104 protein-coding genes and 1 tRNA gene (2 of these 105 cut by a window edge) are annotated in these 115,343 nt (G+C 50.5%); 69 read left to right on the top strand and 36 right to left on the bottom strand.

From position 1 onward, the window contains the following. The 10 genes from A5320_RS06550 to A5320_RS06505 form a co-directional block, all read left to right on the top strand. Positions 1–45, top strand: partial view of a RebB family R body protein gene (locus A5320_RS06550; RefSeq protein WP_068062456.1) — the final stretch only. It extends 168 nt beyond the left edge of the window; 45 of the gene's 213 nt are visible here — the last part of the coding sequence; its start codon lies beyond the left edge, outside the window; it ends in the stop codon at positions 43–45. Between the two features lie 3 nt (positions 46–48). Beyond that, entirely contained in the window at positions 49–366 is a 318-nt protein-coding gene (locus tag A5320_RS06545; protein ID WP_068062452.1) for a hypothetical protein, read from the top strand. An 11-nt stretch (positions 367–377) separates the two neighbouring features. Further along, a complete protein-coding gene (locus tag A5320_RS06540; protein WP_068062450.1) occupies positions 378–962 on the top strand; it encodes a hypothetical protein in 585 nt (194 codons plus the stop codon). Positions 963–1,258: 296 nt separating this feature from the next. After that, complete coding sequence (locus A5320_RS06535; protein ID WP_068062446.1) at positions 1,259–1,489, top strand: RebB family R body protein; 231 nt, start codon at positions 1,259–1,261, stop codon at positions 1,487–1,489. Positions 1,490–1,530: 41 nt separating this feature from the next. Then, positions 1,531–1,761, top strand: a complete 231-nt coding sequence (locus tag A5320_RS06530) for a RebB family R body protein (protein WP_068062443.1) — start codon at positions 1,531–1,533, stop codon at positions 1,759–1,761. A 56-nt stretch (positions 1,762–1,817) separates the two neighbouring features. Further along, the gene (locus A5320_RS06525) at positions 1,818–2,060 is read left to right on the top strand and encodes a RebB family R body protein (protein WP_068062440.1); all 243 of its coding nucleotides are present in this window, start codon (positions 1,818–1,820) and stop codon (positions 2,058–2,060) included. A gap of 31 nt (positions 2,061–2,091) precedes the next feature. Beyond that, positions 2,092–2,331 (top strand): RebB family R body protein, encoded by a 240-nt coding sequence (locus A5320_RS06520; RefSeq protein ID WP_068062437.1) that lies wholly within the window; start codon positions 2,092–2,094, stop codon positions 2,329–2,331. Positions 2,332–2,449: 118 nt separating this feature from the next. After that, positions 2,450–2,659, top strand: a complete 210-nt coding sequence (locus A5320_RS06515; RefSeq protein ID WP_068062433.1) for a hypothetical protein — start codon at positions 2,450–2,452, stop codon at positions 2,657–2,659. 45 nt (positions 2,660–2,704) lie between these two features. Next, positions 2,705–2,962, top strand: coding sequence for a hypothetical protein (locus A5320_RS06510; protein ID WP_068062431.1), 258 nt, complete (start codon positions 2,705–2,707; stop codon positions 2,960–2,962). Between the two features lie 46 nt (positions 2,963–3,008). Next, positions 3,009–3,440, top strand: coding sequence for a hypothetical protein (locus tag A5320_RS06505; RefSeq protein ID WP_068062428.1), 432 nt, complete (start codon positions 3,009–3,011; stop codon positions 3,438–3,440). A 104-nt stretch (positions 3,441–3,544) separates the two neighbouring features. On the opposite strand, the gene A5320_RS06500 is transcribed toward A5320_RS06505, so the two are convergent. The 7 genes from A5320_RS06500 to A5320_RS06470 form a co-directional block, all read right to left on the bottom strand. Beyond that, positions 3,545–3,781: a hypothetical protein gene (locus A5320_RS06500; RefSeq protein ID WP_068062425.1), complete on the bottom strand. Its 237-nt coding sequence runs from the start codon at positions 3,779–3,781 to the stop codon at positions 3,545–3,547. A gap of 12 nt (positions 3,782–3,793) precedes the next feature. After that, complete coding sequence (locus A5320_RS06495) at positions 3,794–4,324, bottom strand: hypothetical protein (protein ID WP_068062423.1); 531 nt, start codon at positions 4,322–4,324, stop codon at positions 3,794–3,796. Between the two features lie 12 nt (positions 4,325–4,336). Continuing rightward, positions 4,337–4,750 (bottom strand): hypothetical protein, encoded by a 414-nt coding sequence (locus A5320_RS06490; RefSeq protein WP_068062420.1) that lies wholly within the window; start codon positions 4,748–4,750, stop codon positions 4,337–4,339. A gap of 340 nt (positions 4,751–5,090) precedes the next feature. Next, positions 5,091–5,654: an AraC family transcriptional regulator gene (locus tag A5320_RS06485; protein ID WP_197490005.1), complete on the bottom strand. Its 564-nt coding sequence runs from the start codon at positions 5,652–5,654 to the stop codon at positions 5,091–5,093. A 573-nt stretch (positions 5,655–6,227) separates the two neighbouring features. Beyond that, complete coding sequence (locus A5320_RS06480) at positions 6,228–8,270, bottom strand: glycoside hydrolase family 97 protein (RefSeq protein WP_082971565.1); 2,043 nt, start codon at positions 8,268–8,270, stop codon at positions 6,228–6,230. Positions 8,271–8,300: 30 nt separating this feature from the next. Next, positions 8,301–9,782, bottom strand: coding sequence for a tryptophan halogenase family protein (locus A5320_RS06475; protein ID WP_068062414.1), 1,482 nt, complete (start codon positions 9,780–9,782; stop codon positions 8,301–8,303). Positions 9,783–9,921: 139 nt separating this feature from the next. After that, positions 9,922–12,825, bottom strand: coding sequence for a TonB-dependent receptor (locus A5320_RS06470; protein WP_068062411.1), 2,904 nt, complete (start codon positions 12,823–12,825; stop codon positions 9,922–9,924). 667 nt (positions 12,826–13,492) lie between these two features. Here A5320_RS06470 and bla point away from each other — a divergent pair. The 9 genes from bla (at position 13,493) to A5320_RS06425 (ending at position 22,848) form a co-directional block, all read left to right on the top strand. After that, on the top strand, positions 13,493–14,467 hold the full coding sequence (bla, locus tag A5320_RS06465) for a subclass B3 metallo-beta-lactamase (protein ID WP_082971564.1): 975 nt from the start codon (positions 13,493–13,495) through the stop codon (positions 14,465–14,467). Between the two features lie 52 nt (positions 14,468–14,519). Next, entirely contained in the window at positions 14,520–14,882 is a 363-nt protein-coding gene (locus tag A5320_RS06460) for a GFA family protein (protein ID WP_197490004.1), read from the top strand. 360 nt (positions 14,883–15,242) lie between these two features. Further along, positions 15,243–16,037 (top strand): HpcH/HpaI aldolase/citrate lyase family protein, encoded by a 795-nt coding sequence (locus tag A5320_RS06455; RefSeq protein WP_197490003.1) that lies wholly within the window; start codon positions 15,243–15,245, stop codon positions 16,035–16,037. Positions 16,038–16,055: 18 nt separating this feature from the next. Next, a complete protein-coding gene (locus tag A5320_RS06450; protein ID WP_068062406.1) occupies positions 16,056–16,598 on the top strand; it encodes a MaoC family dehydratase in 543 nt (180 codons plus the stop codon). Then, a complete protein-coding gene (locus A5320_RS06445; protein WP_068062403.1) occupies positions 16,576–17,544 on the top strand; it encodes an ornithine cyclodeaminase family protein in 969 nt (322 codons plus the stop codon). Before A5320_RS06450 ends, A5320_RS06445 begins: the two co-directional genes overlap by 23 nt. Before the next feature lie 197 nt (positions 17,545–17,741). After that, positions 17,742–18,968: an 8-amino-7-oxononanoate synthase family protein gene (locus tag A5320_RS06440; protein WP_068062399.1), complete on the top strand. Its 1,227-nt coding sequence runs from the start codon at positions 17,742–17,744 to the stop codon at positions 18,966–18,968. Further along, positions 18,968–19,864 carry a DMT family transporter gene (locus A5320_RS06435; RefSeq protein WP_068062396.1) on the top strand — a complete coding sequence of 299 codons (897 nt, stop codon included), beginning with the start codon at positions 18,968–18,970 and terminating at the stop codon, positions 19,862–19,864. The genes A5320_RS06440 and A5320_RS06435 overlap by 1 nt, the downstream gene beginning before the upstream one ends. Positions 19,865–19,878: 14 nt before the next feature. Further along, positions 19,879–21,105, top strand: coding sequence for an OprD family outer membrane porin (locus tag A5320_RS06430; RefSeq protein ID WP_197490002.1), 1,227 nt, complete (start codon positions 19,879–19,881; stop codon positions 21,103–21,105). Between the two features lie 54 nt (positions 21,106–21,159). Continuing rightward, positions 21,160–22,848, top strand: a complete 1,689-nt coding sequence (locus A5320_RS06425; RefSeq protein ID WP_068062390.1) for a M28 family peptidase — start codon at positions 21,160–21,162, stop codon at positions 22,846–22,848. On the opposite strand, the gene A5320_RS06420 is transcribed toward A5320_RS06425, so the two are convergent. Continuing rightward, complete coding sequence (locus tag A5320_RS06420; protein ID WP_068062387.1) at positions 22,805–24,736, bottom strand: alpha-amylase family glycosyl hydrolase; 1,932 nt, start codon at positions 24,734–24,736, stop codon at positions 22,805–22,807. The two genes, A5320_RS06425 and A5320_RS06420, sit on opposite strands and share 44 nt — an antisense overlap. A 184-nt stretch (positions 24,737–24,920) precedes the next feature. Between A5320_RS06420 and A5320_RS06415 the strand changes: the two genes are divergently transcribed. Further along, positions 24,921–25,892 carry a carbohydrate kinase family protein gene (locus tag A5320_RS06415; RefSeq protein ID WP_068062382.1) on the top strand — a complete coding sequence of 324 codons (972 nt, stop codon included), beginning with the start codon at positions 24,921–24,923 and terminating at the stop codon, positions 25,890–25,892. A gap of 26 nt (positions 25,893–25,918) precedes the next feature. Here A5320_RS06415 and A5320_RS06410 read toward each other — a convergent pair whose 3' ends face one another. Then, a complete protein-coding gene (locus tag A5320_RS06410) occupies positions 25,919–26,719 on the bottom strand; it encodes a transporter substrate-binding domain-containing protein (RefSeq protein ID WP_068062380.1) in 801 nt (266 codons plus the stop codon). Next, on the bottom strand, positions 26,716–27,906 hold the full coding sequence (locus A5320_RS06405; RefSeq protein ID WP_068062377.1) for a low temperature requirement protein A: 1,191 nt from the start codon (positions 27,904–27,906) through the stop codon (positions 26,716–26,718). The genes A5320_RS06410 and A5320_RS06405 overlap by 4 nt, the downstream gene beginning before the upstream one ends. Positions 27,907–28,176: 270 nt before the next feature. Here A5320_RS06405 and A5320_RS06400 point away from each other — a divergent pair, with 270 nt between their 5' ends. The 5 genes from A5320_RS06400 to A5320_RS06380 all read left to right on the top strand — a co-directional run bounded on the left by A5320_RS06400 (position 28,177) and on the right by A5320_RS06380 (position 35,024). Then, on the top strand, positions 28,177–31,575 hold the full coding sequence (locus A5320_RS06400) for an MHYT domain-containing protein (RefSeq protein WP_068062374.1): 3,399 nt from the start codon (positions 28,177–28,179) through the stop codon (positions 31,573–31,575). Beyond that, complete coding sequence (locus A5320_RS06395; protein WP_197490001.1) at positions 31,575–32,558, top strand: response regulator; 984 nt, start codon at positions 31,575–31,577, stop codon at positions 32,556–32,558. Before A5320_RS06400 ends, A5320_RS06395 begins: the two co-directional genes overlap by 1 nt. An 80-nt stretch (positions 32,559–32,638) precedes the next feature. After that, positions 32,639–33,826 (top strand): serine hydrolase domain-containing protein, encoded by a 1,188-nt coding sequence (locus A5320_RS06390; protein WP_068062369.1) that lies wholly within the window; start codon positions 32,639–32,641, stop codon positions 33,824–33,826. A gap of 136 nt (positions 33,827–33,962) precedes the next feature. Further along, entirely contained in the window at positions 33,963–34,598 is a 636-nt protein-coding gene (locus A5320_RS06385; RefSeq protein ID WP_068062366.1) for an NAD(P)H-dependent oxidoreductase, read from the top strand. A gap of 75 nt (positions 34,599–34,673) precedes the next feature. Further along, entirely contained in the window at positions 34,674–35,024 is a 351-nt protein-coding gene (locus A5320_RS06380; RefSeq protein WP_231916661.1) for a DUF2200 domain-containing protein, read from the top strand. A gap of 156 nt (positions 35,025–35,180) precedes the next feature. Here A5320_RS06380 and A5320_RS06375 read toward each other — a convergent pair whose 3' ends face one another. From A5320_RS06375 to A5320_RS06360, 3 genes are all read right to left on the bottom strand, one after another. Beyond that, positions 35,181–36,860, bottom strand: a complete 1,680-nt coding sequence (locus A5320_RS06375) for a M20/M25/M40 family metallo-hydrolase (RefSeq protein ID WP_068062361.1) — start codon at positions 36,858–36,860, stop codon at positions 35,181–35,183. A 392-nt stretch (positions 36,861–37,252) separates the two neighbouring features. Then, a tRNA-Gly gene (locus A5320_RS06365) sits at positions 37,253–37,326 on the bottom strand. A gap of 56 nt (positions 37,327–37,382) precedes the next feature. Then, the gene (locus A5320_RS06360) at positions 37,383–37,760 is read right to left on the bottom strand and encodes a c-type cytochrome (protein WP_068063057.1); all 378 of its coding nucleotides are present in this window, start codon (positions 37,758–37,760) and stop codon (positions 37,383–37,385) included. 171 nt (positions 37,761–37,931) lie between these two features. On the opposite strand from A5320_RS06360, the gene A5320_RS06355 reads away from it, so the two are divergent. Both A5320_RS06355 and A5320_RS06350 read left to right on the top strand, forming a co-directional pair. Continuing rightward, positions 37,932–38,783, top strand: coding sequence for a hydratase (locus A5320_RS06355; protein ID WP_157605672.1), 852 nt, complete (start codon positions 37,932–37,934; stop codon positions 38,781–38,783). A 35-nt stretch (positions 38,784–38,818) separates the two neighbouring features. Continuing rightward, positions 38,819–40,180 (top strand): cation:proton antiporter, encoded by a 1,362-nt coding sequence (locus A5320_RS06350; protein WP_068062355.1) that lies wholly within the window; start codon positions 38,819–38,821, stop codon positions 40,178–40,180. Between the two features lie 72 nt (positions 40,181–40,252). Here A5320_RS06350 and A5320_RS06345 read toward each other — a convergent pair whose 3' ends face one another. Together A5320_RS06345 and A5320_RS06340 are read right to left on the bottom strand one after the other, a co-directional pair. Continuing rightward, complete coding sequence (locus tag A5320_RS06345; protein WP_068062353.1) at positions 40,253–41,395, bottom strand: RNA polymerase sigma factor; 1,143 nt, start codon at positions 41,393–41,395, stop codon at positions 40,253–40,255. A 1-nt stretch (position 41,396) separates the two neighbouring features. After that, positions 41,397–42,299: an alpha/beta fold hydrolase gene (locus tag A5320_RS06340; RefSeq protein WP_068062350.1), complete on the bottom strand. Its 903-nt coding sequence runs from the start codon at positions 42,297–42,299 to the stop codon at positions 41,397–41,399. Positions 42,300–42,526: 227 nt separating this feature from the next. Here A5320_RS06340 and A5320_RS06335 point away from each other — a divergent pair, with 227 nt between their 5' ends. After that, a complete protein-coding gene (locus A5320_RS06335; RefSeq protein ID WP_068062342.1) occupies positions 42,527–43,423 on the top strand; it encodes an alpha/beta hydrolase in 897 nt (298 codons plus the stop codon). Between the two features lie 32 nt (positions 43,424–43,455). Here the strand turns inward: A5320_RS06335 and A5320_RS06330 are convergent, their stop codons facing one another. After that, positions 43,456–44,655, bottom strand: a complete 1,200-nt coding sequence (locus A5320_RS06330) for an alpha/beta hydrolase-fold protein (RefSeq protein WP_068062339.1) — start codon at positions 44,653–44,655, stop codon at positions 43,456–43,458. 249 nt (positions 44,656–44,904) lie between these two features. Between A5320_RS06330 and A5320_RS06325 the strand changes: the two genes are divergently transcribed. Both A5320_RS06325 and ppc read left to right on the top strand, forming a co-directional pair. After that, the gene (locus A5320_RS06325; RefSeq protein ID WP_068063054.1) at positions 44,905–46,230 is read left to right on the top strand and encodes an ABC1 kinase family protein; all 1,326 of its coding nucleotides are present in this window, start codon (positions 44,905–44,907) and stop codon (positions 46,228–46,230) included. A gap of 348 nt (positions 46,231–46,578) precedes the next feature. Continuing rightward, on the top strand, positions 46,579–49,209 hold the full coding sequence (gene ppc / locus A5320_RS06320) for a phosphoenolpyruvate carboxylase (RefSeq protein WP_068062337.1): 2,631 nt from the start codon (positions 46,579–46,581) through the stop codon (positions 49,207–49,209). Positions 49,210–49,279: 70 nt separating this feature from the next. On the opposite strand, the gene A5320_RS06315 is transcribed toward ppc, so the two are convergent. Further along, positions 49,280–49,741, bottom strand: coding sequence for a hypothetical protein (locus tag A5320_RS06315; protein WP_068062334.1), 462 nt, complete (start codon positions 49,739–49,741; stop codon positions 49,280–49,282). A gap of 89 nt (positions 49,742–49,830) precedes the next feature. Continuing rightward, positions 49,831–50,478, bottom strand: a complete 648-nt coding sequence (locus tag A5320_RS21900) for a LuxR C-terminal-related transcriptional regulator (protein ID WP_197490000.1) — start codon at positions 50,476–50,478, stop codon at positions 49,831–49,833. On the opposite strand from A5320_RS21900, the gene A5320_RS06305 reads away from it, so the two are divergent. The 4 genes from A5320_RS06305 (at position 50,477) to A5320_RS06290 (ending at position 55,662) form a co-directional block, all read left to right on the top strand. After that, positions 50,477–52,387: a sensor histidine kinase gene (locus A5320_RS06305; RefSeq protein WP_082971562.1), complete on the top strand. Its 1,911-nt coding sequence runs from the start codon at positions 50,477–50,479 to the stop codon at positions 52,385–52,387. The two genes, A5320_RS21900 and A5320_RS06305, sit on opposite strands and share 2 nt — an antisense overlap. Positions 52,388–52,491: 104 nt before the next feature. Then, the gene (locus A5320_RS06300) at positions 52,492–53,238 is read left to right on the top strand and encodes a hypothetical protein (RefSeq protein ID WP_157605668.1); all 747 of its coding nucleotides are present in this window, start codon (positions 52,492–52,494) and stop codon (positions 53,236–53,238) included. 437 nt (positions 53,239–53,675) lie between these two features. After that, entirely contained in the window at positions 53,676–54,857 is a 1,182-nt protein-coding gene (locus tag A5320_RS06295) for a hypothetical protein (protein WP_157605666.1), read from the top strand. Between the two features lie 10 nt (positions 54,858–54,867). Beyond that, a complete protein-coding gene (locus A5320_RS06290) occupies positions 54,868–55,662 on the top strand; it encodes an outer membrane lipoprotein-sorting protein (protein ID WP_068062321.1) in 795 nt (264 codons plus the stop codon). Positions 55,663–55,757: 95 nt separating this feature from the next. Here the strand turns inward: A5320_RS06290 and A5320_RS06285 are convergent, their stop codons facing one another. From A5320_RS06285 to mtnK, 4 genes are all read right to left on the bottom strand, one after another. Continuing rightward, positions 55,758–58,001 (bottom strand): TonB-dependent receptor, encoded by a 2,244-nt coding sequence (locus A5320_RS06285; protein ID WP_068062318.1) that lies wholly within the window; start codon positions 57,999–58,001, stop codon positions 55,758–55,760. A 276-nt stretch (positions 58,002–58,277) separates the two neighbouring features. Continuing rightward, the gene (locus A5320_RS06280) at positions 58,278–59,276 is read right to left on the bottom strand and encodes an exo-alpha-sialidase (protein WP_231916660.1); all 999 of its coding nucleotides are present in this window, start codon (positions 59,274–59,276) and stop codon (positions 58,278–58,280) included. Next, positions 59,261–59,623, bottom strand: coding sequence for a VOC family protein (locus A5320_RS06275; RefSeq protein ID WP_068062315.1), 363 nt, complete (start codon positions 59,621–59,623; stop codon positions 59,261–59,263). The genes A5320_RS06280 and A5320_RS06275 overlap by 16 nt, the downstream gene beginning before the upstream one ends. 44 nt (positions 59,624–59,667) lie before the next feature. Beyond that, the gene (mtnK, locus tag A5320_RS06270) at positions 59,668–60,873 is read right to left on the bottom strand and encodes an S-methyl-5-thioribose kinase (RefSeq protein ID WP_068062310.1); all 1,206 of its coding nucleotides are present in this window, start codon (positions 60,871–60,873) and stop codon (positions 59,668–59,670) included. Between the two features lie 174 nt (positions 60,874–61,047). Here mtnK and A5320_RS06265 point away from each other — a divergent pair, with 174 nt between their 5' ends. From A5320_RS06265 to A5320_RS06240, 6 genes are all read left to right on the top strand, one after another. After that, positions 61,048–61,872 carry an arylamine N-acetyltransferase family protein gene (locus tag A5320_RS06265; protein WP_068062307.1) on the top strand — a complete coding sequence of 275 codons (825 nt, stop codon included), beginning with the start codon at positions 61,048–61,050 and terminating at the stop codon, positions 61,870–61,872. A 69-nt stretch (positions 61,873–61,941) separates the two neighbouring features. Further along, positions 61,942–63,135, top strand: a complete 1,194-nt coding sequence (locus A5320_RS06260) for a dipeptidase (RefSeq protein ID WP_231916659.1) — start codon at positions 61,942–61,944, stop codon at positions 63,133–63,135. Positions 63,136–63,316: 181 nt separating this feature from the next. Next, the gene (locus tag A5320_RS06255; protein ID WP_157605665.1) at positions 63,317–64,039 is read left to right on the top strand and encodes a substrate-binding periplasmic protein; all 723 of its coding nucleotides are present in this window, start codon (positions 63,317–63,319) and stop codon (positions 64,037–64,039) included. Between the two features lie 22 nt (positions 64,040–64,061). Next, a complete protein-coding gene (gene gloA2 / locus A5320_RS06250; protein ID WP_068062298.1) occupies positions 64,062–64,460 on the top strand; it encodes an SMU1112c/YaeR family gloxylase I-like metalloprotein in 399 nt (132 codons plus the stop codon). 172 nt (positions 64,461–64,632) lie between these two features. Then, entirely contained in the window at positions 64,633–66,030 is a 1,398-nt protein-coding gene (locus A5320_RS06245) for an alanine/glycine:cation symporter family protein (RefSeq protein ID WP_068062295.1), read from the top strand. 141 nt (positions 66,031–66,171) lie between these two features. Continuing rightward, entirely contained in the window at positions 66,172–67,821 is a 1,650-nt protein-coding gene (locus tag A5320_RS06240) for an EAL domain-containing protein (RefSeq protein WP_231916658.1), read from the top strand. A gap of 51 nt (positions 67,822–67,872) precedes the next feature. On the opposite strand, the gene A5320_RS06235 is transcribed toward A5320_RS06240, so the two are convergent. After that, positions 67,873–68,808, bottom strand: coding sequence for a 1-aminocyclopropane-1-carboxylate deaminase/D-cysteine desulfhydrase (locus A5320_RS06235; protein WP_068062292.1), 936 nt, complete (start codon positions 68,806–68,808; stop codon positions 67,873–67,875). Between the two features lie 120 nt (positions 68,809–68,928). Here A5320_RS06235 and A5320_RS06230 point away from each other — a divergent pair, with 120 nt between their 5' ends. From A5320_RS06230 to tldD, 24 genes are all read left to right on the top strand, one after another. Then, positions 68,929–69,888, top strand: a complete 960-nt coding sequence (locus A5320_RS06230) for a hypothetical protein (protein ID WP_068062287.1) — start codon at positions 68,929–68,931, stop codon at positions 69,886–69,888. Beyond that, positions 69,885–70,562 carry a hypothetical protein gene (locus tag A5320_RS06225; RefSeq protein WP_068062284.1) on the top strand — a complete coding sequence of 226 codons (678 nt, stop codon included), beginning with the start codon at positions 69,885–69,887 and terminating at the stop codon, positions 70,560–70,562. Before A5320_RS06230 ends, A5320_RS06225 begins: the two co-directional genes overlap by 4 nt. Further along, positions 70,559–71,236 (top strand): hypothetical protein, encoded by a 678-nt coding sequence (locus A5320_RS06220; protein WP_068062281.1) that lies wholly within the window; start codon positions 70,559–70,561, stop codon positions 71,234–71,236. The genes A5320_RS06225 and A5320_RS06220 overlap by 4 nt, the downstream gene beginning before the upstream one ends. Further along, positions 71,214–71,555, top strand: coding sequence for a hypothetical protein (locus tag A5320_RS06215; RefSeq protein WP_068062273.1), 342 nt, complete (start codon positions 71,214–71,216; stop codon positions 71,553–71,555). The genes A5320_RS06220 and A5320_RS06215 overlap by 23 nt, the downstream gene beginning before the upstream one ends. A 5-nt stretch (positions 71,556–71,560) precedes the next feature. After that, positions 71,561–73,231 carry a pilus (MSHA type) biogenesis protein MshL gene (gene mshL, locus A5320_RS06210; RefSeq protein WP_068062271.1) on the top strand — a complete coding sequence of 557 codons (1,671 nt, stop codon included), beginning with the start codon at positions 71,561–71,563 and terminating at the stop codon, positions 73,229–73,231. Next, complete coding sequence (locus A5320_RS06205) at positions 73,231–74,118, top strand: ExeA family protein (RefSeq protein WP_269454627.1); 888 nt, start codon at positions 73,231–73,233, stop codon at positions 74,116–74,118. The genes mshL and A5320_RS06205 overlap by 1 nt, the downstream gene beginning before the upstream one ends. Then, the gene (locus A5320_RS06200; RefSeq protein WP_197489999.1) at positions 74,055–75,083 is read left to right on the top strand and encodes a hypothetical protein; all 1,029 of its coding nucleotides are present in this window, start codon (positions 74,055–74,057) and stop codon (positions 75,081–75,083) included. Before A5320_RS06205 ends, A5320_RS06200 begins: the two co-directional genes overlap by 64 nt. A gap of 36 nt (positions 75,084–75,119) precedes the next feature. Beyond that, entirely contained in the window at positions 75,120–76,853 is a 1,734-nt protein-coding gene (locus A5320_RS06195; RefSeq protein ID WP_068062269.1) for a GspE/PulE family protein, read from the top strand. Next, positions 76,853–78,076 carry a type II secretion system F family protein gene (locus A5320_RS06190; RefSeq protein ID WP_068062266.1) on the top strand — a complete coding sequence of 408 codons (1,224 nt, stop codon included), beginning with the start codon at positions 76,853–76,855 and terminating at the stop codon, positions 78,074–78,076. Before A5320_RS06195 ends, A5320_RS06190 begins: the two co-directional genes overlap by 1 nt. A 76-nt stretch (positions 78,077–78,152) precedes the next feature. Then, complete coding sequence (locus tag A5320_RS22355) at positions 78,153–78,713, top strand: prepilin-type N-terminal cleavage/methylation domain-containing protein (RefSeq protein ID WP_197489998.1); 561 nt, start codon at positions 78,153–78,155, stop codon at positions 78,711–78,713. 26 nt (positions 78,714–78,739) lie between these two features. Continuing rightward, positions 78,740–79,207, top strand: coding sequence for a type II secretion system protein (locus A5320_RS22350; protein WP_068062265.1), 468 nt, complete (start codon positions 78,740–78,742; stop codon positions 79,205–79,207). Between the two features lie 26 nt (positions 79,208–79,233). After that, positions 79,234–79,713, top strand: a complete 480-nt coding sequence (locus A5320_RS22345; RefSeq protein WP_068062263.1) for a type II secretion system protein — start codon at positions 79,234–79,236, stop codon at positions 79,711–79,713. Continuing rightward, positions 79,707–80,297, top strand: a complete 591-nt coding sequence (locus A5320_RS06170; RefSeq protein WP_068062260.1) for a type IV pilus modification PilV family protein — start codon at positions 79,707–79,709, stop codon at positions 80,295–80,297. The genes A5320_RS22345 and A5320_RS06170 overlap by 7 nt, the downstream gene beginning before the upstream one ends. Then, the gene (locus tag A5320_RS06165; RefSeq protein WP_068062258.1) at positions 80,297–81,190 is read left to right on the top strand and encodes a prepilin-type N-terminal cleavage/methylation domain-containing protein; all 894 of its coding nucleotides are present in this window, start codon (positions 80,297–80,299) and stop codon (positions 81,188–81,190) included. Before A5320_RS06170 ends, A5320_RS06165 begins: the two co-directional genes overlap by 1 nt. Positions 81,191–81,209: 19 nt before the next feature. Beyond that, the gene (locus A5320_RS06160; protein ID WP_068062257.1) at positions 81,210–81,656 is read left to right on the top strand and encodes a hypothetical protein; all 447 of its coding nucleotides are present in this window, start codon (positions 81,210–81,212) and stop codon (positions 81,654–81,656) included. Further along, positions 81,656–85,075, top strand: a complete 3,420-nt coding sequence (locus A5320_RS06155) for a DUF6701 domain-containing protein (RefSeq protein ID WP_157605663.1) — start codon at positions 81,656–81,658, stop codon at positions 85,073–85,075. The genes A5320_RS06160 and A5320_RS06155 overlap by 1 nt, the downstream gene beginning before the upstream one ends. A gap of 472 nt (positions 85,076–85,547) precedes the next feature. Further along, on the top strand, positions 85,548–86,591 hold the full coding sequence (locus tag A5320_RS06150) for a rod shape-determining protein (protein ID WP_068062256.1): 1,044 nt from the start codon (positions 85,548–85,550) through the stop codon (positions 86,589–86,591). 25 nt (positions 86,592–86,616) lie between these two features. After that, complete coding sequence (gene mreC / locus A5320_RS06145; RefSeq protein ID WP_068062255.1) at positions 86,617–87,501, top strand: rod shape-determining protein MreC; 885 nt, start codon at positions 86,617–86,619, stop codon at positions 87,499–87,501. Further along, positions 87,501–87,983 carry a rod shape-determining protein MreD gene (gene mreD / locus A5320_RS06140; protein ID WP_068062254.1) on the top strand — a complete coding sequence of 161 codons (483 nt, stop codon included), beginning with the start codon at positions 87,501–87,503 and terminating at the stop codon, positions 87,981–87,983. Before mreC ends, mreD begins: the two co-directional genes overlap by 1 nt. Before the next feature lie 14 nt (positions 87,984–87,997). After that, complete coding sequence (locus A5320_RS06135) at positions 87,998–88,567, top strand: Maf family protein (protein WP_068063044.1); 570 nt, start codon at positions 87,998–88,000, stop codon at positions 88,565–88,567. 8 nt (positions 88,568–88,575) lie between these two features. Further along, positions 88,576–90,042 carry a ribonuclease G gene (gene rng, locus A5320_RS06130; RefSeq protein WP_068062253.1) on the top strand — a complete coding sequence of 489 codons (1,467 nt, stop codon included), beginning with the start codon at positions 88,576–88,578 and terminating at the stop codon, positions 90,040–90,042. Next, on the top strand, positions 90,042–94,325 hold the full coding sequence (locus A5320_RS06125) for a YhdP family protein (protein ID WP_068062252.1): 4,284 nt from the start codon (positions 90,042–90,044) through the stop codon (positions 94,323–94,325). The genes rng and A5320_RS06125 overlap by 1 nt, the downstream gene beginning before the upstream one ends. After that, positions 94,322–95,194: a carbon-nitrogen hydrolase family protein gene (locus tag A5320_RS06120; RefSeq protein WP_068062250.1), complete on the top strand. Its 873-nt coding sequence runs from the start codon at positions 94,322–94,324 to the stop codon at positions 95,192–95,194. The genes A5320_RS06125 and A5320_RS06120 overlap by 4 nt, the downstream gene beginning before the upstream one ends. A gap of 26 nt (positions 95,195–95,220) precedes the next feature. Then, positions 95,221–96,660 (top strand): metalloprotease TldD, encoded by a 1,440-nt coding sequence (tldD, locus tag A5320_RS06115; RefSeq protein ID WP_068062249.1) that lies wholly within the window; start codon positions 95,221–95,223, stop codon positions 96,658–96,660. A 98-nt stretch (positions 96,661–96,758) separates the two neighbouring features. On the opposite strand, the gene A5320_RS21895 is transcribed toward tldD, so the two are convergent. After that, the gene (locus A5320_RS21895) at positions 96,759–97,721 is read right to left on the bottom strand and encodes a hypothetical protein (protein ID WP_157605661.1); all 963 of its coding nucleotides are present in this window, start codon (positions 97,719–97,721) and stop codon (positions 96,759–96,761) included. Positions 97,722–98,491: 770 nt separating this feature from the next. Between A5320_RS21895 and pssA the strand changes: the two genes are divergently transcribed. The 3 genes from pssA (at position 98,492) to A5320_RS06095 (ending at position 101,402) form a co-directional block, all read left to right on the top strand. Further along, positions 98,492–99,838 carry a CDP-diacylglycerol--serine O-phosphatidyltransferase gene (gene pssA / locus A5320_RS06105; protein ID WP_068062247.1) on the top strand — a complete coding sequence of 449 codons (1,347 nt, stop codon included), beginning with the start codon at positions 98,492–98,494 and terminating at the stop codon, positions 99,836–99,838. A 47-nt stretch (positions 99,839–99,885) separates the two neighbouring features. Next, entirely contained in the window at positions 99,886–100,731 is an 846-nt protein-coding gene (locus A5320_RS06100) for a PhzF family phenazine biosynthesis protein (RefSeq protein WP_197489997.1), read from the top strand. Between the two features lie 164 nt (positions 100,732–100,895). Then, positions 100,896–101,402, top strand: a complete 507-nt coding sequence (locus A5320_RS06095) for a hypothetical protein (RefSeq protein WP_197489996.1) — start codon at positions 100,896–100,898, stop codon at positions 101,400–101,402. Positions 101,403–101,579: 177 nt separating this feature from the next. Here A5320_RS06095 and yjgA read toward each other — a convergent pair whose 3' ends face one another. After that, positions 101,580–102,107, bottom strand: a complete 528-nt coding sequence (gene yjgA / locus A5320_RS06090; RefSeq protein WP_068062246.1) for a ribosome biogenesis factor YjgA — start codon at positions 102,105–102,107, stop codon at positions 101,580–101,582. 165 nt (positions 102,108–102,272) lie between these two features. On the opposite strand from yjgA, the gene pmbA reads away from it, so the two are divergent. Beyond that, a complete protein-coding gene (pmbA, locus tag A5320_RS06085; protein WP_068062245.1) occupies positions 102,273–103,619 on the top strand; it encodes a metalloprotease PmbA in 1,347 nt (448 codons plus the stop codon). 18 nt (positions 103,620–103,637) lie between these two features. On the opposite strand, the gene A5320_RS06080 is transcribed toward pmbA, so the two are convergent. From A5320_RS06080 to A5320_RS06060, 5 genes are all read right to left on the bottom strand, one after another. Further along, positions 103,638–103,895: a hypothetical protein gene (locus A5320_RS06080; RefSeq protein WP_068062242.1), complete on the bottom strand. Its 258-nt coding sequence runs from the start codon at positions 103,893–103,895 to the stop codon at positions 103,638–103,640. Between the two features lie 92 nt (positions 103,896–103,987). After that, on the bottom strand, positions 103,988–104,575 hold the full coding sequence (gene dolP, locus A5320_RS06075) for a division/outer membrane stress-associated lipid-binding lipoprotein (RefSeq protein ID WP_231916657.1): 588 nt from the start codon (positions 104,573–104,575) through the stop codon (positions 103,988–103,990). Between the two features lie 17 nt (positions 104,576–104,592). After that, positions 104,593–105,177, bottom strand: a complete 585-nt coding sequence (locus A5320_RS06070) for an SIS domain-containing protein (protein ID WP_068062239.1) — start codon at positions 105,175–105,177, stop codon at positions 104,593–104,595. A 364-nt stretch (positions 105,178–105,541) separates the two neighbouring features. After that, the gene (locus A5320_RS06065; protein WP_068062236.1) at positions 105,542–105,904 is read right to left on the bottom strand and encodes a YraN family protein; all 363 of its coding nucleotides are present in this window, start codon (positions 105,902–105,904) and stop codon (positions 105,542–105,544) included. A 2-nt stretch (positions 105,905–105,906) separates the two neighbouring features. Further along, the gene (locus A5320_RS06060) at positions 105,907–107,769 is read right to left on the bottom strand and encodes a penicillin-binding protein activator (RefSeq protein ID WP_082971561.1); all 1,863 of its coding nucleotides are present in this window, start codon (positions 107,767–107,769) and stop codon (positions 105,907–105,909) included. Between the two features lie 245 nt (positions 107,770–108,014). Between A5320_RS06060 and rsmI the strand changes: the two genes are divergently transcribed. Beyond that, the gene (gene rsmI / locus A5320_RS06055; protein ID WP_068062233.1) at positions 108,015–108,878 is read left to right on the top strand and encodes a 16S rRNA (cytidine(1402)-2'-O)-methyltransferase; all 864 of its coding nucleotides are present in this window, start codon (positions 108,015–108,017) and stop codon (positions 108,876–108,878) included. A gap of 3 nt (positions 108,879–108,881) precedes the next feature. Here rsmI and A5320_RS06050 read toward each other — a convergent pair whose 3' ends face one another. The 6 genes from A5320_RS06050 to A5320_RS06020 form a co-directional block, all read right to left on the bottom strand. Next, on the bottom strand, positions 108,882–109,586 hold the full coding sequence (locus A5320_RS06050; protein ID WP_068062232.1) for a LytR/AlgR family response regulator transcription factor: 705 nt from the start codon (positions 109,584–109,586) through the stop codon (positions 108,882–108,884). Next, positions 109,587–111,299 carry a histidine kinase gene (locus A5320_RS06045; protein ID WP_068062231.1) on the bottom strand — a complete coding sequence of 571 codons (1,713 nt, stop codon included), beginning with the start codon at positions 111,297–111,299 and terminating at the stop codon, positions 109,587–109,589. Positions 111,300–111,427: 128 nt separating this feature from the next. Beyond that, complete coding sequence (locus tag A5320_RS06040) at positions 111,428–112,687, bottom strand: amidohydrolase family protein (RefSeq protein WP_068062230.1); 1,260 nt, start codon at positions 112,685–112,687, stop codon at positions 111,428–111,430. 198 nt (positions 112,688–112,885) lie between these two features. Next, positions 112,886–113,476 (bottom strand): GIN domain-containing protein, encoded by a 591-nt coding sequence (locus tag A5320_RS06035; protein WP_068062229.1) that lies wholly within the window; start codon positions 113,474–113,476, stop codon positions 112,886–112,888. A 399-nt stretch (positions 113,477–113,875) separates the two neighbouring features. Next, positions 113,876–114,544 (bottom strand): U32 family peptidase, encoded by a 669-nt coding sequence (locus A5320_RS06025; RefSeq protein ID WP_068062227.1) that lies wholly within the window; start codon positions 114,542–114,544, stop codon positions 113,876–113,878. Positions 114,545–114,771: 227 nt separating this feature from the next. Continuing rightward, positions 114,772–115,343: the final stretch of an acyltransferase family protein gene (locus tag A5320_RS06020; protein WP_068062226.1), read on the bottom strand. Its footprint extends 1,321 nt past the window's final position; 572 of the gene's 1,893 nt are visible here — the last part of the coding sequence; its start codon lies beyond the right edge, outside the window — the gene reads right to left on this strand; it ends in the stop codon at positions 114,772–114,774.

Below are 115,343 nucleotides of genomic sequence, written 5' to 3'. Positions count from 1 at the left end.
CATCAGGCGACGGCCGTAGCCGGCGTGTTGCATAGCTGGCGCTAAACCATGATGCAGCCGGATAAACCCGAAAATGCAGTAGCGCAGCAGACAGTCGCCAGTGGCCAGGACTTATTGCAACAAGCGCTGGCGCTGTTTGATATGCAGCCTGTGCAGCCGGTGGCGTTGGTTTTCCCCAATGTGATTAGCGAACCAGGCGTTTTATCTGCTACGCAGATGCAACAATATGTCGGCCAGCTGTATGCGCAGCAGGAACAGTTATTTGCCGCGGTAGACGCGACAGAACCGGCACCGCAGCCGAATACAGAGCCGTCGCTAGAATCCGCTGAGCTGCAGGCGATCCGGCAGATGTACGCCGGGGACTGAGCCACCCGGGTATGAGTTTGCTGACCAGCCAAAGCCTGTTGCCCAAAGCCCGGCTTGAACAGGATTTACAGTTGACGCTGGGCAGTCGTATTACAGCCCAGCTGACGCTGTTACAGCAACAGCGGCCCCGCATCTACCGCGATATGCAAAGCGACTGGCTGACGCCATATCAGCCGCCGTTATCGTCCGGCAATACCAGCGCGCTGCAATCCACACCTCTGCCATCGGATCTGCCCTGGTACTGGCAACAGCTGATACTGCCAGACCAATCGATCTGCTCTGAACTGGTGCTGATGCGCCGTGACCACGTCCTTTATCTGACTTATCTGAACATCTTACCGGCGGACTTTGGTTTGTTCAGTCCGCTGTGGCCACAACAGGCAATGCATTACGCCGATCGCCTGATAGCCGAAACGCTTGGCAATATCGTCGCCATGGCTCAGGCACAGCATGATCTTGCCATTGTCAGCACCCTGACCAATCCGAATCTGGCCGCCATCTTTGTGCATCAGCATTTTCAGCAAACCCCCGGCGGCAGCCAGATCGTCGGTTTCCCGCTGCCCGCGCGTTATGTCCGGCTGCTGCCGATTTTTTAAACTGTTCGGTGCTTTAGATCCAGCGTAGCGTGGTTGAGTACGATTTTTCGACCGGCCATTGCCCGGTAGCCGGATCAGACCGCCGAAATTTCTGAAGTGGATGAAATGAACCGCTGCTTGGTGTCACCAGATAGTTTTACTGCCACAATTAAATTTAAAAATACATATAAAACAAATGGATATGTATTTTAGTTGCAGTTTTTTCACTGGCACAGCCAATGCACTGTTAAGGCAGAGTCCCTGAAAACGGATTCGAAAACAATGTCCTAGCGGTTCAAAAACCATGGAGAAAGATTATGTCCAGTGCACAACTTGTAAATGGCGCGGTCGTCGACTCTGTCACTATTACCAATACTAAAGTTCTGGCTGAAGCCCCCGCAATGGCGATGGGCAGTTTGTATCAGACTATCGGGAATTCTGTTGCCATGGCGGCGGCCAATGCGGTTTATGCCCAGCAACAGGCCAATGTGGTGTATCAGGCTTCGACCACCCTTGGGGTGACCAAACTGTTCGCACAAAACTCGTAACCACGCGGTGGTTTCAGTCTCGTCCATCGGGAGATTAGCTCATGTCACAACCATGTGAAGTTAACGGAGCCATCGTTGATGCGGTCGCCGGCTCTAACGCGTCAGTCGTTGCTGTTGCTCCGGCGATGGCAATGGGAAATTTGTATCAGACGATTGGCAATTCTGTGGCGATGGCAGCGGCAAACGCCGTCTATGCCCAGCAACAGGGCTGGGTCACCTCTCAGTCTGCCGGTACCTTAGGGATCACTAAATTGTTCAGTCAGAATAAGTGATCAACAACGATTCAACCACCAGTAAGTAGGCGGAAGCCACTTCAGGAGAATGCAATATGTCAAATGCTCCAGCTCAGCCAACAGCGGTCAACGGCGCTGTTGTCGATTCAATAGTGACCGCCAATACCAAAGTGCTGGCCGAAGCGCCGGCGATGGCGATGGGTAGTTTATACCAGACCATTGGCAATTCAGTGGCAATGGCCGCGGCAAACGCAGTGTACGCGCAGCAGCAGGCCAATGTCGGCTATCAGGCCGCCAGCACCCTTGGTGTGACCAAGCTGTTCGCAGATAACAAATAACCGGGTTTTATCAGTGTAAAAGGAGAACACGATGAGTAGCACATCTCAACCAACAGCAGTCAATGGCGCCATTATTGATGCAGTCACGATTGCCAATACCAAAGTACTGGCCGAAGCACCAGCGATGGCGATGGGTAGTTTGTACCAGACCATTGGCAATTCAGTGGCGATGGCGGCGGCCAATGCGGTGTATGCGCAGCAGCAGGCCAACGTGGCATACCAGGCGGCGACCACTTTGGGTGTCACCAAGTTGTTTGCCCAGAACAAGTAACCAAAGCTGCACTCTTTGAAAAGCGCCCGTGGCGGGCGTTTTTCAGGAGGCATTTATCCTGACCCGCACATCTGTTTGCGCTGTGGCTCAACGGATGACCATCAGACAGGTATCTATTATGTCCGACACCGATTACATCAAAAGCTCAGTTGCCATCAATGACGAAGTGCAAAGTCAGAGTAATGAAACTCTGCAGACGCTGTCGCTGGGGGCGTTGGTCAACGCCACCTCATTGACGATGCTAAATAACACCTCAAACCAATATGCGGCACAGACGCTGGCTAATTCGGCGATGGTGCAGGTTTGTAACAAAATTCTGAGTTCATAGACCGATCCGGACCTATGTATTCATTTGTGATTTCAGGAGTCTGCTATGCCCACGACACCACCAGCCGCCGAGATATTTAATTGTCTCAAAGCGTCATTTGACCAGACTGCCAACAATGCGCAGGCGCAATGGTCCATTGATTTCAGTCGGCAACAAAATCGCTTGTTGCTGTCCGTACAGATCGGTCCGACAGAACCGCTGAAGGCCGGCAGCTGTCTGCAAAGCAGTATTGATGCAGATGGTCTGAACACCCTGAGCGAATTTCTGGCCCAGGTCAAAATGCAGATGGCAAACCCAGGCTGACATCCGCCGGGAAATCGCGACAGCCACTAACCAATGAGAACCGCATATGACTGAATCAAAACAGCAAACGCCACCAAGTTCGAAGCTGGGCCTGACGGCGGAAGAGGCCGCCGGCGCGTCGATTGCCCAGTCGATCGCGCTGGCGGCACAAAACGAAGTGGATGCATACCGTAATCAGAACACGGTGAACATGGTGGCCATGGGAGTTGCTTATGCTAAGTGGCTGCAAAATCCCACGCTGAGTAAACAATACAGTGAGGTGGTCAATGCGGCACGTCTGAGCATGGGGAATGAAGAGTCTGATGTGATCAAAGCCTTTGCCGGTGGAGTTAGCAAGGCCAGCGTCCAAACCCGCGCGGAGAATAATCCGCCCCCGCAAGCTGCGGCGGCCGGTGCGCCGGGCCCTGGCAAACATTCGCTGCCGGGAAGGGTATTCAGTTATTTTTTATCCCCACCGGCCAAGCCGGAGCAATCTTAACCTCCTTAGTGAAACGCGGACTCAGTGGCAGGCGTGCCCGGCCAGGCGGCAACATATTAGCCCGGCTTGGCTGGTTGTGTCTGCTGCTGGCTGCCGTTGCTTGTTTAAAACCGCTGCTGTTCCAGTGAATCCAGCAGATGCTGCATCACACTACGTTTTGCTGCCGCCCGTTGTTGCTGTTGGACCGCCTCTGATTGTAGTACCTCGGTTATTGCCGATAAATCAATGGCCTGCCGGGTGGCGGTGACTGCGTCCTGTGGCGACATCTGCTGTAACCAGTTGGCAGGTTGCCAGTACCAGCCAAAACGATCAAATACTGCCACCTGTTTATCGGATGCCATCACCAGCGCCTGTTACAGCAGCAGCGCGGGCAACACCGGCGCTAAGTTGGTCGCAGATGGCTCGCTTGCGGCTTCAGTGATGGAGGCTGTTGCAGCATCGGAGTTGCTCGTTGGGGTGGTGTCCGGCAGCGGCAGCTGCGGGAAGTGGCTTAGCAATTGCTGATACAACTGCTGGTGCCAGCACAGCAAACGGCTAAGGTCGTTGATTTGCTGGGTGCGGGCCCGGAACTCCCGCTGATAATCGAACCAGTGCTCTGCTTCGGAGGGCTGCGGACAGCTGTACAATAAATCAATCAGAGCACTTTGGGTGTCTGGATATAAAGCAGCCACCTGCTCAGCCTGCGACAGGCTGATGTGTTCTGGCAGCAACTGCCAGCGCTCGCTGAAAATAAACAGTTGCTGCATCTGTGCGCCAAATGCCTCCAGCCGGGCAGGGCTGAGCGGTCTTTGCTGATAGGGGTTGTCCGTTGCAAAGGCCAGCGTTTGTTGTAACAGCACATTCAGGCTCAGAAAATTAATTGTATTCAAAGGGGTGGCTGCCATTTTTAATTCCTGTTAGTCATATCGGTTATAGCTTTGCGCGCTGTCCACAGGCACCGTTGCTGTGGTGCCATTTGTGCCGCTATCCAGCGCCGGTAGGCAGCTAACAGACTTTGCAGCGGTGGTTTGCCTTGGCCCGGAATCGCCGTCGTAACGGTTCAGGTCGCGGTAAAACAGCACAATCTGACTGAATAGCTGCTGACATGCCGCCTGTTGTGCCGGATCGCCGCTCAGATCCGCCAACGCCTGCAAAATGGGACCGAGTTCTGCAGTTAACCGCCGGACTAATGGCGCGGATACGGCGTCGCCGTGGCTCTGGCAACACAACAAGTTGGCCTGCTTCAGCCAGTGCAGTAGCAGCTCGGCGCTTTGGGCATCCGCATTGCATTGCTTGATTAAGCTGATCACGAGGATCGGATCTATCTGCATAAAACCTCCGCTGTCAGCGCATTTACCCGTATCTTCAAGGATGACGGGTATAAAACTGCGCCGTAAAAGCCAGAACAGAAGCCAGATACGTGCCAATCCCCCAGGGTTGCTGCCTGTGCCCCCGGCACCTGCAAAACTGCATCGGAATTGCGTTGCTACTGCGCCGGTTATGCACCAGGCAGTCGGCGATCCGGGGGGCGCTGTGCAGACCGGTGGTGTAAACCGGCCAGTGGCGCACACGCCGTGGCGCGATCTGACCACTATCCCCTTCATCCTTGAAGATTCCGGGGCTGTTGGCCGCCTACCCGAATCTTCAATGATTTTGAGTATATATGGTGCTCTAAACATCATTGAGATCCTGGCGGATTTGTTTCGGAGTCTGATTAAACAGACTTTTGAAAGAGGTGGAAAAATTGGCCTGCAGCGGATAGCCCAGCCGTGCAGAGATTTCCTGAATACTTAAGGTGGTATCGACCAACAGTTGCCGGGCCTTCTGCATCCGCTGTGCGCGCAACCAGGCGGATACCCCGATATTTAGCTCCTTTTTAAATGCTTTGGCTAAACTGTTGCGATTGGTATTCATCGCTTTACTGATCGAGCTTAGCGTCAGCGGTTGCTCCAGATGCTGTTGAATGTAAAGGCAGGTTTTTTCCACCAGCACTTTGTGTTTGCGACTGAGTGGCGGCGCATTGCAAGAGGAAACATTGAGGTGTTGTTGCGGGAGTGGTAATAATATTTTTTGATAGACCTGCATAAATTGTTCAATCGACGCGCGCTCCAGCGGGCCGGTTAAGCGGAACGTGTGACTGTGCAGATGAATAATGGCCGATGCCTGAAGGCACTCTGCCAGCAGCTGTTGCGCCAGAATAAAGCTACTTTCTTCTTCGATGATAAATACAGTCATTTTTTTTGAGACTGTGTAATTCAACATTGTGCATACTGTCGGTGACCATGCATTGATATTCTTTGGTCAGAACTTGCCATAATGGCATCAATTGTTGTGGATTGTTTGAAATGAAAACCAGAATTAAAGTGTCATTAATCATCAATGTACCCTCTGTTTATTACAAAATGTTTATACAATAATTAACAATGTGATGTTTGAGTGTTTTATTTTTGTGCTTTAGTGGCAAAACAAGTCGCCGGCAGAATGATCTGCAGCATATTTGTCGTCTTTCACTGAGGCTGAAACATAATATGGTTCGACAGTTACAGCTGTAGCAGCACAATTGTTGGCAAAAGCCACAGAATGGCGCTTTATATTTTTGTGATGAAAACTTGATATATTTTCTTAAGCTGTTAGAACCATTGCCTATTTTTTATACGGAACGACGTTCAAAACAAAGGCCGCAAGATAGCTGCCGGTGAATGCTTTTTGGCTGTGGCAAAAACGTGGTGGGTTTATTGTGTTTGTCATTGCGGGGCAATTCATAAATAAGGTCGGTAAATAGCAGATATTTACCGACCTTTTTCTTGTCTACAGTACCGGAATTAACTCTATCGCCGCGCCACCGCCGGGCTGCAGTTTCAGCTTTATCTTGCTACCGGCTTTCACCGTACTGTTAGTGATCTGATAGGCCATCGGCTTGGTTTCCCAGTGAGCGTCCGGGGCATCTACGTAGCTAATCATCTGATAACTTTGGCCAGGCTTGAGGAAATCCAGTTTCACCGTCAGCTCCCGCGCTTGTTCATTACTGGTGGCGCCTAAGTACCAGTTTTCTGAGTGTTTATCCTGCCGGGCAATGACCAGATACTCACCAATTTTCCCTTGTAGCGCTTTGCTTTGTTGCCAGTCGGTTGGTACCGCGTCGATAAAGGCAAAGGCAGGATGTCCCTGATAATTCTCTGGTAAATCGGCAGCCATTTGCAGCGGGCTATATAAAGTAACGTACAGCGCTAACTGATTGGCCAGCGTCGAAGGAACTCTATTGTTCGGACGATGTTGTTGATAATTAAAATTAAAAATCCCCGGGGTAAAGTCGATAGGGCCTGCCAAACCCCGGGTAAAGGGGATAATCACCGTGTGGTTTGGCAGGTTACCGCTATCTGGACTGCCGCCGTTGTACTCCATGCCACGCACACTTTCGCGCGTCATTAAATTCGGATAGGTGCGGCTCAGGCCGGTATCCTTCACCGTTTCATGCGCGTTCACCATCACGCCGTGGCGCGCCGCAGTTTCAGTGAGTCGCTGGAAATGCTGCACCATATATTGGCCGTCGTGCCACTGGTTTTGGTCAATCCGCTTACCGACATAACCCATTTTTACCGAAGTCACGCCAAGCTGTTGATAAAGCTTAAAAGCTTCATCCATTTGTTGTTCGTAATACTGCACGCCGGCCGCGGTTTCATGATGACCGATCAACCGCACGCCTTTTGCTTTGGCGTAGGCGGCGACCTTGTTGATATCAAAACCAGCTACAGCTTTAGTGAAGTTAAAAGTCGGCGGACGTTGCCACCACTGACCTTCCCAGCCTTGGTTCCAGCCTTCAACTAACACGCCGTCGATATCATGTTGGCTGGCAAAATCAATATATTGCAGCGCGCGTTCTGTCGTAGCACCTTGGATAGGGCCGGGTGACCAGTCTTTCTGACCAATATGCATTTCCCACCAGATGCCGATGTATTTGCCAGGTTTGATATAACCAAGCTCGACATCTTTCGCCGGTGGCTCGTTTAGGTTCAGGATCAGATCTGAATTAAGCAACGCCACTTCTGAGTCCGCCACCTGAATGGTGCGCCAGGGGGTGTTAAAGGGAGTCTGGGTATAGACCTTATCGCCATTGGCCCAGGGTACTAAATCGGCGGTCAGGGTGATGTGATTGTCAGTGATATTACGCAGCGTCATCGAGGCATAATTCAGCAGTGCTGCTTCATGCACCGCAACCGCGATGCCTTCATCGGTCAACGTCAGCGGCGTATGCGCCACATCAATTGAGCTAAGCGCCGAATTCAAATACTGATACTCAAAACTCAGGTCACGGTAAGCCGGGATCCACCAGGCTTTAAAGTTGCGGGCAAAAGCAAATTCGGTCAGTTCATTGCTAATCACTACTTTGTTTAAATGCGGCTGCGCCGGCAGATGATAACGAAAGGCAATACCGTCGTTGTATGCGCGAAAAACTAGTTGCAGTTGCCGTGGTTTATCGCCTGTTTCAATAGCATCCACTACCAATTCGGCAAAGTGATCAACAATAGTCGCCCGTTGTCCCCACACCGGTTGCCAGCTGCTATTTGAGGTACGTGGTGTCACTTTCAGCACTTTAAGTCCAGCTTGCAGCGGCGATTGATCTTTAAACGCCATGCCCAAATGAGAGGGTTTTAACACCGGTCGACCTTTAAAATTCAGCTGATAACTGAAAGCCTGCTGGTTCAGAGTTAAGGTCAGCGTTAGCGCTTGATCCGGCGATTGCAGCTGCCATTGTTGTGGGGCGTCACTGGTGTTGGCCGTTGTGTTGGCAGCCCAGCAGCCGCTGCAATAGCCAGCCATCACCAATAAAAGGATTGGTAAAAATCGGGTCATCTTATAGTCCTTCATCAAAGCAGAAGCTGGTTATTGCTTGGTATAGCGCAGGAGAAATTCATCATGCGACAGCATCTGTGCCAGCGGTTGTTGTTTGGCGTCACGGATTTTCTGCAGTGTTTGCAACAGTTGCGCGTCCGGCACAGCTTTCGCCGCTGGGTGATGCTCCAGGGGCTGGATGCCCTGGCCCAGCATCACCTGCAGCCAGGAGGCGTCGCGGAAAATGTCATTCTGATCATTAAAAATGGCGGCAGTTTGCTGAAATAACGCGATTTTCTCAGCCAGTCGTGGTGGGATTGCCATGTGGCGCATATCGCGCCAGAACTTAGAATCATCACGTTGATTGACATGGTAGTGCAGCACAATAAAGTCGCGGATGGTCTCAAATTCCTGTTTGGAATCAGCGTTGTAATAGTCAATCACCGTTTGCGAAATCTGCTGATGCGGAAACATTTTGAGTAGCCGCACAATACCCGACTGGATTAAATGGATGCTGGTCGATTCCAGCGGTTCGAGAAAACCAGAAGACAGCCCAATGGATACCACATTTTTGCACCATTGCTCGGTGGTGCGGCCGGTTTGAAATGAGATTTTGCGCGGCTCGGCCAAAGCATTTGCATCGAGATTTCCCATCAAGGTGTGATGGGCTTCATCGTCGGATAAATAATCCGAGCAATACACCAAGCCGTTACCATTGCGGTGGGTTAGCGGAATACGCCACTGCCAACCGGCTTTATGCGCAATGCTGCGGGTATAAGGCAAGGTTTGGGCGAAGCGTTCGCTAGGTACTGCGATGGCGCTGTTGGCCGGTAAATAATGGCTCCAGTCTTCAAACGCCACGCCTAAGGTTTTTCGGACCAATAACGCGCGTAATCCGGTACAGTCGATAAATAAATCACCGTGGATTTGCCTGCCGTCTTTCAAATGCAAACTGCGGATATGGCCGCTGATCGCATCTTGTTGCACCAGCTCAATCAACCCCTCAGTGCGCACCACACCAGATTTTTCGGCGATTTTGCGTAAATAGCGGCCATATAAACCAGAATCAAAATGATAGGCATAGGGCATTTCGTACAGCGGGTTCGGGGTTTTGATAATGTTAAATTTGCCTTGCTCGGCGCAGAGGAAATTCAGGTCAAAATCCCATAACGACTGGGTAAGGCCAGCCTTTTTCGCCTGTAACCAATAATGCTGGAACGGGCAAAAGCCTAATTGCGCGCCCGGAGCGCCAAAGGTGTGGTAATAACTTTCGCCCTGGGTTCTCCAGTTTTCAAATTTAATCGCGAGTTTAATGGTGGCTTTGGTTTCGCGTAAAAACTCCGCTTCATCCAAGCCAAGATATTGATTAAACACCTGTATAGGCGGAATGGTTGCTTCACCAACGCCAATAATGCCGATATCGTCGGATTCAACCAGCTCGACGTCGATTTGCTGTTGCAGCACTTTTTTTAATAAAGCGGCTGCCATCCAGCCGGCAGTGCCGCCGCCGGCAATCACAACTTTTTTTATCATCAGATTACCCTGATTTCAAATTGTCGGGCTTTCGTAAAAGAAGATCTCATCATCTGCTATCGATCAGTGCGACCAATTACCGCAGCATGATGAGATCCTGTTCAACAGGTGAATATCACGGCTGGGCCGGATAAACTACTCAATAAAACGAGTAATTAAAGTTCAGCATATAGGTTGGGCCAAACTGCCGGCGTAAGGTCACTATGCCATTGGCATCGACGGTTTCTTCATCAACATCGGTCAGGTTGCTGCCTTGCAAGGACACGCGCAGACCTTTCAGATAATCGATATCACTTTCGGCAAAATCATAGCTGATTTGCGCATCCAGTAACCGCACACCTTTGCGGTTAGCTGTTTCGATTTTATTCGAACCACCGCGTTGATAAGTCAGGAAATCCGAGCGGTCAGTCCCGGCCAGCCGTACCTCAAAACCGTTGCGTTCATAGTAGGCGGTCAAGGCAAAAACCTTGTCCGACTGACCGGGAATACCGGCGCCATCCTGCAGTTTGGCATCAATTAAGGTGGCTGAAGCTGCAACGCCAAAACCTTCCAGCATATCGTGTACTACGCTCAGCGGCAGGTTGGTGGTGAGCTCGGTGCCTTTGACTTTACCGGTGAGGCCATCTTCAAAAAACGAAGAAAAACCGTAATTTGGTGGCGTAGCCACATCACCAACATTGTACGGCCTATCCAGTGGACCATAATTGCCAGCGGTATCAATCACCCGGTTGTGGAAGTTAGGGATGTAATAGTTGGCGCCGCCATTGCCTGGATCGTTGGTGAAATCGATCAGTGCATTGCCGTCACGGGTCCAGTTCACTAAGTCTTTGTAAAACACTGCCAGTGAAATATAACCTTCAGTTTCAAAATACTTCTCAAAGGATAAATCGAAGTTGTTCGATTCCAGCGGTCTTAACTCTGGGTTACCGGCAAATTTTGACCAGGGCGAACCATAGGTTTGCACCGCGGCCTGACTGTTTGGAATAGTAATTAAATCAATGTTTTGGTCAAACTTTACAAAGCCAGACGCTTTCATCTGATCGATACGGGCCCGGCTGATAGTTTTGTTGGCGGCGGCGCGAACAAAAGTATTATCCAGCACTTCAATACTGACGTTCAGACTTGGCAGCACATGGCTGTAACTGGCGCCAGACTCTACCAGACAACGGCTGTCGGTCTGGTTGTTGTTGTCATCATCACAGACTTTAAAATTCGGCCCAACTACGCCAATAAAACCTGAGGATGTTTGATCGGTATCGACATATTGCAGACCAATATTACCCAGTACCGGCAAGCCAGAAAGCTCAGTGTCGAAGTCAGTTTTGACATACAGGGTCATCACTTCTTCATTCACGTCATAAGTGTCACCCAAGCGATCCGGTTCCAGCAAACCTGCATCATTCAGCTTGTAAGTACCATCAAAATAAGGTGCAAAACCATCGTAAGCCACGACCTGGCCTAGGCCAGCCCAACTTAAATCGGCCAGACCCAGCCGGTATTTTTCCGGGATCGCAGTTGAAAATGGGTAAGCGGTCGACGTGGCGAAAAAGCCTTTGTTAATTTTATCTTTAAAGCGGTCGCTGTAATTGACGCCGGCGGTGAATTTGGTGAATACACCCAGTTCAATATTGCCCTGGAATTCCAGTCGCGCTGTGGTCAGCTCTTCACTGAAATCGGCGTAATTCATAAAGCCGTCTTGCGCATTTAAAAAGCTGTACGGTGTGCCGGAAGCTTGCAGCACGTTGGTTTGGAACTGGCTGGCTAAACTAGCCAGACTGCCGCCCCAGACTTGCGGCCCGGTCAGTTGTAAGGCATTGGGATCGGCAAAAGCACCTAAGCCAGTCAAACCAGTGAAGAAAATACCGTTTTGGCTCATCTGGAATTGACGTGAACCTAACTGGGCATTGGTTAAAGCGCCTGAACGCGCGAGGCCGGCATAAGATTCACCGCGTAAATCACGTTTACTCGATTGGCTATTCGCCACATCCAGCATCACTTGCCAGTCGTCATTCAGTTGATATTCGATGTTCAGACCAAATGCTTCGAGGTCGCCATCTTTTTGCAGCGGATCGGTGCGCAGTACCGGGTTGGCGTTAATTTGGGTGCCTTTGGCAGTATTGCCGCTGCCAGTGACATTGGCCGATGAAAACGGCTCGATAAAACCACGGAGTACACCCGAATCTGCATAATCGATTTTCAGTGCGTCGAACACAAAGTTCACTTTGTCATTTGGCTGGTACTGCAACACTGCAGAAATGGTATCGCGTTCCAGCTTGGTGCTGATCGATTGAATATCCAGACCACTTGGTAACACCTGACCTGCATCGTTGGTGCTGTAGCCCCAAACGCCATATTTACGCTGGTTGTTTGGCGACTCTGTCGTGGCAGCAGCCACGGCTAAGCCGATGGTATCGTCAGCAAATTTTTCGACAAACGACAGCGCAAACCTTTTGCCTTTGGCATCAAATTCCGGGTTGTCAGAACCCTGACTGCCAGATTCATAACTGCCGTTCAGGGTTAAAGTTTCTTTCGCTTGAAGCGGCCGGGCGGTTTTTAAATCGACAGTACCGCCAATACCTTGCACCATCAGCGTCGCATCGGAAGTTTTGTAGATGGTAGCGCCGGTCATAATTTCTGATGGGTATAAATCGTATTCGACGCCACGGTTGTCGCCGATGCCAATCAGTTCACGACCATTAAGTGAAGTGCCGGTAAAATCTTCTTTAAAACCACGCACTGAAATTCCTGAAGTGCGGCCGCCAACCCGCTCACCGGCCAGGCCTGGTAAACGCGACAGCGATTCGGCGATGGAAGAGTCGGGCAGTTTTCCGATGTCTTCAGCAGAAATAGATTCGGTAATGGACGAGCTGTCCATTTTTTCGGCTTGCGAGCGGATCAAGGATCCGCGAATGCCTTTTACGGCAATCACTTCAACTTCTTCACCATCAATCACGGCTTGTTGCGCCATGCTGTGGCCAGAGAAAATTGCGCTGGAAATCGCAATCGACAGTAATGCGGGTTTAAATAGTTGTGTGTTCATCATCCTGTTGTCCTTATCGACTTACGCTGTTTGTTATTTACCCGACATCCTTGAAGTTGCCGCCTACCTGCAACCTCAATGATTGAGGGTATAAATTTCGTAATAATTTGTCGCAAGATCAGGGGCAAAAGCATGGTTCAACCACAACGTTTTTGCCAGCAACAGCAGATACGAAATTACCTGGCTGCCGGGTCACTAGTGCTGAACTTCTAAATCTCAACTTAAAACAAAACTTAATCGTTTAAGTTTGAGTTTAAAAAAAACAACGCCAAGAATGTACTCCGCTTTGAAGCTCTGGAGCATCGCTCTGGTGTTGTCCGTTACTTTTTTATAATTGTAGTCTTTACCCTGTCTCTTAATCGTTTTACTGCTGATTTAAAGAATAGTCAAGCCTGTGCATAAAATAATCACTTTTTAGATGGATGGAGGTGGCTGCTATGGTTGTGTCGACGCTGCAACCATGTTGCTGGCATAAGGACACCAGAGGGTGCCAGCTTAAGGCTGGCGACCGTGGACGCAGATATTTGGATTGGTAAAACTATCCTGCCCAAGGTGTTGAGTCGGGACGATATTCCGGTAAGCTGTTTGCCCTCTGCGTCGTTCATTTAACCTGTCGCAAACCAAGGTGGAATTGACGCACTGTCTAACGGTCTCTTTAAAGGAATAAGCAATGAACCATTCAAACCAGCACAGTCGCATACTGCAAGGTATCGCGGCTATTTCACTGAGCGCTGCTGCAAGTATCGGATTCGCCGGATGTAGCGCGCTGCAGAGCAAACCAACCACTGCTGTAGCTGTGCCAACTGCAGCGGCAACAAATTCAGCTGCAACAGTATGCGCAGCCGATGCTGGCTGGAACGATCCGGCAACACCACGTAACATCTTTGGCAATAGCTGGTATGTCGGCACCTGTGGCATCACCGCCATTTTGATTACGTCCGATCAGGGTCATGTGTTGATTGATGGCGCGACCGAAAAAGGTGACCCGCTTATCGCAGCAAATATTCAGGCGCTTGGGTTTAAGCTCTCTGATGTCCGTACTTTGCTTATTTCACACGAACATCACGATCATGCCGGTGGTATCGCCTATTTGCAGCAGGTAACTGGCGGTACTGTGTACGCGCGGGCGCCAGCAGCTGAAGTGCTGGAAAGTGGTAATGCAACCCGGCTTGACCCACAATTTTTAGAACTGGATGCGATGGCGCCTGTTGCGGCGGTGCAGCGGATCGCACATGGTCAGGTGTTACGCACCGGCGCGCTGGAATTAACCGCCCATGCTACGCCGGGTCATACCCCAGGCAGCACCAGCTGGACCTGGACGTCCTGCGACAAAGGCAATTGTCAGCAGCTGGCTTATGTCGACAGTCTGACCGCAATTTCGGATGATGTGTATAAGTACAGTGACGATCAGGCACATCCGGGTTATCTGGCGGCCTTTCGTGCTGGCTTAAAGTATATTGCGACTTTGCCGTGCGATATTCTGCTGACGCCACATCCATCGGCCAGCAATTTATGGCCACGGCTGGACGCCAAACAAGGCGCAGCTACAGCGTTAGTGAATGCAGATGCTTGTCGCGATTACGCAGCCAAAGCTAGTATCAAACTGGATCAACGGTTGCTGAAAGAGCAAAGCCCGAACCAATAAATCCAGTTTTACCTAATTTCTGATATGAAGTGAGCAGAAGGAGCAAAACACAATGAGCAGTCGTCCAATGCAAAAATATCAGGGCAGTTGCCATTGTGGCGCGGTGCGGTTTGAGATTGAAACCGATTTTCCGGAGCTGACGACCTGCGACTGCTCGATCTGCCGGCGCAAGAATGCACTGATGGTGAAAGTACACGAATCGAAATTCCGGCTGCTGACCAGCGAAGCAGCGCTGACTGAATATCAGTTCCACACCCATACCGCGCGGCACTTTTTCTGCAAAACCTGTGGTATTTATCCTTTTCATCGCAAACGCGTCACGCCTGATAATCTGGGCATTAACGTATTTTGCCTGGAAAACTTTGATCCAACCGGTATCCCGGTGCGTCAGACCATTGGTGCAGCAATGGTCTGACGTGACCAATTCAATTGGCGCTGCGAGTGAGCTTTACCCACAGCGCTGTTTTGGTATAAATGCCTGCACACCTCTTTAAGGCCCCACACCCTTCAAGCTACCCAGCACAGCTACAGCCCGCCAAACGCACCAATATCGTGCATTCATTAAGAATATATCAAATAATTATCAACAATTTTAACCGTCTTGAGGTTGAACCTACCCGCCTGAACGACTTAGCGTAGCCAGCGTTTACCGGAAACAGCAAAAACGTTCTTCACTTCGCCGCGTGATGGATTCACGTCATTTTTTCTTGTTATGGAGATCGACATGAAGAGGGTATACAAAAGCTGGTTATGTTCATCGCCCATGAGTGGGAAGTTGATTCAGAAAGCAAATGAATGTGGTGCCGATATCATCCATTTTGATCTGGAAGATTCGGTGCCGCAACAACTGAAAGCCGCCGCCAGGCAGGATGTACAGCAATGTCTGGCGAACCGGTTACCCGGGGTCGTAGCCATCCGGCTGAATGCAATTTCCAGCATGAATGGCATCCGCGATTTACTGTGGCTGGATGCGATTAAACATAACGTCGACATTTTAATTCTGCCGAAAATAGAAACCGCCGGAGAAATTCATCTGGTACAGCAGCTGTTAAAAGAAATTGGTGCCGAGCTCCAACTCTTTGCCATCATCGAAACTCTGAACGGCTTAAGCGGACTACATGAAATAGCGGCTGCTGGCGGTATGCTGAAAGGTTTGATTCTGGGTGTGGCGGATTTGTCGTCACAAATGGGCATTCCGATCAATGGTCGAGGCCTGGCGATGAATTCGATCAAATATCAATTGGGGTTGGCCGCTGCCACTAACGGCTTGCTGGCAATCGATTCCCCCTGTTTCTCCATCAACGATCCGGCGGTATTGCAGGAAGAAATTGCCATTGCCAAAGAAATGGGTTTTTCCGGAAAAATTGCGATTCATCCGTCGCAGGTGCCCTTGATCAATGCTGGGTTTTTGCCAACCGGTGCTGAATTGGCACATGCCAATGCCGTGATCAATACCCTGAATAATCCGGGGCAAGGGGTGAATAAATTAGATGGCTGCATGATTGGCCCGCCTTTTGTCAGGCAGTCTCTGAATGTATTAAGCCGGATGGGAGCAGATCAACCGATCTGACAGCATGAGATGGAAACAATGAAAAGTAAAAATATCAGTATGTTAGAACACCTTGGTGGCCAACGGTATCGTGAATCACATGGTATGTATTATGACGATTTTGTGGTTGGTGATATCTACGAGCATCGGCCGGGGCGAACTATCTCGGAGGTGGATAATACCTGGATGTCGCTGCTTTGTTTTAATACCCACCCGCTGCATATCGACAGTGTGTACGCCAGCCAAACCGAATTTGGTAAACCACTGGTTTCCAGCCTGATAACCTTCGCCATTATTGGCGGCTTGAGTTTGGCCAGCACCAGTGCCCGCGGCGTGGCAAATCTGGGCTGGAAAAATATCCGGTTTATGGCGCCGGTATTTGCCGGCGATACCTTATACGCCGAGACCACAGTATTGGCAAAACGCGAATCTGAGTCCCGACCGGGGCAGGGTATTGTCACTGTTCAGACCCGGGGTTACGTCCATCCGGACACCTTGTTTATGGAATGCGAACGTAGTTTTTTAATCCCATTACGAACCGAAGTCAGGAAGACGTTGCATGCGACTGCTGAATGCCAGTGAGATCCGGGCGCTTCTCGGCACCCGTGAAGCTATCCGCGTGATGCGTCAGGCTTACACTGACTACGATGCTACGACGGTCGATTGTCCGCCAAGAACCATTATCAGCACCGCAGCGCCAGAAGGTTATTTCGGGGTGATGCCGGTGATGGTCGGGGCTGAGCGGAAATTTGTGGTCAAAATTGCCGGTTTGGTGGTTGCCGATCAGGGCTGCCAGATGGAGGCTGTGGTGGCAGTGATGGATGCCAACACCGCGCAACTGCTAGCGTTATTGGACGGTGAAAGTCTGACAACCCTAAGAACATCAGCAACTGCGGCGCTGGTCAGTGATCTGCTGGCCGATCCGCATGCGACTTCATTGGCGCTGCTCGGAACCGGGCGTCAGGCTGCGGCTTTGCTGCTGGCGCACTGCCTGATCCGGCCAATATCGCGGGTGAAGGTATATGCCCGCAATCCGGAAAAACTGCATGCTTTTGTGACGACGCACCGGCAATTGCTGGGACCAGAGGTTGAGATTTGTGCGGTTGATTCAGTGTCGCAGGCGGTGCAGGGCGCGCAGATTATCTGCACTGCGACTTCGGCTGACAGACCGCTGATCCGGCTTCATGACATTGTGGCTGGCTGTCATATCGCGGCGATTGGCAACCATGCACCGGATTTCTGTGAGCTGGATGACTGCGTGCTCAATAGCGCCGTGCTGGTTACTGATGATCGCGTTGCGGCAAGTAAAGAAGCGCCAGCCATTTTGGCTCAGGCCACCGAAATCCAGTCGTTGCTGCAAAATCCCGCACTGTTGCTGGAACTGCAGGAATTGCGGCAGCACGGCACACCAAAAGTGACCGCCTATTTGTCAGTTGGTAGTGCCTTTCAGGATGCCACTATGGCAACAGCCTTACTGCATGCCGCCAGACAGCAGGCGACGGGAGTCGACTGGCTGGCTGGAAATTAGCTGTTTTTAACGATGTAAACAGAGCGCAAATGTAAAAGCGCATTTTTTAAACATTTCATTGATTAAAAATCATATTTACTAATGATATTTGAAGTTGCAGTGGGTCGTTGCCAACAGGTCTACATCATGGGATCTCCACAACGTGATCACGATAGCGCTGCAACTTCAAGGATGACGATCACCACAAGGAATTTATGATGAACGAACTTGCCGAATATGAAGTAAAACGCAATCGATTTACCAACAATGAAAAAGCCCTCGCCATTGGCTCACGCTTCTGGCATGAGACCACCCAGGCGGGATTGGCCGGGATCGTGGCGGATTTAGGCGCTGATGGTTATTTCAGTACTAAAGAAAACCACCGGTTTATTAATCTGAGCTGCTGCTCTTACCTGGATTTTGATTCGCATCCGCACATCATTCAGGGGGCAGTTGCGGCACTGCAAAAATATCGGGTGATGGATCACTGTATTTCCCGGGTCCGGGTGCAGATGCCGGCTTTACTGGAACTGGAAGATTCACTTGGTGCGCTGTTTGGTGCCAAAGTAACCACCGCTATTTCGGCCAGTGCCGCCAGTGCCGGTACTTTGCCGTTGATTGCTTCAGGACATCTGAGTGGTGGTGTACGGCCGGTGATGGTGTTTGATAAACACGCGCATTTTTCGATGAATCTGTACAAGGCGACTTGCGCCGATGAAACCGAAGTTGTCACCATCGCCCATAACGATATGAATGCGCTGGAAGATTTGTGCAAAAAACACCAGCACGTTGCCTACGTTTGTGATGGCACTTACAGCATGGGCGGCTTTGCGCCGGTTACCGATTTGCTGGCGTTGCAGGAAAAATACGGCTTGTTTCTGTATTTTGATGATTCGCATGGTTTGTCCATTCTGGGCAAACACGGCGAAGGGTTTATCCGTTCGGCGATGGACCGCATTCATCCGCGAACTGTGATTGTCGCCACGTTAAATAAAGCCTTTGGTGCCAGTGGTGCTGCGATTATGTTTGGCGAGAACAGCCACGACAATGCCTTGTTGCTAGAGCGGTTTGGCGGCCCGATGGCGTGGTCGCAACCAATGAATACCGCGGCGATTGGCGGTTGTCTGGCGGCGGCGGAATTGCATCGCAGCCCGGAACTGGCTGAAAGACAACAACGGTTGCAAGCAAATATCGAGTTGTTTGACAGTCTGGTGGAAACCGATCAACGGGGCAATCCGTTCCCCATTCGCCTGGTCAAAGCCAGCCACGAACATGTGTTAGCCGCTGGTGTCGCCTTATATCGTGCCGGGTTTTACGTATCACCGGTGTTTTTTCCAATTGTAGCCAAAGATAAAGCCGGCTTGCGGGTGATGTTACGGGCCGGTATGAGTGAATCGCAAGTGCGGATGCTTTGTCAGCAAATTCTTGGACAAAGATTGTTCTGATGATGCAGACGTTTCAGACAACCAAGGTGCTGGCAGCGTTGTCGTTGCTGCTGGCCATTGTGATCTGGGCAGCTGTTCCCAGTGTGGCGAAAGTGGCATTGGCGTACGTGACGCCAGCGCAGTATATGGTGCTGCGCTATTTATTGGCCGGTCTGATCTTTATTCCTTTTTTCGGCAAAGTTTTGGCGGGAATGAAACGACTACCAAAACGGGATTGGGGCTGGCTGATTGGCAGTTCCTGTCTGCTGATTTATGCACAGGTCTGGACACTACAGCAAGTTTCAGCGTCCTGGTACATTGTGGTGTTTTCTTGTTGCCCGGTGCTGATTGCTTTGTTGTTGCGTTACCGTTTTAACCTGAAGTCGATTGCCGGTTTAGTGGTGACGGTCGCCGGGCTGGCGCTGTACCTGCAAGACAGCCATCAACATCAGAGCCCATTTAGCTTCATCGCGATGTGCGGTGTGGTCGCGAGTATGTTGGCATGGGTGGCTTATAGTGTGGTGATCACCCGTTTTCACCGGGTGTACGACGATATGCAGCTGACCGCTGTCTGTAGTTATATTTCGATATTGTTTGCGCTGGTGTTGTACATCAGCGATGGCAACTGGGCGCCACCGGCTGATTTGTCCTGGCCGGTCACTGCGGTGATTGTACTGAGCGGCGCGCTGATGCCTCTCGGTTTGCTTTGTTACAGCTATGCCATGCGGCAAGCCCAGACGTTAACCATTTTTGGTCAGTATCTCGAACCCCCTATCGGTTTGCTGATCGCTTTTATTGTGTTCGGCACTGGAATGACGCTGACGGCGACGGTCAGTGTCGCCTGCATTATTGCCGGTACTATCGCGCTGACCCATTTTAGTGTCAAACCACCTTCGCAAAATGGGGACCTTGCATGAAGCTTGGGGTGTTGATGCTGAGTGTTGTTATGGCGTCTGTGGTTGCCGTTGTGCTGGCCGGTGGCAGTGTGCTGGCGCAGGCAAATGAAATACAGGCTGATTTGCTGCTGCGCAGTTACATCGAAGATAAAAGAGTGAAAGCTGAGCCAGTGCGCCAACCCTGGATCCAAAGTGCGCAGTTGAATCTGAGCCAGCCATGGCAAATTTCGGATGAGCTGCAGTTGTTTGCGGAAACCTCGTTGTTTGGGGCTGTGACATTGCATGATCCGGCCAATATTGGCGAACTTGCACATATGGGGCGTGGCCGTGAAGTTGATGATCTGGCATACCCTGGGCGCTACGGCCTGCGGTTGCAGGCGCCGGACTGGGGTCTGAACTGGGGACTGCAGGATATTTCGTTGCCTTTTATGGTGGCCAAAGACAATCTTTGGTTACCACCGACCTGGCACGGTATCACCGGTTATCGGCAGTTGAGCGATGACATTCGGGTCGAAGGAGGACAACTCAGCCGGGCGCGATTGCGTGGGAGGGAGCAGTTGGATCCGCTGCTTAGTGCTTACGGTTTTGTACCCATTGATTATCTGCGTTATACCGGGCTGGCCTGGCAATACCAGCCCCAGGGCAAGTTGCAGCTTTATGTTAATCAAGCGACGGATCTGTGGCGGCAGCTGTATCTGACTACCGATCAGGCGACCACCGATCAGGCCGGTCGCATCTGGCAGCTGGGGGCGGCATTTTACACCACAACGGCAGACGGCAGCGCCAGACAAGGTCCGCAGGACGGTGAGGCCGGCAGTCTGACGGCAGGCCTGAACTGGCATGGTGTTAATTTGTCGGTATCGGTGCAGCGGATCTGGAGCGACCATGTGCTGGATTACCTGCTGGATGCATATGGCCCGGGCCTTGCGATTGTGATGGTGTCTGACTACAACGCGCCACAGGAATTTGCCCAACAAATCAAACTGGATATCGCAGATACGGTACTTGGGGTCACCGGCTTGCAGTTATCGCTGTGGGCATTGGCCGGACAATCAGCCGCGCCAGCGCTGCGCAATCAGCAAGGTGAAGACCGGCGCCATTATGAAACCGGATTTGGTTTGCTGTACCGATTTAGCGATGGTTTGTTTAGCGGTGGGGATCTGATGTTAACCGCCATTAATCATCGTGCCAACGGTCCTTACCCGGATCCGACCCAACGCGCGATGCGGTTGGTGCTGAACTGGCCGGTGAACTTGTTCTGACGGCCCGGCAACTCTTCTCCAGGCTTGAATCATTTAACAACAAGGAATAACGATATGACGATAGGACTGAGATCCGCATTATTGATTGCCAATATTGCAATCGTGACTGCAGCAACGGCTGCGGCAAATCCGCAAGTAGCGGAGCCACCACTGCGGGCACATCTGGCATATCTGGCCGATGACTTACTGGAAGGACGGGGCACCGGACAACATGGTGGCCGCCTGACGGTGCGTTATCTGGAAGCTCAGGTGGCCGCACTTGGTTTACAGCCGTTGCGGCCGGGTAAATTTGTGCAACCTGTCCCCATTACTGGCATTAAAACGCTGGCTGACAGCAAGATTATGGTGCAGCACGGTACCAGCCAATGGCAGTGGCAGTATGGCGAAGATGTGGTCCTGGCTACGGCACAGCCACGCGCCGAATTAAAGCTGGACGCTGACATGGTGTTTGTTGGCTTTGGTATTTCCGCGCCGGAAGAACGGTGGGACGATTACAAAGGCGTTGATGTACGTGGCAAAATTGTGCTGATGTTGCTCAATCAACCCAAGGCGACTGCCGGGGAACCTGGCCGTTTTGGTGGGGAGTCACTGTCGTATTACGGCCGCTGGGATTACAAGTTTGAAGAAGCAAAAAGACGCGGCGCCGCCGGCGTGTTGGTATTACACACCGATGCCAGTGCGTCATATCCCTGGCGTGTACCAGTGGCCGGTTACAGCAACGAGCGGTTTCATGTCAGCGAGCAGGGCAATTTAATCGAAGGCTGGCTGCATGATAACGCGGCCACTAAGCTATTTGCTGCCGCTGGTTTAGACCTGCTGCAACTACGACAACAGGCGACAGCTCGCAGCTTTAAACCGGTGCCATTGCAGGCAAAGTTACAGGTGAAATTACACAGCGAAGTGCGCAAATTTGTCGAATATAACGTGCTGGCGATGGTGCCGGGAACCGATCCGAAATTACGTCACGAAGCCGTGGTCTACAGCGCCCATTGGGATCATCTGGGGATTAAAGCCGCTGACGATGGTGGCAAAGCGCAAATCTGGCATGGCGCTATTGATAATGCTTCCGGTGCAGCGGCCTTGCTGGCGATGGCGCAGGCGGCGGTGATTAAACCGGCCAAACGCAGTCAGATTTTCTTCTGGCCCTGCGCCGAAGAAGAAGGCCTGCTCGGCAGCATGGCATTTATGCATAACCCGTGGTGGCCACACGCCGACATGGTGGCGAACCTGAACCTCGACAGTATGAATTTTGCCGGTAAAACCACCGATATGGGGGTTCCAGGCGCCGAGTACAGCAACTTGCGGCAAAGCGCGTTGAAGGTCGCGAAAAATCACCAGCTGCAATTACTGGACGTATTACCAGATCCGTCCGGCGCCTACTTTCGCAGTGACCACTTTAGTTTTGCCAGGTTTGGCATTCCGGCATTTCGGGTCGGTTCGCCGGTATTTTCCTCCGACGGCCACTTTACCTTCGAGCATAATCACCAAGATTCGCTGGCAAAAATAAAGGCCTTTGCCGATCACTATCACCAGCCTTCGGACCAATACGATCCGGCCTGGGATTTAACCGGCATGCAACAACAAGCCCAGTTCACGCTGGATTTAGGGCTGGAAATTGCCAACGAACCAGTGCGTCCGCGGATGTTGTCAGAAACGGTGCATCGGGCCTGGATGCCAGCGACTAGCCCTAATACAAAGGTTAATGACGCAACCAGAGCACCTGATATGGGCTTAGTTGAATGACACGACTCTGATAACTCTGGCCACTGAGTTGATCAACCCAGTGGCCAGCGGGTAGCTGCTGATAGTATTGCGGCTGTTCGGAGAAGTTCACCAGACATAGCAGAGTTTTCCCGGCAAGTTCCCGCTGATAGCTAAACAAGTGCGGATTGTCGCAGGTTAAAATACGAGTGCTGCCAGCGCCGGTTTCCGGCAGGCTGGCGCGGGTGGTGATTAAATGCTGCAGTTGCTGATAAATCCGGCCGCTGCTACTGGTTTTACTTTGTGCTTCCAACAACTGCTGGCTATCAAGTTTGACTCTGTTAACCCAGCGACTGTCGTCTTTTTTCACTGGATCTTGCTGATAACTATAGTCATTCAGTAAACCAAGCTCGTCGCCCATATACAGCAACGGCAAGCCGCCGATGCTTAGAATAATGCTGTTCAAAAGGTTAATTCGCGCCAGCGCATGCTGCAGATGCAGGGTATGGCCTTCACTTTGCGCTTGTTCAACCCCGGCCAGCGACGCCAGCATACCGGCCACACGGCAATCGCCGTTGATTGGGTTTTGCTGAAACGGTACCCCTTTGGCAAAACTGCCTGGGAATTGCCCGGTATAAAACTGATTTAAAAACTGCCGGTGATGATCCGGATTGATGCCAAGCTGGCGGGCGACATCGTCGTCAAAAGTCCAGCCGATATCGTCGTGGCAACGAATATAATTGACCCAGCTGCAATGTGGATCAATCTCAAACCGCCGCCGCAACGATTCTGATAACAAGCGGGTTTTGCGGGTTGCCAGACTGTTCCAAAGTAGCGCCATCAGCAGCGGGTTATATGACAACTGACATTCGCCCGGCGCAATATATTTCACCACTTCGTCCGGGTGGACGATGGCTTCCGACTTAAACTGCAATGCCGGGGCGGCAATTCGCGCCACCGCATTAAAAGCCTGGATCACCGTATGGGCTTTTTGCAGATTTTCACAGCCGGTACCGGCCTCTTTCCAGACAAATGCCAGCGCGTCTAATCGCAACACCGCTGCGCCTTGATTGGCCAGAAACAGCATTTCTTCCGCCATCGCATTAAACACTTGCGGGTTGCCGTAGTTCAGATCCCACTGAAAACTGTTAAAAGTGGTCCAAATCCAACGTTTGGAGTCGGCGTCTTGAGTAAAACAGCCCCGACGAATTTCCGGGAAAATCTCCCGTAAACAGGGGGCAAACTGGTCACGTTCCTGCTCGGTCAGGAAAAAATAATAATCGCGATATTCTTGTTGGCCTGCTTTGGCGAGCTTGGCCCAACGATGCTCATCAGAAGTGTGATTAAACACAAAATCCAGCACCGGCTTAATGCCTTGCTGATGTAACTGCTGCATTAAAGCGGCCAATTGCGGCATCGAGCCCAATTCCGGCATGGTGTCGCGATAATCGGACACTGCATAACCGCCATCACTGTTGGGGACCGGCGCTTTAAACAACGGCATCAGATGCAGGTAATTAATGCCGGTTTGTTGTAAATACGGAATACGGTTGGCCAGGCCTTCGAAATTGTCCGCAAATAAATCAACGTAGCAGGCGGCGCCGAGGGCTTGGGCCGATTGATGCCAATGCTGCGGTTGTTGCTCTTGCTGCAGATCTTGTTGCTTTAAATAGTCCGGGCGCTGCGCCGAGCTTTTCGCCAATAGTTTCAGCAGCTGTTCCAGCTGGTAATAACAGTCGTACTGATTGCCATATAGCGTCAGATACAGCTGCAGTAACTTCGGCAACACCTGTTGCAGCCGTAACTGAAAAGCCGGAAAACTTTGTTTAGCCAAGGTTTTTAAACTTGAGCTAAAACGTTTAAGTAACTTGTCAGATTCAAACTGGAGTAGCTGTGGGTTTTCCAGCAACTGCGCTGTGGTTTTTTGCATGGTTGAAAGTCCATATGCAGGTATTGTTGCTATTTAAACCATCATTTAGTCGATTATTCAAGTAAAAAACACCGAGATGTAGAAATTTTAGCCAGTTTGTTTACAGCAAGGTCTGAATCAGTTATTTTCAAACTTAAATGTTTAAGTTGGTGGTATCACCATCCACAAATTTCAGGTGCAGATCATGCAAGTTCCGGTATGTTGTTTTGGAGAAATCCTGATTGATTTTCTGCAAGACCCGCAACAAAACGAAGTATTCCGCCGTTTTGCCGGTGGTGCGCCGGCCAATGTGGCGGTAGCGGTCGCCAAATTGGGCGGCCACAGTAAGTTTATCGGGATGGTTGGCCAGGATATATTTGGCGAATTCCTCACCGCACAGCTCAAACACTATGGCGTGGATTGCAGTGCGGTGCGCCAAACCAGTCTGGCGAAAACCGCTTTGGCTTTTGTCGCGCTGGATGAGCAGGGCGATCGCAGTTTTTCGTTTTACCGACCGCCCGCGGCCGATTTGTTGTATTTACCGGAAGACTGCCCGCCGGATTTATGGCAGGAACCAGGCATCCTGCATTTATGCTCGAATAGCCTGACCGAAAATGCCATTGCCGTGACCAGTTTCGCGTTAGTCGCAATGGCCAAAGCCCATGGCTGGTTAGTGTCGGTGGATGCCAATTTACGCCACAATTTATGGTCAACAGGTGCGGCAAACCGAATGTTGGTGACGCAACTGCTGCAACAGGCTGATGTGATTAAACTGAGTCTGGATGAACTGCAGTATTTGGCTGCCGATTTGGATCCGGAGTTATGGTTGCAACAGCTGCTGCAATCACAAGAACCAGCCAGCACAAACCAGCGCTGGGTGGTGGTGACTGCTGGCGCTGCCGAAGTGCGAAGTAGCAGTGCTGCCGGTGATTTCAACGTGCCAGTCTCACCAGTCAAAGTGGTGGATACCACCGCCGCCGGTGATGCTTTTGTGGGTGCTTTGTTATACCAACTGAGTGCTTTATTGGAAGCTGGACATTCCTGGTCCGAAGTTACAACGGATACCGGATTGCAGCAGCAAATCGTTCGCAAAGCGATAGTGGCGGGTTCGCTGACTTGCCAGCAGTTTGGTGCTTTCAGTGCTTTACCAACGCTTTCCCGACTCTTTGCAAAGTAACAGCACAATGGACGGGTTAATCTGCGTTAATCAGGAGCGTCATTATCTAAATATTTCAAGTAAATAGCGCGTTGTGGTTCGGTTAGCTCGGACCACAATGCTTGGGCTGTCGCACGGTTAGCCTGGTAAAACTGATGGCTGAACACCAGATGGCCATGCAGCAATTCGATGCTTGGATCCAGCATTTGCATGGTGTCCGGGTTAAAACCGCTGGGCAGGGCACTTTTACCGGCAATTTTGCAGACCATACTAATGGCCTGCACCTTGTCTTGCGCCAACATTTGCAATGCTTGAGCTTGTGCCGAAATTGGAATTCGCACAAACTGCCGATGCGGTAATGCTTGTTTATACGTGCGTCCGGCCTGATGCGCCAGCGTCACTTTGGACATGCCATTAAAACTTTTGCCATTCCATTTTTTCGCCAGCGCTTTGCTGGTCACCAGGCAAATGTCTTGCTGGGTAAATTCGCGTCTCGGATCCGGCATGTCCATACGCATGGGGAAAGCGCCCAAGGTCCGGCGGCTGTCGGAATAATTAGCGACCACCGCATCCACATCGCCGCTTTTTAAGTATTTTAAACAACGTTGCCACGGATATCGCACCAGCTTCAGCTGCAAATCTGGGATGGCGGCGGTGATTTTTTGCAAATGTTCGATGGTTGCCCCTGGCCTTTCGGGCTGTACCTGTTGACCATTGCCCAGGTAATAAGGTGCCAGCTCGGTGTCCTGAAAACAGAAAGTGAGCTGGGTTGTGGCAAACACAGCTGGATGCCAGAGCAACCCGAATAGCATCACCGCCACTGCTTTTTGCCAGCTTGCACTGCTCATAACTTCGGCTGTCCGTTGCTACAACAAGCATGACTGCTGCGCAGCATTACACACAACACCAATAATGCCGTGGCACCGGGAAGTCCGCTGAAAATGCCAGCCAGCGGGATCAACAGCGCAAATAGCACCAGCAGATATTTACCGCTGCCGCTAAAGATAAAGCGGTCGCGGACCAACCAGAGCCCAAATAAATATCCACTGATTGGCACTGTGACGGCGAAAGTGGCGGCGGTTGGCGTCAGGCTGGCAGTACCAAGGATTAGATCAATATTAACTGCAATTCCAGCGCCGACCGCTGCGCCCGCGGCATAAATAATCAAATGGCCATAACCCCAGGTCAGCGCCATCGCCAGCGTCTGCTGGGTTAAATGCTCTTCGCGTGAAAAATATAACCACCACAGACAAAACAGCAGCACCATCGCCAGCAATGGAAGTTGGAGCAGCGCCAGCGTTGGCGCCTGTTCGGCGGTGAGGTTGCTGATGGCAATTGAACTGGCTAATAAGGTTTCGCCGAGCACAATAATATTTAGCAGACCATATCGCTCAATCATATGGTGGCGATGCCAGGGCGTGATGCCTTGTCGTTCTGCCAGCGCCGGTACTGCCAGTTCCAGCGCTGCACCCAGCGCGAACAATAGCAGCAGCCAGGTCGGCGACAACGGTTGTTGCAGTAGTAAGCCTACCCAATATAGCTGCACCAGAAAAATACCAATGGCGTAGGTGAGGGTGGTGCGGGTTAATTCAGGATGGTGCCGGGCGGCGCGTAGCCAGAACAGCACCATGCCAATGCGCATAATAACAAAACCAAACACTATCAGCGTCAGCTGACCGTGTTGGAAAAACGGTTTAATCCCCGCCGCCATCGTCAGCGAACCCGCCATCACCAACATGGTCAGCAAGCGGAACAGCACGTCGTCGTTATCATAAGCCGAGGCAAACCAGCTGAAGTTCATCCAGGACCACCAGATGGCAAAAAACGCCAGCACAAACTTGCTGATGCCTTCGGCATAATGGGCATGCGCGACTGCATGATGCAGTTCAGCGGCCGCGGCGGCAATTGCGATCACTGCCACTAAATCAAACATCAATTCCAGCGGCGTCGACGCCCGGTGGTGTTCCGTGGTGTTGCGCGGCGGCATAGCGCGTACACCGGCACGCAAAAATTCTGAGAGATGATGAAGCGGCATCACATTTCCTTGTTCGCTTGACCGATCATATTCTGGCAACAGGATTGCCACAGCAGCGCAATCAGTATTTGCTGATCGCAGTTTTGTTTTTTAACACAAGAGAATGATTTGACAAGTTTTATTATGTGAAGCTTTCGCGGCTGGAGGCCTGCGCTTGAAAATCTGCCTGAATTAAGGTATTCCATTTCTGGTTACCCAACGCTGGCCGTTGCGCTGTATGATGTTGTATGAGGCGGTGCTGCTTTAGCGAGATTTTAAAAGGGGGAGTCAGTGATAGCTTGGTTACTACAGTGGTTTGAATATCCGGCGGATCCTCTTTTGTTAACGGGTACTTATAATACTGGTTTGGTGGTGTTGTCGTTTTTTATCGCAGTGCTGGCATCGGCGATGGCGATTCAAATCACCAGCCAGGCGGTGGGGGTGCAGCATAAATCGGTGCGGCTGTTGATGCTCGGCAGCGGCAGTGTGGCGCTAGGCGGTGGTGTCTGGTCGATGCATTTTATCGGGATGCTGGCGTTTGCCCTTTGTACCGATGTCAGTTATCAATCCGGTTTAACATTTTTCTCAATGCTGCCCAGTGTGGCGGCTTCCTGGGTGGCGCTGGATCTGATCAGTAAAAAACGGTTGCCGCTGTCGCAACTGTTACTCGGTGGCTTGTTAGTGGGGGCCGGTATTGGCACCATGCATTATACCGGCATGGCAGCTATGCAAATGTCGGCGGCGCTGCGGTATGACTTACCCATGTTTTTGTTATCGATTCTGGTGGCGGTGGTGCTGGCGATTCTGGCGCTGTGGGTTCGTTTTGGCTTACGGCGGTTTAATCTGGCGCCACATTGGCTGACGTTGCTCAGCAGTCTGGTGATGGGCGGCGCTATTACGGGGATGCATTACACCGGCATGACCGCAGCGCGTTTTGTACCACCGCCTGGTTTTGTGCCGAACGAGCAGGCTGGTGAAATGCCGCTGGTGCTGGCGATGGCAATCAGCATCATTACGCTGATGATTTGTGGCCTGGTGCTGGCGGTGAATCTGCTGCTGAAATACCGTGTTGCCAGTAGCAGGGCCCGCACCAATGAAAGCCGTCTCAAAGCGATGATGGACACTGCGGTCGACGGTATTGTGACCATCAACGCCCATGGTTTGATCCTCAGTATGAATAAAGCTGCTGAGCATATCTTCGGTTGGCAACAGGACGAATTACTTGGCAAAAATGTCAATGTACTGACCCCGGATGCCATTCGTCCGGATCACGATTCTTACCTCAATAATTACCTGCAAACCGGTACCGCGAAAATTATCGGCATTGGCCGTGATGTCGAAGCTGTGCATAAGCAGGGGCATGCCGTGCCGGTGCGGCTGGCCATTGGCCATGTGAAGTTGCCGAATGAACATTTGTTTGTGGCCTTTATTACCGATCTCAGTGTCAGACGACAAATGGAGCAGGATTTAAAAGATAACGAAGCCAAATTCCGCTCGCTGATCGGCAATATTCCAGGCGCTGCCTATCGCTGCCTGTACAACGAGTGCTGGGATATGGTGTTTCTGAGTGACGCCATCGAAGGTATTTCCGGTTATCCGGCCAGCGACTTTATGTTGCCCCAACCAAAACGGCGCTGGATGGAGATCATACATCCAGACGATAAAGCGCAGGTGCAGGCGATGGAAATGTTTCAGCAAAGTTTTCAGCTGGAATACCGGATCGTTCATCGGGATGGCTCTATTCGCTGGGTGCTGGAACAAGGTGAGGCTATCCGCAGCACCGCCGGTGATATTCTGTGGCTGGACGGTTTTATGATGGACATCAGCCAGCGTAAACAGATGGAAACCGATCTGGTCGAAGCCAAAGATAAAGCCGAGCTGGCAGCGGAAGCGCGATCGGCCTTTTTGGCCAATATGAGCCATGAAATCCGCACGCCGATGAACGCCATTATTGGTTTCAGTGATTTGTTGCTGACTTCCGACCTCGCCGCCGAGCAGAAAAAACATCTGGCGACTATTCATAGTTCCGCCCATTCGCTGCTGCATTTACTAAACGATATTCTGGACAGCGCCAAGCTGGAAAAAGGCAAGCTGGAACTGGAACAGCAGGATTTTTCGCTGCCAGCGGTGCTGGATGCGGTGGTGTCGACCCTTTGGATCCAGGCGCGCAAAAAGCAGTTGGACTTGCGGCTGGAACTAGACCCAACCCTGGGGGAATTTTACTTTGGTGCGCCGGACCGGTTACGCCAGGTGCTGACCAATCTGATTGGCAACGCCATTAAGTTTACCGAGCGCGGTTGTGTGTTGGTGCAGGTGTCGCTACAGGCGTCACCTTCGCAAGCCGCTCAACAGCTACATTTCAGCATTAAAGACACCGGCATTGGCATCGCTGCCGATCGGCTCGGGCAGATTTTTGAGGCTTTTACCCAAGCCGACGCTTCGATGAGCCGGCGTTTTGGTGGCACTGGTCTTGGCACGACCATCAGCAAACAGTTGGTCGAACTGATGGGCGGGCAGATTTCGGTGCAAAGCGTGGAAGGTGAAGGTAGTTGTTTCAGTTTTAGCTTACCGCTGGCCACCGGCAAAGCCACCACCACCGCGCTGCAGGGTTATTATCCGTCGTTACCGCCGTTGAAAGTATTGATTGCTGATGATATTCCGCAAAATCTTGAGTTGCTAAGGTTGTTATTGGAGCGGGCTGGCCATCAGGTAACATCTGCCACTGATGGTTTGGAAGCATTAAAATGGCTGCAACAGCAGCATATTGCGCAACCACAATCGCAATTTGATTTGGTGCTGATGGATATTCAGATGCCGAATCTGGATGGCTTGCAAGCCTGTCGGCAAATCCGGCAGCTCGAGTTGGAACACCACAAAAACCAGTTGCCGATTATTGCCTTAACCGCCAGTGTGCTGGATGAAGATAAACAGGCAGCCAAAGAAGCCGGCATGCAGGGTTTTGCCAGTAAGCCTATTGATTTCAGTGCTTTATGTTTCGAAATCGCCAAAGTGCTGCAGCTGGAAGTGCGCGCGCCATTAACCAGCGCGGTTGGAGAGTCCGGCGTCGGCGCGGCTAGCGGTACAGGTACTGACGAACAACTGCTGAATCTGCCCAAAGCCTTACAACTGTGGGGTAATCTGGCCACATATTTACCGGCGTTGCAGCAGTTTTTAGCGCAGCAGGAAGGTATCTGGCAGCAGTTGTTACAGCAGTTACAACAAGGCGATTTCTATTCAGTGCAGCAGCAGGCACATGCGGTGAAAGGCGCCGGGGCTAATCTGGCACTGGAGCAACTCACCAAAGTTTGTGCTGAATTAGAGCAAGCTGCCCGCCAGCAGCAGTTGGATCGGTGCCAGCAACTGCTGGAAAAAATTCTGCAGTGCTGGCCCAAATTTGTCGCGCATTGCCAGCAACTTATCCAGGACCAACCGGAAGCAAACAGTCTGCAGCCAGAACAAATGAGCTTGTCAGCGCTGGCGGAATTGCTGGCAATACTGCAACAATCGGCGGCCAGAAATGAATTTGACGACGAGCGCATGGCGGTATTGGCGCAGTACAGCGGACAGTATCAGCCACAAATTCTGCAGCTGTTAGACGCGCTGAACGATTTTGATTTTCAGTCGGCACAGCAGCAATTACTGTTGCTACAACAACAGCTTCATCAACGACAGCAAGACGGAGACCACTGATGAACACCGAAAACCCTGTGTTATTGCTGGTTGATGACGAGCCCACGAACTTGCGGGTGCTGCGCACTGTGTTGCAGGACCAGTACCGGCTACTGTTTGCCAAAAGTGGTGAAGAAGCATTGCAGCTAATTACACAAGAGCACCCTGATTTGATCCTGCTGGATGTGATGATGCCGGGATTGACCGGTTTTGACGTCTGTACCCGCTTAAAAGCCGATGCCACCACCAAGGCGATTCCGGTGATATTTGTCACGGCGCTGAAAGACGAAATTGACGAAGCCCGTGGTTTTGCGGTTGGCGCTGTGGATTACATCACTAAACCGATCAGTCCGGCGGTGGTTAAAGCGCGGGTGAAAACCCATTTGTCGCTAGTGCAGGCGGAAGAGTTAAAACAAACCAGGTTGCAGGTAATCCAACGCCTCGGCCGTGCTGCCGAATATAAAGATAACGAAACCGGCCTGCATATTCTGCGGATGAGTCATTATGCGCAAGTGCTGGCGCTGGCTGCTGGTTTTAGTGCCCAACATGCGGAAAATTTGCTGCACGCCGCGCCGATGCACGATATCGGCAAAATTGGCATCGCCGACCATATCCTGTTAAAACCCGGCAAACTGACCGCTGAAGAATACCAGGAGATGCAAAAACATCCGCTGATCGGCGCCGAAATTATTGGCGATTGTGAATCGGTGTTGTTAAAAATGGCCAAAACCGTGGCCTTGTATCATCACGAAAAATGGGACGGCAGCGGTTATCCACATGGCCTGGCCGGTGAAACGATCCCGGTTGAAGCTAGAATAGTCGCACTTTGCGATGTATTTGATGCGCTTACCAGTACCAGACCCTACAAAAAAGCCTGGACTGTACCCGATACGCTTGATTATATCCGCCAACAAAAAGGCCTGCATTTTGAACCGCGGTTGGTGGATTTACTGGAACAACAACTGCCACAAATTCTGGAAATTAAAGAGCGTTGGGCGGAGTAATATCTGTTGTAGTCGTCATAGCTGGCAATCATACCCCTAAAAAAATTGGTGCGTAGCAAGGTCGCTGCGCAGGAGTCCTGATGAAAATTACCTTGTTTTTGTGGTTCGTTCTGGGCCTGCACCTTTTAGCTTTTCCAGCAACTGCCGACGATTATTTCCCACCCGCCGGGCAGTGGCAGAGTGCGACGCCACAAAGCCTTGGCGTCGATGCCGACAAACTGGCTGCAGCGGTGGCTTATGCCATCGCCAGTGAAAATAAAGCACCTAAAGATCAAGCGATTGTGCAGGCGACCACCTTTGGTGCGCGCGAACCCTATGATCAAATTATCGGGCCGATGTCAGTGCGCGCACCCGCCAACGGGCTGATTATTTATCGCGGCAAGCTGCTTGCCGAGTGGGGCGATACCCAGAGTGTTGATATGACACACAGTATCAGCAAAACTTTTTTAACTACGGTGACCGGGCTGGCGCTGGATGATGGTTTGATCCAAAGCAGTAACGATTTAGTCGGGCCTTATCTGCCGTCCGACAATACCTTTATTGGTGCTCCGTTATTTGCCAGCGAGCATAACCGGCAAATTCGCTGGGAGCATTTGCTGCGCCAGACCAGCGACTGGCAAGGGACGTTGTGGGGCAAGCCAGACTGGGCCGACCGGCCGGAAGGTGAGCCAAAAGACTGGCCGAATCGACCGTTGCGCAAACCCGGTTCGTATTACAAATACAATGATGTGCGGGTGAACCTACTGGCGCTCGCCACCACTTATGTCTGGCGAAAACCTTTGCCGGTGGTACTAAACGAGCGGATTATGCAGCCAATTGGCGCGAGTTCCAGCTGGCGCTGGGTTGGCTACGACAATAGCTGGATCGAGCTTGATGGCCAGAAAATTCAAGCGGTGTCCGGCGGTGGTCATTGGGGCGGCGGTATGTTCCTCAATGCCTGGGATTTAGCCCGTTTTGGTTATTTGTTTTTGCGCGATGGCAACTGGCAAGGCAAGCAATTGATCAGCAAAGAATTTATCGCCAAAGCCCGTAGCGGCGGTCTGGCCAAAGCCGATTACGGCTACGCTAACTGGTTTTTAAATCCCGGTCGCAAGGCATTGCCTGCTGCGCCGGAATCGGCGATTACCTTCCAGGGCGCCGGTCGTAATATTGTGTATCTGGACCGACAAAATGATCTGTTGCTGGTTGCACGCTGGATTGGCAACGGTGATGAGCTTAATCTGCTGGTAGAGAAAACACTGGCGGCCTTGCCGGCAACAAAACCATAGTGGACATCGCTGGCGGTTGAAATCAATAGCCGCCGGCCAGTTAGAATTTTTTGTGCGGTTGTTTCACTTTCAGTTATTGTACCGTTCAGTACAATAGTGGTAAGCTGCTCCTTTCTGTTCCCATAGGAAGTCAGCCATGTCCGATATTTTATCTTTATTATCCTGGCGTTATGCCGCTAAAAAAATGGATCCAGCCAAAGTAGTGCCAGAAAACAAACTGGCAACCATTCTGGAATCTATCCGCTTAAGTGCCAGTTCCAGCGGTTTGCAGCCATACCAGGTGTTAGTTATCACCGATCCACAAATCAAAGCACAAATTCGTCCGGTATCCTGGGGCCAAAGTCAGGTCACCGATTGTTCGCACTTGTTGGTATTCGCTGCCTGGGATAATTACAGCGCCGAGCGCATCAATATGATGTTTGATTTGGTTAACGAGCAACGTGGTTTGAAAAATGAAGGTTGGGAAGCGTACCGGCAGCAGCTGCTGAGTATTTACCCTCAACGCACACCGGAAGAGAACTTCCAGCATGCCGCCCGTCAGGCTTATATCGGCCTTGGCAGTGCGCTGATCACCGCTGCCGCCGAAGGTGTCGACAGCACACCAATGGAAGGGTTTGAACCAGAAAAAGTTGATGCTATCCTGAATTTGTCGGCACTGGGCCTGCGTTCAGTCTTGTTGCTGCCATTAGGCTACCGCGCCAGCGAAGGCGACTGGTTAGTCAACCTGGCGAAAGTACGTCGCAGCACTGAAGATTTTGTGATTCGCCGCTAATCTACCCAATAGTGCATGATGGCTGCATGGTTCTCAAGCGAACCAGCAGCCTGACTTCTCCTGGCAGGAGGCCTTGTGAAAAACGATTACCGCATCCCAAAACTCATTTTTGCCAAAGTGTATCCAATGTACGTGCAAAAAGCCGAGCGTAAAAATCGTACACGCGACGAGGTGGATCAGCTGATTTGCTGGTTGACGGGTTATAGTCCGGCCGACTTAGCGCAGCAAATAACCCAAGAACACGACTTCGAAACCTTTTTTGCCGAAGCACCCGCTATTCATCCCCATAGTACGTTGATTAAAGGCACCATTTGCGGCATTCGGGTGGAAGATATCGAAGATCCGTTGGTGCAAAAAGTGCGGTATCTGGATAAATTGATTGATGAATTGGCCAAGGGTAAAGCTTTAGCAAAGATTATGCGTTGATCCTGTCGATTCATCTGTCGTTATACCGCCCATCGACGGAAAAATGCTCCCGGCATTTTCGTTATACCGTCCGTCCCTGGACATAAAAAGTCCGCCGAAGCGGACTTGTCATTGTTCAGCAACACTGGACGAAAATACTTCGCCTGAGTTTGATACTTAGTACACCACCTTGGTTTCCAACGCTTTTTTCCCTTCCAGCTCGCGGGTGCGGCGTTCTTTTTCTGTTTCCAGATCAAGACGTTGTTGTTGCACTTCAGAAGGAGCTGTTGGCATTGGTTTACGTGGCAGCTTTTTATCGGCCATCGCTGCTTCGTACAGGAAGCCCGCCATAATCACCGACGCCTGCTTTAAATCGTCTTCAATCACGTGATCAATCGAATCGATGTGGGTGTGGTGCAGGCGGGTGCTGTAATCCAGTGGATCCTGAATAAACTGGAAGCCAGGTAAACCGACGTCATCGAAGGATTCGTGGTCGGTGCCGCCAGTCGATAATGGCGAAATAGTGCCGGTGCTTAAGTCGCTGTACGGGCCAAACCAGTCGGAAAGCATCGGTTTGGCGGCAATGTTGCCTTCGGTATAGATGCCACGGAAGCGGCCGCTGCCGTTGTCCATGTTAAAGTACACCGACAGTTTGTCGTAGGCTGCTTTTGGCTGAATTGGCCAGCCCGGGCTTGACCACAAATAGCGTGGCAGCGCTTTTTCGGCCGGATCTTTGGGTTCAGGCCGGGTGGCAAAAAACTCGTCGACATAAGCGCGCGAGCCATATAAACCTTGCTCTTCACCGGACCACAACGCAATCCGGATGGTGCGTTTTGGCTTCACATTCAGTTTGGATAAAATCCGTACCGCTTCCATCGCCACGGCCACACCGGCGCCGTTATCGACCGCACCATCGCTGGCATGCCATGAATCGAGGTGGCCACCGACCATCACCACTTCAGCGTTTTTGTCGGTTCCCGGAATTTCGGCGATAGTGTTGTACGATTTCATATCATCGTCGTGGAAGCGGGCTTTAATATCCAAATCCAGTTTTGGTTGTTCTTTGCGATCCAGCATCCGGGTCAGCAGGCTGTAATCTTCCTGTTCGATGATGATGGCCGGAACCGGAAAGGTTTCGCCTTGTTTGTGCGACTTCCCAAACACCCGCACCAAACCGCCCTGACGGCTGCTGCGGTAAATAACGCCGGCTACTTGTTCTTTTTCTAAAAACGCACTTAACGCCTGATTAAACTTGTAACTTTGCATCCGGCTATCGCGCAGGGCATTGGTCATAAACGACTGATAACTGGCGCGGGCGCCTGGTTCATAGTCTTTTAAATCGCCGAGGGTTTTTGCACTTAATCGTTCAAATATTACTGTTTTTGGTGGTTCGATTTTTAAATCTTCACCCATCAACAGAATTTTGCCTTTTAATTTACCGGCGTATTGCGCTAAATCGCTGACAGTGTTGACGTCAAACATCATCACATCGCCGCTGACCACGCCGTTGGTGCCGGGGGTCCAGGCCACCGGAATACCGTGCAGCGATTGCTGACGTGGTCCAGCTAAGGTAATGCTGGCGGATTCGCTGCTCCAGCCACGACCAAATTCAAACGGATGCAGCTGGCCGTTTTTCAGACCCCAGTCTTGTAACTGTTTGAGTGTCCAGTGATTCGCTTTCACCATTTGCGGTGATGCGGTCAACCTGGGGCCAATGTTGTCGGTCAGATGCTCTAAAGTGTGCATCACTTGCGACTGGTGAAAACCTTCATGGCGAATTTTATTCGCCATGTCCAAATCGGCCGCAGCCATTGCTACAGGCGAACATAACAGAGCGGGAACAAGCAAACGCTTCATAACTGACATTTCCTGGGGTTGATGTTTTTTTGTTTTTCGTCTAAGTCTGGTGCTTGCTGCTGATCCGCCTGAATGCAAATTCCGGCAGCAATTCAGCCAGCATTGACCAGCTTGGCATTATTTTCGATTCCAGCAGTAAAACAGCCACCTCATAAAGGCAACAGCTTTGCGGCCGATGTCAGCGTTGCGTCGATATTCTGTGAAAAATGGGTAAATATAGCGAGGTATCAAATTGCGGTGCACCTGACATGGTGAGTGAAGCCCTAAGATCCATTTGCTGTTCCACAGTAGGGCGCGACTCGCCGCGTCAGCGGTAGTCCGCCATCAGGTCAGAAACTCATCCGGATAATGGCGCGCGTGTACTCAAACATGTGAGAGATTTGACTCAGAAGTGGAGCGGGTGATGGGAATCGAACCCACGGCACGAGCTTGGGAAGCTCGGGTATTACCATTATACGACACCCGCAATGGCGCTTAAGGTACTGAGTTGGCTGAACACTGTCAATCAGATTTCCAACTGGATCAGCGGCTTCCGGCTGCCGGCAAACTAGCGAAGTAGGCCGCGAGATTGGCAATATCTTCATCCGATAACGGCTTGGCCAGTGGCGACATGATACTGTTTTTGCGGCTACCGCTGCGATAAGCCACTAACTGCGTACTAAGATACAACTCTTTTTGCCCGGCCAGGTTCGGCGTTTGGGGTGTGATACCGATGCCATCTTTGCCATGACAAGCCTGGCATTGTATTGCGGCCAATTTTCCGGCCTGGATATCGGCTTCGGCGGTACAGCCAAAAGTTAATATGGCCGACAGCACGACTAGCAACGATGATATTGGATATTGCTTAGTTTTTAATGTGCAGTGTACTGAGAGTTTTGATGTAAAGGGTTGTTTGAGCATTGGTTTTCCATGCAGTTGCACAATTCCAATCTCCAGTAAGCCAAAGTAACAGCAGGCTGGCAAGACAAAAATCATCCGTATCTGGTGCAATCAAAAGCTCTGTGCTTGGCAGAAGGTTGCGGCATGTTACAGTAGCATCCAGCACAAACTGCATCACCTGGTAATGTAATTATGACCCCAGAAAACCACTTGGTAGCTACTTTATCTGCACCTTCTTTATCAACAACTTCGCTGCCAGAGGCTGCTGTTATTCTGGCGAAACGCCGCAAGCTAGGCCAACCAGGGCCGTTGTTAGCAGAAACGCTGCGTCCACAATCACTCAATGACGCTTTTGCGCTGCAACAACAGGTTGCGCTGGAGATGGCCGAGCCAATAGCCGGCTGGAAATGTTTGTTACCGACGCCGGATAAAATAGTGGTGGCGCCAATGTATCAGTCGACGGTGGGTCGCGTTGATCACAATACTGTTGATATTCAACAGTGTACGTTATGGCCTTCGACAGTTCCTGCATCGAAGGGTTTAGCCCGGGTGGAACCTGAGCTGGCTTTTGTGCTGGCCCAAGATTTACCACCAAGACTCGAGCCTTATAGCGATGCGGAAATAGATGCCGCGATTGGCGCAACGCATCTGGCACTGGAGCTGATCCAAAGTCGCTTTAGCCATGATAGCGGCGCCGGTTTTTTTGATCAGCTAGCGGATGGCCTGTTTAATCAGGGCTTGTTTTTGGGGCCGGAAATGCTGCCAGCGCCTGGCTTTAACGGTGAGCAGTTTTTGCTGCAACTAACCTTCGCTGATGGTCGGGTGCAACACCTTAGCGCCATGCATCCAAACCAACAGCCGCGCGCTGGTTTGTACTGGCTGGTAAACTTTTTGTCGGCCAACAATATCAAGTTACTGGCCGGTCAGGCGGTAATCACCGGCTCTTACGCCGGGGTGCTGGATCTGCCGTTTGACGAGGATATTCAGTTCCAATACGGCGACTGGGGTCAATTCAGGCTGCGGTTTGTTACCAAAACATCGTAAGATGACATCATCTTGTGGTTATTTTGGGAAGCTTGATGGATTTTTTACCACAACATGGTTTGAACATGACGCCGTTATTATCGTTTGGCGTGTTGTTAGTCGTGGGGGCGCTGGGTGGTTATCTGGCGCATCGCTGGTCCTGGTTGCCGAGTATTACCGGTTTTATGCTGGTTGGTTTATTGGTCGGGCCAAGTGGTTTAGGTTTGCTGGAATACGACACCTTAAAAGAAGCGCGTATTCTGGTCGATATTGCGCTGGCGCTGATTTTATACCGGCTTGGCTCCTCCCTCGATTTACGGTTTATCCGCCGTTCACCACGCATTGTGGCAGTCGCCATCATTGAGTCCGTGTTAACTTTCTGCGCGGTGTTTGCACTCTGTTATTTTTTAGGTTTTTCGGCGCTGATTGCCGCCGTCATTGGTGCGATTTTAATTTCTTCGTCGCCTGCGGTACTACTGCACGTGGCGCATGAAGTTGGTGCCAAAGGTCCGGTCACTGAATCGGCTAAAACGCTGGTGGCGCTGAATAATTTGTTGTCTTTTCTGGTGTTTGCACTGGTGATCCCGGCGATGCTGGTGCATGAAAATGCCAGTTGGCAACAGGTAATTTTGCAACCTCTGTATCTGCTGCTGGGCTCTGGTTTACTCGGGGTGGTGATAGGTTTGGGGCTGCATTTTGTGATCAGCCGCACCGCCAAAGCCGAGCAATATAAACTGGCGCTGGTGGTTGGTGCGCTGATGCTGACGCTCGGCCTCGCCCAACAATTGCAGCTGTCGATGTTGTTCGCGCCGTTGATTGTGGGCATTGTGGTACGCAGTGTCGAACAGGATGTGGTGGTGTCGGCGATGGAATTTGGCAGCGCTTTTGAGCTGTTTTTTATCGTGCTCTTTGTATTTGCTGGTGCCAGTTTGCATTTGGCAGAACTGATTGAGTATGCACCGGTGATCCTGGCTTTGGTACTGACGCGATCCCTGGTAAAAGTGGTGGCGGTAAGTGTGTCGTTGCGCCTCGGTCTGCAGCCCTGGCGACAGGCATCGGCGACTGGTTTACTGCTTATTCCAATGGCCGGTCTGGCGATTGGCTTAGTACAAACCAGCGGCAAACTGGTACCCGAGCAGGCAACGATTATTGCGGCTGTGGTATTAGGTGCTGTGACTTTGTTTGAAACTCTCGGCCCGCCCATTGCCGCTTTTGCCTTTGGTTTGGCCGGTGAAGCCGCGGCCAGCACCCCAGTGCGCAAAGTAAGCCCATGGCGGTTAAAACATGAAGTGCAGGTGGATGTGTCGGCCTTGGTGGCTCAAGAGCCGGATGATGCAGCAGTTGCAGAAACCAGCACTGAAACAGCCGAAACCGGCAAACGCCGATTCCGGTTATGGCCCTTTGCCGGTAAAGCCTGATTGTTAATATCGGGGTCAGAGTCAATTGTTAACAGAATCTGTTAACAATTGACTCTGACCCCGAATTATTAGCTATAACCGGCCGATGTCGTACATGTTGTAGATTAGGCCGGTTGCGCCAAGGATAAAGCCTATAGCGGCACCAATCAAACCGCCGATTCTATTTTTACAGTGGCGTCGGGCAAGTGCGGGATCTTGCCGGGCTTCTTCTGCCAGCCTTGGACCAATCAGTTTCGCCACGCGTAAATTGAAGAAGACCAATCCGATTAACAATAACGCAAAAGCCCCTAATGGCCCCCAAGCGCTACTGGTCATTTCATAACCCAGCGTCAACAACACTCCTGAAAATACCACCCAGGCGATGGTTTGATTGCGGATCCGCCGCAGCGCCACACGTTCAGGTTCATCCTTGGCGTTTTTAAGGACTGCCTGCATGCCAAAATAAACGCCGGCGATGCCCGCCAGTGCGCCAATCATCGCGCCGCTGAGCAGCAATCCCAATTTACCCAGCCAACTGACATTGGCAGTACTACTACCAGAAGCGGCAAAGGCGGCTCCGGCAGCTGCTGCGGGCGGACTTGCCGTCACCAGCAGCGACGCCAGCATGGTGCTAAAACCAATGCCCGGTGCGGTGCTCAGCAGTAAGTTGCCATAACGGCTGAGCAGTTGGTCTTTTAACAACTCCCGCACTCTGGACAGTTTTTTACGGACATTGGCGTCAGATAACCCCAGTAATTCCGCTACTTGCTGGCTGGACTGTTCTTCGCGGTAATACAGCAGCACGATTTCGCGGCTATCTTCCGGCAGACCATCAATCAAGCTTTGGATCAGCAGGTTTTGCTGATCCCGTTGTAAATTGTCGGCCACTTCAGCCGTCGGATCGGCAAACTGCGCCAGCAACAACTCAGCTTCTTCGCCAACCACCTGTTGATTGACTCGGTTATCGCGTAAGTAGTTGTAAGCGCGATAGCGGGTGATTTGCCGCACCCAAGGCAGAAAACTGGCCGGCTCGCGCAAAGTGCCCAGCTGTTGCCAGACATGAATAAATACTTGCTGCGCAACTTCTTCGCTGGCGTCTAAGTCTTTGACAATCGCTAGCGCAATGCCGGTCACAGTCTGGCGGCAGCGCTGGATCAACCGCTCGAACGATGGGATATCACCAGCACTGGCTTTAGTCACATCCGGGATCAGCTGTTGTTCAATCAGGGTCAACATGTTATTTCTCCGCCAGGAACTGGTTGATTTGATTCAATAACCATACGGGTTCATCCCACATCATAAAGTGCCGTGATTGCCAGTTGAATACAAGGGTTGCCTGCGGAATTTTGTTAATTTGTTGTTTGTATAATGCTTCAACCGCCGGACGCATCGCTTCGCTTGGTAATGCACCACCGGCACCCAGTTGTAAAACCGGTTGGGTGATATTGCCAACTTTATCGCGTAAATCGGTCGACAATAGTTCATAAATCGCCTGGCCGACCGCCTTTGGATCAGACTGCGCTCCCATTTGCTGGACACGTTCGCGGGTGGCAGTTTCGCGCGCCTGGATTTCCATGCCTTGTTGCATCGTTGCCGCCAGTTGCGCGGGTTGCATCTGTGCATAAAAATTGCGGATGCCCTCGGCCTGGGCTTTCATGCTGGCGACGGTGGAGTTCGAATCGCGGGTAAATACCGGCGCCAGAAACGGCAGGCCATCCACTGCGATAATTTTGCCGATTGTGTCTGGTGCACTGCTGGCTAAATCGTAGGCCAGAAATGCGCCGAGGCTATGACCGATAATGGCCGGGCGTTGCAGTTTTTCGGTTTTGATATAGTCCAGAAGTTCAGTTTTCACCACTGGTAACAACGCACCTTCAATAGCGGGTTGTCCGGCGAAACCAGCGATGCTGACCAGATGCAGTTGATGAGTTTTACTCAGTTCCGAGGCGGTTTGTTGCCAGACCCGGCGGTCCGACATTAACCCCGGGATCATAATCACCGGGCTGCCTGTGCCCTGAACTTCCACGGTAAAGCTGGTCGCTGCCTCACTGCTACTGGACAGGCTCGCCATAATCCCGACGAAAACTGCAATCAACGTTGATTTGCCGGTTGAGCATTTGCAAGATACCTGACTGAACATGATGGTTTCCTTGATTATTTAAGCTGCATTTTGCAGGGTTCAGAACCAAGACACGCTGGAGCGGGCGGATGTGACAACTATTTTCAGATTTTTTTAGCAGGATTTGCCAGCAGCATTTTTAGTGGCCGAGTTTTTCTTTTATGCGACAGGTGTCGCACATTTTACTTGACCAAGGCGCGACATTTGTCGCACCCTATAACTAAAGGAAATATCAAAGGAAAAAAATAGTGAAATTCTGGATAGCTGGGTTGGCCTTGCTGAGCCTGAGTCTGAGCGCAAACGAACAATTTCCGGCTTATGAACTGCCGAATACCCAGGTGCATCAGTTGCCGGCGCAAAAAAATGGTCGCCAATATGAAGTCTGGGTTGATTTGCCAGCTTCGTATGGCAGTTCAACCCGTCCGTTTCCGGTACTGTTGGTGACGGATGCCAATTATGCATTCCCGCTGATCCGCAGTATTCGCAACCGGCTTGGCGCTGGCGGGCAAAATATTGAAGACTTTGTGCTGGTTGGTTTGTCCTATGCCAAAGGAGATAGTCCAACCGACAGCCGCAGCCTTGATTACACCCCAATCCCAGTGTCGGCGCAGCAAAGAACCACTGATAATTTCAGTGCCAAAGCTTATGGTGGCGGGGCTTTATACGCCGACTATTTGCGGACACAAGTAATCCCTTTTCTGCTGAAAAATTACCGCATCGACGCCAAACGTAAACTCTTTGTCGGCCATTCGTATGGTGGATTATTGGGCGCACAGATTTTGCTGACGCAGCCTGATACTTTTGATACTTATATTCTCAGCAGTCCGTCGTTTTGGTTTTCCGACAAATATATGCTGAAACTAGCCGCGCAAGTGACCTCAAGAAAAAAAGATCTAACTGCAAGGGTACAGTTATATGCCGCTGAATTTGAACAGATTAAGCCAGGCCCCAGATATGCCAGCAAGGTGAGCATTGTTGCCGATATGCAATTGTTTGAACAACAACTGAAAAAGCCAGCTTATCCTGGTCTACAAATCCACAGCCAGGTCATCGCCGACGAAGATCATTTATCAGTGTTTCCGTCGATGATTAGCCGGGCATTGGTGAAGTTGCTACCTGGCTACGGGCCTTATACCGCCGGGTGAATGCCTTGGTACAGCATGCTCTAGCGAAAAGCTTAATTTTGTTCTGACTCCAGTAATTTCAGAAGTCGCGCTTTGCGGGCTACATAAACCTCATGGCCATCGTAGCCTTCCTTCGATAATGCGAGGGCTTTGTTGACCTGTTCCAGTGACGCCTGGTACATCTTATTTTGCTCATAACCAAATGCCAGGCCGTTGTAAGCGTCAGGTTGTTCGGGATGAAGCGTGATGCCGTATTTAAAAATGTTGATAGCTTCATCGAGGTTGCCACTATTGACGAACTGGTAACCCAGTTCCCGAATGACCGGTTCTGGCGGTGGCGTTGCCTCACCATATTGCTTTGATAACCTTTGGTAATAATCGCCGATAGAACTAGGGTCGCCGTTGTAGGCGCGAAACGGCATCTGCAGCGGCAAGAATAGATTCTGGTAAGCATTAAATATCCCGGCAACTGACGTGAGCGCATGGGGGACATTGGCAAATTCATCACTAACGAACCTTAAGCCTTTTGGCGTGTTGGACGCAATGAAGTTGTGCATGTCGTCATAGCGTTCCCGCATCAAGCCACTTTCTTCACCGATGTTCATATAAAGATAGCTGTTTAAGTTTTTTGTTTTCGATACAAAGGCTTTGGTGCTTTTGGCCGTAGCCCCAAAATCCCACCATACGGCCGGACTATAAGCGATATGCGCCTGAAATAATTCTGGTTCGGTTTGTAGTGCATAAAGCACAAACACACCAGCAGCAGATGCGCCGGCAATAACTTTGAAATCATGCGTACGATACTTGTGTTCCACAAACGGCATCAGCTCGCTTTTGATAAAATTTAAGAACTTCGGCGCTCCACCGCCGATGCCGACCGGGCCAATCGGTTCCTGATTGACAGTTGGGTACAGATCTCTCATTCGGTCGGTATTTTCAATCGCCACAATAATCACTTCAGGCGCGGCGTTTGCTTCCTGCAAGCGCGCTAACACGTTGGTCATCAGCGGTAAATTTTCTTTGCCATCAAGGCGGTAGATCACCGGATAGGTCTTGTTCGGTGTTGCAGCGTAGCTCTTGGGTAGTTGGACTGTGATGGTTCTTTTTTCATTAAGCACTTTTGAATTAATGATCTCGGTCTGTAATTTGTACTCTGTTGCAACACTTTGCGCTGGTTGCGCTACTGCAGTTGATGTTGCGGCGATAAAGACTACAACCGCAGTAATATGCTTGAATATATTGCTTTTTTTCATTATTAATTCACATAAATTACTCAATTTTCCCAAGTTAGCGCATGTTGCACTTGTTGTAAATACCAGGTTTACTTGAACCATTGGTGGATGTCGCTGCGCTTATCCACCCTACAATCCACCCTACAATCCACCCTATGAAAATGAATTAAAATCAGCTTTTTGTTTGCACCCTTTCAAAAAAACATTGGGCTTTGACTGGCGTCTGGCCGTATGGTGAAGCAGGTATTTCAAACCATCACAGGTTTAAGCATGACCACAGAAAAAGGCAGTAAAGTTCCCACTAGCCGACTGGCGCGCTTTGGCGGTCTGGCTAGCTTGGTTGGTCGGGTTGCCGGCGGGATGCTAGCCGAGGGTGCACGGCAGTTGGCGCAAGGGCAAAAGCCGGGCTTGCAGCAAATGCTGTTGACCCCAGCCAATGCACAGCGGGTGGCGACGCAGCTGTCGCAAATGCGTGGTGCGGCGATGAAGTTAGGTCAGCTGTTGTCGATGGATGCCGGAGATTTATTGCCACCGGCGTTAACGGCGATTTTGTCGCAACTGCGCGCCAACGCCAGCCCGATGTTACCGGCGCAGTTGGCTGCATTGCTGCAACAACAATGGGGCCCACAGTGGCAGCGCAATTTTAGTCACTTTGCCTTTTCACCCATGGCAGCGGCGTCCATCGGCCAGGTGCATCAGGCCAATCATGATGATGGTAGTGCGCTGGCGGTGAAAATTCAGTATCCCGGCATTGCTACCAGCATCGACAGTGATATCGACAATGTGGCGACATTATTGCGGTTAAGCGGTTTATTGCCGGAAGGCATCGCGCTGCAACCGCTGTTGACAGAAGCCAAACAACAACTGCACAAAGAAGCCGATTACCAACAGGAAGCCGCTTATTTGCAACGTTATCGCCAGCTTTTGGCCGACGATCCCAACTTTTTGTTGCCCACTGTGTACCCCGAACTTTCTACCCGACAGATCCTGACCATGGGTTTTGTCGAAGGTGTGCCGGTGGAAGACTTGCTTTCGCAGCCGCAGGCATTGCGGGATCGGGTGATGTCGTTGTTATTCCTGCTGTTATTTAAAGAAATCTTTGAGTTTCGCCTGGTGCAAACCGATCCGAATTTTGCCAATTACCGTTTTAATGTGCAAACCGGCCAGCTGGTGTTGCTCGATTTTGGCGCTTGCCGCGATTATTCCGCCGCTATCAGTCAGGGTTATCGGTTGTTATTTCAGGCGTTGTTGCAAAATAACGCCGAGCTGCAGTTGCAGGCGTTGCAGCAGATTGGTTATTTCAGTGCGATAGATATTGCCCCGGCTCAACTGCAGGCGGTAATGGCGCTGGTCAGTCTGGCCGCGGAGCCTTTGCAACAGCAGGGTGCTTACGATTTTGCTACTTCCGATCTGGCGAGTCGGATGCGGGAAGCCGGTATGCAGTTGTCGCAGCAACTACAGAATTGGCACACGCCGCCGGTCGATGCGTTGTTTTTACACCGCAAAATGGCCGGGTTGTTTTTATTGGCGAAAACGCTCAAAGCGCGGGTTGATGTTCGAACCTTGTTGCTGCCTTTTATCGACACCTCCATCTAAGCAGGTTGTTCTGTATTTTCTCAGGCTCAGATCTCTGCTCGGGCCGCTTTTTTATGTCAATTGCGAAATAAAAGACATCTAAATGGCTGAAAGTCTATTTTGTCGGTGTTTTTGTAATCTATCAGTGTTGAGTACCAAGCAAGAACAGGCTAGGGTGGTTTAAAAATAAGCAAAAAGCAGCCCGAAACAACACAGAGCAATCATTTTTCCCTCAATCCTTGATGTTACAGGTAGGCGACGAGTAAGTGAGTCCCCAGGAGCATAGTTGTCCTATGTGACTGGGGTGAACGAGCGAAGACAACACCCCTGTAACTTCAAGGATGACGGGAAAAAACAGAGGAATGAGATATGTCGCAATATGCTGCTTTAAGGGCCAACGTCGGCCTGCTCGGCACACAACTGGGTGATACGGTCCGCAATCAGCTTGGACCGGCGGTGCTGGAACGGATTGAACAAATTCGCCAGTTGGCAAAACAAGCGCGCCAGGGCACTGATGCTGAGCATCAACAGCTCAAGCAAATTCTGGCCGGGTTAACCGACGATGAAATTCTGCCGGTGGCGCGGGCGTTTTCACAGTTTCTGAACCTCGCCAATTTGGCCGAGCAACATCACACCATCAGCAAGGCTGGCCACAGTGCTATTGAAAAGCCGGAGCCGCTGGCTGAATTATTAACGCTGCTGAAGACCCAGAATGTTGATGTGGCGAAAACCCGGCAGGCGGTGGCCGATCTGTCGATTGAGCTGGTGTTGACTGCGCATCCAACCGAAGTGACCCGGCGTACCCTAATTTATAAACTGACGCAGATTGCCGATTGTCTTGGCGAATTAGAGCAGGATTTAAGCCCGTTGCAGCGCAGTAAAATTGAATTACGGCTCAGCGATTTAATTACCCAGGCCTGGAATACCAACGAAATCCGCGTACAACGGCCAACGCCGATCGACGAGGCAAAATCTGGTTTTGCGGTGATTGAAACCTCGTTATGGCAAGCCATTCCGGAATTTATCCGCGAACTTGATACCGCATTAAAACCGGTGTTAGGCGCAGGTTTGCCGCTAAATGCTGCGCCCATTCGTTTTTCCAGTTGGATGGGCGGCGATCGCGATGGGAACCCTTTTGTCACCGCTAAAGTCACCCGCCAGGTGTTGCTGCTCAGTCGCTGGAAAGCTGCTGATTTATTTAATCGCGATTTAGAAGTACTGGGCAACGAAATGTCGATGAGCCCGGCCAATGCTGCTTTGCAAGCCGCTGCCGGTGATTCCGGCGAGCCGTATCGTGAAGTGCTGAAGCAGCTGAAAAATAAACTGGTGTATACCCGCGACTGGCTGGGCGAAGCGCTGAAACATGATCGGTTGCAAAAACCGGACGATTTGTTGTGGTACAACGCGCAGCTGCTGGAGCCGCTATTGCTCTGTTATCAGTCGCTGCTTGATTGCAAAATGGAAGTGATCGCCAACGGTCATCTGCTCGATACCATCCGCCGGGCCTATGCCTTTGGACTGACCTTATTAAAACTGGATGTGCGGCAGGAATCTGGCCGCCATGCGCAAGTATTCAGTGAGTTCACCAAATATCTGGGACTTGGCGACTATGCACAGTGGGACGAAGGCGCGCGCCAGGCGTTTTTACTGAATGAGTTGAGTAGCAAACGACCGTTATTTCCGAAAAACTGGCAGCCCAGCGCCGAAGTACAGGAAGTGCTGGATACCTGTGACATTGTGGCCCGGCATGGCAGCGAAGCCTTATCGACCTACGTGATTTCGATGGCGGGTCAGCCGTCGGATGTGCTGGCGGTGCAGTTACTGCTCAAAGATGCCGGTATCAGTTTCCCGATGCGCGTAGCCCCATTGTTTGAAACCCTGGCCGATTTAACCAATGCCCCCAATTGCATCAGCAAGTTGCTGGCGATTGACTGGTACCGCGGTTATATCCAGGGCAAACAAGAAGTGATGATCGGCTATTCCGATTCGGCCAAAGACGCCGGCGCTATTGCCGCGGGCTGGGCGCAGTACAGTGCGCAGGAAGCCTTGGTGGCAATTTGTCAGCAGGCCAAAGTGCAGCTTACGCTGTTTCATGGCCGTGGCGGTACTATTGGCCGTGGTGGTGGTCCGGCGCATGCTGCAATTTTATCGCAGCCGCCGGGATCATTAGCCGGTGGTCTGCGGGTGACTGAACAAGGCGAGATGATCCGCTTTAAGTTTGGTTTGTCGCAGCTTGCACAGCGCTCACTAGCGCTGTACGCCTCGGCGGTGCTGGAAGGGGTGTTGTTACCACCACCAGTGCCAAAAGCCGAGTGGCGTGAATTGATGCAGCAACTGGCGACAGATTCCTGTGAAGCCTACCGCGCTATCGTGCGGCATCACCCTGATTTTGTGCGTTATTTCCGGGCAGCAACACCAGAGCTGGAACTGGGGCAATTGCCGCTTGGTAGCCGTCCGCCAAAACGCAATCCGAATGGCGGCGTTGAAAGCTTACGGGCTATTCCGTGGATTTTCGCCTGGTCACAAAACCGGCTGATGTTACCGGCCTGGCTTGGTGCCGGCGCGGCACTTGCCACTGCAGTGGCGCAGGGCAAAACCGACCTTATTCATCAAATGCGGGCGCAGTGGCCATTTTTCGCCACCCGCTTGTCGATGCTGGAAATGGTCTACCTGAAAGCTGATGCGCAAATTGCTGAATACTATGATGAAAAACTGGTACCGGCCGAGTTACAACATTTAGGGGTAACTTTGCGTGCGCAACTGGCCGCTGATAGTGCTTTGTTGCTGCAATTGATTGATGCTCAGGATTTTATGGCCAAAGAAAGCTGGATCAGAGAATCCATTATGCTGCGCAACACTTATGTCGACCCGCTGCATATTCTGCAGGTGGAATTGTTAAACCGGGTGCGGCATGCACCGGAAACGGTGAATGACAATATCAAACGTGCCTTGATGGTAACCATTGCCGGTATTGCGGCGGGGATGCGTAATTCGGGTTGATGGGCGAGGACATGGAGATACCTGCGGGATGAGCTGTTGCAGCTGATCCCGCAGCAATTTCAGTTAGCCGTTAGAGTTTAAACTCTTTATTGCCATGTTTTTTAGCAAACAGTCGTAACGGCACATCGTTGCAACTGACATCGTTATAAAACTGGGCCGGTTTTTTCAGAGTATTTTGCAACGAAGCAAAAGCCTCATTCGAGGTAGCGGCCGCGACGCAAATTTCAGTTTCAACATTTTCCATTTTTTTGTCAAAAGCAAAAACGGCCACTTTGGTCGAGTTTTCTCCTGCACTTTGTTTAAATTTTTTCGCGAATTTTTCCAGGCTCAGACCATTACAGGTAAAATTCGCCAATTCTGCTTCGCCAAATTTGTACTGCAATGCTTTTTGTTTTAGTTCGGCGTCCGAAGTGGCCGCTGCAATGCAGATTTCAGAGAAAATCGAGGCATCGGCGTTCACTAATTGGGTTTCTTGTGCAAGGACAGGGAAGGTGAAAATGCTGCAGATCAACAAGGTAGTCAGTTTTTTCATAAAGTCGCCTTATAGAGGTAAAAACAAGCGCCGAAGCGCGACTGTTTAACTGTAGTAGAGCGTTGTAAGTTGTAAAGTAATGGCGAATATTAGCTGGAACCGCTTTTTAGCAAACCCAGTTCAATGACCTTTTTCAGCAATTGGGTGGCGTTATTGACCTGCAGTTTACGCATCATATTTTCGCGATGTTTGTCGGTAGTTTTTGGCGATAAATTCAGTTGGTGCGCAATCTCATTGTTCGAGAAGCCGTCATAAATCAGCTTTAGGATCTGAAATTCCCGTGGCGTCAGTTCCAGCTGATTGTCGGCCACTTTTTCCAGCACCTCCGGCGCCATAAAGCGGCGACCAGCTTTAATTTCATCAATGGCGTGGCGTAAAATTCCGGCGCTGCCGTCTTTGAGCAATACCGCGTCGGCACCGGCGGTTTGCAGTTGTTGCAGCAATAAACCCGAGTGACTGCCGGTCAGGGCGATGATTTTAAGCATTGGATAACGTTGCTTTAAGTAGCTGATTTCAGCACTGGTATCGCCGCCTGGCATATGATAATCGAGGATTAGCAGGTCGGGCTGCAGCTGCTTTACCCGTTCCCGCAGCTCTGTTAGATTATCCAGCGCGGCTATCAGTTCGACATCCGAATATCCGGCAAGCAGCATGGCCAGGCCATCGCGGAAAATGGCGTGATCATCAGCAATAATCAAACGCAGGATAGAAGGTGTTGCAGTCAGGTCTGAAGTCATGTGTAAACTCATGCTGAATAAACTGGCCTCGTTTGGTCGGTTGCTGCTGGTCATGTTGCTGCTTGCAGCGAGTCTATTACCAGTCAATGCCGCAGTACCAACTGGTTGTGTGGTGACCCCTCAGACCACGATGCTGCAACTGACGGCTTGTCAGCTGCCGCTTTCCAGCGTCGCAGCCAAGGGCGATGTGGCGTCCGCCTTGTTGCAGCAAGTCACTGATGGTCGACAAGAGCTTTATCAGTTGCACAGCGACCAACCCATCGCAGCTGTGTTATGGCTCGGCGTGCCAGATGTCTTTCGGCTCGAAGTCTACCAACTATTTCAGGGGCAACCGCAGTTATTACTACAACTGCATGATGATAGTCCATTCTCGGCCCGGGCTACCGGTACCGCCCGCTTACAAGTGCCATTGCAACTGGCTGCCGGTGAACATCAGATAGTACTGAAATATTATATTCATGCCAATGGCCGGCTGCAGCCGCATTTGTATAGCCCGCAAGCGCTGCAAAGTGCCCAAACCCGGCAACATTTACTCAATGGCCTATTGCTGGGTGGAATGTTGACCATGTTGCTGGTGATCCTGCTGTATGGCAGTGTCGCCGAAAGCAGCAGTTATCTGGCGTATTGTGGTCTGGTGTTGGCGCAGGTGCTGATGTTGCCACAATTTGAAGGTTATTATTTTCAGTGGTTATGGCCGGATGCGCCCTGGTGGAATGTGCAAGCGCCGGTCTGGTTTGCCAGTCTGGCGTTGTTTAGTCATGGCGTGTTTGCCCTGACTTTTTTCCAGCTACCGCAGCGGTATCCGCGGTTATACCGGTTGCATCTGGCGCTGTTTTTACTGATTGCGCTTAATCTGTTGTTACTGCCAAACCAGCTACAAATCCATGGGCTAGCGCTAGTAGCCCTGGGATATACCTTGTTGGGGCTGACCACGGCGGTAAGAGGGTTTGTGGATCGCTTACCCGGCGCTGTGTTGTATTTGGCCGGCACGGCGGCGCTGATGTTATTTAGTGCGATTATGCTTTCGCTTGGGGTCATCGGGCTGAATCCAATTCCGGCTATCGACTTCTTTGACTATCCCAAATTTGGCTTTGTGCTGGAAACCGCATTTTTTTCGGCGGCATTGGTCAGCCGGGTGCGGCAATTCCGGCAACAGCAAGCCGAGCAACGGCTGCGTCGTCTGGCTGAAGCTGATGAGCTACTGCTGGCCGAACGGCAAAAAACCGAAGCACAGCAATTGGCGCAGCAAAGTTCGTTGCGACTAGCCAGTGCCAGTCATGATATTTCACAACCTTTGGCATCCTTACGTTTTGCCATTGAAACGTTACGCAGCCGGGGCGACGAAGCGCCGTTAGCCGATCATATCGACCGCACTTTAAGTTACGCCCAAACCTTATTAAAAGATCTGATTGCCGATTGTCAGTTGCAACAGCCAACCCCGGACGAAATCTGGGCCGGGCAGTTGTTTCATCAGGTGGTGGCCGATTATCAGCAAACTGCCCGCCAAAAAGGCTTGCAGCTGGGTTACATCGACAGCAGTTTCCAATTGCACGGCTCGTATCTGGTGCTGAACCGGCTGTTGCACAATCTGGTGGGCAACGCCGTGCGTTACACTCAACAAGGCCGGGTGTTGGTCGGATTGCGTCGGCGCAACGGCGGGGTGGAAATTCAGGTGCTGGATACCGGCCCCGGTTTATTACCGGCGCAAATTTCGCAGTTACAACAACCTTTTACCCAAGGCCAGCAACAGGGAGCGCCGCATGCAAATACCGAAGCGCGGCAAGGTTTTGGTCTGGGCTTATATATTGTGAAGTCATTGTGCGAGCAACATCAGCTGGAACTGCGTGTGCGCTCGACTTTGCATCGGGGAAGTTGTTTTTCGATTTGGGTACCGGAGCAGACTTTGTAAGTGGTAGTTTGTTTTACCTTTGGGGAGTTCCAGACCCGGTGGTAAAGTTTCGGTGCTATTTTATAGCTATCATTTTAGGTAGTGGTGAATATAGATGAGCAACAATGGCAATTAATCTAAATGGATGTACTGCAAGAACATCAGAAATGCGTCAGTGGCTGATGCCACTCATCTTTGTGATCACTTTTTTGTTTTTGCTCTGGTTGCCGTTCTTACTTTTACCCAAAGGATTGTACTGGCTGCTGGCCGCAATCTTGTTATTGCCATTGATACCGATACTTGAAAGCCTTTTGTTATCGCCAGCATATGCAGTTACTGGCCGCTTTACATATTACTCTCCGCTGCTTTTTGCAACAAAGTCGACGCAAGGTCTGGATTTGCATTTAGGTACCCTATATGACTATTTAACTCACCTACGGTGGAGTGAGCGGGGTATTCGGGCAGAAAGACATGCAATGCGATTGATGTTACAGGGGTTATTGAACATTTGCGACGCGGTGAGTGAAGGTAGATTAAGTGAAGAAACTGAAATTACTGCAACCTCATATTTTTTTAGTAACAGTTCCGTAGAACGATTAGGCTTTACGCCGGGTGATGCGCCTTCAGGGATAAAATTAAATTTGGCAATGGTATTTCTCAGCCTTGCTTTAAGGTTGAGTTTTATTAAAGGTCGTTGGTCTGTGCCCAATCTCGCACGGATTCGGCGAGTTCATACCACTGCAGGTCAGCTGTTTCAGCACCAATCTCGGATTGTTAAAATGCTCGCCCGCTTACAGAGAGCAAATGGCATTGCTGATGTTGATTGTACGACAAGGGTGTCAAACGCGTCCTCTAGGTCAAGTCTTCTGTGATAACTTGACCCTAAGGTTTTGTACGCGCTAAAGCGGCGTTGTTGGAGTTATCAATTAAGTTTGCATCACGCACATTCCAGTCATTCATCGCAAGCTGGACTTTCTGCGCCGTGCCCTATGAATCAGCCAGTTCAAGCAAGGTGTCAATTCCAGAAACTTCAGTTGTCGTTTTTCAAAAAATTCGCGATAAGAACTCAGGAAAATGAGTCCGCAATCAATAAAACAATCAACAACATCATCCGGCGTACTGGCGCTTTGCGACCTGTATCGCTCTATGCCGGTTTGAAAACGCCCAGCGGGTACAATCGATAAGGCCCATCTCTCCCTCCAATTAAGGAATTTTCCTAATACGCCAAAACGCAGTCAATCGTTATCCTGCAGCCATAAAATGAAGGAAGCCAAAGTGGCTGTTCCGGTTGGATTGCTTGAGCGAAATCATGACGAAAACCAAACTAAAAAACCTGCTGCGTAGCATGGCCGACTATCGGCGTGGGCTCCGGTTGTTAACCGGGCAGCCGAAACTGGATGTGGTGATCATTTGCCCACTTCGTGATGAAGCCGAACGCAGCCGGTATTTTAAGGCAACTGCGACCCGCAGCTGTCAGCAAAATGGCGCCAGGCTGCACTTAAAAGGCGTGGCTGGGCAGGTTCGGCTGCTAAATGTCACTACAGAAGAATTGGTGCAGCCGGACAGCCGCGAATTGGCAAAGCAGGCGGTGATTGCGGCGCTGGACTGGGCGCAGCAGCAAGGGGCGAAAGTGGTGTTGCTGGCTGCTGCGATGCAATCTTTATTTGGGGGGGATGGTAGAGCGTTGAAACAGCGATTTCCTTCGTTGTTATTGACGCTGGGACAAAACGGTCGCAGTCAGCTGTTGTGTGCTGAGATCGACCGGGCGCTGCGACGCAGCAGCTTTGTGACGCAGCCGCCGCGGATTTTGGTGTTGGAACCTGACACTTTATTGGGGCAGGCGGTCTGTGCGCATTTGCAGGCAAAAGGTCGGCAGGTGGTGGCCCTGAGCACCTCGCAGCGGATGGCGGCCACTTTGCAACAACAAACCGGTATGCCGGTGTACCCGCAAGTCAGTGCGGTCGGTGCCGTGGATGTTGTCGTGGTGTGTGGTGACAGCTTGCCATTAGCCACAGATGACATTGCTGCACTGCGCCGGTCGAATCGCAAATTACTGGTGATCGATCAAAGCACCGTCGCTGCAGTTGATCAGCATGTGTCGCAGCAATGTCAGTCATTGCTGGTGCGGTTGGAAGGGGGCAACGGTTTTGCTAGTGGCCTGAACATGGTGCCGGGGCGGCTGAGTTATCGGCAACTGCGGTTATCGCGCGGCAGCATGGTTGGTGATGTGGCCGAAGCCATGGCGCTGTTTCACGCGGTGTATCAAGACCACAACCACCTAGTGCTGAATCGCGATTGGTTTGATGTGAATCCTTACAATCAGGCGTTGCTGGCGGAAGCTTTTTATTCTCTGCGCGTTGGTTTGCCAAACCCTCATAGTTTTGGCAAGCCGGTCAATGATTTTGGCCTGGAGCTCAATCCAATGACCGTTGCCAGAACACTGATACAGCAGGTTGCTGCTCCAGGCGCCATCCAACATGGCCTGAATTGAGGAAGTCCTGATGAAAATTTTAAGCACTTTATTATTGTTGTTATCGTTGTTGGGTTTAGCAGTGAATGCTACTGAGCCGATGACGGAACTGCAGATCAATGAATATCAGGCGACTCAGCTTATCAACAAGAGCTGGCAGCTCTATCGAAGTCAGACTGCGGCTGAAGCAGAACAATTGGATCTTACTATTACCCGTTATGGCGAAGCTGCACAGCATAAAACTTTACAGCGCTGGACCCGTTATCTCGCCGATGGCGAGCAAGTGGTGATTAAATTTGATACCCCAACGGCCGACCGTGGCTTGGGGTTGTGGATTGACAGCAGCGACCGGCAGCAACAACAGCTGTGGCTGCAGCTGCCATCCTGGTATCAGCCGCGTCGGATGGATGCATCGGCGGTGCAGCAATATTTTGCTGGTAGTGATTTAACTTTTGAAGATCACCGGCAACTCACCAGCGAGGACACCAGCCAGTTTCGCTATCGGCTGTTGTCGACCAGTAAAAGTGGCTGGTGGCTGGAAGCAGTGCCGCGCAACCCGGCAACTTCAGCTTATAGCCGGCGCGAGATCTGGCTAAATGCCGACTATGCCATCACGCAAATCAATTTTTTTGATCAACAAGGTCAGTTACAAAAGTCGCTGAAAAACCAGTTATTACAGCGTTACGCCAATGGTGGTTGGCGACCTAATCGCATCGAAGTAGAAAACCTGCACGAGCAGCGGCTGTCGGTATTTCAAATTGTTGAACGACATTTTGGCAATACCCAGGCAGAAAGAATGTTCAGTCAGGAAGTGTTGGGGGAGTAATCGCCTAACGAAGAACGGCGGGGTCAGAGTCAATTGTTAATTAAATTAACAATTGACTCTGACCCCGTTATTTACATTTCAGTTATCGTCGAAAATCAGAAAAAGCTTTTCTTAAATTCCAGACCAATAACCCGTGGTTCGTTGACAAAACCGGTCAGGTTGGCAAAGTCAATTCCGCCTTTGACGTTGTCTTCGTCGGTGATATTGCGGCCAAACAGTGCCACTTCGTAGTTACCTTCGTAGTTCTGGTAGCCAATCCGTAAACCGGCTTCGGTATTGCCACTGGTGCGAAATTCTACAGTTTCGTACATGAGCAGGTTGGTTTTACCCTGCACTGCAACGTCGGTGTAGAAGTAAATTTCGCCGGTACTGACCGGAATATCGTAACGGGCATTGACCGTCAGGATGGTTTTTGGTGCTTGAGGGAACGGGTTGCCATCGACATAAGCCAGGGTTTTGCCACCTTCAACCACAGTGCGATCAAGCGGTGTACACATGCCAGAACCACACACACCAACGCGCAGCGTGGCATCTTTCAGTTCGGTATTGTTGTAGCTAAAACCACCACCTAACGTCAGGTTGCTCAGCGCACGCCAGTCGGCGTCGACTTCGAAACCATAACCTGTGCCTTTATCAGCATTGGCCAGCGTGTTGCCGTTATTGGTACCGCCAACGGCCGATAATTGCATGTCATCGATGTTGTAATAGAACACAGCACCGTTTAAGCGCAACGTATTGCCAAGTAAGTCAGATTTGGCACCAAACTCGACCGAGTTGATGGTCTCTGATTCAGCGGTGGTTGGATCTTCTTCAAATGCCACATTACGGCCTTGAATAGACTGGGCGCGGAAACCATTGGCCAGCCGTGCAAACAATGAAGTCTGGTCAGTTAAGCGGTAGTTACTCGCCAATTCCCAGCTCACTTGCCCATCATCAAGGTTGATCGGTGCATAGTTTTGAATTTGCGCCGCGCCAATCACCAACGCAAAACCGTTGACGTTTTGCTCCCCAACATAAAATGATTTTTCGTCACGGGTATAACGAATACCACCGGTGACATCCCAGCGATCGCTCAGGTTGTAAGTGCTTTGACCAAATACCGCCCAGCTTTGGTTGTCGTGGAATACCGCAGTACGACCGAAGAATCCGTCAATGCTGGTCACGCCAAAGGACGAGTCGAAGTAAAAGGCGCCTAGTTGCCATTCCAGCGCTGCATCTGTAGTGCTGGCCAGCCGGAATTCCTGCGTCAGCTGTTTTAAATCGTTTAACTGATCTTCAGTCACTGCATTGGCAACCGCAGACGGACCCGGACCAGCTTCAGTGCCGCCGTCGATGTCACCACGACCGTTACCATCGGCTTGTTCGTGTGCAGTGATGGAGGTGAATGACATGCCATCCAGCTCAAAATCCAGCTTCAGCGAAACACCGGCATTGTCGTATTTCTGGAAGTTATTGCCAGCATCATAAGCCACGGTGTATCGGTCATAATTCTGGTTTAACTTGTTGCTGCCTTTGGTGAAAACGTTGCGGCGGAACATCGAAGAGGTACCATCCAGCTTGCGGCCGTGAGCGTTCAGCAGCGCATCAAACTTGTCGCCTTCATACAAAAATTGCAGCCGGGCAGCAGTTTCATCAAAACCACCCATCGCGTCTTTTTCGTTATTAAAACTATTGTTGATGTAATCATCACGGTGTTGCGACAGCAAAGACACCCGCGCAGACAGTTGATCGGTCAGACCTGAGCCCGCAGCGGCTTCAACATTGCGGGTGCCAAAACTAGCGATTGAAAACTTGGTGTAAGCATCAAAATCCTGCCGAGGTTTGGCACTGGCGAATTTGACGATACCGGCGGTGGTGTTACGACCAAATAAGGTACCTTGTGGGCCACGGATCACTTCGACTTGTTCAATATCAAACAGCGGGAAGCTTTTTAAAATGACGTTTTCTAACACCACGTCATCCATGATGATTGAAACGGGTTGCGATGCCGCTAGATCAAAATCAGTATTACCGAGGCCACGTATATAAAAACGAGGGGCAACGCGTCCGTTCGAAGAATCGGCATACAATCCCGGTACTTTGACTGCTAACGCCTGAATATCATCTCCACCGGAAAAAATGGCTTCGAATTTTTCGCCCGACAAGGTTGCCACTGAAATAGGTACTTCCTGCGTGCTTTGCACCCGCTTTTGTGCGGTGACCATGATCCGTTCCAGTTGTTGATCGTCCTGTTTGGCTTTGTCACTATCCTGCGCAAATGCAGCAGGAGAAAGACCAACAGTAGTCGCCAGTAGCGCGACTTTGACCTGCAACGCCAGCTTGTTGTGTTTGCTTATCATCAATGGGTTACCCTTAGCTTGAGTCTATGGAGTTGAGCATCTGTGATCCCCCGCATTTTTAACCATGCTGGGGATGTGTTATGGCGTGCTCTCATATGCGTTTTTAGATTGGTGCAGTAACGTAAGAGGTGTAGCAGCAGATCATCTTGCCTGCCACTATCTATCGCATTGGAGTGACCACAATGCACTTTATTACGGCGCGCTAATATAACGATTTTTGCCGACGAATGGTGGTTTTTATTGATTTCAGCTGCAGATTGCTGATTTTTTGCTCGTTTAGCGATGTGTCGCCGTAGTAGTTTGAGCTGGAGGTAATTGCCGTGGCCGACTGAAATAAATCGCCGTGCGACCTTGATGCGAAGAATAATAACTAACGGCGAGACGGCCTTGATGCCAGACCATGCCGGCATAGCTGGTGTCGCCGGCTGAAGGCAATTGCAACGTTTCACGCAAGCTGGCGCTGTCGACATCCAACCATGCCAGACTGGTGCGCACCCGCCTATCGTATAATCGTACCGCTGCCAGAATACGGCCATCCGGTAACAACAAACATTGCGGCCCGCCAACCCGGCAGTTCAGCGGTCGCCACTGCCAGTCAAAATAAGGCGGGCTGGCAATGCCAAGCAAAGCGACATCCGGGTCACGGCGTAGCAGGCACACCGCGCGCTCGTCCGGTAAAAACAACAAGGCACTTTCATTGGGGTAGCCCTGATTATTGAACTGCTGCACCCATACCGAAAAATTCACGCCATCTTCGCTGCGATAAAGTCGCACTGACCTTGGGCCGCCGCCACATTTGTAGCCAATGGCCCAGGCGAAACCTTGCTGCCAGGTGAGGCGCCATAACCAGACATTAGGTTCGCCAACTTCGATAGCCTCCGACCAGTGTTCACCATCGGCTGAAAACCAGACATAAGACTGATAGGAATACTGGCTGCGGTCATGCAAAGCACCAGCGCCCAGCAGTTGCAGCCGGTTATCCGGCGTTACCACCAACTTGCCGTCACGTAAATCGGCGATGCTGCTTTGAATAAGTGCCACGCTTTGCCAGCGTTTGCCATCGGCACTTTTTAAAATTCGCAACGCACCGTCCGGTGAGACATGGGCGGTGGCTTCGCGAAATACACAATAATAATGGCCCTGAAACAGGCATAAATCAGTAAAGGCATTATGCGCGCCCTGAGCCCAAATCCGTGTTGCTCGTGCGCGCTTCAGCAGTGGCCGTTTGGGCAGGGGCCGGAATTGTTTACCTTTGCGGATCAGTTGGGTTGCCATAGTTCGAACTTATTACCCTCCGGATCATAAGCCCAGCCGAACTTGCCGTAGTCGCCGGATTCACGTTGCTCGTCCACCCGCACCCCGGCAGCTTCCAGTTGCGCCAGCATGGCGTCCAGATCGGCGACGCGGTAATTCACCATCATTTGTTGTTCGGCCCGGCCAAAATAGTTGCTGTCTTCAGCAAAAGTCGACCAGACGGTTTCGTCCTGCTCTTTGGCGTGAAAGCTGCCATAAGGACTGCCCGGATTTAGCGGGATGCCCAGGTGTTGTTGATACCAAAGCGCCAGTTGTTGTGGGTCGCGGGCTTTTAAAAAGATGCCGCCAATACCTTGTACTTTTTGCATCTGAAACTCCTTGTGCCCTGCTGATCAAGGGCGATGATTCCGAACTATTGCGGGCTACCGGTTGGCAGCCAGCTAAGCAGCTGGTCGATAGAACTCACCTGCTGGTGTTGTAGTATTAATCGTTGACCCAGGGTTAACGCATGCTGACTAACCTGCAGCCGCATGGCGGGTGATTTGATGGTGGACAGTACCGGTGAGCGGAAAGTACCAATCACTTGCCGGATCAGTTCACATCCGGCATAACCGGTTAAGTCACGCAGCACATCAGCAACAAACTGCTGTTGATACAACTCGTTACCAAACAACGGATCGCGGCATTGTTGCCGGCAAATTTGTAAAAACTGCCGCTGGAACTGCTGCCAGAATAACTTGATTTGATTGTGCAGGTAGTTTTGTTGATCTTTGGCTTTGCTTTGATCAGGTTGCAGCGCCGGTGCCAGACAATAATGCAGCATTAAACTGCCGATAAACAAACCGGCGTCCAGCCCAAAGGGGCCAAAACCAGTAAATTCGGCATCAATCACTTTGAGCTGATCAGCGGTTGCGAAAATACTGCTGCTGTTTAAATCACCGTGCACCAAAGTCTGGGGTTTGCTGCGAAAACTGGCGGCCAATGCGGCGACTTTCGCCTGCAACTGTTCATCCAGCCAAATATGTTGTGCCAGTGGGTATAAACTGGCATCGATTTGATTACGTTCGTTATTGCTAAAAGGGTCGTTGAATAATAAATCTTTACTGATTTGCAGCGGTTCCGGGTTTAGAAACTGAATTTGCTTTGACTTTTTGGCAGCCAAATCTAACGAAAAATCGCTGTTGGCAAAACCAGCATTGACAATAAATTCAGCCAGTTGTGAGCCAAGCTGTTGAAACTGCCGCCCTTCGGTGAGCGCGGTGCTGAGTAAAGTTAAGTGATCCAAATCTTCCAGTAACATCGCCGCCAGATCAACGTCGTAATGCAGCACTTCGACCACTAACAGCGGCGCGGCTTTAGCAAAGTTTTGCAGTGCCTGTGCTTCAATCCGGCTGCGATCTAGCGTCAGCGGCCAGCGATCGCTCAGTCCCCGCGCAAATGGCAGCGCCTGTTTCACAATCAGGCTGGTATTAAACTGGTTTTTTACCCGAAACACCTGATTCATATGATTATCGCCAAAGCTCACCGCAGTGAGTTTGCTGTGTTCACCAAATAACTCACTGTGCTGATTGGCAAATTGAATGGCATCTTCTGCGGTAAAACGACGGTATTGCGGCATCTGGCTGGTTCCCTGAAATCACGCTTTTACCTTATCATGGCATATAGCAGCCCGGCAGGGTAATTTTCACTACGAGTTTGTTAATTCCGGGGTCAGAGTCAATTGTTAACAGATTTCTGTTAACAATTGACTCTGACCCCGGAATTAACAGATTTACTTGAATTGGGGAACTTGATGCACGCCAGTAATTTTCAGTTGGATTTGTATTTAAAGCGGATTGGCTTTGAGGGCGATGTTGCCGCCGATGCTTTGGCTGCTACTTTGGCTGCAAATAGTGCGACAGTGAAAGCACTGATGCAGCATCAATTACGCTCGGTGCCGTTTGAAAATCTGGATGTGCAGGCCGGAAAAATTGTGTCGTTGCTGCCGGAAGATATAGTCAGCAAAATTATCGGTGACGATGGCGAAGCCTGTCGTGGTGGTTATTGCTACGAAGTGAATGCCTTGTTTGCGATGGCGTTGACCGCAATTGGCATCGATTATCAATTTGTGTTCTGCCGGCCGATGTTTTACCCGATGCGTCGTCCTAAAACTCATATGGCACTGATTGTGAAAGTGCAAGGTGAACAATGGTTGTGTGACCTGGGCTTTGGCAGTTACGGTTTAAGAGCACCGGTAGCGTTGTCGCAGCTGAATCTGCCACAAACCCAGGATTTTGATTGTTTCCGGCTGATTTCGCCAACCAGCGGCGAATATGTGTTGCAGGCAAAACTGGATGAGCAGTGGGTCAGCCAATATGGCTTCGATTTGTATCCGGCTGACTGGATTGACTTTATGCCAGCGAATTACCTAAATTCAACCCATCCTGACACCATCTTTGTGCAGAAATATCTGGTTATTCAGCAACATGCGACAGGGCGCACCATGCTGGTCGGCAATGAATTAAAAGTATGGCAGCAAGGAAAAGTCACAGTAACGCCGGTGGCTGAGGGCGAACTTGCGACCGTATTAAAACAGCAGTTTAAGCTGGAGCTGCCGAGCAAAAATACCAAACAATAACGACGATAACAGCAACACAACTGATGCAGCATTTTGAACTTATAACTTCTTGATTAAAGGACGATTCTCTTGAAACACCATACTTCATTGATGACCTGCGCCAGCCTGTTGTTGCTGGCCGGATGTAGCTCCACCCCAAGCAGCGTTGCGGCCACCGATCCGGCAACCCGTGCGCAGCAACTGGCACAACAGCTACTGATTGTTGATACCCATATCGACGTCCCGTATCGCTTAAAAGACAAATGGGAAGACGTGTCGGTCAGTGCGCCGGGCGGTGAATTTGATTATCCTCGGGCCAAAGCTGGTGGGCTGAATGCGCCTTTTATGTCGGTGTATATCCCATCGTCGCTGGAGAAAAAAGGCGGTGGTTATCTGCTGGCCAATCAACTGATTGACAGCATGGAAGCCATCGTTGGCCGGGCGCCGGATAAATTTGCCATGGCTTATCATTCAACCGATTTGGCGAACCACTTTAAGCAAGGCAAAATTTCGCTGGCGTTGGGGATGGAAAACGGCACGCCGATTGAAGGTAAGCTTGAAAATTTGCAGCACTTTTATCAGCGGGGTATTCGCTATATCACCCTGGCGCACTCTGAAAGTAACCATATCGCCGATTCCAGTTACGATTTACGCCGGCGCTGGCAGGGCTTAAGCCCGTTTGGCGAACAAGTTGTCGCCGAGATGAACCGGCTGGGTATGATGATCGATATTTCGCATGTGTCGGATCAGGCGTTTTATCAGGTGATTAAATTAACCAAAACGCCGGTGATCGCATCACATTCGTCGCTGCGGGCCTTTGTCCCTGGCTTTGAACGCAATATGGATGACGCCATGGTGCAGGCGCTGGCCAAAAACGGCGGTGTGATCCAGATTAACTTCGGCTCGTCTTTTGTGGTGTCACAGGCCAATCAATGGGGTTTGCAATTTAAAGCGGCACTAGCGGCGGCGCCTAAAGGCACCGATGAAAAAAGCTTTCGGGCGGCTTATCTGAAGCAACACCCGTATCCGTTTGCCAACGTCGATACGGTGCTGGATCACATCGATTACGTCACCAAGTTAGTCGGCGTAGACTACGTCGGCATCGGTTCAGACTACGATGGCGTGGGTGATTCGTTGCCCGAAGGCTTAAAAGATGTCTCGACCTACCCGAATCTGATCGCAGGATTACTGCGCCGTGGTTACAGCGAAGCCGATATTGAAAAAATTATGTCCGGCAATTTACTGCGGGTGTGGCGTGCAGTCGAAGCACATGCAAAGTCCTGAAACGGTTCGGGCAAGGCGGGTGATTTAAGCTAGGCTTGAAGGATGCTCCTCTTGCCGGACGACGACGATGTTTCAGGTGCAATTAAGATCAGTACTGCCGATCGGGTTGTTAAGCTGGTCGGTGTTGCCGCGCATCTCAGCCGGGCTGAGGTCTGTCTTGATCGTCTGTTGGTTCGGTTTGTTGGCAACCGCAGCTGCCGCTGAACCGGTGCGGTTGGTCACCAAGCAATGGCCAGGTTACACCAACGCTGATCATAGCGGCGGTTATTTTGAACTGGTGCAACTGGTGTTGCCGCTGACGCATTATCAGCTGGCAATTCAGTTCAGTAATTTCAGCCGCGCGGTGATTCTGGTACAGAAACAGCAAGCAGAATTAGTGCTGGCGGTCACGCGGGTGGATGGTAAACAACTGTTGTTGTCAGAATATCCGATTGATGCGGATACCATCGTTGCGGTTTATCGGGACAATTTGCTACCTGCCAATGCCACGCAGCCATTGACACTGGCTCAGCTTGCAAAGTATCGACTGGCCTGGGATCTGGCGTACAACTATGGCCAGGCGATTGGGCTGGACGTGCAAGGTTATGAAGTGGCCGACGTTGCGCAGGGATTGGATCTGGTGAAAAACGGTCGGGTGGATGTGTATCTGGCTGAGCAATCCGATCTGGAAATCGTGGAATCGCTGACCAAGCTGCAACAGCTAAAACTACAGCAAAGCGAAATCCTGCAGCTGCCGGTCTATGTTGGTTTTCCCCGTTCTGCCAAAGGGTTGCAGCTAAAACGTTTTTGGGATCAGCAATTTAAGCTGTTGTTAAAACAGGGGGAATTACACAATTTGTACGCGAAATATCCGGGCATGGTGCTGGCAACCAAAGTACCGGACTGTGCGGTTTCTGCTTGTTAAGTCTGAAAAATGATAGGAATTTATGTTACTTGCGATCCATCATGTGGCGATTATCTGCGCTGATTATCAGCGTTCAAAACACTTCTACAGCGAACTACTCGGGCTGAAAATTCTGGCCGAAAACTACCGCGCTGAACGTCAATCCTACAAGCTGGATTTACAGTTGCCGGATGGCAGTCAGTTGGAATTATTCTCCTTTGTCGGCGCACCGCCAAGGCCAAGCAAACCTGAGGCACAGGGGCTGCGGCATCTGAGTTTTGCTGTGCTCGATGTGGCAAAAACCGTCGAGTGGCTGCAACAAGCCGGCATTGCAGTAGAGCCCATCCGGATTGACCCTTACACCGGTGCTGCTTTTACCTTTTTCGCTGATCCGGATGGTTTACCGCTGGAAATTTATCAGGTGTCAGACCGCGAATCATAAAGGCTGCGGCAAAGGTTGTAACCAGCATTCTGCGCCAGATACACCACCGCGCGGGATGAACCAGCGACGTCGTATTTTTTATAACCAAATCGTTTAATCTGACCAATAATGCTACAGCCAAAGCATATTTATCTATGCTAATGTGCTGCTTTTTGCAGCCAGAGATTTCCAGATGTCCAGCGATTTTAGCTTCCAGCAGGCTTTTGAACAGCTGAGTTCCGCCCTTGCCAGTGTGGTTTTTTATTCCTTTAATCTGCAGGGGGTCGCCATTCCAGTCACGGTGTTGTGGCTGATGTGTGGCGCTATTGTGTTCACCTTTTACCTGGGTTTTATCAATATTCGTGGTTTTCGTCATGCGATAGCCGTGGTGCGTGGTAAATATGCCAAGCCGGAAGATAAAGGCGAAATCAGCCAGTTTCAGGCGTTATCGGCGGCGCTGTCCGGCACCGTTGGCACCGGTAATATCGCCGGTGTCGCAGTTGCTATAACTCTGGGTGGACCCGGCGCAACCTTCTGGATGATCGTGGCCGGGTTTCTCGGCATGACCACCAAATTTGTTGAATGTACACTGGCAGTGAAATACCGGGAAATTCAACCCGATGGCACAGTGTCTGGCGGGCCGATGTATTACATCAAAGCGGCACTGGAAAAATATAACCTGCCGCGCACCGGCAAGTTTCTGGCGGGCTTTTTTGCGGTGGCCTGCGTGTTTGGCTCCGCCGGTTTTGTGCATGTCAATCAAGGGTTTGTGCAGGTAAAAACCGTCACAGGTTTTGATAATGCATGGGTTTTTGGCATTGTGTACGCGCTGTTGGTTGGTCTGGTGATTGTTGGTGGCATAAAAAGTATTGCCCGGGTCACCAGCAAGCTGGTGCCCTTAATGTGCGGCATTTACCTGAGCGCAGCTTTGGTGATTATTGGCCTGCATTGGCAAGACATTCCGGCGGCTCTTTGGACCATTCTCAAAGGGGCTTTTGCACCGGAAGCTGCATACGGCGGTGTGATCGGCGTGTTGATCCAGGGCTTTCGCCGCGCAGCTTATTCCAACGAAGCTGGTATCGGTTCATCGCCGATTGCCCATTCGGCAGCGCGCACCAATGACCCGGTTTCTGAAGGTTTTGTCGGCTTGCTAGAGCCGTTTATTGATACTGTGGTGATTTGTACCATTTCGGCACTGGTGATTATTATCACCGGCAGTTATCTGCAATCCGGCCTTGATGGTGTGCAACTCACCTCGGTGGCTTTTGCCTCGGTGTTTGACTGGTTTCCGCTGGTGCTCATGGTGGCATTATTACTCTTTGGTTATTCGACGGTGGTTAGCTGGGCCTATTATGGCCAAAAAGGCTGGGGTTATTTGTTCGGCGAACACAAAGCCAGTATCGGTTTATACAAGGTGCTGATTTGCTCAGTGGTGGCAATGGGCGCGGTGCCGAACGTCTTGGCAGTGTTCGATTTTATCGACTCGATGATTTTCCTGATGGCAGTACCGAATATTTTGGCGCTGTATTTGTTATTACCTGAAGTGAAGGCAGATTTGCAGGCTTACTGGCAGAGAATCCAGCAGCACTGATTGCCGATGTTCAGCAGCGCTTTTTGAAAAAGCCAGTCGGTCGAGTCGACTGGTTTTTTTTTGGTAGACGATTTTTCCCTGACCGCCTCGACAAAGCATACCTCTGCGCTAACACTGTGATGATAACTACAGGAGAATGGCGTGAAGCGACTGCAGAATTTGTTCCGGCAAGCCCACCCGGCCTGGCCTTTTGTACTGGCTCTTTTGGCATTCAACGGGCTGCTATTGGCGTTGTCAGCATTGATTTCCTTTAACATTCCAACTCCGGCTTCACTATTGGTCACGGCGCTGCTGTACGCGGCGCTGAATATGCTGCTGCTACTGCCGTTATGGCTGGCCATGCGCTGGCAACGCAAAATAGCCCAGCTGCAACAGGATTTTGGCCAGTTTGAAACCCAACTCAATCAGTTACTGACCGGTTCGCATTTACCGCTGGCGCAGGATGACAGCCTGACCGACAAGCTCTTGGTATTGCAGCAAAATCAACAGGCTTTAAGCAGGCGGGAGCAGGAAATCCGCCATCTGGTGCGGGTGCAAGGGTTGATTGATCACGATCTGGCGATTGGCAACCGCATCTATTTTGAAAGCAAATTGCAGCATTATCTGGTCGATAACAACGAAACGCCGTTTGGGGCGTTTTTCCTGATCCAAATCAGCCACCCTGGCACGGACACCAATCCAATCACCGCCGTTCAACGGCTGGCTGGTTGTGCTGAATTGCTGACCCAGCTGACCGCGCATCTGCCACAGGCGGTGTTGGCGCGCTTAGCAGAAAATGATTTAGCGGTGTTGTTGCCCGGCATGGAGCAAAAAGATGCCGAAACCTGTGGTGATCGGATGGCGTCGATTTTGAGCCGCTCCAGCTTTTTTGTCGATTATCCGGATTTTGATGTGCTGCATATCGGTTATGTCATTTACCAACACGGCCAAAGCGCTTATCAGGTGATGGCCGAAGCCGATATGGCGTTGAAAACGGCGCAGTTGCAAGGACCGAATGCCGCTTACGGGTTTTATCCAACCCACAAACCGAAAATTAAAGGTTCGGTCTGGTGGCGGACTGAACTGACCAACGCCTTAAAAGAACAGCGGTTTTTACTGAGCTTCCAGCCAGTGTTTTCGTGGGAGCAACATGATGTCATTCAACATGAAGTGCTGGTGCGGTTGCACACCAGCGAAAGTGACAAGCTCAATGCTGCAGTTTTTCTGCCGATGGCGGCCAATTGCGGCTTAAGTCAGGCTATCGATCAGTTTGTGCTGCAAAAAACCGCCAAATTGTGTCAGGCCGAGAATATTGGTCAGAGCCGCTGCAGTATTAATTTGTCGGTGGACACGGTGCTGAGCAAAGACTGGCATTTATGGTTAATGGAGATGCTTAACAGCCAGCAGCTGCAAGCCGGCCAGTTTGCCTTTGAACTGGATGAATATCATCTGCAGAAACATTACAAAAAACTCAAACCGAAACTGATTCAGCTGCAAAAACTCGGTTTTGCGCTGATTGTGGATCACGTTGGCCTGACGATTGAAACATGTCCCTACCTTGATGAATTGCAAATTGAAGCGATTAAATTGCATCCGTCGGTGGTCAGGCAGCTTGATCAGCAGCTGGAACAGCAGTTGTTTATTCGTGGTCTGATTGCCAGTCATTTTGCCAAAGGGGTGAAGGTGATCGCGACTGGTGTTGAAAATCAGCAGGAATGGCAGGTACTGAAAAAGCTGGGTGTCAGTGGGGCGCAGGGCTTTTATTTCAGCCAGCCGCTGGCGCGGATTATTCCGCAGGATCAGCCGGTTTGAGGTTTGGATTAAAGGTTGAAGGCTTGCAGCGGCAGTTCGTCGCCTGACCCTTTAACCGCCAAACCTGAGCTGTTGATATTGCGCTTCACTGATTAACGAGCGGTATCTGAGGCCATCGAGCCCCTGCAAACCACCGGTATGAAAAAAGGCGATACGCCGATATTGTGCTAGTTCGCCTTGCGCCAGCAGCTGCAATAAGGTGTGCAGGGCTTTGCCGGTATACACAGGTTCGGTGTAAATCTGCTGCGTTGCCAACTCCAGACAAGTGTGTAAGGTGTCAGCGGTAAATTTGCCGTAAGCACGATTTGTCAGTTCCGGCTGCAACTGCCAGTGCCATTGGTCGGCTGGTGCTGGTAATAACGCACTGATTTTTTGGCTTAGGCTGGCATCTTTGACCACCGCAATGCCCAGCACCGGGGTGCCTTTGCTGCCGGCAATTAAACCGGCGATAGTGCCACCACTGGCGCTGGCACAGCATAACAAATCAGCCGGCCCGTTTGGCGTGGCGGCCAGCGGTAATTCCGCCACTCCTTGCACCGCAGTGGCGGAAGTGCCGCCTTCGGGCACAATTAAATAATCCGGATACTGTTGTTGCAGCTCAGCCAGCGTCAATGCAGTAGTTTTGGTTTGATAAAGTTCGGGGCTGACAAACTGCAGCTGCATGCCAAATTGCCGGCATTGTTGCAGTGTTGGGTTCGCCGGATCCGGCTGATGGCTTCGAACCACACCCACAGTCGAAAAGCCAAAATGCTGACCAGCCGCTGCCAGTGCCAGCAAGTGATTGGAGAAAGCACCGCCAAAACTCAGAATTCCGGTTTTGTTATGTTGTTGTATTTGCTGGATGTGATACTTTAGTTTTAACCATTTATTGCCAGCGATGGACGGAACCGCGCAGTGAAGCTGGCAGATCCAAAGTTCAGTTTGTGATTGCTGCGTCAAGCCATGATCAAGACGTAGCCACTGCAGCTGATAAAACGGATCGGACATAACCAGATAATTCCAATAATAACGACAAGAAGATTATACCTAAAGTCATTGAAGTTGCGGCTTGGACTACAAGGTTGCAACTTCAGGTATGACGGGTACAAATAGTCTCGGGGCTGAAAGATGATTCAGTTATTAGCCAGAGTATTCAAACGCGCCAGCCATGGTGGTCAAAAGCCGGCAGCTATTGCCGCACTTCATTTGCAGGCCGACAGTTTAAAACTGGTGGTGTTGCACACGCATCCTTATCGGGTTGAAAAAGTTGATACCCTGTTGTTATCGCCTGAAAAAAGTCTGGTGCAAGCCGTTAGCCAGCTGGCCGGTGAGCTTAGTAGCACGGTGCCGCTTTGTCTGGTGTTGTCGGCCGAACGTTATCAGTTAATCCAACTGGATAAACCCGCGGTGCCCGAAGCTGAAATGTTACAGGCTTTGCCTTGGCTAGCCCGCGAGCTGACCTCGGTAGCCGTCGACGATATGTTATTGGATTATCTTGATTTACCAGAACAAACCGCCCAGCAGACTGCACGAATAAACGTAGTAGTGACGGCAAAAAGCAGTTTGCTGGAGTTATGCCGTGAATTACAGCGGCGCAAAGTGCAGCTGGTGAATATCCAGCCGGAAGAATGGTTACCGCGGAATTTGCTGCCGGTACAAAATGCTGCAGTGATGCTGATTGTGCACCAGCCGGGGCAAGAACTGATGCTGCAGATTATCCGGCAGGGCGCTTTGTATTTTTCCCGGCGGTTGCGTGGTTTTAACCGGATTGATCAATACGGTATCGCCGAATTATCACAAGGCATGCTGGACAATCTGTTACTCGAAGTACAACGATCGTTGGATTACTTTGAAGGCCAATTGCGACAAGCACCGGTGAAAGAAATTCTGTTTCAGATTGCGACCAATGAATTGCCGGCCATCGTCAAATACTTCGCCGATAACGGTTTTGTGCAAGTGCGCGCGCTCGATTTAACAGCGTTGTTGCCGGGTTTAAATAAAGCGGAACAACAGGACTATTGGTTGACGGTCGCCGGTGCGCTTGAACTGAATCAGCCGGTTGCGGCAGTCACAGGAGCTGCTTTATGAAGCTTCGGATTAATTTATACCAGCCAGTATTGCAGCCGCGGCTGGAAAAAATGACGTTAAATCAGAGTGCCTGGTTGGTCGGTTTGGTTTTAGTGGTATTGACGTTCGGCGGCCTCTGGCAGTATCAACAATTGCTGCAACAACGCCAACAAGCTGAGTTGGTTGGCAAACAAGTACAAAACAAACTCAAAGAGCTGGAAGTATATCAACAAAGCCTGGCTGGTCGTCAGCCGTCGATGATGTTACAGCAGCAAGCGCAACAGCTGCAGCAAAGCATTGATCAAAAACACCAGTTGCTGAGTTACCTCAAGCAGGAAATCAGTAAAACTCCCCCCCAATATTCACAGGTGCTTAGTCATCTGGCTGCGATTGATTTACCCGGTATCTGGCTGACCAGTTTCCAGCTTGGCCAGCAGCAACAATTCAGCGGCGTGGTGAAAGACAGCCAGTTGTTGCCACAATGGTTACAGGCACTGGGCAAAAATGCGTTAATGCAGGGGCAGAGTTTTGATGGCGTCAAGCTACAACCCCTGGCGCAGCCGCCATATTTAAGTTTTGACGTCAGTGCGCGGCCAGCCTTGCTCGCCGAAGAAACCCTGTTACAGGCGCCGGTAACACCAGTACCGACCCAGCCCGCAGCGCCAATAACTCCAGCCAGCGGAGGTCAGCCATGAGCCAGTGGCAACAATATTCCGAGCGGTTTTTAAAACTACAGCTGCGCGAACGTTACCTGATTGGTTACGGTTCGGCGTTATTGTTGTTGTGGCTGGGCGCGTTGTATCTGGTGCAGCCGTTATGGCAGATGCAGGTGCAACTGAAACAGCAAAATCGCAGCAGTTTGCAGCAAATTGTTGGTTTGCAGCAGCAGATCGATGAAGTGCAAAAGGCGTTAAGCGTCAATCCGGACCAACAGTTACAGCAAAATATCGACAGCATGCTGGCGACTGAACAGCAATTGCTTGGCCAAATCCGCAGCGTCACCGGCCGTTATATCAGCGGTGAGCAAATGGTGCAGTTGCTGCAGGATGTGCTTAATCAGCAACAAAATATCCGCTTGATTGCGCTGGAGAATTTACCAGCCAAAGCGGTGATGTTGCCGGGCGCAGTCGTTACCACCACTGCGACGGACAAATTATCCAGCGATAAACCTTTGCTTTACCGCCACGGCACCAAACTGACCTTCGCTGGCCATTACGCTGGCTTACAACAATTGCTGCAACGCTTAGAACAACTGCCCTGGCAATTACACTGGCGCACGCTGAATTATCAGGTGAAAGAGTATCCACAAGCAGAGTTGCAACTGGAACTGGAAACGGTAAGCGAATATGACAGTTATCTTAAAATTTAAGGGATGGCTGCTGGCTATCACGGCAGTATTGTTAAGCACTGCAGTGCTGGCGGCCGATCCAACCCAGCCGGAAGCGCAGTTGCAGCGGTTAACCGCGGCTGGAGCAACGCAGACAGCAACACCAGCATTGCCAAAACTCAGCATGATCCGGTCGCAGGGCTCGCACCAGCAGGCTTTGATCAACGGACAATGGCTGAAGGCCGGTGAAAAAATCGGGGCTTATCAGGTCCGCAGCATCAGTGCCAGTCAGGTTACCTTGGTGCAGGGTGAGCGCAGTCTGGTGCTGAATCTTTTTCAAACAACAACCACAACGAAGTAGCGAAAATGATGCTGAAAAAATCTCTTTTAATGATGACCATGACGCTGCCGTTACTCAGTGCCTGTCAGGCGTTGCAGGAACCCAAAGCCGCCCGCAATACTCAGGCAGAACTTGAAAAAATGCAGCAGGCCGCGCCAGTGCAACAGCCACTGCAGGTGCCTGCTGCTGTCAACGACGATTTATTAAGTCCGATGCCACCGCAGCGTGCCGATCTGCTCATGCCACGCTTTAACGTGTCGGCGCTGAACGTTGAATTATCAGAGTTTTTTGCGTCTTTAGTCCTGGATTCAGATTACAGCGTGATGGTGCACCCATCGGTGCAAGGTCAAATCAGTCTGCAGCTGAAACAAGTGACCTTGCCGGAAGTGTTGCAGGTGATCCAGCAGATGTACGGTTTTGATGTGCGGCTGACTGGCAATGTGTACCAGATTTATCCGGCTGGCCTGCGTACTGAAACCATTGCGGTGAATTATCTGCTGATGCAGCGGGTGGGGCTGTCATCGATTGCGGTGAATTCCGGTGGCGTGTCGCAGGATAACCAGAGCGGCGGCAACCAGAACAACCGCTCGAATCAAAATGGCCAAAACAATCAAAATAACAACCAGAACAACAATCAGAACGGTCAGCAAAACGGCCAGCAAAATCAACAACAGTTTAATGGCAGCACCATTCAAAGTGGCAGCACCACTGATTTCTGGAAAGATTTAGAAAAAGCGGTCACCGGAATTCTGGGCGGTGGCGAGCAGCGCACGGTGGTGGTGTCGCCGCAAGCCGGGTTAGTCACAGTGCGCGGCATGCCGGATGAAATTGCTGCGGTGCGGGCGTTTTTAAGCCAATCCGAGCAGCATTTACAGCGCCAGGTGGTGCTGGAAGCGAAGATTATTGAAGTCACGCTGAGCGACGATTATCAGCAAGGCATCAACTGGCAAAACGCACTGGCCAATATTGGTTCCACCGATTTTCGGATTAACACCGGCGCTGGTGATTTTGGCAATGCTATTAGCAATCAGATTGGCGGCCTCACCACTATCGCCTTTCAGAACGTTGATTTTAGCGGTGTGATTAGCCTGTTAGAAACGCAAGGTGATGCACAAGTGCTGTCGAGCCCGCGGGTCACGGCGATTAATAATCAAAAAGCGGTGATTAAAGTCGGTCAGGACGAATATTTTGTTACCGACGTATCAAGTAATAACACTACCTCCGCCAATGGCGTACAGACCACAACACCGTCCGTCACATTGCAGCCATTTTTCTCCGGTATTGCGCTCGACGTTACACCACAAATTGACCAGAACGGGCAGGTAATTTTGCACGTGCATCCGTCGGTCACCGAAACTGCTGAACAAACCAAAACCATTCAGCTCAGTGATGGACGGATCGTTCTGCCACTGGCGCAAAGTAATATTCGGGAATCCGACACCATTATCCGCGCCCGCAACGGCGAAATTGTAGTGATCGGCGGCTTGATGCAAACCGTGATCAGCGATAGCGAAAGTGGTATTCCTGGGTTGTCGTCTCTACCCTTGCTGGGCAATTTATTTAAGTCAAAAACTAAAACTGAAAAGAAAAAAGAGCTGGTGATTTTACTCAAACCGACAGTGGTCGAAAGTGGCGTCTGGCAGCAGCAAATTCAGCAGTCCGGTGATTTAGTACGAGACTGGGCGCAGCAACGCTGATGATGTACCTGCAGCACTTTGGCATGCAACAAGCGCCGTTTGGCTTGACGCCAAATACGGCGTTTTACGTTGATTTGCCAACCCATCAACAAGCGATGGAAGTGCTGCAAGTGGCGCTGGCACAAGGTGAAGGTTTTATCAAAGTGACCGGCGAAGTCGGCACCGGTAAAACGCTGCTGTGCCGCAAGTTATTACAAGAAGCACCAGAAAATTGGGCATTAGCTTATGTACCGGACCCAAATTTGTCACCGCTGGAATTAAAGTGGGCGTTGGCGCTGGAGCTGGGTTTAAAACAGTCGGCCAATATCGACGGCCCGCAGTTGGCGCAATTGTTACAACGGCAATTGCTGCTGCTGGCTTCGCAGCAAAAACAAGTGGTGCTGCTGATTGATGAAGCGCAGGCATTGCCAGACGACACGTTGGAAGCGCTGCGGTTATTAACCAACCTGGAAACAGAGCAACGTAAATTATTGCAGGTGGTGTTATTTGGTCAGCCCGAGCTTGACCGCCGTCTGGCCAGTTATCAGTTCCGGCAATTACGGCAGCGGATTAGTTTTGCTTATCAGCTGTCGGTGTTAAACCGGGCACAAGTACAGTGTTATTTACAGGCAAGGCTGCATGTGGCTGGCGTCAGCAGACAGCTATTTCAGCCGCTGGCGATTTGGGCGTTGTGGCATTACAGCCGCGGCATTCCAAGGCTGTTGAATATTCTGGCGCATAAAGCATTGATGCTGGGTTACGGCAAAGGGTTGGCGAGTATTGGCCTGTCGCAGGTGTGGCAGGCGGTGCTGGATACCGAAGATGTAAAACCGGCGCTGCATTGGTGGCCGTGGCTGGCGGCGATGTTGCTGCTGGTGTGGTGGTGGATGCCACCTGGAGTGATATGAGCGTTATTAATCAGATGCTGCGTGATCTCGATAAACAACAACCTGCCGCTGGCGGGGCTTTAGCGGCTGGGTCAGTGGCAGCTGGTTCTGTGATTAGTACCGCCAATGGTGCGGCTGGATCGGGCAAAAATCTGCTGCGGCCACTGCTGTTTTTGTTATTAGCAGGGTTTATTGGTTGGTTGATTTGGCCTTTAGTACAGGCGCGGTTGCAGGAGCCGGTGCCGGTTGCTGTTTCGGTGCCACAGACAGAACCAAAAATAGTACCAAAAACAGAGTTAGTTTTGCCGCCAGTAGTGACAACAGCAACAACAATTGCAGAGCCAACAGTTGTTGCTACGCCACAACCGGAGCCAATCACTGCAACCAAAAAGACAGCTGGTCCTGTGATAGCGGAACCAGTTGCAGCAGTTCCAAAAATCGAATCGCCAGACGCAGCAACACCAATCATCGAAACACCAGCGCTAGAGTCCGATAGCGAAGTTTATCCGGCAACACCAGAGCCAGATTTGTCAGCGCAGACTGAGACGATAAAACAGCCCAGCAGCATGCAAGTCGAAAAGGTGCTGCAAGACCCCAAAGTATTAGCGGCAGAGCAGGCGCGGGCACAGCAACTGCAACAACTACAACAACTTTTACAAGGTGCGCGCCAGGCCAGTCAGCGACAACAATGGCAGCAGACTTTAGATCTACTGCAGCAAATTTCGCCGGAATTCGCCAACGCAGATAGCTGGCAACTGCAAGCGAATGCCCGGCAGCAACTGGGCGATTTTTCGGGCGCGCTCGCCAGTTGGCAGCAATTATTGCTGTTAAAACCGCAACTGGCGCAGGCCTGGCTCGGTAAAGCGTTGGCGCATGATCAACTGGCGCAATTGCCGGAAGCGCGGGCTGCTTATCAGCAAGCGTATGCCTTACCCGGCTTATCTGCCGCCAGTCGGCAATTTATTCAACAAAGATTAGCGCAATGATGAAAAGTTTAGCGCAATGATAAAAAGAGCAAACTGATGGAAAGACCTCGTTTAAAAATGCGATTGGGTGATTTGCTGGTGCATGAAGGCATCATCAGCGAACAACAGCTCGGTCGCGCGCTGGCAGAACAAAAACAAACGGGTCGCAAACTTGGCGCCAGCCTGATTGATTTGGCATTTTTATCGGAAGAGCAACTGCTGCAGTTTTTGGCGCAGCAGCTGAATGTGTCGTTTTTAGATATCACCAAATTACGGATTGACCCGAAAGCCGCGCAGTTATTGCCGGAAGTACACGCCCGCCGGTTACGTGCTTTGGTGTTGGAAGATCGCGGCCACTCGGTATTGCTAGGCATGAGCGATCCGGCCGATTTATCTATTCTCGACCAAATCGCGCCGTTGCTGGAACCGAAAACCATCGACATTGCGGTGGTGCGCGAAAGTCAGCTGATTGAAGCTTTTAACAATTTATACCGCCGCACCAAAGAAATTGAGTCGATTGCGCATCAATTACAGGAAGAATACGAAGACACCGATGCCATTGATTTTACGGCATTAAGCGCGGAAAACGACAAAGACAACACCATAGTCCGGTTACTGCAGTCGTTGTTTGAAGATGCAGTGCAAGTGCGGGCCTCGGATATTCATATCGAACCTGACGAACAAGTACTGCGCATCCGGCAGCGGGTTGATGGGGTGTTGCAGGAAAATATTCTGAAAGAAACCGGCATCGCTTCGGCGCTGGTGCTGCGGTTAAAACTGATGGCGGGTTTGGATATTTCCGAAAAACGCTTGCCACAGGACGGTCGTTTTCAGATCAAAGTCAAAGGCCACACCATTGATGTGCGGATGTCGACCATGCCGGTGCAGCATGGCGAATCGGTGGTGATGCGTTTACTCGATCAATCGGCCGGCTTACTGACGCTGGATGAAACCGGCATGCCAGCTGATTTGCTGAAAAAACTCCGGCGGATTATTCAAAGCCCACACGGCATGGTGTTGGTGACAGGCCCCACCGGTTCGGGGAAGACCACCACTTTGTACGGTGTGTTGTCGGAGCTAAATCAGTCCGGGGTGAAAATTATTACCGTCGAAGATCCGGTGGAATACCGCTTGCCGCGGATTAATCAGGTACAGATTAACCATAAAATCGGCCTCGATTTTGCCGGTGTGTTACGTACCAGCTTGCGGCAGGATCCGGATATTCTGATGGTTGGTGAAATGCGTGACCAGGAAACCGCCGAAATGGGTTTACGCGGCGCTTTAACCGGCCATTTGGTGCTATCCACTTTGCACACCAACGATGCGGTCACCAGTACTTTGCGGCTGATTGATATGGGCGCGGCGCCTTACCTGGTGGCGAGTGCGCTGCGGGCAATCGTCGCGCAGCGTCTAGTGCGGCGGATTTGCCAGCACTGCAAACAGCCATATCAACCGGACGAGCTGGAGCAAACCTGGCTGGCGCATTTTAAAGCCAAAGGCGAGCTGAAATTCTGGCAAGGTCGTGGTTGTCAGTCCTGTAATTTCAGTGGTTATAAAGGCCGGCTTGGCGTGTTTGAACTGTTAGTAATTAATAAACCTTTGGCCGATGCGCTGCGCCGCAACGATAGCGAAGAATTTGCGCAACTGGCGTATCAGTCGGAAAGCTTCCGCACGTTGGGCAGTATGGCATTAAGCTACGCTCAGCAAGGCATAACTACGCTGGAGGAAGTGATCAAAGTCTCTGAATACGTTGAACTTGATGATCTGAAAGCTGAGGGAGCCCAGCCCTGATGGCAAATTATCGATATGCAGCGCGGGACCAAAACGGTCAGATGCAAAACGGCGTGATTGAAGCGGGCAGTGAAACCACTGCCGCCGATTTACTCAGCCGCCGTTTGCTTATTCCGCTGCAGATTGAACTGATCCCCGATAAATCGGCGCCCTGGTGGAAGATGGATCTGAGCCAGCCGAAAGTCGGCTTAACCGAGCTGATTGTATTCGCGCGGCAGATGTATTCGCTGATGCGCGCTGGTATTCCGATTATCCGCGCTATTCGCGGTCTGGCCGACAGTACCGCCTCCAAAGCGCTGAATGTGGTGCTGTCGGATTTAGCCGATCAGCTGGAAAAAGGCCGTAATTTATCGGTGGCGATGGCCAGTCACCCGAAAGTATTTAACCGTTTAATCGTTAGCATTGTGCATGTCGGCGAGAACACCGGCCGCTTGGATGATGCGTTTTCGCAGTTGTCGGATTATTTCGAACAGGAAATGGAAACCCGCAAACAAATCAAACAAGCCACCCGTTATCCAATGTTTGTGTTGCTGGCAATAGTTGCTGCGATGGTGATTCTAAACCTGTTTGTGATCCCGCAGTTTGCCAATATGTTTGCCAAATTTAATGCTGAGCTGCCGTGGGCGACCCAGGTGTTGTTGGCGACTTCGAACTTTTTTATCAATTATTGGCCGTATTTATTGCTGAGTGTGTTGGCTGCAACCGTAGCTATGTATCGATATCTGCACACGCCAAGCGGTAGTTATCGCTGGAGCAAGCTGAAATTACGGCTGCCAATTATGGGCGACATTATCAACCGCGCCACGTTGGGCCGTTATGCCCGTAGTTTTTCACTGATGTTACGCGCCGGAGTGCCGCTGACCTCGGCGTTAAGTCTGGTGGCCGAAGCGGTCGATAACGATTTTATGGCGGAGAAAATCCGCGAGATGCGGCGCAATATCGAGCGCGGCGAGAGTCTGGTGCGGGTGTCCGGCCAGAGTAATTTATTCACACCGCTGGTGATGCAAATGCTGGCGGTGGGCGAAGAAACCGGTCAGGTCGATGATATGTTGCAGGAAGTAGCCCTGTTTTATGAACGGGAAGTGGCGTTTGACTTAAAAAGTCTGACCGCCAAAATTGAACCGATCCTGATTGTGATTGTAGCGGTGATGGTATTGATCCTGGCTTTGGGTATTTTCACCCCAATGTGGGACATGCTGAACGCTTATAAAAAGGGTAGTTAAACAGAACTTGGCAATTGTCAAAAAAGCTGTCATTAATTAGTGATATATAAATATTATTTCCTTGCGGAGCAATACCATGAAATCAATCTCTAAACGGCAACAAGGTTTTACCTTAATTGAATTAGTTATCGTGATTATTATTCTGGGTTTATTAGCAGCGACTGCGTTACCGCGGTTTTTGAATGTGACCGAACAAGCTGAAAACGTATCGGTTGAAGGGACTGCCGGTGGTTTTGCGTCTGCAGTAGGTTTGGTACGTGCATCTTGGGAAGTTGCGGGACGTCCGAACGGTGATGGTACTAAAGTTGATGTTGATTATGATGGTGTACCGGTATCAGTTGCTGTCGCCAGCGGTTTCCCAGCTGGTGGTGTAGGTGTTGCAGGCTTGACTGCGGCTGCCTGTAAAACTGTAATGGATACCATTTTTCAGTCTGCACCAAGCTCTGTGGCTGAGGATGCCGCTGTTGATGTCGATGATATGGCGACCGTCAGCTTTTACGCTCGATTAGCTGGCTCAACCTGTGTTTATCATCAGACGGCTGGATTAACTGCATTACCCGCAAATAACGATACAAGCAACGGTTTTATTTATAATCCAGCTACTGGCCAAGTAAGTTCGTTCTTGAAAAAGCCATAATTTATTTCATTAGTTGAGGGTTTGTTATGAAAAAGAATCAAGGTTTTACCCTCGTCGAACTGGTCATCGTGATCGTGATTCTGGGCATTTTAGCGGTCACCGCAGCTCCAAGGTTTTTAAATTTAGGCGCTGATGCCAGAGCTGGCACTTTAGATGCAGTTCGTGGATCGTTAGAATCTGCTGGCGCTATGGTGTTCAGTAAAGCCATTTTGCAAGGTGTGGAGAATGCTGGAACTGCAACTGTAACGAATCCTGAAGTGGACGTTGTATTTGGTTTTCCGGCTGCGACTGCAGCGGCTATGACTGCAGTGTTGGAACTTGATGACGACCAATGGACCGTCACTGCACCACCAGCAACACCGGTAGGGACAGTGGCTATTACTCCGGAAGGTGTACTGTATACCGCGACTGTTACTGATGCCTGTCAGGTGCTTTATGCAGTTGCAACCGACGACAACAGGCCGGTGATTACGGTTCAGGCCGAAGGCTGCTAACCCAGCCACTAAACCAGGCGCCGATCATGCAAAACCAGACCGGATTTACCTTAGTTGAACTGGTGGTGGTGATTTTGATCGGTGGTATTTTGGCAGTCACAGTACTGCCAAATTTTTTTAATGTAGAAGATGAAAATTTACAAGGCCAGCGGGATCAGTTGCTGGCCTTAACTCACCAGTTGCAGCTGCAAAGTATGCAGGACACTGCGAACTTAACCACGACCTGTCCCACTTTAGTCATCACCAATACTGCCGCTGGCTTGGCCGAAAACAATGCTTGTAACCCTACGGCCGGTTTTGTTCAAGACGCTGAAAATCCACAACAAATTATCTGGCAAGCCGATGCTGCGATCAGCAGTGATGTCGGACTACCGCTGTTACTGCGTTTTGACAGCTGGGGGCGGCCACAAGGTGCTTGTATCAATGGCTGCGATATACGTCTTATTCAGAACGGCATCCAGCAGCGGATTTGCGTCGAGCGCAGCGGATATATCCATTTATGCTAATCCCGCAGATCGCAACACCAGCAACGTCAACAGCCACCCCAAAACATGCCGGCTTTACCCTGCTGGAACTGATTGTCGGCGTGGTGGTACTTGGTATTGCACTCTTGATGATCAGCAGTATTTTAGGCCCGATGTATATCCGCAGTGCCGAACCCTGGCATCAGGTGCGGGCGGCTGAACTTGGCCATAGCCTGATGAATGAAATTTTGGCGCGTAGTTTTGATGAAAACTCCAGTCGCGGCACCACTTTATTGCGCTGCAACGAAGCTGGCGCTGACAGCTGCATTACTGCTATGCCTGCTTGTCCGGCCAACGGTATGAGCAGCGCCACCGAAGAAGCCAACCGCGATCTATACGACGATGTCGACGATTTCCATTGTTTTCGCGGGGATGGCGCGGCGGTTAGTAATATTTTGAATGAAAGTCTGGCCGACAGTTACCGCAATTATCAGGTAGCAGTATTGGTAAGCTATGCTGGCGCTGACGTTGGCTTACCCAATCAAAGTGCCAAAAGAGTGGATATCAGCGTGATACTCCCTTCAGGTGATAGCATTGCCTTTAGCAGTTACAAAGGAAACTGGTAATGCGCCGCCTGCTTCAGTCGCCACAGCAGATCACAGGCCAGCTGAAAAAAAGCCAGCTGGGGGTGACCCTAGTCGAGCTGGTGGTGGTGATCTTGTTGCTGGGAATTCTGGCGACCGGCCTCACCAGTTATCTACGGATTGGTGCAACCATGGTGGTGGATGCCACCGCAGTCCAACAAACCTTGCAACAAAGCCGCTTTGCGCTGGAACGGGTAGTGCGGGAACTGCGCGGCGCCGTACCGAATAGCGTGCGGGTGCAGAATAGCGCCGACAATAGTGTCAGCTGCGTTGAATTTACGCCCTTGGTGCAAAGTGGCGTCTATCGTGATTTGCCTTTGTATCCAGACCGTCGCAACTGGATTGGTATCACTACTTTCAACAGCGGCTGGACCGCACAAACCGGGCAACGCCTCAGCGTTTATCCGACCGCTGCCGACCATATTTATGATTTAACTCAGGCACGTACTGGCGTCGTCGCTGAAAATCAAAATGCTATGGATGATGGCGATGGCAACGCCAATACCCGTCGGATCAGACTAGACAATATCAGTGGGGAGTTGATGGCCTACATCACCGAATCACCACAAAAACGTTTTTATCTGCTGGATAGCCCGGTCAGTTTTTGTCTGGTCGGTCAGCAACTACGCCGGTATAGCGGCTATGGTTTTAATGTGGCTCAGCCAATGCCACCAGTGCCACCGCCACCGAGCGGTTTAGGCGATGTCATTGCCACCGGACTCACCAATCAAAGCGATGAACCGGCTTTTTTACTCAAGGCCGCCGTGCTTAACCGTAATGCGGTGCTGCACCTGTTCTGGCGGTTCAGTCCGGCACGGGATGTCGGCCAAGATTTATTTTTTAATCATGAGGTTCATATTTCAAATGTGCCTTAACAACTTGAACCAACACCGAATGTCGCAGCAAACCGCAATTCGCGCAGGCTGTTGTCGAGCCACCCGATACCAGCAAGCAGGCAGCTCTTTGGTGATGGCGCTGTTTATTATTGTGCTGATGAGCGTGTTGCTGCTGGCACTGGGTCGGCAGCTGATTAGTTCCAGCACTTCGGTCAGCATTGAAGTTCAGGGCAACCGCGCTTTTAATGCCGCCCAATCAGGCTTGCAATTGGGGCTGGCGCAGTTATTTCCACTTAATACCACAGCGAGTTGCGCCGCAGTTGCAGCAAGTTTTTCATTTAGCCAGCCGGGTTTACAAAGTTGTACGGCCACCCTCAGCTGTTCACAGGTTGACAATCCTGATGATCCCACGCCATCACGGCCTTTATTCCGGTTGAGCAGTGCTGGTCGTTGCGAGGCCGGTGATATCCGTAGCAGCAGAGTTGTGGTGATGGAGGCCTATTGATGAGAATGTTGGCGATACAAGCATGGGCGAGAAAGTGGCTAACCATCTTATGTTGCTGCTGGATAGGGCAAGTGTGGGCGATTGGCGAAACCTGCGACCAAATCTGGACTCAGCCAGTGCGCGCCAATTCGGCAGTGCCAGCCTGGGGTTATTGTTTTGGTAATAATCCGGCTTGTTACAATGTGACCGGTGCGACCACGCTAAATAGCTTACCTGCGACCCTGACGGCTGGCGATTATTTCCTGACCGGTAATATTGGTAACAATACCAATCTTGCCGCGAGTGGCGCCACGGTAAGAGTTTTCGTGAATGGTAATTTGAGTATTGGCAATAATGTAAGGCTTAATCAGGCAGGTCCCGCGCAAAATTTACAGCTGGTGGTCAGCGGTTCGGTCAGTATTGGCAATAACGCGCTAGTGAACGGATTTATTCTGGCCGGTGGTGCTATCACTATTAATGACAGCGCAGGCACCGTGATCAACGGCGGCATTACCGCCAATGGCGCTATCACCAGTGGCGCCAGCAGTAGCTTCACATTTAATAGTACAGCACTGAGTTTGCTCCAAGGCGGCGTGGTCTGTGGCTTGGGCTTAACTTGTTTTAATGACAATTTCCAGGCGAGTAGTTTAAGCGACAGCTGGGTGGTTAGTCGCAGCAGCGGCACATTTACACCTGCTATTGTGAATGGCCGGTTGCGGATCACCCAAAACGTTGGCAATCAATCCACTGCAGCCAATTTCCAGCGCTTATTTCCTGGTCTTGCCAACTTAGTGGTGGTTGAATTTGATCAATTAGCCTATGGCGGGAGCGGTGCCGATGGTATGGCGGTGGTGTTGTCTGATGCCAGCGTGACACCACAGCCTGGCGCTTTTGGTGGACCGCTGGGATATGGCATTAAACCTGGCATTCCCGGTTTTGCTGGTGGTTGGTTGGGAGTCGGGATTGATGAATTTGGCAATTTTTCGGGGGAAGGGGGCCCGGCAAGTCCAGGGCAACGCCGCCAAGCGGTCGCGCTGCGTGGTTCCGGTTCCGGAAGCACCGGTTATCGTTATCTGGCGGGCACTTGTAATAATGGCACCACCAATACCAATAGCAATTGTTTGTCACCGGCGGTGGATAACAATGCGGGTTCGCCACACCGTTATAAGGTCACGATTGATTCAAGAGTTGGCGGTCAGGCGATGGTGAAGGTGGAACGGAACACCGGTAGTGGTTATCAGACTCTGATCAATAACTTTAATGCGTTAACCGCGACCGGCCAGGCCGCCGTACCTACCAATTTTTCTTTATCGTTAACCGGCTCGACCGGCGGCTCCACGAATATCCATGAGCTGGATAACTTACAAATCTGCGCCTTAAAATCCGAGCCGGTCGGTGAGCAGATTGACCATTTTGAACTCAGTTCCACCGGTCAGGCGCTGACCTGTAAACCCGAAACCATTACCGTCAAAGCTTGTAAAAACCCGGCATGTACCGAGCTGGTAACCAGTCCGGTCAGTGCCACGTTAATTCCGGCGTCGGGTTGGATCAGCGGTACTGGCTTAACCGGTGGCAACGTGCTGAATTTCAGCGGTGGCACTGCCACTGCAAATTTGTCGCGAACCACGATCGGTACAGTGACTATTGGTGTTTCAGCCTCGGTTCCTATCACCAAACCACTTAACGTCCCATATTTGTGTCAGATTGGCGCTTCGCCTCAATGTGATGTCAATTTTTCTGACAGCGGCCTGGTATTTTCGGTGCCGGATAAACTTGCGGCCAAACCGGCCAGCGGTATTGAAGTCCAGGCAGTAAAAAAAGTTGGCAGCCAATCTTGTGCACCGAGTTTTGTCAGTGTCAGCCGCACGCTGCAGTTTTGGTCAACGTATAAAAGCCCGCTGGCGCCAGGCTTAAATCCCACAGCGCGGGTAACGGTCGGTCAGGGGAACAATAGCAGCGAAGTAGGTGTTACTGAGGAGACAGCCACTGCGATGCAACTCAACTTTGATGCCCAAGGTAAAGCCACTATTGATGTGAATTACCACGATGCCGGCCAACTGCAATTAGACGCCAAATATTTTGGCAGTGTTGCCACTAACGACGCCGGACTTGTTCTTACTGGCGCAGACACTTTTGTCAGCGCACCGGCCGGGGTTTGCATTACACCCGAACAAACATGCGAGACGTCTGATGAAAATTGCCCGGCGTTTAAAAAAACCGGTGCAAATTTCAGCGCGACTTTAAGTGCCCGTGCCTGGGAAAAAGAAAACGATAACGATTTTTGTAATAACGGCAAAACACCTTCGTTCATTCTTACTGCAATACCACTGAGCCATAGTCTGGTGCAACCTGCAGGTGGTGAACCTGGTACTTTGACCCCAAACCAATATAGTCACACAGCTCATGTGGATGCTAACACCGAGGTGACGGGGCTTAGCTTTAGCGAAGTTGGTGTTTTTAGGTTAAACGCCGGTAATGCGCTCAGCGGTGACAATCTGACTTACCTCGGCTTCCCGATCAACCTTGGCAGCAGTATGAACTTGAACTATCCAGTTGGGCGGATCGTGCCGGATCGATTTAAACTGGATGACAGCAAGATCACGAACACCAGCACCTGCGACAAATTTCATTATTTATCGCAACCGGCGCTACTGGATATCACAGTGGAAGCATTAAATCATGAAGGGGATATAACACAGAATTACCATGGTGTTTTTGCCAAAGCAACGGCATCGCTGGTGGCAGAAAATAACAATAATAAGAAAGATTTAACCCCGCGGATCCAACCACAGCCGACATTGTTGGACTGGGTTCATGGCAGGTCCGAGCTCACGGCATTGCCGTTTAGTTTACAGCGCGCAAACATAGTTGACGGGTCTTTTGAGTCGGTGTTGTTTGGCATGCTGTTAGACGATGTAGATGGCACTCCTCTGGCAGGTTTAAATCAACGTACTGATACCGATGACGACTGTGAAGCCTCGAATAATTGCCAGAGTATCACCCTGGACGATGCCAAGCCCTGGCGTTATGGCCGGTTACAGATAGTCAACGCGCTTGGCTCGGAGCAAAGTAATTTACCGGTACAGCTAAAAGCCGAATATTGGAAAGATCAGCAATTTGTGCCAAACACCCTGGATAATTGCAGCCCGGTGCAGCCCGCACTGTTGCAGGCGACGGCGATTACACCGGGCGCGCCGGTACTGACGGTGGGTGGCAATAACAGCACCCTGCAAAACGGCAACAGTGCTGCTTTTGATTTATTGCTGTCACCGCCCGGCATTGAAAGCAGTTATGAGTTGCGATACCAGCTCGATGCCTTTCCCTGGTTGCAGTACGATTGGAATCCCGGCGTCGCCCCGTTATTGGAAAACCCAACAGGGGAAGCTGTGTTCGGCGGTTTTCGCGGCAATAACCGGCAGATCTTTTGGCGCGAGAATTAATGGTGGTGTTGCTTTCAGGAATTCGGTATGAGGTGTGCCACATTGTGGCGCACTACCGCTGACGCGGTGAGTGACGCCCTACGGCATTTTTCTTTTAAAACAATATGTTAAAAGATTTTTAAGCGTAGGGCGTACTCGCCGAAGGCAGTACGCCGCTAAAGTCGCTTCAATTGCCGACATCGACGCGGATTAAAACGCCTGCGCTGGATTTAAATCGGAACCTAAACCGCCCATCCTTGTCTTACTTGCACTTTCCTGCACATTCGTAGGCAGACATTGTCGTATCTGGGCTGCATCTCGATATGTTTCTTGGTTTAATTTTGTAAAAGTGTAAGATAGAGCTATTTTCTTGGCGCATTGTTTCTTAAAATATGCGCACAATTTTTGTCGTGTTGTGTGTAGACCCAGGCTGGTGGCTTTGAGGTGCACGTGACCGTAGTAGGCGCCCCATAAAGTAGGATTAACTCTGTTCATGTTAAAAAAATTACGCGGTTTATTTTCAAACGATTTATCCATCGACCTGGGTACAGCCAACACACTGATTTATGTTAAAGACCAAGGCATCGTGCTGAATGAACCTTCAGTCGTCGCCATCCGCCAGGAACGTGCTGGTGGTCCAAAAAGCGTTGCCGCCGTAGGCCACGCTGCCAAGCGGATGTTAGGTCGCACCCCTGGTAATATTAAAGCCATTCGTCCAATGAAAGACGGCGTAATCGCCGACTTCTACGTTACCGAAAAAATGCTGCAGCATTTTATTAAACAAGCCCACAGCAATAGTTTCCTGCGTCCAAGCCCGCGGGTATTGGTCTGTGTGCCTTGCGGTTCTACCCAGGTAGAACGCCGCGCCATTCGTGAATCAGCCCAGGGTGCTGGTGCCCGCGAAGTGTACTTAATCGACGAGCCAATGGCTGCAGCAATCGGCGCTGGTTTACCAGTGTCAGAAGCGACCGGTTCGATGGTGGTGGATATCGGTGGTGGTACCACTGAAGTTGCCATCATCTCGTTAAACGGCGTGGTGTATTCATCGTCGGTACGGATCGGCGGTGACAAATTTGACGACGCTATCATCAACTACATCCGCCGTAACTACGGCATCCTGATTGGTGAAGCGACCGCTGAACGGATCAAAACCGAAATCGGTTCTGCGTACCCAAGTGATGAAATCCTCGAAATTGAAGTGCGCGGCCGTAACCTGGCTGAAGGTGTGCCTCGTAGTTTCACCATGACCAGCAACGAAATTCTTGAAGCCTTACAAGAACCTTTGGCCGGTATCGTTTCGGCGGTGATGGTGGCGCTGGAACAATCGCCACCAGAGCTGGCTTCAGATATTTCTGAACGTGGCATGGTGCTGACCGGTGGTGGCGCGTTATTACGTGATTTAGACCGCCTGTTGATGGAAGAAACCGGTATTCCGGTAGTGGTTGCTGATGATCCGCTGACCTGTGTTGCTCGTGGCGGTGGTAAAGCACTGGAAATGATCGACGTGCACGGCGGCGATGTGTTCAGTTACGACTAACTGACACTGAGCGCCTGTTCCCGCCATGAAACCTTTTTTTGATCGTGGCCCTTCACTGCCGTTGCGGTTATTTATCGCACTGTTGTGCAGTGTCGGGCTGATTACCCTCGACCATTACACCGACAGCTCTGTGCAATTGCGCTCTTATCTGACCGCAACCGTCAGCCCGTTATTCTATTTGGCGAATATGCCGCAGGATATGGTGTTCGGGGCTTCCGAGCAGTTTATGTCGCAGCAAAAGCTGATCGAAGAAAACAGCCGCTTAAAAGACACCTTGTTACTGCAAAACGGTCAGTTACAACGTTTGCAGTTTCTGCAGCAGGAAAACGACAAACTTCGCGCTTTACTCGGCACCAGTCCGGTCACCGAAGGTCAGCGGCTGATTGCTGAAGTGTTGGCGGTGTACAGCCATCCGTTCAGTCATCAAATCGTGCTGAACAAAGGTTCGAAAGACGGCGTCACCAACGGTCAGCCAATCATCGATGATTTAGGCGTGCTGGGGCAGGTGGTGAGTGTCGGGCCTTCCAGTAGCCGCGCTTTGCTGATTGCCGATAATACCCATGCCATGTCGGTGCGGGTCGAACGCACCGGTTTAAGCGCAGTGGCCGAAGGTATTGGTCAGTCGGATGCGTTAAGGCTTATTCATTTACCACACAGTACCGATGTTGAAGTTGGCGATCGTTTATTAACTTCAGGCCTGGATGGCGTGTTTCCGGAAGGTTATCCGGTGGCGCAGGTCATTAAAGTACAGCGTGATGCCCGGCAGCCGTTTTTACAGGTGCTCGCCGAGCCTTACGCCAAACTGGATCGTATTCGTTATGCGTTATTGGTGTGGCCACATCGTGGAACCAGTCAAGTTGACCCACAAATTCTTGAAGAAATGACCCCACCTGAGCAAGGACAGGACTGATGCAAAACTCCTGGCGCTTTTTATACATTCATCTGACTCTGCTGTTGGCACTACTGCTGAACGTGATGCCATTGCCGGCCGCGGTGAAATTATTCCGGCCTGATTGGCCCTTGCTGGTGCTGTGTTATTGGGTGTTGGCGCTGCCGCATCGCACTAATATCGGCACCGCTTTTATGCTGGGTTTTCTGGTCGATGTGATGGTCGGCACCGTGCTTGGTGTCAATGCTTTTGGCTATTCGGTGATTTGCTTTGTCGTTGCTGCTAACCATTTGAAAATTCGTAATTTTTCGGTGTTGCAGCAAAGCCTGCTGGTCGGGTTATTGCTGGCGTTATATCACCTGGTGGTGTTCTGGCTCAGCCACTTCCTGACCGGGGTTTATTTCCGCGCTGCTTACTTGTGGCCGGTGCTGACGGGCATGATAGTATGGCCTTACATCTTCTGGTTTTTACGTCGTACCAGGCGTCAATTTAAAATACAGTGATCAATCATCAGTATATGCAAAAAATAGCTCTGGCTTCTGCCTCTCCTCGCCGTCGTGAATTATTAGCCCAACTGGCTGTCAATTTTGAATTGGTAAAAGCCGACGTTGATGAAACGCAGCTCCCGGGCGAACTGGCGACCGACTATGTGTTGCGGTTGGCGATTAGCAAGGCGCGGGCTGGTTTTAATGTGCAAACCCAGACAGTCACTGAGGTTTTACCGGTACTGGGCGCAGACACCATTGTCGTCGTTGATGGCGAAGTGCTGGGCAAACCAAAAGATCAACAAGATTTTCTGCGGATGATGCGTTTACTCAGCGGCCGGCAACATCAGGTGTACACCGCCATTGCGCTGGTGAGTGGTGATAGCGTACTGTCCGACACGGTTAAAACCGATGTCTGGTTTAGCGCGCTCACGGAAGCGCAGATGCTGGACTACTGGCACAGTGGCGAACCAGCCGACAAAGCCGGTGGTTACGGTATTCAGGGGCTGGCCAGTCGATTTATTCCGAAAATTGCCGGCAGTTATTTTGCAGTGGTCGGTTTACCACTATATGAAACAGATCAGTTACTGCAACAGCTGTAAGGATTGTTATGAGTGCCGAATTACTGCTGAACGTCACCCCAAGCGAAACCCGGGTCGCGCTGATTGAAAATGGTGTACTGCAGGAAGTGCACATTGAACGCCAGGCCAAACATGGCTTGGTTGGCAACATCTACATCGGCAAAATCAGCCGGGTGTTGCCGGGAATGCAAGCCGCTTTTGTCGACATTGGTCTGGATAAAGCGGCTTTTTTACATGCCTCGGATATAGTCCAGCGTGATGCCAGCGACATTGAAGTCAAAGTCAGTGCGGTCAAAGACATCCGCTTGCTAGTGCACGAAGGCCAGTTTTTATTGGTACAGGTGGTGAAAGATCCTCTGGGTACCAAAGGCGCCAGACTGACCACCGATATCACCTTGCCGTCACGCTACTTAGTTTTTATGCCAGGTTCGCCGCATGTTGGCGTGTCGCAGCGCATTGAAAGCGCCGAAGAACGCCAACGGTTAAAAGATATCGTCAGCCGTTGCCTGGATGACGAAAACGGCGGTTTTATTATCCGCACCGCTGCTGATGGCGCTTGTGAAATTGAACTGGAACAAGATGCCCGGTTTTTAAAAAAGCTCTGGACCAAAATTCAAAAACGCCGGCAAAAACATCGCAAAGAAGCGATGCTTTATGAAGATTTAACCCTGGCCTTTCGTATTCTGCGTGATTTTGTCGGCAGCGATTTAGAGCGGGTGCGGATTGATTCAAAACTGACCTATCAGGCACTGCACGCCTTTACCGAAGAATTTGTACCGGAAATGACCGCCAAGCTGGAATATTATCCGGGTGAGCGGCCGGTGTTTGATTTGTTCGACGTCGAAAACGAAATTCAGCGCGCGCTGGATCGTAAAGTACCGCTAAAAAGTGGTGGTTATCTGATCATCGATCAGACCGAAGCCATGACCACTATCGACGTTAACACCGGCGCTTTTGTCGGCCATCGTAACCTCGAAGAAACCATTTTTAATACCAACACCGAAGCTACCCAAGCAATTGCCCGTCAACTCAGATTGCGCAATTTAGGCGGTATTATCATTATCGATTTTATCGACATGCAAAGCAGCGAACATCAAAAACGGGTGTTACACAGCCTGGAAGTGGCGTTGGCGCGGGATAAAACCAAAACCAATATTCATGGTTTTTCGGCGCTTGGTTTAGTCGAAATGACCCGTAAACGCACCCGCGAAAGTCTGGAGCATGTACTCTGTACTGAATGTGTGGTGTGTGCTGGTCGTGGCACCTTAAAAACGGTTGAAACCGTCTGTTTTGAAATTTTGCGGGAAATTGTCCGGGTCAACCGGGCTTATGCTGCCGACAAGTTCACTGTTTACGCTTCGCCAGCGGTAAAGGATGCGTTAATCAACGACGAATACCATAGTATGGCTGAGCTGGAAGTGTTTATCGGCAAGCAAATCAGTGTGGTGATTGAGCCGCAATACACGCAGGAACAATTTGATGTGGTGATGATGTAGTGCAAAAGCTGAAGCGGGCCTGGTTCTTCTGCCTGCACAAAACCTGGCTGCTACTGGCGGTCAGTATTGTGATCCTCGCGACCGTAGTGACCTTGCTACGGTTCGGCTTGCCTTATGCACAAAGTTATAAAACCAATATCGAACATCTCATCGCTGAGAACTACGGCGCTAAAGTGCAAATCGGCCAACTGAGTGCCGGCTGGCAAAGTACCGGTCCGGCATTATTGCTGCAGCAGGTCGAAGTTAAAAACGAACAAGGCGAAGCGCTGCTGCAGATTGCCGAAACCCGGGTACGCATTGACTTCTGGGGTAGCCTGCGAAGTTTGCAATTAAAAGCCGAACACTTTGAACTGAGCGGCCTGAAGTATCAGCTTGATAGCCGGCAGCTGCTGCAAAATAATGAACCTACCAGCAAAGATGCCGAACCTTTGTTGTCGGCGGTTGAGCAGCTGCTGTTCCAGCAACTGAAAAACTTCACCCTGGTTGACAGCGAACTGACGCTGCAAAGCCAATACACGCCCGATATTGTGATCCGCATTTCCAAACTGGCCTGGCGCAATGAAGGTTCGCGCCATCAGGGGTCCGGCGAAGTGGCGATTGCCGGTATCACCACCAACAACAGTGCTTTTATCATTGATTTACATGGCGATTCTTTAGCGAAGAGTAAAGGCCAGTTGTATATTTCCAGTCAGGAACTGGATGTATTGCCCTGGTTTGAAACTTTGGTGCCACAGAGTAAAAAACTGGAACGTGCTGACATCAACTTTCAGGCCTGGGGCGATATTGTTGATGGCACCTTGCAACAAATTCAAATCGCACTGGCGCAAAACCGCTTGGTTTGGCAACAAGGTGGTAAAACCCGGCAGCTGACGTTGGGGCAGGGCCAGTTGTTATGGCGGCCGAATGACGCCGGTTGGGCACTGAATTCATCTGCACTGACCATGAGTAGCGGCGGCCAGAGTTTCCCCAATTTACAACTGCAGCTATCCAGTCAACAAGGGGTGTACAGCGGCGCGTTGCAACAATTTCAATTAGCCGCAATGGTGCCGTTAGCGCAATTACTGGCGGAAGATTCGCAAGCGCTGCAGTCGGTGCTGGCGTTTAAAGCCGATGCCAGATTAACGCAACTGGCACTGCGGCTATCGGAACAAGATTGGTACCTCAGCGGCGATTTTATCGATTTAACTTCAGTGCCGGTCGGTGATGTGCCGGGGCTGCAGAACCTGACCGGGCGTTTTAGCGCCAGCCGCGATTATATCCGGCTGGATTTATTAGGTCAGGACGGTGCATTGCGCTGGGGTGAGGCTTTTACCCGCGATACGGCGTATCAGACATTATCGGGTCAGTTGGAAGTGGTGCAGCAGGATGGCCAATGGCGACTGCAAATTCCACGGCTGGCGCTACGGCACCCGGCGTTACAACTGGATGCACAGCTGGTACTGAATTTTGGCGACAAGCCTGGCATGACGCTGCTTGGCGAACTGCGGCAGGTACCGGTGACTGACGCACAGCATTATTTCCCAACCCGCCATATGCCACAATCGGTGATTGATTATCTGACGCCGGCGTTACTCAGTGGCACCATTCCTTCAGCGCGGGTGTTGTGGCAAGGTCAGTTTGCTGATTTTCCGTATCGAGCTGGTGAAGGTAAATTTCAGGCGCTGGCAGTGGTCGATGACGCCGGTTTCAGCTTTGATCCGAACTGGCCCAGTATTAGCGGCATGAGAGCCGAGCTGTTGTTTGAAAACGCCGGCATGTTGATCCAAAGTCAGGCCGGGACGCTATTTGACGTGCCGTTACAGGATGGGGTCACCGCATCTATTCCAGATTTATTTCACGCCGACGATTTATGGATTGATATCAAAACTCAGACCAAAGCCGAGTTGGTCACAGGTTTAATGCTGGCCTCACCGCTTAGTGATTCAGTAGGTGCAACGCTGGATTATCTCGGTGTTGATGGTTTGGTCGATGCCAAAGTACAGCTGCAAATCAGACTGAAAGATAAGCCGGTAACAGATCCGGCAGCTGCGGTTGAAGTGGCTAAGGCGCCAACGGCTGCATCATTTGCTGAGACTGCTGGTGAGTCAGCTACTGCGCCAGATCCAGCACAGCATCCAGTCACAACTTCCGCAGAGGCTACAGTGCCCGTCATTGCACGTGGTGAAGTCGACTTTTTTGCCAATAATCTGAATATCAAAGCGCCGGCCGTTGCGGTCGAGCAACTGGAAGGCCGGCTTAGTTTTATCAACGATAAGATCAGCAGTGAACAATTAAAGTTTGTTAGTTATGGTGTACCTCTGCTGGCAACGTTAAAAGGCGAACAACAGCAAGGCCAGTATCAGGTGGAATTGCAGGCCAAAGGTGAACATGGCACGGACCAATTGCTTGGCTTAATCAGCGAAGACTGGCGCGAATTAGGGCAGGGCAACGCCAACTTTGACTGGCAGTTGTTGATCCAGTTACCAGAAACCGGTTTTAACTATCAGTCGACCGTGCTGATTGATTTAGCCGCCGCTGAGCTGAAGTTACCGGCACCCTTTGGTAAAACGGCAGCCGATGGCGCCACCGTGTTGCTGGAAGCTAAAGGCGATCAGCAGGGTTCTGATCTGCAGTTAAAGTACGGCGACCAACTACGTTTTCTGGCCAGATTAAATCAGGAAACCGGTCTGATTAGTCAGGCGCTACTGAGTTTGGGCCAACCAAGTGCGCAGCTCGCCGATGGTTTTCAGATTGAACTCGATTTACCACAAGCCGACTTTGTGCCCTGGTTGAGTTTGGTACAAAGCCAGATGACGGCGCCCGGAACGACCGAAAATGCAGTATTCCCGCCGCTGCAGCAGATCCGCGCCAAAGTCGCAGCGCTGCATTTATTTGATGATGTGTCGCTGCATGACGCAACCATAATGCTGCAGCCACAGACCGATCACTGGTTGATGCGCCTGGACGCCGAAGAAGCGGCAGGCGATCTGCAACTGTTCCATGATTTGGAGCAGCAAGGGATTACTGCGCAACTGGAACGGCTGCAGCTGGTGTTTGCCGATCAACAAGCTGAAGAACTGGCCGCAGCAGAGCTGAAAGCGCAGTTATTGCTGGATCCGGACAATACCGAAAAACCCGATTACGCCAAACTGGAAGCGCAAGCTTTTGCCGCATTAACCCCGATGCCTTGGCTGGCAGACTTGCCGCCGTTAAACGTCAGCTGTGCTCAGTGCACTATCGGCCATTTTCAGCTGGGGAAAGTTCAGCTCACCAGCAAAAGTGATGGCGCCAGTTGGCAGCTGACCGAATTTAGCAGTCTGTATCAAGGGCATCGCTGGCAAGTCAGCGGCCAATGGCAGGCCGATGGTGCTTTAGGCCAAACTGCGCTCACTGGTACGCTGACCAGCCCGGCCTTTGGTCAGTTACTCACTGAATACGATGTCAGCAGCAGTTTAAGTGGTAGCAAAGCCACCATTAAATTCAAAGATTTACAGTGGCAAGGGGCACCATTTCAATTTAACTGGCAGACATTAAACGGCAACGTCAATTGGTTGCTGGGTGATGGATCATTGTCAGAAGTCAGCGATGGCGGCGCACGGATTTTCAGTTTGTTAAGCCTCGATTCGTTGATCCGCAAGCTTCGGCTGGATTTTAGGGATGTGTTTTCGAAAGGCTTTTTCTTTAGCAAAATGACCGGTGATATGCAGCTGACCGATGGCGTATCCCAAACCCGCAATGCCCAGGTGCTTGGTGCTGCCGGTGATATTGAAATGCAGGGGGTGGCTGATTTAAAAGCCAAACAACTGGATTACCAGATGAGTTTCAGCCCGAAAGTCACCTCAAGTATTCCGGTGATCCTGGCCTGGATGGTGAATCCGGTGTCTGGTGTTGCCGCTTATGCGCTGGATGAAATGTTTCAATCAGCGGAAGTGATTTCGAAAATCAACTTTACTGTCACTGGCGATTTAGATAATCCGGTGGTGACAGAAGTGAAACGCGACAGCAAACAAGTCCCTATTCCAAAAGCCTCTTTGCCAAAAGCGGCGCTGCCGGCAGGCGCTGTGCCTGCTTTAGTGCCAGCTGTCGATCCAACACTCGAGCCAGCAACTGTGCCACAAAAACCCATTCCACTGCGGCAGGATGAATTGCCGGTGGAGCGGATTTACCCAGAGGCCAAGCCGGTTGATGAAGAGCCAAAGCCGATTGATGGAAAAACCAAGCCGGTGGATGAAGAAGCAACAACACCGATTGATGTCAGCCCACCAGCACCATTTACGATGCTGGAACGAGTGAGCCAGCCATGAACCAACCGCAACCCTGGCGTTTAATTGCCTTACAGCTGACCAGTCAGCCGGATGTTGCCGCCAATCTGGCTGCCATCGAACAGCTCTTAGCACAGCAGCCTGAAGTGAATGAGCAACGCCCGCAGCTGGTGGTGCTGCCAGAAGGTGCTTTATGTTTTGCTGGCGCCGAAGATGCTAATTTACAACTGCAGGAACCGCTGGGTCTGCAGGAGCAAGCTGTGCAACCGGTGCAGTTTCAACTTAGTGCTTTAGCCAAAAAGTTTGCTGTTTATCTGCTGGTGGGTACTTTTCCAACGACCACTTCCGATCCAAAACGCTTTGCTGCCAGTAGTTTATTATTCTCGCCGCAAGGTCTGCTTATTGCCGATTATCAGAAAATCCATTTATTTGATGCGCTGATTAGCGATGGTACCGGCCAGTATCTGGAATCTGCGAAAACCATGCCTGGCGAAAAAATCACGCTGGCAGAACTTGGTGAACATAGCGAACTGAAGTTGGGCATGGCCGTGTGTTACGACATGCGCTTTCCCGGTTTATTTCAGGTGCTGGCAAGACGCGGTATGAATGTATTGGCGTTGCCTTCGGCCTTTACCACAGTGACGGGCGACGCGCATTGGCATACACTGCTGCGAGCACGTGCCATTGAAACCCAGAGTTTTGTGATAGCACCGGCACAAACCGGTCGTCACCAGAATGGCCGTGAAACATACGGCCATAGTTTAATTATTGATCCCTGGGGCCGGATTTTAGCCGACGCCGGTACCGCGCCAGGGTTGATTTACGCCGACATCGATCTGATGCAGGCCAGCGAATTACGCGAGCGGATGCCGCTTTTGCACCATAACCGTTTTTTAAGTGAGTTTTTATGAACAACGCCACTCCTAACGCAATCACCATGCAAACCGTTGAGCAAAACCTGATCAGCGCCAGCGATTTAACTTCCGCTGATTTAAGCCAGACGTTGGGTTATTTGTTCCAGCATCAGCTCGATTACGCTGATTTGTATTTCCAGTCCAGTGTGCATGAATCCTGGGTATTGGAAGATGGCCTGGTCAAAGAAGGTTCTTTTAATATTGAACGTGGCGTGGGCGTGCGGGCGATTAGCGGTGAAAAAACCGGCTTTGCTTATGCCGACGATATCTCTGCCGCTGCGTTGCAACAAGCCGCCAGTGCCGCCCGTGGTATCGCTGCTGCGGGTCAGCAAGGTCAGGTGCAAGCCTTTAAAAAAACCGGCAACAGCCAGATTTACTTACCATGCGAACCGCTGCAAAGCCTCGACAACACCGATAAAGTAGCATTATTGCATCAGATGGAAGCCTTTATCCGCAGCCTCGATGCTAAAGCCGAACAGGTGATGGTGAGTTTGTCCGGCGTCTATGAAGAAGTATTGGTGGCGGCCAGCGATGGCACTTTTGCTTCTGATATTCGCCCGTTAGTGCGGCTGAACTGCTCGGCACTTTTAAATGATAACGGCCGCCGCGAACGTGGCAGCGCTGGTGGTGGCGGTCGTACCGATTACAGCTTTTTCTCTGAATTGGTGAATGGCGAACCTCGCTGGATGGGGTATGCCCGTGAAGCAGTGCGTCAGGCGCAGGTCAATCTGATTGCCGTAGACGCACCAGCGGGCATGATGCCGGTAGTGTTAGGTTCAGGCTGGCCCGGCGTGTTGTTGCACGAAGCGGTCGGTCATGGCCTCGAAGGTGATTTTAACCGCAAAGGCGCTTCAACTTTTTCTGGCCGGATTGGCGAGCAAGTGGCGTCGAAATATTGCACCATCGTTGATGATGGCACTTTAATGCATCGACGTGGTTCGTTAAATATCGACGATGAAGGCACAGTGAGCCAACACAACGTGTTGATCGAAAAAGGCATTCTCAAAGGTTACATTCAAGACAAGCACAATGCGATGTTGATGAATGTGGCACCCACCGGCAATGGTCGCCGCGAATCTTTCGCTCATTTACCGATGCCGCGAATGACCAACACTTATATGCTGGCTGGCGATTATGCGCCGGAAGAAATTATCGCTTCGGTGAAAAAAGGCATTTATGCGCCAAACTTTGGCGGTGGCCAGGTGGATATCACCAGCGGTAAGTTTGTGTTCTCGGCCTCAGAAGCGTATCTGATTGAAGATGGCAAAATCACCACGCCAATCAAAGGCGCGACGCTGATCGGCAACGGCCCGGAAGCGATGCAACAAGTGTCGATGGTCGGCAACGACTTAGCTTTAGACGCCGGTGTTGGTGTCTGCGGTAAACAAGGCCAAAGTCTGCCGGTCGGCGTCGGCCAGCCAACGTTAAAGCTCGATGGCATGACTGTCGGCGGTACCGCTTAATTTCGCACAACATATTATCAAATATCAGGGCGTACTCGCTAAAGCAAGTACGCCGCTTTCTAAAGCATACAACACATTTTAGGAGCTGCCGCTTAGACCTAGAACCACGATATCAACGGCCGGTATACCTGCATTTCAGCCAGCAGCTGAACGATATTTTCTGTCGTCAAAGTGTTGGCGCAAAATCGCTGCAGTTTGTCTTTCTCGGCTTTATCAGTTGGGTCATAATAGTCACCAACAATTTTCCAAAGCCGCATTTTTGCGATTTCACTGCCGCTGGTCGACAATTCAGTTTTGCCATCGTTAATTTGTTTTAGAAAATGTCGGATGTATCCGTCAGCACCAGATTCGGCTCCTTTAATCTCAAGCATAGCGCCTCCGGTATCCCCAGCTGTAAGAATGGAGCAATGCTCGGCTTGGCCAGCCAATATCTCCTGCACTAACATTTGAAATTTTTTCTCGGTGCGTTTTTTACCTCGAGTTTCCCAACCACCTGGCCAATTTAACACAAGCTCAAGGTGAGCGATTTCGTGATAGACCAGTGAAGTGACTGAATGTAGTATATCGGCACCGTTGGTGATCTTGTTGCATTCAACCGGCAAGATGAATTTGAGCTGAGTATTGCCATAGTGGCTGGTCTGTGATTGATTGATGTTTACTGGTGGAACTATCAATAATTCGATAGCATAGTTGCCTGTGTAGCCTTCGATCATCTGCCTAGGAGACACTCTTGCATATTCCTGCGACGGCGGAAAAAAATCTTTGAACTGTCGTTGGCAGCCAAGTTGGTCACTGAGGTTAACTGTCAGTTTAAATCCGGGTTGGTCAATCTGAAAAACCTTACTACTTGTTAGGAACTTTTGCAGATTTTTTTCGCGATAATTCCGCCAGTACGATATCGTTTGCAACTCAAAATTGTGTTGCACAGATGGCATTCGTAATTTGTAAGAATGCTCATGAACAGCGGTGTTGTTCGAGCAAGCTGCCAGCAATAAGCTGCAGAGTAGTGCTAGTAGTCGAGGAATCTTTATCATCGCTAAAACCAAGTAGGTAGCAGCCATAGCTGCTACCTCAGACATCATTCAGGACGACAGAATTGTTCTGGTTGTCCACTCGTGTGGTCAGGACCACAGTTAATGCTATAGCTTGTTCCTTCTATATCAAGCACTGAAGTGCCGTGCCGAAATTTATATGATACGTATTCGCTAGCCCCTGCAAATCCTGTTGTTTCAAAATATGTCGTAACTTTAAGAAAAATATTTTGATTCGCGTATTGAAATGCCCAATCTGCTACTTCATCCGGATTTGTGATTTTTGTTTGATTGCCTATTGTTGTGACATTGAAAAATTTCGTACTCAATTCGGCATTTGTATCGCTATTATATAATGTAATCTGAGTTTTTTGATTGATAGGTTTAGAGTAAGTGCTCTGTTGCTCAATTAGGATGTTGAATATTTCACGATATGTCCTTATTTTGTTAATTAAGTGGGGTTTATTACCTTAAATGAAGACATTATAGTTATTCATTTTATTCGTCAACGGCTTTTGTATCTATTTAGTGTATTTTTTGGTGTTTTTGTTTTTTTTTGGTTTATTTATTTTTTCATTGACGAGTCAGGGCTTGCCTCTTGACTTCAACCAGCCTCTTTTAATGACTGACCCGAAATTCATATTTACCCACTAAACCCCCGTAGCACGTCGCCTGCCGCCAAGTTTTGCCTAAACCGGCTAATTCGCACATAATAGCCCGACTATAAAAACGCTGAGACTTTATGCATCTCGCTGCCAGCCACTCTGAGGCTGACCCTACCACGAGAACTGAACTGACTTATGTTACAAAATCTGCTGAACAAACGCCGGTTAGCGGCTTTACCCCGAACTGTGATTGAAGCGCCTGCGGTGCAGGTGTTATGTCACGCTTCGGAATATAAAGAGCGACTGCTTAGCCTGATTGCCGGTGCGCGGCAACGGATTATTATCACGGCGCTGTATTTACAGGCAGACGAAGCAGGTGAGCAAATTCTGCGGGCGCTGTATGCAGCGAAGCAACAAAACCCGGCACTGCAAGTGATTGTTTATGTAGATTTTCATCGCGCTCGTCGTGGCCTGATTGGTCAGGCCGGTGGTCGCACCAATGCCGATTTTTACCGTGCTATCGCCGCGGAATATCCAGAGCAAATTCAAATTCTTGGCGTGCCGGTAAAAAAGCGTGAGCTGTTTGGCGTGCTGCATTTAAAAGGTTTTGTGTTTGACGATACGCTGTTTTACAGCGGTGCGTCGCTGAACAATATCTATCTGGCCGAACAACAACGCTATCGCGCGGATCGATATTTACAAATTGACAATAAAGCGCTGGCCGATGCTTTTGCCGCCGGACATCAGCAGGTATTAGGTGATGTCGAAGTGGTGCAAAGTTTGCTGGCCGATGAGCAGCAGATTGCGCAGGCCTATAAAGCCAGTCACCGCAGCTGGTTAAAACAAGCCAGATTGAGCCGTTATCCGCTGGTGCATCAGGGGCAGGGAGGTGCACTTACTGCTTCGTTACTGATGGGCATGGGACGGCTGAATAACCAGCTTAATCAAAGTATTCTGGCACTGTTGGCCATGGCAGAACGGGATGTGTTGATTTACACCCCTTATTTTAATCCGCCACCCATTTTGGCCAAGGCGCTGCGTAAATGTTTAAAACGTGGCGTGAAAGTGACGATTGTGGTCGGTGATAAAACCGCCAACGATTTTTATATTCCACCGGGGCAGAAATTCAGCCGCATCGGTGGGTTGCCATATTTGTATGAAACGATTTTGCGTAAATTTGTGAAATCAAATCAGAGTTTTATCGACGACGCTTTGTTAGATATCCGGCTGTGGCGTCATGCCGATAACAGTTACCACCTGAAAGGTTTGTCGGTCGATGGCCGCCGCCATTTATTTACCGGTCACAATTTTAACCCACGGGCTTTTGCGCTGGATTTTGAAAATGGCATTCTGGTTGATGATGAGCTGGGCCAATTGCAAGCCCAATTGCAGGTCGAGCAAATGCAGATTTTTGCCAACACCAAAAAAGTGGACCATTTTACTGAAATTGAGATGGTGCGGGATTATCCGGAGCAAGTGCGAAAATTGCTGGGGAAAATCAAAGGGGTTGGTGTGGCGTTAGTGGTGAAGCGGCTGATTTAATCGTCGTTGGTCACCGGCAATTTGCAGTCGGGATAAGGGAGTCGAAGATGCGGTTAGCTATTTATCAGGTGGATGCTTTTACCAACCAAAGGTTTCGTGGCAATGCAGCCGCCGTGGTGCCTTTAGCCAATTGGCTGGACGATGCGCTGATGCTGCAAATCGCCCAGGAAAATAACCTGTCGGAAACTGCGTTCTTGCTGGAACTGGCACCAGGTCACTATCATATCCGTTGGTTTTCACCGCTGACCGAAATTGATTTTTGTGGCCACGCCACGCTGGCATCGGCTTATGTGATTTTTATGCTGCAACCGGAATTGGCTGAAATTAGGTTTAGTACCGGTGCGGTCGGTGATCTCACTGTCACCAAAAACGCTGATTGGCTGCAAATGAGTTTTCCAAAACGGCTGGCCAAGCCAGTCGCTGAGATCCCAACTGCATTGTTACAAGGTCTTGGTGCGGCGCCACTGCAAGTGTTGCGTAGTGATCAAGCCTGGTTTGCCATTTATGCTGACGCTGCCACTGTTGCTGCGTTAACACCGGATATGCAACAACTAAAACAGCTCGGGCCATGGGACGTGGTGGTGACAGCGCCGGGAACCGGTTTTATTCCAGAACCACCAGCCGCCCAAGCTAATCCAGACGCTGAACAGCAATACGATTTTATCAGCCGCTACTTCTGGCCCGCCAACGGCGGCGACGAAGATCCAGTCACCGGCTCGATTCACGCCGGTTTAACCCCATATTGGGCTGAACAACTCGGTAAAAACCAGTTATTGGCTTATCAGGCATCCACACGTGGTGGTGTGCTTCGGGTGGAAATCAGCGGAGATCGGGTATTGGTGTCGGGGCAAGCGGTGTTGTATCTCAAGGGCGAGATTGAGGTTGGTTATTGAGGTTGGTTAGCGTTGTATCAATGTCGTACTGCCGCTGTCGCGGTGAGTCGCGCCCTACAATTCTTTATTTATCAATGATATTTTATTGAAATTCGCGTAGGGCGGACTCGCCGCGTCAGCGGTAGTCCGCCGTAAAATGCATCAATTTTGTTTGAGGTTTAACCTTGACCCCTAATTTGAAAATCAGATATTGGCTATATTTTTTTATCGTTGGCATGCTATTTAGTGGAGTTACCGCAATTCCTCTGGAATGGCAATTAGGTATCGCAAACCAGTATTTGGGGGTAGATACAAAGTTTGCTGAATTACAGCCGGGCTTATCGTTCTGGGTGACTCGTATTTATACTGGGTTATCGTCAACTTATAGCGAATACCCATTTATCGCGTACGGCACAGACTGGTTGGCTTTTGCGCATATAGTTCTGGCAATTCTTTTCATCGGCCCACTTCGCGACCCTATAAAAAATATCTGGGTCATCGAATTCGGGATCATTTGCTGTGTGCTTGTCGTCCCATTTGCCATGGTTTTTGGATCAATCCGGGAAATTCCGATTTTTTGGCGGATGGCGGATTGTTCTTTCGGGGTTGTTGGGATTATTCCATTAATTATTGTACGCAATGAAATCAAAGCTTTGGAATCGTCATTACAACGATCCAATTTAAAATCGTGAAGGTTTGTGGCGAGATGGATGGCGGCGTACTACCGCCGTCGCGGTGAGTAGCGCCTTACAATTCTTTATTTATCAATAATATTTTATTGAAATTTGCATAGGGCGGACTCGCCGCGTCAGCGGTAGTCCGCCGTATGTCGCATGCCTAACCCGGCACACCACACCATATACCAACAATCACTCTTCCAGAATAAACGGCTTCACAAACTGAAACAGTTCGCGGAATGCTTTGGGTGGCTGGTTTTTTTCCTGTTCTTTTTTCGCGTTTCGGATCAGCGTGCGCAGTTGTTGCACGTCCACATCCGGGTATTCGGCGACAAATTCAGTCAGGGCGTCGTTGCTGGCGATCAGCTTGTCGCGCCAGTCTTCCACCAGGTGGAATTTACGGGTGGCGGCCTGGTTGGTGTTGCGGATAATCGCCAGTCCACGCTCTAAAGGCTCTAAATCGCGGGTACGCATTAAACGGCCGATAAACTGAATGTGACGGCGTAATGCTTCGTGTTTTTTGCTTAATTTATCAGCCAGTTGCAGTGCGTTGATCAGCTCTTCATCAAGAGGTAATTTAGCGCGGTTACTGGCACTTAATGACACCAGTTCTTCGCCTAGTTCCTGCAGCGCCAGCATCTCTTTTTTGATTTGGGTTTTACTTTTGCCTTCTTCGCGGTCCCAGTCGTCGCCATGGGTAAAATCGGTAATATCTGCCATATCTCTGTTTAATCCGTCGTAAAATTGCGACAAGTATATCAAAAAAGCGTCAGCTCGTCCCATGCAATGATTTTGCAATGATTTTGCCTATAGAAGCTAAGGCCGAACGGGGAATGCTTGTGGTAAGCTTGGCGAATATCTGTTGCAACGGACAAAAGTGACCTGATGAGCTCTCATACCCCAACCATTTGGCAAGAAATTGATGAAGTAAAAGCGGCGGTCAGCCAGGTGCTGGCGCATGCCAAACAATTAGGCGCCAGCAGCGCCGAAGCCTCGATGAACCGCACCCGAGGCTTGAGTGTCGAAACCCGCCATGGCGAAGTGGAAACCGTAGAATTTAATCAGGACGGTGGCCTTGGCATTAGCATTTATGTTGGCCAGCGTAAAGGTTCAGCGTCCACTGCAGACCTAAGCCCGGCGGCATTAAAACGTACCGTCGAAGCGGCCATCGATATCGCCCGTTATACCTCAGAAGATCCGTGCGCTGGCTTGGCCGATAAAGACGCTCTGGAATTCTCACCACCTGATTTGGATTTATTCCACCCGGCGGATGTCAGCACCGAGCAGGCGATTGCCATGTGTGTGGCCGCTGAAGAAGCAGCCTTTGCTGTTGATAGCCGCATCACCAATTCTGATGGCGCGTCGTTTTCATCGCACCAGGGCTTAAAAGTTTATGGCAATAGCCATGGCCAGTTGGTGGGTTATCCAAGCAGCCGCCATAGCTTAAGCTGCTCGGTGATTGGCGAAGATGGCGACGATATGCAACGTGATTACAGCTACACCGTCAGCCGTGAGCTGGGGTTGTTGTTATCCTCCGAGCAAATTGGCCGCGAAGCCGCGCTGGAAACCATTAACCGCTTAAATAGCCGTAAGCTTGGCACCCAAAAAGTGCCGGTGATTTTCCGCGCTGATATCGCCAGCAGCTTGTTCGGCCATTTAGTGTCGGCAATTAGCGGTGGTGCTATTTACCGTAAATCGAGCTTTTTACTGGATAAAGTCGGCCAGCAAGTGCTCTCTTCAAAAATTAATATCATCGAACAACCGCATTTACGCCGCGCGCTGGCCAGTAGCCCGTTTGACAGCGAAGGGGTGAAAACCATCGACCGTCAGATCATCACCGATGGTGTGCTGAATCAATATCTGACCACCAGCTACTCTGGCCGTAAGTTAGGTTTGCCAAGTTCTGGCCATGCCGGTGGCATTCATAACTGGATGGTTAGCCACGGTGATGCTGATTTAGCGCAATTGCTGCGTGATATGGGCACCGGCTTGTTGGTGACCGAACTGATGGGCCAAGGCGTCAACGGCGTCACTGGCGACTATTCGCGTGGCGCGGCTGGCTTCTGGGTTGAAAACGGCCAGGTGCAATATCCGGTGTCGGAAATCACCATCGCCGGTAATCTGAAAGAAATGTTTTTTGATATCGCCGCTGTCGGCAACGATGTTGATAAACGTGGTGGGGTGCTGACCGGTTCAGTGCTGATCGGCCAGATGCAAATCGCCGGGCATTAAGATGGAGCTGGCATTGCTTTAGGGTAATGCCAGTTTTTTACCTACCTGAAACCCAATGATTATTGCCAACAAATTAGGAGGGATAAAGAAAATAGGAACAAGTTCGCGAAATGAAACTTCGGTCGGATTTGGCACTGCAATATAACCAGCAATCATAATTGCCGCACACATACCAACAGGCAAGCTTATCAGCCAAAACCATGGCCACTTCTGCTTAAATTTTCCAATCAGAAAACCAATAAAGGCAAAAAGACTCATGGTCAGCAGATAAATCATTCGAGTCATCCTTCTCAATTTTTAAATCTGGGGTCAGAGTCAATTGTTAACCGAATTCTGTTAACAATTGACTCTGACCCCGATGTTAACAACTAGTTGTAGCTGGTCTCAAAAGCTTTGATGACGCGGGACACGCCATTAACGTGACGGGCGATTTCGACTGCTTTGTCGGCTTCGGTGCTGGAAACCAGCCCCATCAGGAATACTTCGCCGCTTTCGGTGATGACTTTAATATTCAGCGCGCTGATTTCTTTGTCGGCCACCAGCAGGCTTTTCACGCGAGTGGTGATCCAGCTGTCGCGGCTGCGGGTGGTGAAGGAAATCGGGTTGCCGACGCGGATTTGGTTTTGTACGTCTTTCACGCCCTGAATGCCCTGCACCAGCTGGCTGGCGGTGTCGAGCATTTCCTGGCTTGGCGCCTGACCGGTCAGCAGTAAAATACCGTTGTAACTGTTGACGTTGATATGGGCTTGTTCGTCCAGAGTTTTGTTGGCTTCCAGCGCGCGTTCGGCTTTGACCACAATGCTGCTGTCGTCAATTTGGGAGCCGAGGGTGCGGCGATCAGAGGCTGAAGTCACGGCAGAAGCGCCACCGGCAACCACTGCGGCAGCACAGGCCTGCAATAACAAGGTCAGACTGATAGCGGCAGCCAGTTTCATCATTGGTTTAAAATCAGACATTTAACACTCCTTGAAGCTTAAGCTTCATCTTGTTGTGGAAACAATGTGTTGTCGATGAGTTCACAGACACAATGTAATAAAAATGCGTAACACTCGAATACCCGGGCCGGACGATGTACCGGCACCCGCAATTCGACGTCGGTATTGCCGAGTAATCCTGACAACTCGCCGTTGTTGTCTACAGTCAGCGCCACCACCGTCATATCTTTGGTCAGCGCCGCTTCGACCGCTTTAATTAAATTCTGCTCGTCGCCACTAAGCGACAACACCAGCAAAATATCGCCATCTTGACCTAAAGCCCTTACCTGACGCGCCAGATAATCCTGATGCTGATTGGCACTTTGCAGGCCGGACAATTCAGTTTGTAACGCCAGCGCTGGTAAGCAGGGCCGCTCGGTTTCAAACTGATCGACCAGCAATTGCGAGAAGTGACTGGCTAACGCCCGCGCGGCACCTTCGCCACAACACAGCACTTTGCGATCGTTAATCAGCGCGTGGACTATGGTCAGCGCCGCACTTTCAATCGGCTCAGCCAAAGCTTCGCCAGTGGCGATCATGGTCTGGATGTTTTCGGTAAACAGCTGCCGAATATGTTCTTGCATGCGCCTGGTTCCTGCTATACCCGTCATCCTTAAAGATTCGGGGTTGTTGCCTTCGCTCGCTCGCTGGAGCGCCAGCCCGGCCCGTCACATAGTTCACTATGCTCCTGCATCGGGCTGGCGCTCCAGTCTCGCTCCTCGTCGCCTACCCGAATCTTCAATGATTTTGGGTATATACCCGTAATCCTTAAAGATTCGGGGTTGTTGCCTTCGCTCGCTCGCTGGAGCGCCAGCCCGGCCTGTCACATAGTTCACTATGCTCCTGCATCGGGCTGGCGCTCCAGTCTCGCTCCTCGTCGCCTACCCGAATCTTCAATGATTTTGGGTATATATCGCGTTATTAAGTGTTTATTTAAAAAGCATTTTTTTAAAAAGCGTTCGTTATCCAGTTGATTTGATAGGGGCTTTCTCCAGAGATCGCCACCACATCAAATCGGCAGCCAGCCTGACTGCGCTGTTGTTGTAAAAACCAGGCGGCGGTTTGCCTGAGTTTTTGTTGTTTGCCTTGAGTCACCGCCGCGGCGGCTCCGCCATATGCGTCACTGCGCCGGTACTTCACTTCGACAAACACCCATTGCCCGGCCAGCTGGCAAATTAGGTCCAGTTCGCCAAACCGACAGCTAACATTACGGCTATGCAGTTTCAAACCTTGTTGTTGCAGAAATTCCAGCGCCAGCGATTCGAAAAAAAAGCCGCTGTCACTGCTGTTGGCAACATCGGCTTTGGCCATGCTTATTTGCCTTTGCCCAGTGGACCGTTTTGCGGAACCAGTTTACCGCCACGATACGTCGCCACCGTTAATTGCCGCTGAACAGCTTGTTGCGGCGTCAGGCGTAAACTGCCGGTTAAACCGTGATATACCATGGATGGAAACATTTGCTGTTGCTTCAGCCTGGCTACCAAGGTCAGCGCGTCGTGACCCATCGCAAACAGCCGTTGTTGGGTTTCATCCTGTTCGGCAAATAACGCCTCATACTCAGAGCGTAGCGGCGATTTTTGCGCTTGCGGCACCAGCCACGGCATTTCGGTCATGGTTAAGCCGGCTAAATCGCGGATATCAGTGCGATCGATGGCCAGACTGTGGCTGCGTGAACTGGCATACACCGGCAGCGCGGGCGCCGTTGGGCTTACCGTCACGTCAATAAAGGGTTTCACTAAGCGGGTTTGCGCCGGATCGGCCAGCAGATAAATCGCGTCGATATCCAACCGGCTGTGCATTTCAGCTTTCACCGAACGACCCGTGAAACGCTCCAGTTCTTTGATGCGCTCGGTACTGGCCGCAGTTTCCAGGAAGGTATTGATTAAGGTGCGCAACTCTTCCTGATTGTTGTATGTGTATGATTCGACAACCTTGCCGCCATTTTGCTGCCACATTTGCTGAAAATGTTGCGCCATTCGCTGACTGATTGGGTTTTGCGCGCTGATCAGAATGGGGTGCTGATAATGTTGTTGCCGGAACAAATCGACCATCTGCGCCGCTTCGTCTTCGGCGCTGAGTGAAAAGTAAAACTGATCGGCAACCGGCGCGACATCGCTGTTTTGCTTGCTGTTTAAAAACAAGGTCGGCCAGCGCCAGTTCGGTAACGATTGTACTTTGTCGACGTCTTCACGTAGCAAGGGTCCAATCACAAATTCGACCTGGGCTAATTCCAAAGCGGCAGCGATGTCAGCGGCGGGTAAGGCGCTGTCGATAAACACTAAGCTGCGGCCAGTGGTTGCAATTTCGGTATTTGTGCTTGAACTGGCAGCAGTAATGGTACTTGTATTCGCACTGGTATTAGCACTCACCAGGCCCAGCTGCACCGCTTCACCCAGCGCTTTAAACGGGCCGGATAACGGCAATACCACGCCAATCCGCTTTGGCTGAAAAGCCGGGGTGTTAGCTAAAGTATTGATAGAAGAAGGTAAATCTACAAGTGCCGGCATGCCAGGGTGGCGTTGTTGCCAGTCTTGCAGCGCAGCAGTCATTGAGGCAGCGTCACCGGCAAAACTCAGCGTAATTTGCACCAGATTCAACCAGGCCGCCGCGCGCGGCCGGGCATTTTTGGCCAGTTGATTCAGCTCTGCAGGATTCAGCTGTACCAACTGCGACCACAACAAATCCTGCATTTTAGCGTCAGATTTGGCATTACCTGCCAGTTCATCCTGTGCTAGTAGCCAGCGTAGCGCCGGTACGAGTTGTTTTTGTGATTGATAAAAACCGGCGACCAGTTCAGTAAAACGGCTGCGATCGGTGGGAGCTACCGCGGTCAGCTGCTGATCCGCCAACCACAACTCCAGCGCGGCATATTGCTGGCTGGCCAGATAACTTTGTAGCAAAGGCAACATATTTTGCTGCCGGATAAAACCATAATTTGATAACCGCAACGAGTGGGTAATAGCCAAAGCACGTGGCAGATTTTGATTGGATGATAAAAGCTGCGTGGCTTCGCTCAGCAGATCCCGTTGTTGTTGCTCGCTTTCATCCTGAGCGACCGGCACAGCGGCCGCCTGAATAGCGCTAGACTGCGCCATTTCAGTCTTCAGTCGAAAAGCTTCTGCTTCGGCTTCTTCCTGTAATGAGTTGTCGGCAACAGGCGTCACCACTGGCTTCACGACCGGGGTTTTTACCTGAGCAGTCGGCGGCGTCTGACCGCAACTGGCGAGGACAAGAGCACAACTAAGGCTCAGACAAAGCTGGAATTTGCTGGATTTCACAATGCACAGTTACAATAGGCCACGAATGGGTGTCATCTTATACCATTTCTGTCGCCGGATCACGCCAGCTCAGGTCTGTGCTCAAGCGTTTTGGCTGAATTTTCCCCGCAGGTGCAAACCTTGCCAGTTTCTGGATTTTGAATATGACTCAACAGCATAGCGGCGTCGCCGGTTCATTATTTATCGTCGCCACGCCAATCGGCAATCTGGATGATATCAGTCAGCGCGCATTACAGGTGCTGCGCGAAGTGGCTTGGGTGGCGGCAGAAGACACCCGGCATAGCGGTAAATTGCTGAGTCATTTTAATATTTCGGCGCGGTTTTTGTCGTTGCACGACCATAACGAAAAACAACGTGCCGCCAGTTTGCTGCAAAAGCTGCAGGCTGGTGAGAGTGTGGCGCTGGTGTCCGATGCCGGTACGCCGCTGATTTCTGATCCGGGTTATAGCCTGGTGCGCTTGTGCCGCGACGCCGGCGTAAAAATTGTGCCCATCCCTGGCCCTTGCGCGCTGATTGCCGCTTTATGCTGTGCTGGCTTACCGACTGATAAATTTCATTTTATTGGCTTTTTACCGGCGAAAAGTGGCCAGCGCCAACAGGTGCTATCCGACATTCCGGCCAATGTTGGTACCTTGATTACTTACGAAGCCGCGCGGCGGGTTAAAGACACGCTGGCCGATGTGGCGGTAGTATTTGGTGACGAGCGCGAGCTGGTACTGGCGAAAGAAATCAGCAAAACCTTCGAACATTTTTGCCACGGCACCGCGCAAAGCATTACGGCCTGGCTGGAAGAAGACCCCCAACGCTGCCAGGGCGAAATGGTGCTGATGATAGCGCCTCCGGCCGACAAACCGGATGATGATATTCACCCGGCGGCGCAAAAAACCCTGAAGTTACTGATGAGCGAATTACCGCTGAAAAAAGCCGCCGCGCTGACTGCTGAAATTCATGGCGAGAAGAAAAATGCTTTGTATAAGCTGGGGCTGAGCTGGGATTTGGCGCAGTAGTTTTTAGTTAGATCCGAGCTTCGCTTTGATCTTCGCATAATGCGTCCTGCCTAACGGGATCAACACACCGTTGCTGAGTTCCAGTTCATAGCGGCTGCCGGGATATTTATGGAGTGTTTTTACCTGGTCGAGCGTGAGTGCGTAGGATTTATGCACTCGCTCAAACCGGCCAGGCAGCGTCAGCAGTAATTTTTCCAGACTTTTATCGTGTAATTGCGCCGATCCATCTATCAGCACAATTTCGGAGTAATGACCTGTAGCCCGAATATAGCGAATGTCTTCTGTGCAGAATAATTCGATACGCCCATGTTTTTTAATCGTAAAATACTTCGATGCGCCAAAACCCAACTGACGTTTGGCACCCAATCGTTCCAGAGCTTTTGCTAATCGGTCTTGTTTAAAAGGTTTGGCGATAAAATCCAAAACTCCATATTCAAAAGCTTCTAACGCACGTTCGGTATTGGCTGAGATCACAATGGTGTGGTAACTGGCAGCTAGTTTACCTTTTAGTAAATCAAATCCATCTCGGTTATTCAGGTTGAGATCAAGCAGTAGCAAGTCGACTTTGTGCGTGTCCAGGTAATCTTCTGCGTCTTCTAATGTAGAAAAGTGGTGTATAGAATCCAGTTTGTTCTGCAATATATTTTCGCAAAACATTTTTATTCGTCGAGCAATCATCGCCTCATCTTCAACAATGACTATTTTCATTTATTTAATCTCATCCATGTTCTCAGACTTAGGTATTGTTATTTTCGTAACCCAGAAATTACCATCCGCTTGTTCTTCGAACTGCCATCGCTGTTGGAAACTTTCAGTTAGGCGGGCGCGGATATACTTGAGACCAGTACCTGTTCCTTCTGTGGCCTGATGTCCATACTGACTGATCGGTACTGATAATTGCAGTTCAACGCTGTCATCTTGTAAGTTGTGGCACTGCCGTAATGTAAATATAGTGATATCTGCAGTGTATCTGTTATGCGTCAGGCTGTTCTCAATCAAAGTGTGCAAAATGGCCGGAGGTATATGTAGCATCGGATCTATATTCTCTGTTTGAAGAGTATATTGCTGATTTTGTCGATAGCTCATGATTTCCAGATGTGATCTGCAAAGCTCAATCTCTTGATGTAAATAGATAAGTTTCTGATGGGATATATTGCTCAACACGCGAAATTCGTCGGCCAATGCATCAATAAACAGAATAGCGGTCTTTGGTGAATCCTCTATCCATTGTTCTATCGATGTTAAGGTATTTAAAATGAAATGAGGCTGGATGTTTTTTCGAAGTAAACTGATTTCCAGATTGGCTGAATTTAATAACGCGATATTTTTTTCACTATCAATGAGCTTCATTTTTCTGATGAAAAAAGCTAGTTCAGTAAAAATAAAAATAGCGAACATAGGGAAGAAGTACATCTCCATAAAATTGGATGGTAGAAACAACAGTGCGATAATCATGCTGATGATCGCCAGGCAGGAAATTTTTGAACCATCCTTATTCAAGCGCGCAGCTGAAAACACAATCGCTAATGAAAAAATAAATGATGCCAAAAGCATAAATAAGTTTTTTATGTCAAATGTAGGAGCAAGAACAGCAATCGATAGTAGTATTAAAATTAACGGGAACATCCATTTGATTTTATTTTTATTTGAGAGTTGGAATAAAAAATATAAAGGAAGTAATGTTGCAACAACAAAGGTTAGTAATCCAACGCTGATTAATCGAAAATGGTGCCAGTCATAGTCATAGCCCAGTAAATTTCGCCAGGTTTCCGCAACTAACAAGCTAGCCAGGGAAAAGCATAACAAACTAAAAACCAGATAAACCTTTTGCGGAGAAAAGAGCGCATAAAGCTGTAAAAAATAAAGCGCCAAAATGACAAATCCGCCAAACATCGTCAGCGGGAAAAAGCTATTGGAGAGTGGGCCAGAACCTAGCCTTGCAACAAAATAGCGACTTCTCAGTTGATCCGGTGAATGAAAGTTAGAAATTCGGATACTGATAACATGGCTTCCGTCCGTCCATAAGTAACTCGGGATCTGCGTTATTTTGTCTATTTTTCCCGGGACTTCGGTTGATGCGCTATCACCAACGATACCGTTGCTGGACAGCAAATAACCATCCCAGTAAATCTCATAAGCACCCAGAATTGATGTGAACAATGCCTGCGACTCTGTGTCGCCTGACGCAACAACTTCAACATGCAGCCGTGCCCAGTAGGTCCCTGTTTCGTCGGGTAAGCCTTGATGGATATGCCGCCAGTGAGAATCATCATATGACACCGATTTCCACAGGCCATTATCACCCTGATGAAACAGGAATTTATCAATGCTGCTTCTTTGCTGCGCTTCCAGCGTAAAACAAAAATTGCAGCAGAGAATGAGGATAAGGCAGACCAGTCGGAGCAGTTGGGATCGCCGCATTCAGCTCTCTTCAATAAATTAATTTCTTGTTGGCGAGTGTAACAACTTCATCCGGGATCAGACCACTGCTTGCTACGCATAACCGTGTGAGATGTTGCTGAGCAATGATCTAACGATGAATTTTGGTCTTAATTTGCCGCTTGATCCAGGGCGATCCGTCCAGATAAAACGACATAATTAATCTTCCGCAGATCCCTGATATCGAGCCAGGGCTGGCCATCCACGATCAATAAGTCAGCATTTTTACCTGTTTCGATGGTGCCAAGTTCATTTAACTTGCCCAACGCCATCGCACCATGGCGGGTCGCTGCCAACAGTGCGTCAGCATCGGGCAGTCCTGCATCGACCATGCGGGATAGTTCGTCATGATAGCTGTCACCAACAATCATCTCGGCTTGGGTATCTGTCCCAACACCAAATTTAACTCCAGCCTGATGCAATGCCGGAATATTTAAGTGCCCTTCGGGCTCTCTGCCCAAGGTGGGTACATAAATGACATTGTTGGTCAGAATCAGTTCCAGAGTTTCCTGCCCGACCAGGTTGCCGTGTCGTACACCGTGTTCAATCGTGGTAATACCTGCTTCAATTGCTTCAATATGTTCTTCCGGTGAGCCAGTGTGTACGGCAACCCAGAGTCCATGTTTACGTGCTTCAGTGGTGATTGCCAGCAAAGTTTCTTTTGAAATTCGTGGCATGGTGGTCACACCTTGTTTGTTGATCATACCTTGGTAAACCACTTTTATACCGTCGACCCCTTGTTTTGCTAAGGCTGAAATTTGCTGTTTTACGTAGATCGGATCGTCCGATTGCACTGTCATTTGATCAATCATCCAGCCTGGGATTTGCCCTTGTGTCGGATGTCCACCCCGGGCGGTGAATATTGGACCTGCGATAAACATCCGCGGCCCTGCGATTTGCTGGCTATTTAATTGTTCTTTCAATTTAACTATGGCTGAAACCGGGTCGCCCACTGAACGATAACTGGTAATGCCTGCGCCAATCAGTTTACGCCTGACTGCTGGCTTGAACCTGACGGAGTCCCAGATCATGGCAGGAACACTTTGTTTACCTTGCTCCGCCTTACCACCAAAAAAATGCCCGTGTAATTCAATTAATCCAGGAACTATCGTCTTGCCTGCTGCATCAATTCGAATGGCATCCTTAGGTGCTTTGCAAGTGTCTCCCATGCAGGAAATTTTACCGTCTGCAATCAATATTCCCTTATTTTCAGATGATTGAGAGCTGACTGCGTCAAATAAATGACCATTAAAAATCCATATGCTCTGCTTTGGCTGTTGCCAGACATATAGGTTATGGTTGTAGGCGTATATAAATGTGATGCCAGAAATCAGGCCAATGACCGCAATAAAAGTGAACAACTTTTTCAATTGGATGCTCCAGAGATGTTTTAAATTTGTATTCTAAATTTGTATTTTAAATAACTGCCACCAAGATATATTGACAAGCATGTTCATTTTTTAAATGCGTGCCGATTGATATAGTTGAATGTGGTTAATTTCAACTGTATTTATTATTGTTTAATAGTGTGTTGTCTTTGTAACTGGTTTTTTTAAATGAGGTGTTGCCTAATAATTCAGATTCGCATTGTTCAGGGTGCCACGAGAACTATTTGACCTGATATTCTGAGTTTTTGCTTTACCTTGAATGGATAAATCACCAGCGTCGTTCATTAATACATCGAGAGTGAGCACATCAACATTTAAATCGGCATTCCCGGAATCGTTAATTCTGACCGTAAGGTGATCTGCCTTAATTTCAAGGTTTTTAATATCTCCTGAATCACCGGTGGTTAATAACAGGTCGTCCGCAACCAAAGTATTGGTTCCGGTAACCTCAGCAGAACCAGCGATGTGAATACTATTCAGCTGTACATAATTTACATAAACCTTGACCGACTCTCCGCTGTGATACCCATTGGTTGATACGACTAACGTACCTTCATCAACCCGGGTAATCACATCAGAAATTGGCATGCCTGATACTTTAACAACAATCCCCTGGGTCTTGGCGTTGGTAATGAATACTTCGGCAAGTCCCGAGATGTCGATTGACTTAAACTGGGATACTTCACGCTCCTCGGTGTGAAACGCAAAAACCGAGCAAGAAGTTTGTGGCAATGCCAGTACTGCCAGCAGCGCCAGATTGATAATTCTCATGGTGTTTTCCTTTTGCCGAACAATTGGATACGGGGAAGTTCAAGACTACTGGTTGATATCGCGAAGAATTTGAAATATTTCATCAACGGCTCATAGGCCAACTTCAACAGCTCAATGCAAGAGGCAATGAACGGGATGATGAGAAGGGAATGAAGTAGAGGACAGTAAACTCGCAGCGACGCTATGCATCAAAGTCAATCGCCGGTGCGTGCTGCTTTCTAAGCCTTGATCACCACATCAATTGGGCAAACTTTGACACAGGTGGGTTGGGTGTAAAAACCTGCACATTCGCTGCATAAATCCGGATCTATCTGAAAGATTTTTTTGCTGCTGGTACTACCGGGTGCTACAGGCATCGGCTGCAATGAGATGGCGCCGTTTGGACATTCCGGCGCGGGTTCATCGGTCAACATGCTGAATGACACGTAAGTCTTTGGAATTCATAATGTAAGTGCCGTGTTCAGCTTCAAATGCCGGCATCAGTTCACCGGGTTTTTGCGGATCGGCCAGCAGGACAATGTCGTTGATCGGTTGGCTTTGGTGTAATGACGCGCCAGCGATTGCTGCTACATTCGCCGAAGTCGTTTCAACCTTTGGCACAAACTGGCCAGCCGCATTTTCTGTGGCGGCTGTGACCTGATAAACCCAGCGGCAAGCTTTGGTGCAGGTGCCCTGATTTAGGTTGCATGTGTCCATATATCCCGATAATAGACAGCGGCCGGAATACGCCATGCACAAAGCGCCGTGCACAAACACTTCGAGTTCCATTGCCGGTACTTTGGCGCGGATTTGCTCTATTTCTTCCAATGCCAGTTCACACGATAGAATCACCCGGCGGATCCCCTGGCCTTGCCAGAACTGCACCGCCGCCCAGTTCAGGGTATTGGCCTGCACCGATAAATGCAGCTCCGTGTCGAGGAAATGCTGGCGCAGCAGAAAAATCACTCCAGGGTCTGACAAAATTAGCGCATCGGGCGCCAGCGCTTCGGTAATGCCAATCGCCAGATTATTAAAATCAAATTCATTGTTGCACACGCGCAAGCGATACCGCGGCATACGCAAAGGCATATCGCATCTCTTTGAGTGTACCGGCAGGGACAATAATTCGGGTTGACGACAAAGAACAGCTGATGGATTAATGGAAAACATAGGTTCGGCACCGGCGCTAAACATGGTGCCGAGTATGCCGCAGTAGGCCAATTGAAAATTTGATCCGGCGCAAACTCAGCTGATTTGCTTCGCTTTGCTAATAAGCTACCTGGGTAGCAGCCCTATCGACTCTATCCAGTGGCAGATCAGGGCTGCAATGCCTTGGAAAACATTGGATCCAATGCCGCTGTGCCTTTCTCGCTGAGATGGCTGATGTCGGAGAAAAACACCACTTTTTCGTTGCCTAGGTAGCAGTATTCCTGATCACAGAGGGTGTCACTTGGTTTTAATAGCCGCGCACCCAGTGATTGCTCAAGCAGGTTGATGATCACGGCATAATCATGGTCAAAAGTTGCCCTTGGCTTTTTAAGCAGCTGCAAAGCTTCAGCTTCACTGACATGATTAAATTTCAGTTTGCGGCTTAATACCGACGCGATGTCGATTTCCGGCAACTGGATTGGGCCGACTACCAATACTTTTTTTCCTGATTTTTCAAGTTCTTGTACTAAAGAAAGCACCGATGTCGTCAATCGAAGCTTTTTGTCCTCAGCGACATTTGAACCGTCGGCATTGACCAATCGGTCATCATTCCAGGTCATGGCCAGCATCACCATTTTGATGTTCGGATCCGCTTGCACTGCGGCAAAATTGATTTTGGCCATGTTCAGGCATTGGCTGGTGATATTGACATCCAGGGTCGGCAAACATCCATTTAACG

The organism is Rheinheimera sp. SA_1 (genome assembly GCF_001669775.1).
Lineage (GTDB): Bacteria > Pseudomonadota > Gammaproteobacteria > Enterobacterales > Alteromonadaceae > Pararheinheimera.
Note: the sequence above shows the minus strand (reverse complement) of the source record. Positions and strands in the feature narration are given on the sequence as shown.

Bases quoted from the DNA above. Each gene is read 5' to 3' on its own strand.
- A5320_RS06545 (WP_068062452.1), top strand. From the start codon at position 49: ATGATGCAGCCGGATAAACCCGAAAATGCAGTAGCGCAGCAGACAGTC.
- A5320_RS06540 (WP_068062450.1), top strand. From the start codon at position 378: ATGAGTTTGCTGACCAGCCAAAGCCTGTTGCCCAAAGCCCGGCTTGAA.
- A5320_RS06535 (WP_068062446.1), top strand. From the start codon at position 1,259: ATGTCCAGTGCACAACTTGTAAATGGCGCGGTCGTCGACTCTGTCACT.
- A5320_RS06530 (WP_068062443.1), top strand. From the start codon at position 1,531: ATGTCACAACCATGTGAAGTTAACGGAGCCATCGTTGATGCGGTCGCC.
- A5320_RS06525 (WP_068062440.1), top strand. From the start codon at position 1,818: ATGTCAAATGCTCCAGCTCAGCCAACAGCGGTCAACGGCGCTGTTGTC.
- A5320_RS06520 (WP_068062437.1), top strand. From the start codon at position 2,092: ATGAGTAGCACATCTCAACCAACAGCAGTCAATGGCGCCATTATTGAT.
- A5320_RS06515 (WP_068062433.1), top strand. From the start codon at position 2,450: ATGTCCGACACCGATTACATCAAAAGCTCAGTTGCCATCAATGACGAA.
- A5320_RS06510 (WP_068062431.1), top strand. From the start codon at position 2,705: ATGCCCACGACACCACCAGCCGCCGAGATATTTAATTGTCTCAAAGCG.
- A5320_RS06505 (WP_068062428.1), top strand. From the start codon at position 3,009: ATGACTGAATCAAAACAGCAAACGCCACCAAGTTCGAAGCTGGGCCTG.
- A5320_RS06500 (WP_068062425.1), bottom strand. From the start codon at position 3,781: ATGGCATCCGATAAACAGGTGGCAGTATTTGATCGTTTTGGCTGGTAC.
- A5320_RS06495 (WP_068062423.1), bottom strand. From the start codon at position 4,324: ATGGCAGCCACCCCTTTGAATACAATTAATTTTCTGAGCCTGAATGTG.
- A5320_RS06490 (WP_068062420.1), bottom strand. From the start codon at position 4,750: ATGCAGATAGATCCGATCCTCGTGATCAGCTTAATCAAGCAATGCAAT.
- A5320_RS06485 (WP_197490005.1), bottom strand. From the start codon at position 5,654: ATGACTGTATTTATCATCGAAGAAGAAAGTAGCTTTATTCTGGCGCAA.
- A5320_RS06480 (WP_082971565.1), bottom strand. From the start codon at position 8,270: ATGACCCGATTTTTACCAATCCTTTTATTGGTGATGGCTGGCTATTGC.
- A5320_RS06475 (WP_068062414.1), bottom strand. From the start codon at position 9,782: ATGATAAAAAAAGTTGTGATTGCCGGCGGCGGCACTGCCGGCTGGATG.
- A5320_RS06470 (WP_068062411.1), bottom strand. From the start codon at position 12,825: ATGATGAACACACAACTATTTAAACCCGCATTACTGTCGATTGCGATT.
- bla (WP_082971564.1), top strand. From the start codon at position 13,493: ATGAACCATTCAAACCAGCACAGTCGCATACTGCAAGGTATCGCGGCT.
- A5320_RS06460 (WP_197490004.1), top strand. From the start codon at position 14,520: ATGAGCAGTCGTCCAATGCAAAAATATCAGGGCAGTTGCCATTGTGGC.
- A5320_RS06450 (WP_068062406.1), top strand. From the start codon at position 16,056: ATGAAAAGTAAAAATATCAGTATGTTAGAACACCTTGGTGGCCAACGG.
- A5320_RS06445 (WP_068062403.1), top strand. From the start codon at position 16,576: ATGCGACTGCTGAATGCCAGTGAGATCCGGGCGCTTCTCGGCACCCGT.
- A5320_RS06440 (WP_068062399.1), top strand. From the start codon at position 17,742: ATGAACGAACTTGCCGAATATGAAGTAAAACGCAATCGATTTACCAAC.
- A5320_RS06435 (WP_068062396.1), top strand. From the start codon at position 18,968: ATGATGCAGACGTTTCAGACAACCAAGGTGCTGGCAGCGTTGTCGTTG.
- A5320_RS06430 (WP_197490002.1), top strand. From the start codon at position 19,879: ATGCTGAGTGTTGTTATGGCGTCTGTGGTTGCCGTTGTGCTGGCCGGT.
- A5320_RS06425 (WP_068062390.1), top strand. From the start codon at position 21,160: ATGACGATAGGACTGAGATCCGCATTATTGATTGCCAATATTGCAATC.
- A5320_RS06420 (WP_068062387.1), bottom strand. From the start codon at position 24,736: ATGCAAAAAACCACAGCGCAGTTGCTGGAAAACCCACAGCTACTCCAG.
- A5320_RS06415 (WP_068062382.1), top strand. From the start codon at position 24,921: ATGCAAGTTCCGGTATGTTGTTTTGGAGAAATCCTGATTGATTTTCTG.
- A5320_RS06410 (WP_068062380.1), bottom strand. From the start codon at position 26,719: ATGAGCAGTGCAAGCTGGCAAAAAGCAGTGGCGGTGATGCTATTCGGG.
- A5320_RS06405 (WP_068062377.1), bottom strand. From the start codon at position 27,906: ATGCCGCTTCATCATCTCTCAGAATTTTTGCGTGCCGGTGTACGCGCT.
- A5320_RS06395 (WP_197490001.1), top strand. From the start codon at position 31,575: ATGAACACCGAAAACCCTGTGTTATTGCTGGTTGATGACGAGCCCACG.
- A5320_RS06390 (WP_068062369.1), top strand. From the start codon at position 32,639: ATGAAAATTACCTTGTTTTTGTGGTTCGTTCTGGGCCTGCACCTTTTA.
- A5320_RS06385 (WP_068062366.1), top strand. From the start codon at position 33,963: ATGTCCGATATTTTATCTTTATTATCCTGGCGTTATGCCGCTAAAAAA.
- A5320_RS06375 (WP_068062361.1), bottom strand. From the start codon at position 36,860: ATGAAGCGTTTGCTTGTTCCCGCTCTGTTATGTTCGCCTGTAGCAATG.
- A5320_RS06360 (WP_068063057.1), bottom strand. From the start codon at position 37,760: ATGCTCAAACAACCCTTTACATCAAAACTCTCAGTACACTGCACATTA.
- A5320_RS06355 (WP_157605672.1), top strand. From the start codon at position 37,932: ATGACCCCAGAAAACCACTTGGTAGCTACTTTATCTGCACCTTCTTTA.
- A5320_RS06350 (WP_068062355.1), top strand. From the start codon at position 38,819: ATGGATTTTTTACCACAACATGGTTTGAACATGACGCCGTTATTATCG.
- A5320_RS06345 (WP_068062353.1), bottom strand. From the start codon at position 41,395: ATGTTGACCCTGATTGAACAACAGCTGATCCCGGATGTGACTAAAGCC.
- A5320_RS06340 (WP_068062350.1), bottom strand. From the start codon at position 42,299: ATGTTCAGTCAGGTATCTTGCAAATGCTCAACCGGCAAATCAACGTTG.
- A5320_RS06330 (WP_068062339.1), bottom strand. From the start codon at position 44,655: ATGAAAAAAAGCAATATATTCAAGCATATTACTGCGGTTGTAGTCTTT.
- A5320_RS06325 (WP_068063054.1), top strand. From the start codon at position 44,905: ATGACCACAGAAAAAGGCAGTAAAGTTCCCACTAGCCGACTGGCGCGC.
- ppc (WP_068062337.1), top strand. From the start codon at position 46,579: ATGTCGCAATATGCTGCTTTAAGGGCCAACGTCGGCCTGCTCGGCACA.
- A5320_RS06315 (WP_068062334.1), bottom strand. From the start codon at position 49,741: ATGAAAAAACTGACTACCTTGTTGATCTGCAGCATTTTCACCTTCCCT.
- A5320_RS06305 (WP_082971562.1), top strand. From the start codon at position 50,477: ATGTGTAAACTCATGCTGAATAAACTGGCCTCGTTTGGTCGGTTGCTG.
- A5320_RS21900 (WP_197490000.1), bottom strand. From the start codon at position 50,478: ATGACTTCAGACCTGACTGCAACACCTTCTATCCTGCGTTTGATTATT.
- A5320_RS06300 (WP_157605668.1), top strand. From the start codon at position 52,492: ATGGCAATTAATCTAAATGGATGTACTGCAAGAACATCAGAAATGCGT.
- A5320_RS06295 (WP_157605666.1), top strand. From the start codon at position 53,676: ATGACGAAAACCAAACTAAAAAACCTGCTGCGTAGCATGGCCGACTAT.
- A5320_RS06290 (WP_068062321.1), top strand. From the start codon at position 54,868: ATGAAAATTTTAAGCACTTTATTATTGTTGTTATCGTTGTTGGGTTTA.
- A5320_RS06285 (WP_068062318.1), bottom strand. From the start codon at position 58,001: ATGATAAGCAAACACAACAAGCTGGCGTTGCAGGTCAAAGTCGCGCTA.
- A5320_RS06280 (WP_231916660.1), bottom strand. From the start codon at position 59,276: ATGGCAACCCAACTGATCCGCAAAGGTAAACAATTCCGGCCCCTGCCC.
- A5320_RS06275 (WP_068062315.1), bottom strand. From the start codon at position 59,623: ATGCAAAAAGTACAAGGTATTGGCGGCATCTTTTTAAAAGCCCGCGAC.
- mtnK (WP_068062310.1), bottom strand. From the start codon at position 60,873: ATGCCGCAATACCGTCGTTTTACCGCAGAAGATGCCATTCAATTTGCC.
- A5320_RS06265 (WP_068062307.1), top strand. From the start codon at position 61,048: ATGCACGCCAGTAATTTTCAGTTGGATTTGTATTTAAAGCGGATTGGC.
- gloA2 (WP_068062298.1), top strand. From the start codon at position 64,062: ATGTTACTTGCGATCCATCATGTGGCGATTATCTGCGCTGATTATCAG.
- A5320_RS06245 (WP_068062295.1), top strand. From the start codon at position 64,633: ATGTCCAGCGATTTTAGCTTCCAGCAGGCTTTTGAACAGCTGAGTTCC.
- A5320_RS06235 (WP_068062292.1), bottom strand. From the start codon at position 68,808: ATGTCCGATCCGTTTTATCAGCTGCAGTGGCTACGTCTTGATCATGGC.
- A5320_RS06230 (WP_068062287.1), top strand. From the start codon at position 68,929: ATGATTCAGTTATTAGCCAGAGTATTCAAACGCGCCAGCCATGGTGGT.
- A5320_RS06225 (WP_068062284.1), top strand. From the start codon at position 69,885: ATGAAGCTTCGGATTAATTTATACCAGCCAGTATTGCAGCCGCGGCTG.
- A5320_RS06220 (WP_068062281.1), top strand. From the start codon at position 70,559: ATGAGCCAGTGGCAACAATATTCCGAGCGGTTTTTAAAACTACAGCTG.
- A5320_RS06215 (WP_068062273.1), top strand. From the start codon at position 71,214: ATGACAGTTATCTTAAAATTTAAGGGATGGCTGCTGGCTATCACGGCA.
- mshL (WP_068062271.1), top strand. From the start codon at position 71,561: ATGATGCTGAAAAAATCTCTTTTAATGATGACCATGACGCTGCCGTTA.
- A5320_RS06205 (WP_269454627.1), top strand. From the start codon at position 73,231: ATGATGTACCTGCAGCACTTTGGCATGCAACAAGCGCCGTTTGGCTTG.
- A5320_RS06195 (WP_068062269.1), top strand. From the start codon at position 75,120: ATGGAAAGACCTCGTTTAAAAATGCGATTGGGTGATTTGCTGGTGCAT.
- A5320_RS06190 (WP_068062266.1), top strand. From the start codon at position 76,853: ATGGCAAATTATCGATATGCAGCGCGGGACCAAAACGGTCAGATGCAA.
- A5320_RS22355 (WP_197489998.1), top strand. From the start codon at position 78,153: ATGAAATCAATCTCTAAACGGCAACAAGGTTTTACCTTAATTGAATTA.
- A5320_RS22350 (WP_068062265.1), top strand. From the start codon at position 78,740: ATGAAAAAGAATCAAGGTTTTACCCTCGTCGAACTGGTCATCGTGATC.
- A5320_RS22345 (WP_068062263.1), top strand. From the start codon at position 79,234: ATGCAAAACCAGACCGGATTTACCTTAGTTGAACTGGTGGTGGTGATT.
- A5320_RS06170 (WP_068062260.1), top strand. From the start codon at position 79,707: ATGCTAATCCCGCAGATCGCAACACCAGCAACGTCAACAGCCACCCCA.
- A5320_RS06165 (WP_068062258.1), top strand. From the start codon at position 80,297: ATGCGCCGCCTGCTTCAGTCGCCACAGCAGATCACAGGCCAGCTGAAA.
- A5320_RS06160 (WP_068062257.1), top strand. From the start codon at position 81,210: ATGTCGCAGCAAACCGCAATTCGCGCAGGCTGTTGTCGAGCCACCCGA.
- A5320_RS06155 (WP_157605663.1), top strand. From the start codon at position 81,656: ATGAGAATGTTGGCGATACAAGCATGGGCGAGAAAGTGGCTAACCATC.
- A5320_RS06150 (WP_068062256.1), top strand. From the start codon at position 85,548: ATGTTAAAAAAATTACGCGGTTTATTTTCAAACGATTTATCCATCGAC.
- mreC (WP_068062255.1), top strand. From the start codon at position 86,617: ATGAAACCTTTTTTTGATCGTGGCCCTTCACTGCCGTTGCGGTTATTT.
- mreD (WP_068062254.1), top strand. From the start codon at position 87,501: ATGCAAAACTCCTGGCGCTTTTTATACATTCATCTGACTCTGCTGTTG.
- A5320_RS06135 (WP_068063044.1), top strand. From the start codon at position 87,998: ATGCAAAAAATAGCTCTGGCTTCTGCCTCTCCTCGCCGTCGTGAATTA.
- rng (WP_068062253.1), top strand. From the start codon at position 88,576: ATGAGTGCCGAATTACTGCTGAACGTCACCCCAAGCGAAACCCGGGTC.
- A5320_RS06120 (WP_068062250.1), top strand. From the start codon at position 94,322: ATGAACCAACCGCAACCCTGGCGTTTAATTGCCTTACAGCTGACCAGT.
- tldD (WP_068062249.1), top strand. From the start codon at position 95,221: ATGCAAACCGTTGAGCAAAACCTGATCAGCGCCAGCGATTTAACTTCC.
- A5320_RS21895 (WP_157605661.1), bottom strand. From the start codon at position 97,721: ATGGCTGCTACCTACTTGGTTTTAGCGATGATAAAGATTCCTCGACTA.
- pssA (WP_068062247.1), top strand. From the start codon at position 98,492: ATGTTACAAAATCTGCTGAACAAACGCCGGTTAGCGGCTTTACCCCGA.
- A5320_RS06100 (WP_197489997.1), top strand. From the start codon at position 99,886: ATGCGGTTAGCTATTTATCAGGTGGATGCTTTTACCAACCAAAGGTTT.
- yjgA (WP_068062246.1), bottom strand. From the start codon at position 102,107: ATGGCAGATATTACCGATTTTACCCATGGCGACGACTGGGACCGCGAA.
- pmbA (WP_068062245.1), top strand. From the start codon at position 102,273: ATGAGCTCTCATACCCCAACCATTTGGCAAGAAATTGATGAAGTAAAA.
- A5320_RS06080 (WP_068062242.1), bottom strand. From the start codon at position 103,895: ATGATTTATCTGCTGACCATGAGTCTTTTTGCCTTTATTGGTTTTCTG.
- dolP (WP_231916657.1), bottom strand. From the start codon at position 104,575: ATGTCTGATTTTAAACCAATGATGAAACTGGCTGCCGCTATCAGTCTG.
- A5320_RS06070 (WP_068062239.1), bottom strand. From the start codon at position 105,177: ATGCAAGAACATATTCGGCAGCTGTTTACCGAAAACATCCAGACCATG.
- A5320_RS06065 (WP_068062236.1), bottom strand. From the start codon at position 105,904: ATGGCCAAAGCCGATGTTGCCAACAGCAGTGACAGCGGCTTTTTTTTC.
- rsmI (WP_068062233.1), top strand. From the start codon at position 108,015: ATGACTCAACAGCATAGCGGCGTCGCCGGTTCATTATTTATCGTCGCC.
- A5320_RS06050 (WP_068062232.1), bottom strand. From the start codon at position 109,586: ATGAAAATAGTCATTGTTGAAGATGAGGCGATGATTGCTCGACGAATA.
- A5320_RS06045 (WP_068062231.1), bottom strand. From the start codon at position 111,299: ATGCGGCGATCCCAACTGCTCCGACTGGTCTGCCTTATCCTCATTCTC.
- A5320_RS06035 (WP_068062229.1), bottom strand. From the start codon at position 113,476: ATGAGAATTATCAATCTGGCGCTGCTGGCAGTACTGGCATTGCCACAA.
- A5320_RS06025 (WP_068062227.1), bottom strand. From the start codon at position 114,544: ATGCCTTTGCGTATGCCGCGGTATCGCTTGCGCGTGTGCAACAATGAA.